Annotated in this window: 79 protein-coding genes and 2 pseudogenes; 42 read left to right on the top strand and 39 right to left on the bottom strand. The window is 46.1% G+C overall.

Annotated elements, in window-relative coordinates; genetic code table 11:
- The 3 genes and pseudogenes from QUB30_RS21420 to QUB30_RS21410 form a co-directional block, all read right to left on the bottom strand.
- Positions 1-492 (bottom strand): annotated as a pseudogene (locus QUB30_RS21420) (apolipoprotein N-acyltransferase); the annotation flags it as partial.
- Between the two features lie 182 nt (positions 493-674).
- Positions 675-1,763: a photosystem II q(b) protein gene (psbA, locus tag QUB30_RS21415; protein WP_333337229.1), complete on the bottom strand. Its 1,089-nt coding sequence runs from the start codon at positions 1,761-1,763 to the stop codon at positions 675-677.
- Positions 1,764-2,312: 549 nt separating this feature from the next.
- Positions 2,313-2,660: a histidine triad nucleotide-binding protein gene (locus QUB30_RS21410; protein ID WP_190657440.1), complete on the bottom strand. Its 348-nt coding sequence runs from the start codon at positions 2,658-2,660 to the stop codon at positions 2,313-2,315.
- Between QUB30_RS21410 and QUB30_RS21405 the strand changes: the two genes are divergently transcribed.
- Together QUB30_RS21405 and QUB30_RS21400 are read left to right on the top strand one after the other, a co-directional pair.
- Positions 2,659-2,793: a hypothetical protein gene (locus tag QUB30_RS21405; RefSeq protein WP_333337227.1), complete on the top strand. Its 135-nt coding sequence runs from the start codon at positions 2,659-2,661 to the stop codon at positions 2,791-2,793. The two genes, QUB30_RS21410 and QUB30_RS21405, sit on opposite strands and share 2 nt — an antisense overlap.
- 122 nt (positions 2,794-2,915) lie before the next feature.
- On the top strand, positions 2,916-4,445 hold the full coding sequence (locus QUB30_RS21400; RefSeq protein ID WP_333337225.1) for a YifB family Mg chelatase-like AAA ATPase: 1,530 nt from the start codon (positions 2,916-2,918) through the stop codon (positions 4,443-4,445).
- 22 nt (positions 4,446-4,467) lie between these two features.
- On the opposite strand, the gene QUB30_RS21395 is transcribed toward QUB30_RS21400, so the two are convergent.
- The 6 genes from QUB30_RS21395 to QUB30_RS21370 all read right to left on the bottom strand — a co-directional run bounded on the left by QUB30_RS21395 (position 4,468) and on the right by QUB30_RS21370 (position 7,292).
- Complete coding sequence (locus QUB30_RS21395; protein WP_333337223.1) at positions 4,468-4,689, bottom strand: type II toxin-antitoxin system HicB family antitoxin; 222 nt, start codon at positions 4,687-4,689, stop codon at positions 4,468-4,470.
- Positions 4,690-4,724: 35 nt separating this feature from the next.
- Complete coding sequence (locus QUB30_RS21390) at positions 4,725-5,171, bottom strand: excisionase family DNA-binding protein (protein WP_333337221.1); 447 nt, start codon at positions 5,169-5,171, stop codon at positions 4,725-4,727.
- Positions 5,172-5,462: 291 nt separating this feature from the next.
- The gene (locus QUB30_RS21385) at positions 5,463-6,209 is read right to left on the bottom strand and encodes a hypothetical protein (RefSeq protein WP_333337218.1); all 747 of its coding nucleotides are present in this window, start codon (positions 6,207-6,209) and stop codon (positions 5,463-5,465) included.
- A gap of 59 nt (positions 6,210-6,268) precedes the next feature.
- Complete coding sequence (locus QUB30_RS21380; protein WP_333337216.1) at positions 6,269-6,529, bottom strand: type II toxin-antitoxin system HicB family antitoxin; 261 nt, start codon at positions 6,527-6,529, stop codon at positions 6,269-6,271.
- Between the two features lie 119 nt (positions 6,530-6,648).
- Positions 6,649-7,023 carry a hypothetical protein gene (locus tag QUB30_RS21375; protein ID WP_333337214.1) on the bottom strand — a complete coding sequence of 125 codons (375 nt, stop codon included), beginning with the start codon at positions 7,021-7,023 and terminating at the stop codon, positions 6,649-6,651.
- Between the two features lie 77 nt (positions 7,024-7,100).
- Positions 7,101-7,292 carry a hypothetical protein gene (locus tag QUB30_RS21370; RefSeq protein WP_333337212.1) on the bottom strand — a complete coding sequence of 64 codons (192 nt, stop codon included), beginning with the start codon at positions 7,290-7,292 and terminating at the stop codon, positions 7,101-7,103.
- Between the two features lie 301 nt (positions 7,293-7,593).
- On the opposite strand from QUB30_RS21370, the gene purB reads away from it, so the two are divergent.
- A complete protein-coding gene (gene purB, locus QUB30_RS21365; RefSeq protein ID WP_333211033.1) occupies positions 7,594-8,889 on the top strand; it encodes an adenylosuccinate lyase in 1,296 nt (431 codons plus the stop codon).
- 183 nt (positions 8,890-9,072) lie between these two features.
- Entirely contained in the window at positions 9,073-9,723 is a 651-nt protein-coding gene (locus QUB30_RS21360) for a pyroglutamyl-peptidase I (protein WP_333337210.1), read from the top strand.
- Positions 9,724-9,868: 145 nt separating this feature from the next.
- On the opposite strand, the gene QUB30_RS21355 is transcribed toward QUB30_RS21360, so the two are convergent.
- Positions 9,869-10,036, bottom strand: a complete 168-nt coding sequence (locus QUB30_RS21355) for a hypothetical protein (RefSeq protein WP_333337208.1) — start codon at positions 10,034-10,036, stop codon at positions 9,869-9,871.
- 94 nt (positions 10,037-10,130) lie between these two features.
- Here QUB30_RS21355 and QUB30_RS21350 point away from each other — a divergent pair, with 94 nt between their 5' ends.
- Entirely contained in the window at positions 10,131-10,856 is a 726-nt protein-coding gene (locus QUB30_RS21350; protein WP_333337206.1) for a M15 family metallopeptidase, read from the top strand.
- Positions 10,857-10,926: 70 nt separating this feature from the next.
- On the opposite strand, the gene QUB30_RS21345 is transcribed toward QUB30_RS21350, so the two are convergent.
- Positions 10,927-11,766 (bottom strand): SH3 domain-containing protein, encoded by an 840-nt coding sequence (locus QUB30_RS21345; protein WP_333337204.1) that lies wholly within the window; start codon positions 11,764-11,766, stop codon positions 10,927-10,929.
- Positions 11,767-12,011: 245 nt separating this feature from the next.
- Here QUB30_RS21345 and QUB30_RS21340 point away from each other — a divergent pair, with 245 nt between their 5' ends.
- Together QUB30_RS21340 and QUB30_RS21335 are read left to right on the top strand one after the other, a co-directional pair.
- On the top strand, positions 12,012-13,379 hold the full coding sequence (locus QUB30_RS21340) for an NACHT domain-containing protein (RefSeq protein ID WP_333337202.1): 1,368 nt from the start codon (positions 12,012-12,014) through the stop codon (positions 13,377-13,379).
- 81 nt (positions 13,380-13,460) lie between these two features.
- Positions 13,461-13,706 (top strand): type II toxin-antitoxin system HicB family antitoxin, encoded by a 246-nt coding sequence (locus QUB30_RS21335; RefSeq protein ID WP_333337200.1) that lies wholly within the window; start codon positions 13,461-13,463, stop codon positions 13,704-13,706.
- A gap of 24 nt (positions 13,707-13,730) precedes the next feature.
- Here QUB30_RS21335 and QUB30_RS21330 read toward each other — a convergent pair whose 3' ends face one another.
- Positions 13,731-14,306, bottom strand: coding sequence for a Uma2 family endonuclease (locus QUB30_RS21330; RefSeq protein WP_333337198.1), 576 nt, complete (start codon positions 14,304-14,306; stop codon positions 13,731-13,733).
- A 670-nt stretch (positions 14,307-14,976) separates the two neighbouring features.
- Here QUB30_RS21330 and QUB30_RS21325 point away from each other — a divergent pair.
- The 5 genes from QUB30_RS21325 (at position 14,977) to QUB30_RS21305 (ending at position 20,756) form a co-directional block, all read left to right on the top strand.
- Positions 14,977-16,158 (top strand): tyrosine-type recombinase/integrase, encoded by a 1,182-nt coding sequence (locus QUB30_RS21325; RefSeq protein ID WP_333337197.1) that lies wholly within the window; start codon positions 14,977-14,979, stop codon positions 16,156-16,158.
- Positions 16,159-16,556: 398 nt separating this feature from the next.
- Positions 16,557-17,540: an alpha-ketoacid dehydrogenase subunit beta gene (locus QUB30_RS21320; protein ID WP_333337195.1), complete on the top strand. Its 984-nt coding sequence runs from the start codon at positions 16,557-16,559 to the stop codon at positions 17,538-17,540.
- Between the two features lie 151 nt (positions 17,541-17,691).
- A complete protein-coding gene (secD, locus tag QUB30_RS21315) occupies positions 17,692-19,089 on the top strand; it encodes a protein translocase subunit SecD (protein WP_333337193.1) in 1,398 nt (465 codons plus the stop codon).
- A gap of 157 nt (positions 19,090-19,246) precedes the next feature.
- Positions 19,247-20,215, top strand: coding sequence for a protein translocase subunit SecF (gene secF / locus QUB30_RS21310; protein WP_333337191.1), 969 nt, complete (start codon positions 19,247-19,249; stop codon positions 20,213-20,215).
- Between the two features lie 154 nt (positions 20,216-20,369).
- On the top strand, positions 20,370-20,756 hold the full coding sequence (locus QUB30_RS21305; protein WP_333337189.1) for a hypothetical protein: 387 nt from the start codon (positions 20,370-20,372) through the stop codon (positions 20,754-20,756).
- Positions 20,757-20,946: 190 nt separating this feature from the next.
- Here QUB30_RS21305 and QUB30_RS21300 read toward each other — a convergent pair whose 3' ends face one another.
- Positions 20,947-22,428, bottom strand: coding sequence for an ATP-binding protein (locus QUB30_RS21300; RefSeq protein WP_333337187.1), 1,482 nt, complete (start codon positions 22,426-22,428; stop codon positions 20,947-20,949).
- A gap of 1,565 nt (positions 22,429-23,993) precedes the next feature.
- Between QUB30_RS21300 and QUB30_RS21295 the strand changes: the two genes are divergently transcribed.
- Entirely contained in the window at positions 23,994-24,392 is a 399-nt protein-coding gene (locus QUB30_RS21295; protein ID WP_333239020.1) for a DUF4342 domain-containing protein, read from the top strand.
- A 1,190-nt stretch (positions 24,393-25,582) separates the two neighbouring features.
- The gene (locus tag QUB30_RS21285) at positions 25,583-26,437 is read left to right on the top strand and encodes a hypothetical protein (RefSeq protein WP_333337185.1); all 855 of its coding nucleotides are present in this window, start codon (positions 25,583-25,585) and stop codon (positions 26,435-26,437) included.
- 614 nt (positions 26,438-27,051) lie between these two features.
- Here QUB30_RS21285 and QUB30_RS21280 read toward each other — a convergent pair.
- Positions 27,052-28,437 (bottom strand): hypothetical protein, encoded by a 1,386-nt coding sequence (locus tag QUB30_RS21280; protein ID WP_333337183.1) that lies wholly within the window; start codon positions 28,435-28,437, stop codon positions 27,052-27,054.
- 613 nt (positions 28,438-29,050) lie between these two features.
- The gene (locus QUB30_RS33930; protein WP_445300526.1) at positions 29,051-29,224 is read right to left on the bottom strand and encodes a type I restriction enzyme endonuclease domain-containing protein; all 174 of its coding nucleotides are present in this window, start codon (positions 29,222-29,224) and stop codon (positions 29,051-29,053) included.
- A 748-nt stretch (positions 29,225-29,972) separates the two neighbouring features.
- Between QUB30_RS33930 and QUB30_RS21270 the strand changes: the two genes are divergently transcribed.
- Together QUB30_RS21270 and QUB30_RS21265 are read left to right on the top strand one after the other, a co-directional pair.
- Positions 29,973-31,163 carry a transposase gene (locus QUB30_RS21270; protein ID WP_333337234.1) on the top strand — a complete coding sequence of 397 codons (1,191 nt, stop codon included), beginning with the start codon at positions 29,973-29,975 and terminating at the stop codon, positions 31,161-31,163.
- Positions 31,156-32,262 carry an alpha/beta fold hydrolase gene (locus QUB30_RS21265; protein WP_333337181.1) on the top strand — a complete coding sequence of 369 codons (1,107 nt, stop codon included), beginning with the start codon at positions 31,156-31,158 and terminating at the stop codon, positions 32,260-32,262. The genes QUB30_RS21270 and QUB30_RS21265 overlap by 8 nt, the downstream gene beginning before the upstream one ends.
- A 317-nt stretch (positions 32,263-32,579) precedes the next feature.
- Here QUB30_RS21265 and QUB30_RS33925 read toward each other — a convergent pair.
- The 3 genes and pseudogenes from QUB30_RS33925 to QUB30_RS21255 form a co-directional block, all read right to left on the bottom strand.
- Positions 32,580-32,759: pseudogene (locus QUB30_RS33925) on the bottom strand (N-6 DNA methylase); the annotation flags it as partial.
- Between the two features lie 21 nt (positions 32,760-32,780).
- On the bottom strand, positions 32,781-33,011 hold the full coding sequence (locus QUB30_RS21260; protein ID WP_333337179.1) for a hypothetical protein: 231 nt from the start codon (positions 33,009-33,011) through the stop codon (positions 32,781-32,783).
- A complete protein-coding gene (locus QUB30_RS21255) occupies positions 33,008-33,268 on the bottom strand; it encodes a type I restriction-modification system subunit M N-terminal domain-containing protein (RefSeq protein WP_333337177.1) in 261 nt (86 codons plus the stop codon). Before QUB30_RS21255 ends, QUB30_RS21260 begins: the two co-directional genes overlap by 4 nt.
- A gap of 371 nt (positions 33,269-33,639) precedes the next feature.
- Between QUB30_RS21255 and QUB30_RS21250 the strand changes: the two genes are divergently transcribed.
- From QUB30_RS21250 to QUB30_RS21240, 3 genes are all read left to right on the top strand, one after another.
- Positions 33,640-35,241 (top strand): metallophosphoesterase, encoded by a 1,602-nt coding sequence (locus QUB30_RS21250; protein ID WP_333337175.1) that lies wholly within the window; start codon positions 33,640-33,642, stop codon positions 35,239-35,241.
- A gap of 135 nt (positions 35,242-35,376) precedes the next feature.
- Positions 35,377-36,105, top strand: a complete 729-nt coding sequence (locus QUB30_RS21245; RefSeq protein ID WP_333337173.1) for a DUF3891 family protein — start codon at positions 35,377-35,379, stop codon at positions 36,103-36,105.
- A gap of 272 nt (positions 36,106-36,377) precedes the next feature.
- Positions 36,378-37,346, top strand: a complete 969-nt coding sequence (locus QUB30_RS21240; protein WP_333337171.1) for a YegS/Rv2252/BmrU family lipid kinase — start codon at positions 36,378-36,380, stop codon at positions 37,344-37,346.
- 52 nt (positions 37,347-37,398) lie between these two features.
- On the opposite strand, the gene QUB30_RS21235 is transcribed toward QUB30_RS21240, so the two are convergent.
- Positions 37,399-37,755: a hypothetical protein gene (locus QUB30_RS21235; RefSeq protein ID WP_172186242.1), complete on the bottom strand. Its 357-nt coding sequence runs from the start codon at positions 37,753-37,755 to the stop codon at positions 37,399-37,401.
- A 364-nt stretch (positions 37,756-38,119) separates the two neighbouring features.
- On the opposite strand from QUB30_RS21235, the gene QUB30_RS21230 reads away from it, so the two are divergent.
- Both QUB30_RS21230 and QUB30_RS21225 read left to right on the top strand, forming a co-directional pair.
- Positions 38,120-42,616, top strand: coding sequence for a WD40 domain-containing protein (locus QUB30_RS21230; protein ID WP_333337169.1), 4,497 nt, complete (start codon positions 38,120-38,122; stop codon positions 42,614-42,616).
- Between the two features lie 19 nt (positions 42,617-42,635).
- Complete coding sequence (locus QUB30_RS21225) at positions 42,636-42,851, top strand: hypothetical protein (protein ID WP_333337167.1); 216 nt, start codon at positions 42,636-42,638, stop codon at positions 42,849-42,851.
- A 28-nt stretch (positions 42,852-42,879) separates the two neighbouring features.
- Here the strand turns inward: QUB30_RS21225 and QUB30_RS21220 are convergent, their stop codons facing one another.
- From QUB30_RS21220 to QUB30_RS21205, 4 genes are all read right to left on the bottom strand, one after another.
- A complete protein-coding gene (locus tag QUB30_RS21220) occupies positions 42,880-43,212 on the bottom strand; it encodes a XisI protein (RefSeq protein WP_333337166.1) in 333 nt (110 codons plus the stop codon).
- Positions 43,200-43,616 (bottom strand): XisH family protein, encoded by a 417-nt coding sequence (locus tag QUB30_RS21215; RefSeq protein ID WP_333337164.1) that lies wholly within the window; start codon positions 43,614-43,616, stop codon positions 43,200-43,202. Before QUB30_RS21215 ends, QUB30_RS21220 begins: the two co-directional genes overlap by 13 nt.
- A 170-nt stretch (positions 43,617-43,786) precedes the next feature.
- Positions 43,787-45,514, bottom strand: a complete 1,728-nt coding sequence (locus QUB30_RS21210; protein ID WP_333337162.1) for an ABC transporter ATP-binding protein — start codon at positions 45,512-45,514, stop codon at positions 43,787-43,789.
- Between the two features lie 306 nt (positions 45,515-45,820).
- Entirely contained in the window at positions 45,821-46,303 is a 483-nt protein-coding gene (locus QUB30_RS21205) for an FxLYD domain-containing protein (protein WP_333337160.1), read from the bottom strand.
- Positions 46,304-46,446: 143 nt separating this feature from the next.
- Between QUB30_RS21205 and QUB30_RS21200 the strand changes: the two genes are divergently transcribed.
- Complete coding sequence (locus QUB30_RS21200) at positions 46,447-47,223, top strand: Uma2 family endonuclease (RefSeq protein ID WP_333337158.1); 777 nt, start codon at positions 46,447-46,449, stop codon at positions 47,221-47,223.
- Between the two features lie 130 nt (positions 47,224-47,353).
- Here QUB30_RS21200 and QUB30_RS21195 read toward each other — a convergent pair whose 3' ends face one another.
- Entirely contained in the window at positions 47,354-49,057 is a 1,704-nt protein-coding gene (locus QUB30_RS21195) for an NAD(P)/FAD-dependent oxidoreductase (RefSeq protein WP_333337156.1), read from the bottom strand.
- Positions 49,058-49,150: 93 nt separating this feature from the next.
- On the opposite strand from QUB30_RS21195, the gene QUB30_RS21190 reads away from it, so the two are divergent.
- Positions 49,151-50,065 (top strand): PPC domain-containing protein, encoded by a 915-nt coding sequence (locus tag QUB30_RS21190; RefSeq protein ID WP_333337154.1) that lies wholly within the window; start codon positions 49,151-49,153, stop codon positions 50,063-50,065.
- Positions 50,066-50,261: 196 nt separating this feature from the next.
- On the opposite strand, the gene QUB30_RS21185 is transcribed toward QUB30_RS21190, so the two are convergent.
- The 4 genes from QUB30_RS21185 to QUB30_RS21170 all read right to left on the bottom strand — a co-directional run bounded on the left by QUB30_RS21185 (position 50,262) and on the right by QUB30_RS21170 (position 53,541).
- Positions 50,262-50,873, bottom strand: coding sequence for a hypothetical protein (locus QUB30_RS21185; RefSeq protein ID WP_333337152.1), 612 nt, complete (start codon positions 50,871-50,873; stop codon positions 50,262-50,264).
- Positions 50,874-50,925: 52 nt separating this feature from the next.
- Entirely contained in the window at positions 50,926-52,101 is a 1,176-nt protein-coding gene (gene ribD / locus QUB30_RS21180; RefSeq protein WP_333337150.1) for a bifunctional diaminohydroxyphosphoribosylaminopyrimidine deaminase/5-amino-6-(5-phosphoribosylamino)uracil reductase RibD, read from the bottom strand.
- A 66-nt stretch (positions 52,102-52,167) separates the two neighbouring features.
- Positions 52,168-52,584, bottom strand: a complete 417-nt coding sequence (locus tag QUB30_RS21175; RefSeq protein WP_333337148.1) for a hypothetical protein — start codon at positions 52,582-52,584, stop codon at positions 52,168-52,170.
- 24 nt (positions 52,585-52,608) lie between these two features.
- A complete protein-coding gene (locus tag QUB30_RS21170; protein ID WP_333337146.1) occupies positions 52,609-53,541 on the bottom strand; it encodes a hypothetical protein in 933 nt (310 codons plus the stop codon).
- A 76-nt stretch (positions 53,542-53,617) separates the two neighbouring features.
- Between QUB30_RS21170 and QUB30_RS21165 the strand changes: the two genes are divergently transcribed.
- The 3 genes from QUB30_RS21165 (at position 53,618) to QUB30_RS21155 (ending at position 55,313) form a co-directional block, all read left to right on the top strand.
- Positions 53,618-53,947, top strand: a complete 330-nt coding sequence (locus QUB30_RS21165; RefSeq protein WP_333337144.1) for a hypothetical protein — start codon at positions 53,618-53,620, stop codon at positions 53,945-53,947.
- A gap of 18 nt (positions 53,948-53,965) precedes the next feature.
- Positions 53,966-54,826 carry an FAD-binding domain-containing protein gene (locus QUB30_RS21160; protein ID WP_333337142.1) on the top strand — a complete coding sequence of 287 codons (861 nt, stop codon included), beginning with the start codon at positions 53,966-53,968 and terminating at the stop codon, positions 54,824-54,826.
- 73 nt (positions 54,827-54,899) lie between these two features.
- A complete protein-coding gene (locus tag QUB30_RS21155) occupies positions 54,900-55,313 on the top strand; it encodes a hypothetical protein (protein ID WP_333337141.1) in 414 nt (137 codons plus the stop codon).
- Between the two features lie 84 nt (positions 55,314-55,397).
- Here the strand turns inward: QUB30_RS21155 and QUB30_RS21150 are convergent, their stop codons facing one another.
- A complete protein-coding gene (locus tag QUB30_RS21150; protein ID WP_333337139.1) occupies positions 55,398-55,937 on the bottom strand; it encodes a cyclic nucleotide-binding domain-containing protein in 540 nt (179 codons plus the stop codon).
- Between the two features lie 168 nt (positions 55,938-56,105).
- Between QUB30_RS21150 and QUB30_RS21145 the strand changes: the two genes are divergently transcribed.
- The 8 genes from QUB30_RS21145 to QUB30_RS21110 all read left to right on the top strand — a co-directional run bounded on the left by QUB30_RS21145 (position 56,106) and on the right by QUB30_RS21110 (position 68,409).
- On the top strand, positions 56,106-56,315 hold the full coding sequence (locus tag QUB30_RS21145; RefSeq protein WP_333337138.1) for a hypothetical protein: 210 nt from the start codon (positions 56,106-56,108) through the stop codon (positions 56,313-56,315).
- 277 nt (positions 56,316-56,592) lie between these two features.
- Positions 56,593-57,702, top strand: coding sequence for a hypothetical protein (locus QUB30_RS21140; protein WP_333337136.1), 1,110 nt, complete (start codon positions 56,593-56,595; stop codon positions 57,700-57,702).
- A 274-nt stretch (positions 57,703-57,976) separates the two neighbouring features.
- Entirely contained in the window at positions 57,977-58,312 is a 336-nt protein-coding gene (locus QUB30_RS21135; RefSeq protein ID WP_333337134.1) for a hypothetical protein, read from the top strand.
- A complete protein-coding gene (locus tag QUB30_RS21130) occupies positions 58,305-58,646 on the top strand; it encodes a type II toxin-antitoxin system PemK/MazF family toxin (RefSeq protein ID WP_190657517.1) in 342 nt (113 codons plus the stop codon). Before QUB30_RS21135 ends, QUB30_RS21130 begins: the two co-directional genes overlap by 8 nt.
- Positions 58,647-58,710: 64 nt before the next feature.
- The gene (locus tag QUB30_RS21125) at positions 58,711-61,956 is read left to right on the top strand and encodes an SMC family ATPase (protein WP_333337132.1); all 3,246 of its coding nucleotides are present in this window, start codon (positions 58,711-58,713) and stop codon (positions 61,954-61,956) included.
- 383 nt (positions 61,957-62,339) lie between these two features.
- Complete coding sequence (locus QUB30_RS21120) at positions 62,340-65,666, top strand: PAS domain S-box protein (RefSeq protein WP_333337130.1); 3,327 nt, start codon at positions 62,340-62,342, stop codon at positions 65,664-65,666.
- A 144-nt stretch (positions 65,667-65,810) separates the two neighbouring features.
- On the top strand, positions 65,811-67,685 hold the full coding sequence (locus QUB30_RS21115; protein WP_333337128.1) for an adenylate/guanylate cyclase domain-containing protein: 1,875 nt from the start codon (positions 65,811-65,813) through the stop codon (positions 67,683-67,685).
- A 121-nt stretch (positions 67,686-67,806) separates the two neighbouring features.
- Positions 67,807-68,409, top strand: a complete 603-nt coding sequence (locus tag QUB30_RS21110; RefSeq protein ID WP_333337126.1) for a Uma2 family endonuclease — start codon at positions 67,807-67,809, stop codon at positions 68,407-68,409.
- Positions 68,410-68,782: 373 nt separating this feature from the next.
- Here the strand turns inward: QUB30_RS21110 and QUB30_RS21105 are convergent, their stop codons facing one another.
- From QUB30_RS21105 to QUB30_RS21095, 3 genes are all read right to left on the bottom strand, one after another.
- Positions 68,783-70,312, bottom strand: a complete 1,530-nt coding sequence (locus tag QUB30_RS21105; RefSeq protein ID WP_333337124.1) for a hypothetical protein — start codon at positions 70,310-70,312, stop codon at positions 68,783-68,785.
- Positions 70,313-70,495: 183 nt separating this feature from the next.
- Positions 70,496-71,263, bottom strand: coding sequence for a YebC/PmpR family DNA-binding transcriptional regulator (locus QUB30_RS21100; RefSeq protein ID WP_333337122.1), 768 nt, complete (start codon positions 71,261-71,263; stop codon positions 70,496-70,498).
- 145 nt (positions 71,264-71,408) lie between these two features.
- Positions 71,409-72,047 (bottom strand): histidine phosphatase family protein, encoded by a 639-nt coding sequence (locus tag QUB30_RS21095; protein WP_333337120.1) that lies wholly within the window; start codon positions 72,045-72,047, stop codon positions 71,409-71,411.
- Between the two features lie 63 nt (positions 72,048-72,110).
- On the opposite strand from QUB30_RS21095, the gene QUB30_RS21090 reads away from it, so the two are divergent.
- From QUB30_RS21090 to QUB30_RS21080, 3 genes are read left to right on the top strand one after another with little or no spacing between them, the layout of a single operon-like run.
- Positions 72,111-72,383 (top strand): BrnT family toxin, encoded by a 273-nt coding sequence (locus tag QUB30_RS21090; protein WP_333337117.1) that lies wholly within the window; start codon positions 72,111-72,113, stop codon positions 72,381-72,383.
- Complete coding sequence (locus QUB30_RS21085) at positions 72,370-72,738, top strand: hypothetical protein (protein ID WP_333337115.1); 369 nt, start codon at positions 72,370-72,372, stop codon at positions 72,736-72,738. The genes QUB30_RS21090 and QUB30_RS21085 overlap by 14 nt, the downstream gene beginning before the upstream one ends.
- A 46-nt stretch (positions 72,739-72,784) precedes the next feature.
- Positions 72,785-73,141 (top strand): DUF4864 domain-containing protein, encoded by a 357-nt coding sequence (locus QUB30_RS21080; protein WP_333337113.1) that lies wholly within the window; start codon positions 72,785-72,787, stop codon positions 73,139-73,141.
- Between the two features lie 13 nt (positions 73,142-73,154).
- Here QUB30_RS21080 and QUB30_RS21075 read toward each other — a convergent pair whose 3' ends face one another.
- Positions 73,155-73,850 (bottom strand): class I SAM-dependent methyltransferase, encoded by a 696-nt coding sequence (locus tag QUB30_RS21075; protein ID WP_333337111.1) that lies wholly within the window; start codon positions 73,848-73,850, stop codon positions 73,155-73,157.
- Positions 73,851-74,179: 329 nt separating this feature from the next.
- Between QUB30_RS21075 and QUB30_RS21070 the strand changes: the two genes are divergently transcribed.
- Positions 74,180-76,048, top strand: a complete 1,869-nt coding sequence (locus QUB30_RS21070) for a polysaccharide biosynthesis/export family protein (RefSeq protein ID WP_333337108.1) — start codon at positions 74,180-74,182, stop codon at positions 76,046-76,048.
- Positions 76,049-76,239: 191 nt separating this feature from the next.
- Complete coding sequence (locus QUB30_RS21065) at positions 76,240-77,877, top strand: ATP-binding protein (RefSeq protein ID WP_333337106.1); 1,638 nt, start codon at positions 76,240-76,242, stop codon at positions 77,875-77,877.
- 461 nt (positions 77,878-78,338) lie between these two features.
- Here the strand turns inward: QUB30_RS21065 and larE are convergent, their stop codons facing one another.
- From larE to fraC, 5 genes are all read right to left on the bottom strand, one after another.
- Positions 78,339-79,169, bottom strand: coding sequence for an ATP-dependent sacrificial sulfur transferase LarE (larE, locus tag QUB30_RS21060; RefSeq protein ID WP_333337232.1), 831 nt, complete (start codon positions 79,167-79,169; stop codon positions 78,339-78,341).
- Positions 79,170-79,405: 236 nt separating this feature from the next.
- On the bottom strand, positions 79,406-80,185 hold the full coding sequence (locus tag QUB30_RS21055) for a Uma2 family endonuclease (protein ID WP_333337104.1): 780 nt from the start codon (positions 80,183-80,185) through the stop codon (positions 79,406-79,408).
- Positions 80,186-80,309: 124 nt separating this feature from the next.
- On the bottom strand, positions 80,310-81,083 hold the full coding sequence (locus QUB30_RS21050; protein ID WP_333337102.1) for an ABC transporter permease: 774 nt from the start codon (positions 81,081-81,083) through the stop codon (positions 80,310-80,312).
- 258 nt (positions 81,084-81,341) lie between these two features.
- Positions 81,342-82,340, bottom strand: a complete 999-nt coding sequence (locus QUB30_RS21045) for a DUF5357 family protein (RefSeq protein WP_333337100.1) — start codon at positions 82,338-82,340, stop codon at positions 81,342-81,344.
- A gap of 9 nt (positions 82,341-82,349) precedes the next feature.
- Positions 82,350-82,871: a filament integrity protein FraC gene (gene fraC / locus QUB30_RS21040; RefSeq protein ID WP_333238794.1), complete on the bottom strand. Its 522-nt coding sequence runs from the start codon at positions 82,869-82,871 to the stop codon at positions 82,350-82,352.
- A gap of 226 nt (positions 82,872-83,097) precedes the next feature.
- Here fraC and QUB30_RS21035 point away from each other — a divergent pair, with 226 nt between their 5' ends.
- The 3 genes from QUB30_RS21035 (at position 83,098) to QUB30_RS21025 (ending at position 86,662) form a co-directional block, all read left to right on the top strand.
- Positions 83,098-84,231, top strand: coding sequence for a cob(I)yrinic acid a,c-diamide adenosyltransferase (locus tag QUB30_RS21035; protein WP_333337097.1), 1,134 nt, complete (start codon positions 83,098-83,100; stop codon positions 84,229-84,231).
- A gap of 268 nt (positions 84,232-84,499) precedes the next feature.
- Positions 84,500-84,688 carry a hypothetical protein gene (locus QUB30_RS21030; RefSeq protein ID WP_333337095.1) on the top strand — a complete coding sequence of 63 codons (189 nt, stop codon included), beginning with the start codon at positions 84,500-84,502 and terminating at the stop codon, positions 84,686-84,688.
- A 6-nt stretch (positions 84,689-84,694) separates the two neighbouring features.
- On the top strand, positions 84,695-86,662 hold the full coding sequence (locus QUB30_RS21025) for a calcium-binding protein (RefSeq protein WP_333337093.1): 1,968 nt from the start codon (positions 84,695-84,697) through the stop codon (positions 86,660-86,662).
- A gap of 279 nt (positions 86,663-86,941) precedes the next feature.
- Here QUB30_RS21025 and QUB30_RS21020 read toward each other — a convergent pair whose 3' ends face one another.
- Positions 86,942-87,130 carry a CsbD family protein gene (locus QUB30_RS21020; RefSeq protein ID WP_333337092.1) on the bottom strand — a complete coding sequence of 63 codons (189 nt, stop codon included), beginning with the start codon at positions 87,128-87,130 and terminating at the stop codon, positions 86,942-86,944.
- Positions 87,131-87,746: the final 616 nt, after the last annotated feature.

Raw genomic sequence — 87,746 nt, 5'->3', positions numbered from 1 at the left:
CCCCCCTTGTAAAGGGGGGGAGTTAAGAATAAGAATAGGATTTTTGCGTGGTAAAGTTAGGGAGTTGAGACTTACAAATAACCACGCCCAAACGGCGACTAAGGCGGCTCCCCACAGGGTGATGAATGCCCAGCAAAAAAGTGCGATCGCCAAACTCGGCCACCAAGGAACTCCCAACCAAGTCATCGGGTGAATTCCCATAATCCAAGATAAAGCTAATCCGTGATAGCCAATTCCCCAGAGTGAAGGAACAAGCAAAAATGAATCAGGAAGGACAATAAATTTTGGTTTTTTTTGTGTTATTGATGGTCGTTCATAACTAACAACCAAAATCCAGAGGGGAACTAGGGCTACCCAAGCCAATAGCCAATCATTTACTGGTGCTGTTGTCAATCCCATCAAAATGCCGCTAAAAAGTGCGATCGCCCAGGCTAATGTTTTTGATTTATGAACCGCGAGTTTTTCAAATTTGTGCCTGTTAAATATCGCCACTTTGATGATTGCCAAAAATAATAATTCTTAATCAATATATCAGATCGATCGGGAAGTTCGGCAAGGCGCAGTGTATGGGATTTAACGGATTTAACGGATTTAACAGAAAAAAATCTCTCAAATTCTACTTGCCAAAACAAAAAGCGCCCCTATAAATAGGAGCGCTTTTTGTTAATCAAAAGCTAAATATAGCCGTTGATGGAAGGAGCAACCATTGCGAATGGGGTGACTTCACCGGCGGCCAAGTCGAGGGGGAAGTTGTGAGCGTTGCGCTCGTGCATGACTTCCATACCCAAGTTAGCGCGGTTGATCACATCAGCCCAAGTGTTGATGACGCGACCTTGCGAGTCGATAACCGATTGGTTGAAGTTGAAACCGTTCAAGTTAAACGCCATCGTGGAAATACCCAAAGAGGTAAACCAGATACCGACAACTGGCCATGCACCTAACAAGAAGTGCAAAGAACGGCTGTTGTTAAAGCTCGCGTATTGGAAAATCAAACGACCGAAGTAGCCGTGGGCTGCAACGATGTTGTAGGTTTCTTCTTCTTGACCGAATTTGTAACCGTAGTTCAAAGATTCAGTTTCGGTTGTTTCGCGAACCAAAGAAGATGTTACCAAGGAACCGTGCATGGCGGAGAACAGAGCACCGCCGAAGACACCAGCAACTCCCAACATATGGAAGGGGTGCATCAGGATGTTGTGCTCGGCTTGGAACACGATCATGAAGTTGAATGTGCCGCTGATACCCAAGGGCATACCGTCAGAAAAGCTGCCTTGTCCGATCGGGTAAATCAAGAATACTGCGGTGGCTGCTGCAACTGGTGCAGAGTAAGCGACGCAGATCCAAGGACGCATACCTAAACGGTAGGACAATTCCCATTCACGACCCATGTAGCAGAAAATGCCAATCAGGAAGTGAAATACTACCAATTGGTAGGGGCCGCCGTTGTACAGCCACTCATCGAGGGAAGCTGCTTCCCAGATGGGGTAGAAGTGAAGCCCGATCGCATTCGATGAAGGAACAACAGCACCAGTAATGATGTTGTTGCCGTACATCAAGGAACCAGCAACTGGTTCGCGGATGCCGTCGATGTCCACAGGAGGAGCAGCGATGAAGGCGATGATGTAGCAAATGGTGGCGCTCAGCAAGGTGGGAATCATCAAGACGCCGAACCAACCCACATAAATGCGGTTATCCGTGCTAGTTACCCAGTTGCAAAACTGCTCCCAAACGTTGCCGCTTTCGCGACGCTGTACGGTTGTTGTCATTTGGTTTATGATTGCTTAATTGAATTTTCAAGGTTCGTTGTGGGGATGCCCCACGCTTATATTAGTAACACCATTCACTAAAGTTTGCCAAGGGATTACTGCTGACAATTTAAACATTTTACAAACTTTTACAAAAACTTGATTATTAGTAAATATTTGTATTTTTTTACAAAGTAATATTACAAGCCAAACGGGTTAAATACAGCGGTCAGAAGAACTGAATCTATTGTCTGTAGGTTGGTTCAGCAGTTCGTGCAAATTATTTTGGTTCAGGTCGATTCTCTTTTAATTTAAATATCTGTTAATTAGGTCGTGAAGAGATGATTTGTAATATTTATTTACATATCCTCGGTGGATTCTGAGAGGGGAAATTTTTATCGGGAGAATACTGACAACCGGGTTTCTAGTGCGATCGGGCTGCATTCTCAATAAGAGCCAATCCACCGGGTTTATTGACGAAAAAAGAAACCCGGTTTCTGAAGCGCTGGGCAATAGAAATCAACCGGGTTTCTGAGGATGTGTCCGCAAGTTATGCGTAAAAATTAGCCTTTAGCCTGGGGGCCACTTCATCTGCCGTCCGCCGAGAATGTGAAGGTGCAGGTGGTCTACAGTTTGGCCGCCGTCGCTGCCGCTATTAATGACGACGCGATAGCCGTTGCTAAGTCCGAGTTGTTCTGCTACGCGCTTGACAGTCAGCAGCAGGTGTCCCATGAGAGCATGATCTTCCGACTCGGCATCGGCTAATTTGGCAATAGGCTGTTTGGGAATGACGAGGATGTGGACGGGTGCTTGCGGATTGATATCTCTGAACGCGAGGGCCAAGTCGTCCTCATAAACGATGTCTGCCGGAATCTCTTTGCGGATGATTTTGCTGAAAAGCGTTTCTTGAGTTGTCATGGGTGTTAACGAAGGAAGTTCGGCAACGGATTCTGTAACGGATGTAACGGATGTAACGGATGTAACGGATGTAACGGATGTAACGGATGTAACGGATGTTGGGAAGAGGAAAGAGGGAAGACCCAACAGGTGAGAGGGAAGAGGAGAAAAAGAAGAGGCAAGGAAAAGTTTTTCTTGCCTCTCCCGATATTCATTAGTCATTGTTAATCATAATAGATGATGAATCAAGGACAGGCAAATTAAGGATTAAGAAAAATGCTTGCTAGGGTGTGGAGTGCATCGATCGTTGGAATTGACGCGGTAAAGGTTGGTGTTGAGGCTGATGTGTCAGGGGGGCTACCGAAAATTGTGGTTGTGGGATTGCCAGATTCTGCGGTGCAAGAAGCTAAGGAAAGGGTTAGGGCTACGCTGAAAAATTCGGGATATGCTTTTCCGATGCGGAGTATTGTGATTAATTTGACTCCGGCGGATTTGCGGAAGGAGGGGCCGAGTTTTGATTTGCCGATCGCCATTGGCATTTTAGCAGCATCGGAACAAGTCAGCGGTGAACTTTTGGGAGATTATTTGTTTTTAGGGGAACTTTCTTTAGATGGAAGTTTGCGGGCTGTGGCTGGGGTTTTGCCGATCGCGGCTGCTGCTCAAAAAATGGGTATTTCGGGGTTGGTTGTACCGGCTGCTAACGCGCAGGAAGCGGCTTTGGTGCAGGGAATATCTGTTTATGGTTTTGAGAATATTTTTGCTGTTACTGATTTTTTGAACAATCCTGAAGTTTATTCGCCTGTAGAAGTAAACGGTCGAGAAGAGTTAGCAAAAACGCGGTTTTCGGGTCTAGATTTAAAGGATGTAAAGGGGCAAATTCACGCGCGGCGGGCTTTAGAAATTGCGGCCGCGGGGGGACACAATTTAATTTTTGTGGGGCCGCCAGGGAGCGGTAAGACTATGTTGGCGAGGCGTTTGCCTGGTATTTTGCCGCCGCTGACTTTTGACGAAGCTTTGGATGTGACTCAAATTCATTCGGTGGCTGGGTTGTTGAAGGATAAGGGAAGCTTGGTGGGCGATCGGCCTTTTCGCAGTCCTCACCATTCGGCATCGGGGCCTTCTTTGGTAGGTGGTGGCAGTTTTCCGCGTCCGGGTGAAATTTCTTTAGCACATCGCGGCATACTTTTTCTGGATGAATTAACTGAGTTTAAAAGAGATGTTTTGGAGTTTTTGCGACAACCGCTGGAAGATGGTTATGTGACGATTTCTCGAACTAGACAATCGGTGATGTTTCCGGCGCAATTCACTTTAGTTGCTAGTACGAATCCTTGCGCTTGCGGTTATTACGGCGATTCGATTCAACCGTGTACTTGTTCGCCGCAAAAGAGGGAGCAATATTGGGCAAAACTTTCGGGGCCTTTGATGGATCGGATTGATTTGCAAGTGGCGGTTAATCGTTTGAAACCCGAGGAAATTACGCGACAGCCGACGGGGGAGGAGTCGGAACCGGTGCGGGTGAGGGTGCAGCGGGCGCGAGAGCTCGCAACTCGCCGTTTTCAGTCGGAATCTAGTTTGCGCTGTAATGCGGAGATGCAAAGCAGCCACATTAACAAATGGTGTCAGTTGGATGAGGCTTCTCGGAATTTATTGGAGATGGCGATTCGGAAGTTGGGGCTTTCGGCGAGGGCTAGCGATCGCATTTTGAAGGTTGCTAGAACTATTGCTGATTTGTCGGGGGATGAGAGCTTGAAAACGAATCATGTGGGGGAGGCGGTGCAGTATCGGACGATCGATCGGATGCAGTAAAGGGGATTTGTGCGATCGTTTTTCAAGTCGTAAGTTGATATATTGCAGGTGGGTATTTTGGTTCGGGAATGGGTTTTCCCGCAGTTGTTGCAGCTTCCAGCCATGCTGTTTTAGCAATTTGTAGTTCCTGCAAAGCTGATTCTGGGGTTTCGCCAAAAGCGGAACAGTATTTTAAATCAGGAATATCGGCAATGTAGCCTTCATCTTGGTTGCTGTAAAAAATATTGATGTGATAGTCTTTCATGGTTCATCATCCTCTATTGTAAGAGTGAATTAATCCTATTCCTCGTATAAACCAGCTTCCTCAGTCATCTCGATTAGCTGGTCTAATAGTTTACGGCGCTTTCTGTCGCGATGTTCTTTATAAATGATTAAATCTTTAAATCGAATCCGCCGATGCGAACCTACTTTGATATAAGGAATTGCTCCTTCATCTAGCAACTTGACAAGAAATGGTCGCGATACATTCAGGATATTAGCAGCTTGCTGCGTCGTCAGTTCGCGATTGTAACGAACTATCGAAACAGCCCGATCTGATGCCATTGCTTGTACAGCTTGACGCAGGATATTGCAGACTGATTCGGGAATTAGAATCTCTTCTCCATTACTTGTGACTAATTTGGGCTGTGCAGATTCTCGGCTAAGTATCTGTGCTAATTGTGCTATGGATTCTTGTTCTTTTTCTGGAGGCAAAACAGACTCTGGCGATGCTTTTTGCTTCAACATAGCAAGTCTCTCTTTTAATGTGTTTTTGTCTGATTTATGTAGTTTTGGACTCACTTCGAGCAAAGAAACCGGGTTTTTCCCGAAAATATTTCGTTGCTACCAGCAGATTCGCGAAAAAACCCGGTTTCTGGCTACCCGCGTGTAAGTCTCCGGCGCATACTCAGTTGTTTTCACGATAACACTTTTCGCGCCGTAAACGCAATATCCGAAACAAACGAAATATCCAAATTTGTATGAAGCAAGGTCGCAGCGTACATCCTTGCGGTTAGGGAAAATGAGCTTTGTATTGGCTTATGATTCAGACTTTTTGAGTATTCTTACTATTTCTTCAAGCAGTTTATCTATAGCTTGTGAGCTGTTGACTTGAGTTGCGTTGGGGAGAGATTCGGTATTTCTAATGTGCTCATGCAGATAACCATCACTTATGTTTTTTTGGATACTATATAGTCCTTTCATTGCATTTTTAAAAGACTGGGTGCCAGAATAATTATTTGCTACTTTCTGGAAGTTGTCTATGCCTACTCCAAATATAGGAGGTACATGATCCATGATTGCACGAGTAAGCATGGCAGTCGCATAATAATTCCCATTAGAATAGTTACTATTTAGTTCCTCACATAATTTTATAAGTTTTGAAAGATCAAATTTTGATTTTTTTGATGAAATTTCTTTAAGTTCCTGTAGTCTGCCTTCATCAATAAAAGGGTGATTGGGTGACACATTTAAAGCTCGATCAACCTGATTTTTGGGTTTATTTGTACTCGCGATCTTCTCCACTTCAGCTATTCCTTTAGGTGTAATCCAAACATGACAATCAATCTCATCCAATGGATTATCTTTTTTTATGAAATCCTCCGTGGATAAGTATTTTGAAATAACTAAAATTTCACCTCTTGATAAAAGTAGAGAATTAGCAATATAACGAAGAGAGATATTTTTAGTAGTTCTATTGAGTTCGGAAGCAGCTTTATAAACACAATGCAAAAAATCCAAATGCGTCTTTTCTAGTGATCCAGAATATTGACTATCGACGTTCATAGTTAACCTCAATAAAATCTTTGTACGATCGTTCACATTCAGTATCTCTAAACAGTATATTATATACGGCTTTGTACAAATATGCCCACGTCGTGCGAAGGAATCTGAAATAATCGTTCTAGCTTCTTAATTGCTGGCAATGGTTTACCTTCAGCTTGGCAACTTTCGATTAGTAACTCCAGTACCTCTCGCGCATTGTAGATAGCTTCTTCATAAGAATCTCCGTGAGTTACCGGCTGCATTACATCCTCAAATTCAGGCAAAAACACGACAAAGCATCGATCTTCTTCTGACCATTGGATAACAATTGTATATTTCATGGTTCTGTCTCCTCTGCTTCGATTTGCCTAAGCACCTCAATTGTTTCGTTAAAGTGGACAGGCGATCGCATCAAAGGGAATGACGCGATCGCACTTTTGAGCCAGGTTCGATTGTCAGATTAATCCTTATCGAAGTAAAACCCTATGGTAACTCCCAGCAAACCTACTTGGGGAGTAATGATCAGGGGAATTAAATCCTTGAGTAACCCTTTATCAGAATTTGGCATTAACGAGCTTACCCCTACTACAACAAAAGTCGTAACCAGCGACGTAGCAAACATTGTGAGCAAACGATTAGCTATTTTTGAGCGCGTCCGCTCTCGATTTTTACCAACCCAAGCCTCTAGATTTTGGCAGACTTCCTCGCTAGGGGGGACGCTACCAACGTAGTCGCTAGTATCCAGTTGACCGATCAAAACGATTTCCTCAAGAGTATCGTTATCATTAGGCTGGATATAGCTATAGTTGTGCGGGTCGTACTGTTTTGTGTTCATGCTTGTGTTTATGGGGGTTTGTTTTTTCAAGGATTAATGAATGATTAATGACTTGTTTAGCCCCCCCACAGCTTGCATTATCTAAATATTACTTCCCGCACTTCTTTGTCAGAATTTAGAAGTAAAACTTTAGACCCTTGTTTGATCTCTTTGTGAAGGTAAGCTTCAGTTGCAATAGCTTTCCGAAGCGCCTCAATTTGAGTTATCCCTTGGGTTGTAGCAAGCCATTCCAATAGTTCAGCAGCATCCGCAGATAAAGTGACGGACATCCGCTTAACATTTGGGGGACGAGGGGCTTGTGCATTAGGAAAGCAAGATCCTGTATTTTTGAATCGTTGTGTGTTCATTGTTTGTTGTCAAGCTACACATCTATTATATACCTGGCTTTGTATTTTAAGGTGTTTTTTTTTCACCAATTTGGTGTTAAATATGCTTGTAGAGAAAAAAATGAGTCATCGGCTTTACCAAGCACAGCCACAGGTAAATAACCATTCAAATTCCCCATCCCGACTCAAGACGGAGGCCTCGCAGAGGTACAATAGGACGATCGCATTCCCCAAAACTCCCACCGTGATAGAGCGCTACACCTTGCCCGAAATGGGCAACATCTGGACTGAAACCGCCAAACTCAAAAGCTGGCTGCAAGTAGAAATCGCTGTCTGCGAAGCTCAAGCCGAACTCGGCTACATCCCCGCCGCCGCAGTCGAAGAAATCAAAGCTAAGGCTAATTTTGACCCCAAACGAGTCCTCGAAATTGAAGCGGAAGTCCGCCACGACATGATCGCTTTCTTGACAAATGTCAACGAATATGTAGGCGATGCCGGCCGCTACATTCACCTCGGCTTAACCAGTTCCGATGTGCTCGATACCGCTTTGGCGCTGCAATTAGTCGCCAGCGTCAATATCTTGTTAGAACGTGTCGAAGAATTGAGTCAAGCTATTCGCTATCAGGCTCAACAGCATCGCAATACCGTCATGGTTGGCCGATCGCACGGAATTCACGCCGAACCCATCACCTTTGGCTTTAAACTAGCAGGATGGCTGGCAGAAGTCTTTCGCAGCCGCGCCCGATTGGTGAATTTGCGATCGTCCATTGCAGTCGGCAAAATCTCCGGCGCAGTCGGAACCTATGCTAATATCGATCCGCGAATAGAAGCGATCGCCTGTCAAAACCTCGGACTCGAACCCGATACCGCATCGACTCAAGTCATTTCGCGCGATCGACACGCCGAATACGTCCAAACCTTAGCACTTTTAGCAGCATCGATCGAGCGTTTTGCAGTAGAAATTCGCAACCTGCAACGCACCGACGTTCTCGAAGTCGAAGAGTTCTTTTCCAAAGGGCAAAAAGGCTCATCCGCCATGCCCCACAAACGCAACCCGATTCGATCGGAAAGACTCACAGGGATGGCAAGAATTGTCCGCGCCAACGCCGTCGCAGCCTTAGAAAACGTTGCACTTTGGCACGAACGAGACATCTCTCACAGTTCCGTAGAACGGATGATTTTGCCCGACAGTTCTACAGTAACTCACTTCATGTTAGTAGAAACCACAGACTTAGTAAAACACCTGCTAGTCTATCCCGAAAATATGAAGCGAAACATGAACCTTTACGGCGGAGTCATCTTCAGCCAGCGAGTGATGTTAGCCTTAGTAGAAAAAGGCACCAGTCGCGAAGACGCCTACAAAATTGTGCAATCTTGTGCTCACGAAGCTTGGAACAAACCCGGCGGCAATTTCTACAATTTAATTGCTAAGGACGATCGGGTAACAGCTAAGATGACAACCAAAGAAATTGATGATTGTTTCGATCCGCAGTATCAATTGAGGCACTTAGATTTAGTGTATCAGCGGTTGGGAATTTAAAAATCTTTTGAATTTCCGACTTGGGATCTGGATAGTGTAGGTTGGGTTGAGGAACGAAACCCAACTCTTCTAACTAAAATAAGGTGTTGGGCTCTAGCGTTGCGTAGGGTTCGCTTACACTCAACCCAACCTACCCAACTCAATAAGACTAAAATAAAGCGATCGGTGATATGGTGCTTTGGGATGAGAGTTTTAATAACTGGCTTTGAGCCAAATGATGATGGTTTGAATGCCTCAGAGTTGGTTGTGGTGTCGTTACGCGACAATCCTACTCAGGAGATCCGTCAGTACGTTGATTGCATTGACTTCAAGATTCTGCCTGGTAATACCAACACCCTCGGACACGTAGTTGATGAAACTCTCAAAGCATTTTCACCGGATATTTGTATTGGGATCGGTCAGGCGCGGGGTTACAACAAAATAGCTATTGAGCGAATGGCAAAGAATTTAAGATATTTTGTGACTTTGGATGCAGCAGGAAACGCACCCAAGGGAAAGCCGATTGTCCCCAATGCTCCTATTGCCTATTGGGATTGTCTAGCAGATCCCGAAGATTTGGTTTCCCTGTTAGAAAGCCACAACATTCCAACTAGGATTTCAAATGATTGTGGAACTCATCTATGCAATCAAGTTTTTTATCACTTTCTTCATTGGAAGGAGATTCATAATTCTGATATGAAGGTTGGTTTTATTCACATTCCAGCATTGCCGGAGCAAGTCATTAAATACTGGTCAGAGTCACCATTTATGCCAATAGAAATGACCCGTAAAGCTCTGTCCCTAATTATTAGTAGGCAAATTCAGTCTGTCGATCCAAGTCTATACGTGGGTTAATAAAGCCCATGCACGCCGACCGCCGAAAGTTTTTTTGTCTAGTAGCAATTTCAATAGCCGAACCCGGACTTGGTATTACCAATCCTCATGCGGTAAGGACATAAATTGCATCTTTGCCAAGACAGGATCTAGTTCAGAGGACTCTTCAGAATAGACTTGATGCAAGTTTGCTCAAAATTCGAGATCGGTTGTGTCGCCGCAGATACGCCTGCAATGCTTTTGTATAAAGCTCACTGCGCGATTGCCCTAACAGACCAGCCAAAGCCTCGGCTTCTTCAAAAACTAAATCTGGAAGTGAAATTGCAGTTTTCATAGCTCCCCTTGCTGTCAAGGTGACATCATAATATTGGTTATAGCATAGAACAACGACCTCAATCTACTTTTTAACACTCACAATCAGAACAGCTATGAAATTTAATCGTTTTGGAAAATACCCGATCGCATTTATGCTAGTGTTGCTATGTGCGATCGGTCTGCACCATATAACATTTGTCCGCGCCCAGGAGCCGCCACAAGTGCAAATTACCCAACCAGAACCAAACCCAGTATTACCTGAAAGTATTTTCATGAGTCAACTTCCCCCTTCGGCACGACTGGTTGACATCCGCACCGTAAATCCCAACATTCGCCTCGATATCCGATACGCCACTACTAACAATTTCTTGAAACGAAAACTTTACCCTATATCGAAATGCGCTTTGAGAAGTTCTGTTGCTCAACAGTTAGGGCTGGTTCAAACAGATTTGGAAAAAATCGGATTGGGCTTGAAAGTTTACGATTGCTACAGACCTTTCTCTGTGACTAAGCAAATGTGGCAAGCTTGGCCAGATCCGCGCTATGTTGCTAATCCTGCTAGGGGTTCGCGGCACAATCGCGGTGCTGCTATTGATTTGACTTTAGTCGATCGCACCGGCAAAGAATTAGAAATGCCAACAGCTTACGATGATTTTACCGAAAAAGCTCACGCAGATTATCAAGGCGGCAGCGCGCAATCTCGGAAAAATCGTCAAGTGCTTAAGGATGCGATGAAAAAACACGGATTTATCGGTATCACAACCGAATGGTGGCACTTTGATTCGGAAGATTGGCAGAAATTTGCGATTCTTGATATCTCGCTTGGGGCGATTCCTTAATTATACTATTAAAAGTCGTATATCCGGGTAGGGACACGGCACTGCCGTGTCCCTACAGATGTCAGGGAAATTATCGCAATTTTACCGAAAATTCGTATTCGTATCCCCGGAAATTTGAGTCTAATTGTAATGTGTAATTGCCTGTTACTGGCACTTTTCCAGTCCACTCTGTTTCATTGCCTTGATAAGGCTCTCCGGCTAAAAGTTTGCCACCGGGAGTTATAATTTGCGGGAAAACTTCTTTCCGGTTCCTAACAGTCATTGTTTGACCTTTTCTAGCGCGAATCCGGTAAGAATGACTGCCGCCGCCGATAATTCGACCTTTGACGATCGCCTCATCTCCTCCCGGCAGAAAATTAATCTGCTGGTTGACGTTAGAACAACTGCTTTCGGTGCGGTTTTTGGCAATCCAACCGGGCGGATCGGTAATTCGCAGCCAACCGTTTTGTTCTTCGGCAACTGAAACAAAGGTATTATTTTTAAGTTTTCCTACTATGTTGCTGCCCCTTACTTGCGGGATCGATCGCACATTTAGCGGTGGATTCGGATCGCTGACTACAGCTTGGGTGATTTTGCAACCCGAATTTGGCGGTGTGACAACTACTGGCTCAACTTTTGCCCCAGAGACTCCTGCAACTAGCGAGGATGGAACAGCCGGGGTTTTTGCAGGTTGGGGTTGGGATTTCGGAGATGCAGCAGCCTGGGTTTGTGCTTGCAAAGGTTCTGGTTGCCGAGATTCGGGATTGTTCGTCGGCGCTGCAATTGGGTTTCTGGTGGATGCCGGGGATTCAGCGAGGGGAGGATTGGATTGTTTCATCGTACCCGACTGTATAGTTGCAGCAGCCACTCCCACCGCTGTTGCCAGTCCTGCTAAGCTTACTGTGATGATTTGAGCCTTAGTAAATGACATAAAAAACCCTCTCTGTATCTATACTAATAATTTTTGTTTGGGAGTTGGGGCGATCGCCAGTTAATTTATAGTGGAAATACCTAGTGCGGGCCGCTGGGTCAGGATTTTTAGATAAAATTTCAGATCCATAATTGTCGCAATAATTTGAGTCAATATATACTGGACGCCTATACTGATGGTAATCTTGCTCTGGGTTATTTGCGCGCCAATTTGCGAAGGTAAGCGTTCAGCGCGAGGTACATAAAATGTCAAAATTGATTCCTCTGAGATTACAACCGCCCCGCGATCGATTGTTGGAGGAGGTGAAGCAGGAAGTCCAAGCAGGACGATCGCAGTCTTTGCACGCGGCTGTGCAGGCTAACCTCAGTCAAGACTCGCCGCCTGTTGGTGTTAACCGCTGTTGGGATGTGGAAGTGAAAGCCGGCAACCGTCCGAGTTTTCGGCTTCCTCCCAAAGCAAGCATTGCTAAAGTATTCGATCGCGCCGGCGGTAAATTGGTAATTTTGGGAGCGACGGGTGCAGGCAAAACTACGACGCTGCTAGAATTAGCTCGGGTGTTAGTTTCCCGCGCCCAAAAAGATGCTAGTTTGCCAGTACCTGTGCTGTTTGAACTCGGATCGTGGAAAGCAGAATCCGGGGCGATCGCCGATTGGTTAATTGCTCAACTTCAGTTCAAATACGGCATCTCTCCTGCTGTCGGCAAAAAATGGCTGGTCGAACAAAAATTGCTGCCTCTCCTCGACGGCTTGGACGAAGTGGAAACCCACCGCCAAAATATCTGTATTCAAGCAATCAATCAGTTTGTTGAAAGCGAATTTAAACCCAAACATTTAGTAGCTTGCAGCAGTTTTGAAGTTTACAAAAATTGCGAAACTAGATTTCGCCTGCAAGCCGCAGTTTTATTGAAACCTTTAACAGAAACTAAAATTCAAAATTATCTGCTAGAAGCTAGAAGCCGCGAACTTTGGTACAGCATTGAACACGAGCCGGAGTTGTTGAAATTGGCAAAAGTTCCCTTGCTTTTGAGCATGATGGCTCTGGCTTACGACGATATTTTAATTGAAGCTTGGAAGCGCATAACTTCCGCAGAAGAACAGCGCAAATATCTGTTAACTGCCTATATCCGCCACCAAATCACCGGGGAAGTCAAGCAGTATCCCAGAGGAAAGGAACTGCGGCCCGAACAAATTCGCCACTGGCTGGGATGGTTGGCTAGAAGAATGGAACAGCAAGGAATTCAAGAATTTTACCTCGATCGCATACCGTCTAGCTGGCTGCAAACAGCCGATGAACGGCGCAAGTATCAGTTGGGAGTTAAGCTGGTTGGCGGGCTGATTTGGGTGATTTTGGGATTAATTGCCACCCTCGTTTCCGGGTCAATTTGGGGATTAATTGCGGGTGCTGTTGCTGCGGTAATTAGTGCTTTGTTGCCGGGAATTCCCGGGATTGAAAGTTTTATCTTGCGCCTTGTGCTGTGGTCTAACGGCTACATTCCTTGGGATTACAAGCGTTTTCTCGATGCTGCGACCGATCGCCTGCTGCTGCAAAAAACTGGCGATCGGCGTTATCGATTTATTCACGATTTACTGCAAAAACATTTTTCGGAAATATAAAGACCGGAGCTTGACAAAATTAAATATAATGGATGTAATTGTGAAGGAGATTCCAATATTCGACAAGCAAAAGGAAACTCAATGACTGTAAAATTCATTCTGAGCGAATACGTTGACCAAGCAATGGCTGAAGCCATGTATGACAAACTTGAAGATCATAGCTTTGTAGGTAAAATTCCCGTTTGCAAGGGAGTCATCGCCTTTGGTTCAACTTTAAAAGAGTGTCAAAATGAGTTGCAATCAACTTTGGAAGACTGGATTTTGCTAGGGTTGAAATTGCGACATCGCTTGCCCGTCATTGACAATATTGATTTAAATAGGGGATAGCTTGTCAACTACCACACACCCATCCTAAAAAAATGTTGGTGGTATTTTTGCCATTTGAAATAGCTGTTCCGCCGTAAATTCTAATCCATCAAAAAGTGGCTCTTTTAATAGGGTATCTCCCATATAAGTTTGCGGTGCTGCATCGGGGTAAAAAACTGTAAGACTTCTCGCCTTGCTATCTACTACCCAAACCCGCAATACCTTAGCATCTAAATAATCTCTCGCTTTAGCAGCTAACTGACCGAAAGTTTGTTCTGGTGAAATAATTTCTATGACTAATTCTGGGACTACAGGACAGGCTTCATCTTGATTCCAGTCAGGAGATAAGCGTTGGTAAGAAACATATAAAAGATCGGGTACTGCCACCCAGTCTCGCCCGTGGCGGGTTAATTTTACCGCCCATTCTACACCAATTTCTCCCCGTTCGTCACCCCACTGTTCGAGGAGTTTTATTAGGCTTCTGGTGAGGCGAGAATGAAATTTTTTAGGTGATATTTTTGGTACTGCTTGCTCGTCAATAAGTTCGTAGGTAATATCGCCTTCTCCTTCGCCAAGAGCGAGAAACTCTTCCAGAGTGAGTTGAGTTTTTGTCTGGAGCATAATATTCCTCTGCTGTGGGCAGGCAAGTTAGTATTATTTTAACTTAAATATTCGTTGACATAATACAAATGTTATGATAAAGATTGGCAAAGTCTCAGGTTTTAACTGTCAAATTTGCGATCGACTCCTAGATCGACACCCTCGAAAGGTTAAGATTCTAATCTGACTAAGACTTTCAAAGGTGGTACCCGCCACGTGATTTATCCGTGGAATCAATCCCAAATCTAAAATCTAAAATCCTCAAGCCCCCGAATTTATCCGTGGGGTCAATCCCAAATCTAAAATCTAAAATCTAAAATCGAATGACCCTCCTGCAATCATTGCTTCACCTCCTATGGCAGAAACCTTATGGTTTTTGGACTAACCGGGCTATATTGTTTTTACAGCTTCATTAACACTATGCACATAGCTCGATTTACCGAAGTTTGCTAGAAACTTGATAGAAGCTAAAACCCTTACAGAACCTTGAAAAATCAATATGTACGCCAAAACACAAGCCATCCCCGAGACGGTCAAAGTTCAGTCCGATAACGGTACTCTCCGATTACAGTTCAGTACCAAGTACAACCCTATTTTTGGGGGCAAGCGGAAGCATCAGGGTTTAAGTCTGAAGGACACTCCCGAAAACTGGCAAAAGGCGATCGCTATCGCTTGGAGGATTGAAGGTGACTTGCAGCATCCAGACTGGCAACAATTGTTTGACCCAAGTTTTGCTAAGTACGGTTTGAAAACCAAGTATGCTGCTGAGCTCAAGCTGGCAGCGCCAATACCTGAACCTGAACCTGAGATGACTGTTGGGGCAATGTGGGAGGATTACTTGGAGTGGAAGCAGCCACAGGTACAGCCGACTACGTTTGAAATATGGCGAAAAACCTTTACTAATGCTCTTAATGGTTTAGTTTGGGATAAAAAAACAGGGACATTTACTAAAACTCAAACTGGTATCTGGGAGATTGTTTTAAACTTAGTCTCCGAAACAAGCGTTACTAATCTGCCACTAGGGGCAAAAAATAAGTCATTACTAATTGGCGCTCTTAAGGAAGCATTTACCCGTTTACAGTCTCAAAACAAAACGAGACTTGCGGTTAATCCGTTTATAATTATCGGTAGCGCTCTTGAAACCAAAACCGACAAATACAAGTCAGTAACGAATACTGAAGGCGATACCCTTAAATGGTGGCAGATTAAGTCTGATACTGATGTTGATCCAGGGGAAAAAGACCGACGTGCTTTTACTAAGGAAGAGCGTGACATCATTATCAAGGCTTTTTACGAGTCTGACAAACCCGCTACCCGTCAAGCAGCCCCCTTGATTGAGTTTCTGTTTTTAACTGGATGTCGTAGTGGTGAGGCTTTCGCAATGCGATGGCAAGACATAAAATTGGATCGTGGTTACATCTTTTTTTATAAGTCATACAGTACACGCCTAAAAGATACTTTTCAGACTAAAGATGGCGTTGATAGGCTTTTTAAGATTTACCCAAAACTTAACGAGTTTTTATTGCGTATCAAACCACCTAACGCCAAACCTACTGATTTATTGTTTTCCAAATTAAACGGAAAATCTTATGATTCCAGCGCGCTTGGCAAAATTTGGAACAGGTCGAACAGTTGGACTGATGTCAATGGCTTAGAGTGCTTTACTGATGGCATTGTTACTGAGTTAGTAAAAACTGGTGCAATAAGTTGTTACTTATCTCCTTACCATACCCGCCATACATTTATTACTCTCATGGCTCATCACAGCGGTATCGACCTAGTATTGTTAGGAGCCTGTTGTGGCAATAGCGCTGACATGATACAACGTCATTATTTAGGTATTAACACAGAAGCAAATTTACCCGACATCTAGCCACACTTTACCTAGTGACCGCCCCTTTTTAAGGGGGCGGTTTTTTATTGGGCGGTTTTTTATTGGCGATCGCTCCGGCACGGGAGTAAGTAACTTTCATTCACATCGTCTGCATAGTGTGAAGGAAGTAGGTGAGTCACTTAGTCTTTGTGTGTATTTTCTGGCTTAGCAGCCCAAGATAGGCGGCTATTCCTAAAAAAGCAAGGTAGGACTAACAAGGTAGGGGGTAAGCTAGAAGATTGATAGAAGAGTTCGCTTGTAAGCGAGTGTCAGGTAAGGGACACTAGGACAAGCAAACAGATCACAACAAGGTTCAAAAACCCCCTAAAATGGCTGTTTTGCTAGAGTCCTGATAGAAATTAGTCAATTAGAGCCTGAAAGTATTGGAAAACAGTAGCATGAAAGAAACCTTATTGTTCAACGCCCTCCGTGAGGCGTTAGACGAAGAAATGGCCCGCGACTCCGCCGTATTCGTACTCGGCGAAGACGTAGGTCAATACGGCGGTTCCTATAAAGTCACCAAAGACCTATACAACAAATACGGCGAACTTAGAGTGCTCGACACCCCGATCGCCGAAAATAGCTTTACAGGCATGGCAGTAGGCGCAGCAATGACGGGACTGCGGCCGATCATCGAAGGCATGAACATGGGCTTTTTGCTGCTGGCCTTCAACCAAATTTCCAACAACGCCGGAATGCTGCGCTACACATCCGGCGGCAACTTCAAAATGCCAATGGTAATTCGCGGGCCAGGCGGCGTGGGCCGGCAACTCGGCGCGGAACACTCCCAGCGCTTAGAAGCATATTTCCAAGCAGTACCGGGTTTGAAAATAGTCGCCTGTTCGACTCCCTACAACGCCAAAGGACTCTTAAAATCTGCCATCCGCGACGATAACCCCGTTCTGTTTTTCGAGCACGTTCTTCTTTACAACCTCAAAGAAAATTTGCCAGAAACAGAATATTTAGTGCCGCTGGACAAAGCAGAAATTGTGCGATCGGGCAAAGATGTCACAATCGTGACATATTCGAGGATGCGACACCACGTCATGCAAGCCGTGCCCGCCCTGGTAAAAGAAGGTTACGATCCAGAAGTAATCGACCTAATTTCTCTCAAACCCCTGGACATGGAGACCATCGGCGCATCCATTCGCAAAACTCACAAAGTAATTATTGTAGAGGAGTGCATGAAAACAGGAGGCATCGGTGCCGAACTAATTGCCTCAATCAGCGATCGATTTTTTGACGAACTCGACGCACCGGTTTTGCGCCTGTCTTCACAAGATATTCCCACACCTTACAACGGGAATTTGGAAAGACTGACAATTGTCCAGCCCACTCAAATTGTCGAAGCAGTCCAAAAAATGGTAGCTTTGCGAGTATAAATAGTGATTAGTCAGTAGTCATTGGTTGACTGTTGACTGTTGACTGATGACTGTTGACGGATGACTGATGACCGATGACTGTTGACTAAAATCTGCCAACCGCCAACTGCCAACTGACAACTGCCAACTGACCAATGACTAATAATTAAATATGCAAAAACAACGTTCAATATTAGCCCTAATTTTGGTTTTAATCATCGCCGCCATTACTGTAATAGTAACAATTCCGACGCGGCTGGGATTAGACTTGCAAGGAGGGTCGCAACTCACAATTCAAGTAAAAACTACCCCCACAATTCCCAAAATTGACCAGGGAATGTTAGAAGCAGTGCGGCGGATTGTCGAAAACCGCGTCAACGGTTTGGGAGTTTCCGAAGCATTAGTCCAAACAGTAGGAGAAGACCAAATTCTCGTGCAGTTGCCCGGAGTAAATGACCCGCAACAAGCAGAACGAGTTTTGGGCGGCACCGCCAAGCTAGAATTTCTGGAACAACTGCCCGGAACAGAAACACAATTAGCCATTGAGAGGCAGTTGCAGCAGGAATTGCTGGTCAAACAAACAGCCTTGAAAACTAGCAACAATGAGGCGGCTATTAAAGAAAATCAGGCTGCTTTGAAAAGAAGCAATGAGGCGATCGCCAAACTCTTCAAAAGCAGCGGATTAGGTGGCGAAAACCTCAAAGACGCTCAACCTCAACCCTTGGCGGCTGGGAACAACTGGAACGTTGCTCTTGTTTTCGATACCAAAGGAGGCGAACTCTTTGCCCAACTCACTAAAAATTTAGCAGGAACCGGACGCAGTATCGGTATTTTCCTAGACGAAAGAATGATCAGTTCTCCAGTCGTCGGCGTTGAATTTGCCCAGACAGGAATTACTGGTGGGAGTGCCGTAATTCAAGGCAACTTTACAACGCAAGAAGCCAACGATTTAGCAGTGCAATTGCGGGGCGGCGCTTTGCCGGTGCCTGTCGAAATTGTAGAAAACCGCACGATCGGCGCTAGCTTGGGTAAAGACAGCATTCAAAGCAGTATTAACGCAGGTATCGGCGGCTTAATTCTAGTCTTGATTTTCATGGTGGCCTACTATCGGCTCCCCGGCGTAATTGCCAATATTGCGCTGTTAATTTATGCTCTGTTAACTTGGGCAGCTTTCGTGCTTTTGGGAGTGACATTAACGCTGCCGGGAATTGCTGGTTTTGTGCTCAGCATCGGGATGGCCGTGGATGCTAACGTGCTGATTTTTGAGCGCACGCGCGAAGAGTTGCGGGCGGGGAAATCGCTTTATCGATCGGTCGAATCGGGTTTTTACCGGGCTTTTTCCAGCATTTTAGACGGCAACGTCACAACAGTTATTGCTTGTGCTGCTTTGTTCTGGTTGGGCGCTGGTTTAGTTAAAGGGTTTGCTGTAACTCTGGCATTGGGCGTAGTAGTGAGTATGTTTACTGCTATTACTTGCAGCCGGACTCTACTTTTGGTAGTGTTGGGCTTTCCGGCCCTGCGAAAACCTCAGTGGTTCTGTCCCGATTTGTCTAAAACTGCTAATAGTTAACTGTTGTTATTAGTTATTAGTTATTAGTTATTAGTTATGTGTTAGTTAGCTGATACTAATAACCAATAACTAATAACGACTGACTTCTTCCTTCTTCCTTCCATCCGTTACATCTTGTACACTGCTTCGTTGCCGAACTTCCCTATTCCTTCAAATTATGAAATTCAGTGTTATCAAACAGCGATCGCTCTGGTGGAGTATTTCCGCCGCTATCATCCTCGCAGGTATAGTGTCGATGGCAATTTCTTGGACTCGTCCCGACATCCGCGCACCGCTGCGGCCCAGCTTGGACTTTATCGGCGGCACTAGGCTGCAATTTGAACTCGACTGCACGAAACCGGAAAATTGTAAACCCATCGATCTTGCTGCTGTCCGCGAAGTGCTGGACGCCCAAGGTTTAGGTGGCAGCAGCATTCAAGTTATCGGCAAAGAACAGCGAGGTTTATCACTGCGAACGAAAACTTTGGATGTCGAACAGCGGACTAATTTACAAACAGCTTTGAGCGAAAAGATAGGCGTTTTTGCTCCTCAATCTACTCAAATTGATACGGTTGGCCCTACCCTCGGTAAACAATTATTTACTTCGGGATTGTTGGCTTTATTTCTGTCCTTTGCTGGCATCACAGTTTATTTAACATTCCGGTTTCAGTTGGATTACGCCTTTTTTGCTTTCGTTGCTCTCTTCCACGACGTGTTGGTTACTCTTGGTGTTTTCTCGTTTTTGGGTTTAGTTCAAGGAGTGGAAGTTGACAGTTTATTTGTGGTCGCTCTCTTGACAATTATCGGTTTTTCTGTTAACGATACAGTGGTAATTTACGATCGCGTGCGAGAAGTAATCAAGCTAAATCCGGGACAGTCGATCGATCAAATTGTCGATGATGCGGTCATGCAGACCCTGGGAAGGTCAATTAACACGACGATGACAACGCTGCTGACATTGTTTTCAATCTTTTTGTTTGGCGGCGAAACCCTCAAATACTTTGCTTTAGCTTTGATTGTCGGTTTTATTGCTGGTGCGTATTCGAGTATTTTCATTGCCAGTACGCTGCTAGCTTGGTGGCGCAGTCGCACCGGCAACTCTATCCCCGTCCCCGCAGAAGGAATCAACCAGTCAGAGGAAGTTTAATTGTCATTGTTCATCAGTCATTAGTTATCAAGCTGCTGACTGCTGTTAACGGTTAACTCAAGGCTAAGGCAAAAAAAATGATTTGACGCGCCACTGATAGCGGTAAGTTGCGCGCTGGGTACCCTAAATACTAATGACTAATGACTGATAACTAATGACTAATGAAAGCGACGCAAATTTTCAAATAGAAGTCCAAAGGCTTCACAAACTAACAGTTTACGGCCGCTGGTTAACTGTGATATTGCTCTGGATTAGCGTCGGTTCTTTGAGCATTTGGGGTTTGCGCCGCGAAATCGCTTTGTGGTTAGAACACTTCACTTGGGCGGCGGTGCGCTACGGTTTATATTTTCACCGCTTGCCGACTCTCGGTTTGGGTTTGTGCTTGGGAATGACTTTAGCTGTGCTAACTTGGCAAAGTCGCAATAGAGTGCGAGGATTGCCCCAGCGGGAAAAACAGGGTTTGGAACAACAAGTGCGCCGCATTCGCCAACAGGGGCCGAGTCATCCTTTGTGGAAGTGGGTTTGCAAAGGTTCGCGGTAGCCGACGGGCTTTATTCTTCACTCCTAGACGCACTCCAACCTCAGAAACCGGGTTTTTTACCGAATCTGCGCGCTGCAAGCAAATATGAGGGTGAAAAAACCCGGTTTCTCACCACCTTTGAGTAGATGCTAATTATTTTAAATCCGTTAAATCCCGTACATTCCTCGTTGCCGAATTTCTTTCTGCTGTATCACGCAAAGCGAGGTAAAATCTGTGCTGCAGAAGACTGTTGAAGTGGAATCTCGATCGCAAATTCTGCTCCTTTTCCCGGTTCCGAAAAGCACTTCAATTCGCCGGCGTGTTGGTTGACAACAATTTCATAGCTAATCGACAGTCCCAAACCCGTTCCTTGGCCGACCGGCTTAGTAGTAAAAAAAGGGTCAAACAACCGCTTCCGAACATCTTCTGTCATCCCCGGGCCGTTGTCAGAAATTTTAATTATTACCTTTTTTTTCTCAATTAACTCCGTGCGAATCCAAATCGCAGGAAGCAGGCGAGTAGAGTTAGAAAGTGATGATTGACTATTTGTACAAGACTGCTTTGGATCGCCTGGGGACTTGTTCTGGCTTTGTTTATCGACTTTTTCGTCTTTGTTCGACTCCACAAGAGCGTAAATTGCATTAACTAAAATATTCATAAATACCTGATTGAGCTGTCCGGGATAGCAATGCACCAGCGGCAAGTCGCTGTATTCTTTGTGAATTGCGATCGCCTCTTGCCCCGATTTCCCTTTAAGCTGGCTTTGCAACAGCATAATCGTGTTGTTGATACCGTCGTGAATGTTGACCTGCTTCATTTCAGCTTCGTCTAACCTGCAAAAATTCCGCAGCGACAAAACGATGTCGCGCACTCTTTCTGCACCTTGCTGCATCGAATTTAACACTTTCGGCAAGTCTTCAACTAAATAATCGAGTTCTATTTTTTCTGCTTCTGCTTCAATTGCTGCGATGGATTCGGGACAGTGCTGTCGGTAGAGGTCGAGCATCCGCATTAAACCTTGCGTATACTCTTTAGCGTGGTGCAAATTACTGTATATAAAGCCGATCGGATTGTTAATTTCGTGAGCTACTCCTGCTACTAACTGCCCCAAAGAAGACATTTTCTCGGTTTGAATTAGTTGAGTTTGAGTGCGCTGAAGTTCTAGCAAAGCAAGTTCGAGCTGTTGGGCTTGATGTCTTAATTGCGCTTGCGACTCGCGCATCGCCACTGTTGATAACTCGTGAATTTGCAACTGAGAAAGCAGCAGTTGATGTACGTCTAAAAGTTTGTAAGTTTCGGGTTCTACTTGTACGACAATGGGTTCGTGGATTAGTTCGGGCGATCGCTCCAAAGACTGCCGCACGGCCGTCATAATCGAGGTTTCGCGATCGAGAACCAACATATCAGTTTTAGTAAAGCGGTAAAGTATGAACAAAGGCTGTTGAGAAAATAACTCCAAACTGTAGGGGCGGCTCATGTGTTCAAAATAACGCCGCCGCGAAATCATCCCTGTAAACTTTCCTTGCTGAGTGATGATAATACCGGGAACTAAAGGGTTTGCTTGAAAAATTTTAGCAACTTCATCCCCCGGACGATCGGACTCTAGGAGAAAGTCGTACAGGGTTAATTCCTGTAGAGTCGATCGCAAACCAAGCGGCGATTTCAGGGGACTCAACCCGTCATTTTCATACACTGCTCCCTCCTTTGGTAATTGGCAGTAGCGGTTGGCTGCTGGAGTCTTGCCTACTATTTAGACTGCCTTTTGAACTCTTTTTATAGCTCGGTCATCAACTTCTCTCTGCTCGCTCGAATCGAGTTAATTCAGCAGGATTTTCTTTGCCTTAAATCGTGCTGGTATCCCCCGAAACGATATTGCAGCTTAGATTGATTTAACAGCAGATACCCCTTTGAAACGTGACTATGTAGTAAATTTTATATATCCAAGCTTCTACTAATCCGAATATAACAGTCATAACTATTGTTAATGTTTGAGGACATTAATTTGCTTCTGATTGACAGACACCTGCGACTTGTGGCAGTAAATTGGGTATTACCCGTTGCGTAAAATTATATTACAATAAGACAAGAATAGCGACAAGTCGGCAGCCGATCGCCTATTTGAGAATTCAGACCAAATCAGTGTCGGGGAATTGCCAAGAAATCTCAATTGTCAGTTGTTTCGCACAAATGCCGATCGCACTCAACCCAGGGATTGTATTGTAGGTAGTCTTCGCACTAGGGACAGCCGATTGCGAGCATTTTGTCAAGTTCGGCAGCTTATACTTTAGCCGCATCGAGACTCCAAAGCTTCACAGACGAATTTTTTCCGTCAGATCCTAAAGTTGTGCGATCGCAACTAGAACTCACATTCACACATCCGCTTGATGTGCTTTAAAAGTTTGCAAAAAATTACCGTCGGGCCGCCAACTCGATCTTCAAATTCTGTCGCTGGCAAATCGGACACGGAGAATAAAGAGGAAGCAGAAGGAAATAATTTTATTTTACCCGACTTTTCCCCAAGCTCAACTTCAATTTGAGGAAGTTGGTGTGGTTGCGATATTTCGATCGTTGTTACTTCTCCTCCCCCTTTATTTTAGGCAATTCTCATTAGAAACTCTAAGATGTTGATTTGAGGAAGCTCAGGGGGTCGGGTTTGGTTTGGCGATCGCACTGAGCTAAATTGAAATGACATTTGAGGAAAGTAAACGACGGTTTCCATGTGCGGTTTGCCGAACTAAATGTGCTAACTCTATACACGGGCTGACGATCGCACTTTCAGTACAATGTCAGTATTTCAACCTGTACACCTGTTGAGTCTGAGTCTCTGAGAGTGTGAATATCCCTCTAATCCTTTGACTGTCAGGATCGGAGGTTTTTGAAGACTGCGGCGGCGCGACGCTCAAAGGCTGACAGTTAACCAAGCTGCACAAGGCGAGTCGGCAGCTAACGCCCGCGCAGGCAGGATTTTAGGCTCTCCCCGCCAATCAATTTTAGATTTTAGATTGTAGATTTTAGATTTTAGAAAGCGACCCTACTGATAAATCCGGGGGCTTGCGATGAAGATTCCGAGCTTTTTTCTCCCTCCCGGCATGAATCCGGGGGCCCCGGACGAAATTGCTTGATTGTCAAAGATGAACAGAGAAAAGCACGACAGCAGCAGCAATATCACCCAAAAGAATGATTGATCGAAAAAAGTTGCGTGTTATGTTTCTAAATAATTCTATACAAAAATACTTTTACCTAAAAGGAGAACAAAAAATGGACACACCTACAGATCGCGAACAAGAACCTGTCGGGGCAAGAGAACTAGAATCAATACCTGTATCGGAAAAAGTTTCTGCCCAAAAAGTTAGTGAGGTTAATTTTGAAACGACTCCTTTAGAAACCCCTGCTTATACTCAGCAAAAAGTTAGCGTCGAGGAGTTGAAGATTAACGGCGATGATTTGGTTGCCAAAGTTAAAGAACTGATGCACGAAGGCCATATCCGCCGCATCATTATCAAAAATGAAGAGGGACGGATCTTAGTAGAAGTTCCTCTGACAGTGGGAGTAGTCGGCGGAGTAATCGGTGCGGCTTTGTTTCCAGTCATTGCAGCAGTAGGAGCGATAGGTGCATTAGTCGCTCACCTGACCATCATCATTGAAAGAACAGAGTAAAAAAACTCAGTTGTTAGTAATAGTTGATGTCCGGTTAATTTCCCCTAATCAAGCTTGTTGTTAGTGAGTACGCTCTTCATCTCTTTCTGGAGCCGAAAAAACTTGCCTTGATTAAGCTGTTCTGCATTTAAATGGTATGTCAAAAAAAATTAAAGTCTTGTGGGGTGGGCGTCCCGCCCGCCCTGAATCTACAATTTAAATGCGCGACAGCTTACTACTAACGTAATAATGGTTAGATAACCGGACTTAAACAAATTTCAAGCCCAAACTGGCTTTATAAATAGATGGCTGGTAACTGTTACTAATTCATTCTGAGTTTTCCAGATTTCACGTCATCTATTGCCTTCCCACTCCGGCAGTAAAGTTGCTACTTTTAAGGGCGATATCAATCATCTACGATCGAGCTAAATCCTCGACTAATCCTGGTGTGGTGACACTGATTCATTACCTCCAGACGGCGTTGATTCATTTGACTGAATGACCAAGGCGCTGCCTTTCAAAAATGGTATAATTTGAGATAAATTACTCCGATGCTATAGCAATCCTCGCATCATTTGTGAATTTCTTACTCCCGGACCGCGGGTTCGGGGAGGGTTGGGGTGGGGTAAAAATTTTACGACTCCTGCAAGGATTGCTATATGTGCCACCATCTGCAAGATATTTTTTTGCTCAATTTCTCCCAATAATCCGCCTAAATAGTTCCTAAACTCCCGGTTTTGGGCTTGATGACGAAAGATATCGTCAAATCTTTGACACAATCGATCGAAGCAGGGGGCATTGCGGCGGGGGTTTTCTTTGTCATTGCTCATCTTTTAACGTTATCTGGTTGCAGAGCAAGCATTATAAATAACTAATTTAGCCCGTATTCTTTGTTTAAGTCGCGTTATTTCTATTCCTTTAGGGGACTCTGGAGATCGCTCTGAGGGTAGAGCCTGGTTAAGGCGTTGGCGAGTTAGATTCGATACAGATCAAGGAAAAACCAAAAGTTCTCTAAACTCCCTAAGCAGAAAGCTGTTAAGCATTTAAAGTGGGTATGAGCAAAACGCCCAACGTTTACACCTAAATCTTGTCTGAATCGTGACAGTGAGTTGAAATAAGTGATTTAAATGCTCAACAGCTTAGCTCAAGTTTTCCAACCAGAGCATCTCCTACAGACAAAATTTTTTTGAATAGTGGTGACGAAGATAATTATGAAACCTAACGAAGAAAATAGCTCTAGCCGTGAAATTCATCAAGAGGTTCACACAGATGCAAGTAACGGTCAGGTAAGGACAACGCGAACCACTACAAGTGTTCCGAGTACAACGGCGAAGGCTTCTCAAGAAGCAGCTCATCACCAAGGTTACGTACAGGGTGAAATGGCGGAAAACCACCGTCAACTTGGAGTCCAAGAAGTCCGCGATAATGAGAATGCTGGTCGCGGGTTACTGTTAGGTATTCTTCTTGCTTCTTTGGCAGGCTTAGTTCTTGGCAGTGTATATTACTTCAATCGGGGCGAGGAGGCTCCTACTCCTACTGCTGCTCCTGTAATTGTTGTACCCAAAGCGAATCAGCCTTCAGCAACACCTGCTCCGACTCGGACTGTAGAGAGAGAAAAAACGATCGTTGAAAAGATTGTTCCGGTTCCGGTTCAACCATCTCCAGTTCAAAAGGCTACGCCTGCTCCTCAACCAAGTCCAGCTCAAAACGCAACTCCGGCTCCTCAAGCAAATCCGGCTCCCAATATCAATATTACGGTTCCAAATTCACAGCAGCAAGATTCACCCGCTCAGCAAGCAGCGCCGTCTCCATCTTCGCCGTCAAATAATACCAATACTGCGGTTCCGACTCCGCAGAATGAGCCAGCTTCCACTCCGCCAACTCCAGCACCTGAGAGTTCAGCTACTCCATCTCCAACTCAAGATGATGGTGCTTCTGGAGCAGGTACGAGCGGCGAAACTAATACCGAAACTAATACCGAAAGCCGGAGCGATTCTAATCCTACGGATACGGCTGTACCTAATAGCAACTCTGGTGCAGAGAGTGCCCCTGGTTCACAGCCCTAGAAGTTGGATGTGGAATTATTCCGCCCGGGGTTCAAACCCCAGAGTCATAGCTAAAGTCCTTTAAAGAGGACTTTTTTTTATGGTTTAAATGGATATTTTTTCAATACATACCAAAATTAGCGGGACCTAGAGAAAAAGTGAGGCGAAAATGGCTTCAAACCTAGATACAGATAGACTTGTAGCTCTAATGGACATAAATTTAGTATTGACAAAGGTTTCAGGAATTTTTAGGTCATCGACCTCTTTCTCTTGCGAGTGAGAGGTTTTCAGACCCTTTAGCGGCCTGAGAATGTCTAAGTCCCACTAACAGAACATCGTTGCTGAACTGAAGAAACTAGGTTTCTGCGATCGTGAACTGATTGTCCAAACATTTGCTAAGGATCGTCAATTAAATAATTTCCCTTTTTTCTTGTGGGATGGGCGTCCCGCCCGTCCTTTCTGGGCGGGCGGGACGCCCATCCCACAACAGTCATGAAAAGTGGATTTTATTTAATTCTCATCCCTTAACACAGTCCTGGACGGAAAAACCCGGTTTCTTGAGGTAATTTGATCGTATACCCTCGAACCTGACAACCAGAAACCGGGTTTTTTGGGTCTCGTGCGTCCGGGATTGGCTAAGAAACAGTTTGGTGAGCTAATTTAACTTTCCCTAAAGCCATCTTCCTGCTGTCAAAGAGTTTCATAACCCCGGAAGAGATGGTGTCGATGACATCGGGAGAACAGTAAGACAGAAACTCTTCCGACGAAGTAGGGTCTGCAAAAAACTCTTGAGCTTTCTTCAAAAAGTTTTCTGTTTCAGCAAAGCCGATAGATTTGATAATAAACGTAGAAACCGGGGAGTTTTTAATATCATAGCGCGATTCTTGATTGCGTCCTATTTCTAGCAGGTCTAACACTTCTCTTTGCAACTGACTGTCTAGAGGATAGGCACTCGGTCGGTTGGGCAAGTAGTCCTCCAAAACAGAGGTTTTAAATCCTGGCGTGCGCAATTCTCCCATCATAGTTGAAAGCGGAATATCGCGCCCCAAACGGTAGGAAAGAGCTTCTAAAATGGCGATGGTAATTAGCTTTATCCCCAGATAAAGTTTAGCAACTTCGATATTTTTTCGAGTTATGGCAATCAGGTGAGCGTAGGTGGCATCGTCCGGCTCTTGCATAAACTGCTGGAAAACCAGTTCTGGTTTGAGGAACTTCAAAAATCCTTCCATTTTTTGCAGAGACCTGCGATATCCACCAACAGTATAGGAATTGGCATTGCCCAATTCGTGGTTGGTTTCTGGCATCAAGTTCCAAGTATTGTCTAAGAAATTAGAGGAATTTGGAGAGGCAAAATTCTCTACATCCCGATTGGCTAACCTGACAGAACGCTTGACAATTTCAACAGTTTCGGCATCAGTCCATCCGAAATCAAAATCGCGATTTATACTTACCAACCGCTGGTGCAAAAGTTCGATCGCGCTCAAACCACTGGGCGAAACCGGACGAAAAGGAATAGTAGCCTCGATGCAAGCGGCGATTTGGGCGATCGTACTAGCTGGCAAAAAAGGCTCCAAAGATTTGGCAGCAATCACGGCACTCAAAAATTCGTTTTGGCCGCCAAACGGAGAGAGAGTCTTGCCGGGAATAAACCCAAAGACTGAGGCCACTAGCTGATACATGGCATCGTCGGGCATTTCGCTTTCATCTTTAATAACTAACTGCGATCGCACTTCTTTGACAAAAGGACAAAGGGCGCTACTAATATTGAAACTAACGCCCTGATCCACTTGCACGTATACAAGGTCGTGAAACAGCGCAGCCAGCACCTCGATCGGATCGACTGACCCCCCCACCTCAAAAATGTGTTCAGACGTGTGAAAGTAGCGCCAAGGCCCTCTCATCGTTTGAATGATTAGCTCGGCTATCTGCTCCAGCTTCGCAATGTCTACTCGACCTCCCAATTGCTCGATCGAGCTTACCAAGCCATCCAAACAGCGTTTTTGTTCTCCCAAAAGCTCCATTTACGCACCTCCAGTGCATTCCCTGATCGTCTTGCGCTTGATTGCATGGTATCAAAACCCGCTGCGATCGTGCTATGATTTGTGACTCAAAAATTGCAAATTCTAGGGTGAAATAGAGAGAGGGCGGAGGGCAAGAGGGAGAGGGGGGGGAGAGAGAAAGAGAGAGGGAGAGGGAGGGAGGATCTCAATGAAAGCAGCCCAGCTAGAAATTGGAATTTTGAGGCGCAGGAGGCAGGAGGCAGGAGGCAGAAGGCAAGAGGCAGAAGGAAGAAGCCAGAAGAAGTGTTTTTACAAATATGAGATGCTCCCGAGAGGGAGGGAGATCGGAAAATTAAATATTAACAATTGTGGATTGGTGCAGATGCGGGCAACCTGCGCGAGCTGTATCATAAATTACAGTAAAAGTGACAAAAACTTGGTTAAGCCTTGATAAATTTTTGAGGAATTTATGATGAATTTTTGACAAAAGCTGTGGGTGGGATTTACACCACCTTTAAGCTGCTGCGGTGTAAATACTGCGTCCGGCCTCAGAATAAGATTCGTAGACGTGCTGGTAAACTTCTTGACATTTCCGTTGATACGCTTCGGTTGAGTAGCTTTCGGGCAGTCGATCTCAAATTTCCTCGATCGCTACTTTAACTGCTGCCTTGGTTTGCTGTCGCCTGCGCCAATCTAAGATTAATTTTTTTTTCTTGAGGGTTGACAAAAGTTCCTTTGCTACTTTCTTGATTTCGTGCTTTTCTTGCTCGGTTAAAGTAATATCTGGTTGGGTTAATAAGTCAGAAATCGCTAATTATTCCTCTGCCCAATTCTCGGATATTGCCCGTTAATCCTCAAGATTGAGTTCTTGGGCAAAGTCCACCAAATCGGCAAAGAATATCTCCACATTGCGAGAACCGGCATTATATTCATCAATCATTTGCTGGAACTGATCTAGGTAATTCATCCGGCTTTTGTTGAGGCGTAGCATTTGGGTTAGCTGGCGGCTAATTATGCCTTTGAGTTTCTCTGTTTCGGTGTGTTTGTAACCCGATGCAAACAGGACTTTGAGCCAGAAATTATATCCGCATGAAGGTGGGTAAAAGCTTCAAAGCTTCTGACTTCTGGAAACAGATTTCTGCAATAGCTACAATACTCATCAATCAATTTCCAAGTCGAATTAGCTTGGCGAGGCTTAACCATAGACCCAGCTCAGGTTTGAGATATTTTAGTCTATTATACTCTGACGCTTTGTGACAGAAGAGCGATACCACAAGGGTTTTGAGTTTTTTTTATGTTGGGAGGGTTAGCGATACCCCTCGCTTTCGTCGGGCCCCAACTGGTTTCTGTTTTAGCCCAATAGCCCTTGCTGTGAGTGCGGACTTGCTGGGGGGTTCCGGCTTGAGGTGAGTGGCGATACAGCGAATACCACTCTTGACCAAAAAAATGGGATACAAGCCTCCCCCTTCTAGGGGGACTTTCGGTTCGGAATCTCTCAAGCAAGGTTTTTGAATAAACAGCACCGCATTTATTCAGGTGTGCTCTACAATGGTTGTATGTTAAATCTAACCTACGAGTACAAGCTCATTCCTACCGATACGCAACGCCAGACTTTCGACCTGTGGCTCAATATTTGCCGCAAGGTCTACAACTTTGCATTGCGAGAACGAAAAGATTGGGTCAATTCTCGTAAGTGTGATATCAACTCGTGCAGCATTAAGCAGGAATACATGATCCCTCCTGATGCACCGCGTCCAACCTTTGCCCGGCAATGCAAATCATTGGCCGAAGCAAAGAAGTTAATTCCTGAGTTGAAACTGCCTCACACCCATGTCTTGCAGCAGGCGTTGCGCCAACTAGAGGCAGCGTTTGTGGCGATGTGGGAACGAGGACACGGTTTTCCTAGATTCAAAAAGCGGATGCGCTCATTTGTGTTCCCTCAATTGAATCTAGAATCCGTTAAACGATTTGATGGTGCCGATTGGGTCAACCTGCCCAAGATTGGAAGCGTCAAAATGCACCTGTCGCGTCCAATCCCTGAAGGGTTTGATGTCAAGCAAATTCGCGTTGTTAAGAGGGCTTCTGGCTACTATGCCATGCTCACTTTGCAATGTGATGTCCAAGTGCCTCAAGCCTCACCTTCAGGGCATGGATTAGGGATTGATTTAGGGTTAGAATATTTTTTGGCAACTTCTGATGGTGAATTGATTGATAGACCTCGATTCTTTGTGGATGGACAACGCAAGCTGAAATTGCTGCAACGTCAACTCAAGCGCAAGAAAAAAGGCTCTAGAAAGTTTCGTCAAATTCATCACCAAATAGCCTTGCACCACGAATACATCTCGAACAGTCGCAAAGACTTTCATTTTAAGACCGCACATCATTTATGTAACGCAGCCCAAACAGTATTTGCTGAGGACTTGAACCTCAAAGCAATGTCAGCCGGAATGATGAGCAAGCACACGCTTGATGCAGGGTTTGGTCAGTTCCTGAATATCTTGGGTCATGTTTGCTTTAAGCGAGGTGCGTACTTCGCGTCTGTAAACCCAAACGGAACCAGTCAAACCTGCCCCAGATGTCAAACCCATACAGGCAAAAAAGAACTATCCGAACGGGTACATAGATGTCAAACCTGTGGCTATGAAACGAATCGAGATGTTGCAGCCGCGCAAGTGGTGTTGCAGCGTGGATATACAGCGGTTGGGCAAATCGCAGTGAATTTTGGGGAGGGCAAGCTACATGAGTAGTCCCAATGAACTAAGAATCCCCGCTCCTTCAGGACGGGGAGTTGTCAACATTCCCTATACTCCACCTTGGCTGCTGAACAACGGCCTGTTAATGACGTTGTACACCGCATTAAGGGCTAGTCGCCGTTGGGAAAAGACGATCGCTTACCCAGAGCCACCTTACCGAGAACACATCTTTACTGGCGCCTGTGGAGTCCCGATTTTCGGCTGGGTTGCCATCCCCGAAAATCCCCGATATACCATTGTCGGCACTTACGGCATTACTGGCGATCTGGATAATCAATGGTATCTGAGGCTACTAGGCCGTAAAGCCTATGCCCAAGGCTGTGCAGTGGTATTCTTTGACTGGCGAGCTCACGGCAAAACTGCCCAACTCTCTCCCACCCTGACTTCTGATGGTCTATACGAAGGTGAAGATTTCGTTCGGATTGCTGCCGCTGCTAAAGAAATGGGATGTCCCGCCCCTTTTTGGTTCACGGGTTATTCCCTGGGCGGACAATTAGCCTTGTGGGCCGTAAAATCAGCTCAGACAATCGCAGATTGGGGGCCGGACTTAGGGATTGAAGAGTCAGAACTAGCAGGCGCGGCAGTAATTTGCCCCAGCTTGGACTCGAACCGTTCTCTGTCTTATCTAGTTAAAGATGAGTGGGGGAAATTTTTAGAAAAAGCGATCGCGCGACAGTTAAAAAAACTAGCAAAAAACATCGCCGCATCGCATCCGGGGGCGATCGATCCTGCCGCTATTGAACGCGCCAACAGCATTTGGGGCTTTGACCATGAACTGGTAATTGGCCCCTTAGGTTTCTCCTCTGTGGAAGAATACTATGACGCTAGCAGCGCTCTAAACATTTTGCCTCACCTCAAAAAACCCACTTACATCCTTTATGCAGCAGATGATCCGATGTTTGACCCGATTCTTGTCCCTGAGTTGCAAGCCATTAGCGCGAACAATCCTGCCTTGGAATTAGTGGTGACAGCCTACGGCGGTCATGTTGGGCATATCAGTAGTAAACGTTGTCAGCATCAATTTGCTGATAGCGATCGGTGGTGGGCATGGAATCGGATTTTACAGTGGTTCGATGCCTTGAGTGTGGATTAAAATTATAAAATAAAACTTGAACACTCTTCGGCAATAGTTGCGGGGATGAAAGGATTAGAGGGTTTAATCCCTCCAGTCCAGAACCTTAAAACTATTTCGCAAAAACACTAGACATCGGGGCAAAAGCTGAGTGGCTTACTGGGACACAATTGTGCATAATTTGCACAGCCAGTTGACTTAACCTCGATGTGACGCCAGCATAAGGATTAGAAGCAATTATAGTTAAAAAGTAGTGAAAAAATATCGATTAATTTATTCGTTTTTTTGATTATTGTGTCAGCTATTAACTAGGTAAAACTAAAGCTCCAACTCTCAATCTAATCAAACCGCAAATTGCGAGAATTACTCTCTCGTAATGCCTTTTTCTTAACCCAAATTTTTATTGAGCCACTCGAAACCAGCATTCCCCCACCACAAGCCGGGTCTAAAATTCGCCCGTAATTCGGCTCTATTACATCGACAATCAGCTTTACCATTGAAATTGGAGTAAAAAACTCTCCGCCTTTGGGCCGTTCTTCCTAAGCAAAATTCCCCAGGAAATACTGAGAATTTCCCCCAGACACATCCTCAGTAATATTTGCTATGGGAATCCGATTTAAGATTTTAAACAACTCCCGCAAAATCGGTTTTTCCAAGCTGTTGTAATTTATAGGCAAAGCGCCGCCGAGTTCCTCATTCTCCGAAGCGATCGCCTTCATGGCCACATTAATCGCCCCGCCAATATCAAGAGCTTCCGGGCGATCGATCAAATAATCATGCGCGGGCAGTTTCCGGCAAATAAAGCGCCCAAGAGTGCCTGGTAATCCGCCTTACCCACGGTACGCAGCCTGCTGCTTCGCGCTGCTATTTCCCCAGAAACCAGCGCAAACTTATAGTCAGCATAGACCAGAAAAACTAACCCCAAAACAGAGACGGAATATTCCGAAGGCTTGAGTTTAGAGTTTGCCCAGAGTTCGTCGGCTGCTTCCCAAAGGCATTTTTCGAGTTCGGTATAATGGGCTGGCATTGTTAGTGTTATCTTCGTATGTCCTTGATAGATTCCCTCGTCTTCGGCAACAACAAACAGCACCGCCTCATACAAACTTTTATCTTAGTTGAGATATGGGACGCTCGCATCAAAGCGTTCATAACCGGGTTTTTGGCCGTTGCTATCGGTTTTAACTGAGATGTTGCACCAGTTCCAATAACCCCCTGGGGTTTCAACCCCCGGCGGGTTAAAGAAAATGGTGCAAGATGTGAGTTGTAAGGCAGTATTCTCGTAAAAAACCCGGTTTCTGAGTACCCGCGCCTCGATTTTCAGCTTTTAGAGAGATGTAAAAACTCGCCCGATCGCTACACTATTAACTAGGAACTCAGCAATTTTGGAGAAGAGGTGAATTGAAATTCGTTTCCGACCCGCAAATAAAAGTCAAAATCCGCAAAATGAACGAGCGGGTGCGGTGGCAAGAACAGTCGATCGTCGATCGGGGAATCGACCAAACTCGGATGGTTTTGGAATCTCCAACCACCGACTCTCCAGAGTTTTCGTTTTTAGTCGCAGGCGACAGCGGCACGGGCAATCACCGCGGCTACAATCCCCAGCGGCAGATTGCCGAACAGATGGTCTCCGAGCGCGAAACTTGCCGTTTCGTCCTCCACACGGGCGATGTAGTTTATCTCGTCGGTTCCAGCGAATATTACTTGCAAAATTTTATTCGCCCCTACCGAGAATTTATAGTCGGCGGCGAGCATCCCTCTCGGATTGCCTACGATCGCATGGTGTTTAACTTTCCGTTTTTGCCAGTACCGGGAAACCACGACTATTACGACTTGCCGATAGTCTACGGCATTCTGTCGGCGACAGCTTTGCCGCTGCGCCGGCTGTTGGGTTCCAAGTTGGATCTCGATGTCGGCTGGCACGGTTCCGATCGCGGAAATACCTACGCCAAAGCCTTTCTCGACTACCTCAAAGCTCACAAAATGCCGGGAGAGCTCGATCGCCACCTAGACGCCCACTACACCGCCAGCACCAGCACAGGCCGCTGCCTCCGCTACCAACCCGGACGCTTTACCCGCTTACCCAACCGCTACTACACCTTCTGCAGCGGCGGCATAGACTTCTTCGCCCTCGACTCCAACACCTTCAACGAACCTTTACCGATCCCGAAAACCAAACAGGGCGACATTCGCCGCCAGAATTTGGAACTCGATCGCCAGAAGTTGGAACAAGAAAAATTGGCAATGCTCGAAATGTGCGCTCGGCTCAACCCCCAAATTCCCGAGGAAGCCGAACAGCTAGACGACTTAGCCGCCAAATTAGAGCAAGTTGACGAAATCTTGATGGATATTGACAAACAACTGTCCCCCGAGAAAACAGTTACAGACTTTGAACAGCTCGAATGGCTGAAAAAAAGACTGATTGCGTCTTGGGCTGATTCCGAGGTGCGGGGGCGGGTAATTTACCTGCACCATCCCCCCTACGTGACGGAGGCGACAAAATGGAATCAAGCTCAAACTTTGGCGGTTCGGTTGCGATTGCGCGAGGTACTCGACGGGGTGGCCGATGCAGTTGGGGAGGCGGCGCGGGGGCGTCCGCTAGTAGATTTGGTGCTGACGGGCCACGCTCACTGTTTGGAATACCTGCGGACTGGGGATACCGGACACGGCGACTCTGGGATTAATTGGATTGTCTGCGGGGGAAGCGGGCACAGTCTCCGCCGCCAGCGCCCGGAAGGGCCGGTGTTGGAGGAAGTATTGAGTCCAGAAGCTTATCGGTTGGCGCGTGAGGGCGGGCGATCGCAAAAAGGCTCTCGGCGGATAGCGGAATCTTTGCTATTTGTCGGCCGCAGCGGTCAAGGTTCCCACAAACGCCGTCCTTATTCGTGTTTGCGGATTGACGTTCTCGATGGGTGTCCTCCCAAGTTCCGCATCCGACCTTTGGTTGTCGAACGATTTGAGGGGAAATGGCACGAGATCTCGATCGAACCTTTTGTGATTTAACTTTCGTTTTTCTGTAAGTCTCGATCCCCCTTAAAAAGGTGGACTTTGACCATACCGGTTCCCCCCTTTTTTAAGAGGGGTTAGGGGGGATCGAGAGCCGAATGCTCTATCAACTTAATTCAGGACAAAAATTCAATGATTGCTAACTTAACCGCCACCGGCTGGGAAATTATTTACCACCGCGCCCACGCTTTGCTCGCGGCGCAACTTGGCGGACAGTGGAAGCGCTCGAAATCTCCGGTTCGCCTCTACGAAACCATAGCGGCTATTTCGCATCACGATGATTTGGAGAAAGAGTGGGAAGAAAATATTTTGACTGAAGCGGGCGCGCCCTTTGATTTTACCTTGCAGACGGAAACCTCTGTGCCGAAAATTAAAGCCATGACGCAGAATGCCCTATATCGCGGTAGGTGGGTAGCCATGCTGATTTCTATGCACATGAGCTATCTCAACGAAGGCAAGCGGGGAGAGTCGAAGGAACTCGACGAGTTTTTGGACGAGCAACTGGCAAATCAAAAAAAATGGCAAAAAGAGTTGCAAGTTTCCGAGGAAGATGCTAAGGCAGCTTATGCTTTTTTCCAGTGGTGCGATCGGCTATCATTAATTCTTTGCAGCCGCGAGTTACCCGCCGGAGAACGAGCTTTAGAAATTAGTGTCGGCCCGGACGGTAAGCGCTACGATATTGTACAGAACAGCAACGAACTCCTGACTGTAACTCCTTGGCCTTTTGAAGAAGATAAGTTTACTGTTAACGTCGAAGCGTGCCATTTGGATAAAGTCAAGTTCGACAGCAACCAGGAAATCAAGGAAGCGCTGCACAAAGCTCCGCGCGAAGTCTTAGAGTGGACTTTTGTCAAGTCTTAATTAAACCTTTGAAAAATAGGTGAGGGTTGTTGTCGGAGTTTGGCCTTGCATTTGTGTAAATTTAAGGTTAAAACCATGTCTCAATCAGCGTTATAGTTGAGTCTTGCTCCCCCCTAATCCCCCTTAATAAAGGGGAGTAGGGGGTGGGACAAGAACACTTAAAGTGGGTCTTATTAAGAGAGATTTAGGGGCATCGAAACTTCAATACAAACAAAAAAAAATTGAGGGTTTCAGTTCCGCCATTACCCATTACCAATTACCTATTACCACATATGAAACGTTCAGCTTGTCTAATTTTCAATCCAGTCGCCGGTAACAGCGACCCCGACCAAGACTTAGCTAGAATTCAGGAACTTTTAGAGCCTTTTATTGACTTAGACATTCGGCTGACAACTCCAGAAGTAGACGCAGATGACATTGCCCGCGAAGCAGTGGCTAGGGGAGTTGAGGCAATTATTGCTTCCGGGGGCGATGGCACATTATCAGCGGTTGCCGGCGCGATTGTGGGCACAAATATTCCTTTAGGAATTATTTCGCGGGGAACTGCTAATGCTTTTGCTAATGCTTTAGGCCTTCCGAATACAATTGAAGCCGCCTGCGCTACTATTGTGGGAGGGTTGACGCGGGTGGTGGATGCCGGGATTTGCAACGGTGAAAAGCCGATGGTTTTGTTAGCTGGAGTGGGTTTTGAGGCGGAAACTGTCGAACTAGCCGATCGCGAAATGAAGAATCGCTGGGGAATGCTGGCTTACATTCTGTCGGGAATTAAACAGTTAAACAATTTAGAAAGATTTGAAGCGGAAATCGAAACTGACGATAAATTTATCAGCCTTACTGCTGTGGCCGTAACAGTAGCGAATGCAGCGCCGCCTACTTCCATTTTAGCTCAAGGCCCGGCGGGAATTATTTTTGATGACGGCTTGCTGGACGTGACGCTGGTTGCGCCTCAGAATAAAGCAGGGGCGATCGCAGCTTCTTATCACTTATTGCAAACAGCTTTGAGCGGCCATCCTACCGATCGCGACGACATCGGTTATTTGCGGGCAAAAAAAGTAACGATTAGTACCGATCCGCCTCAGAAAGTGGTTTTAGATGGGGAAATCATCGGCATGACTCCGGTTTCTATTGAGTGCGTTCCGGGAGGTTTAACTATTTTTGTACCGCAAGTTGAAGGAGAGCCAGTCGTGGAAAAACTCACTGGTTTAGCGGACATCGAAATTACACTGAAACCCTTAACTTAAACTTTTTAGCGACACAAATAATCAGAAAGACCGCCCGGGCGGTCTTTTATTTTTAGGCGTCTAAGATTTGGCGAATGCGGCGCTCCAAACGTTCGAGATCGAGTCCGCCTTCATCGCGGCTGATACGGCGCACGGTGACGTTAACATTGCTCAAATCTGCCAGCAAATCTTGCAGGATTTCTTGTTGTTGGCGAGCTTGAGTTATTTCGCGCGGTTCCTGCACCAAATCGCGGATGATGGTGTCTTCGGCTCGCGAAGCAACGATCGGGTCTGCTTCGCCGTCTATATGCACGAAAGTGCGCCGACCAGGCCCCCGTTCTTCTTCAATTGGTATTACTGCTGTTACTCGATCGGAGCGTACATATTTGCCAAATCCTAGATGGACTAAGACGGAAGATTGTATTTTCATAGATAGCAAGATTTATTTGTAAGTTATCTATATTTTAGCTTTTGCATTCAGGATATAACAACTAATATAACCGTTAATTGTACTACAAAATATGTCGGTTTTTGCTCTATTTTTTTATTGTCAATTTTGGTAAAAAATGCTAAGCTAATTAACAGAATTGAACCTAGGCACCGGTAGTCAGAAACCGGGTTTTTTCCGAAAATATTTCGTTCCAGCCAGCAGAGTCTGTAAAAACCCGGTTTCTTTTGCCGGAGTGCGTAACTCCTGTTAACATAGAATTACAGCAGTTTGCTGTCGCAACGCATTTCAGGGACACAGCCTACCGATTTGAGCCTTACTTCCACGGACAAATAGGAATACCTCCATGATCCCAATTAGTCTCGACTTAGTTATCAGCCTCCTGACGGCAATTCCCTTCGGCACCGTCAAAGACAAGTTTCAGCGCAACGAAACAGTCATCAAATTATTAAAAAGATTTAACCTCGACCCCGATGCTCCGCCAGCCGATTTCGCGGGAGTCTATGTTTATACTTTAGTAGAATACGGCGCTGGCAAACCAAAGCAGATTTTAGAACTGTTTCGCCAAAAAGAGATTGAATCAGCATTTCGCAAAGCCTTCGAGTCCGATAGCCCAGCCATTTTAATTCAAGCAGGCGATGAATATCTGAATGAGAGTGCTTTAGGCAAAGAAATTCGAGATTTAGGCATTGACCCCCGACGGGAATTCATGGCATTTGCCGCCGTGTTTATGGAAGTAGCAAAGCGGACGCGGACGCTGGGAGATGTGATGGTGGGAAATGCGATCGCCTCTTTGCAAAAACGCCTATCTATGGTAATGGATCGCATCGATCGCCTCCCCACTCTCGAAGGAATTCGCACCGAATTTGCACGACTGGAAGCTGAAGATTATCCCGCACTTCCCGCAGCCGCATCAAGCAATATTCAAAAGTCTAAAGTTTTTATTTTATCGCAACAAGTTCGAGGTTGGTTTGAAACATTAAGTTATAAGTTTGAGCCATATCAAATCTCGGAAGATAACTATTTTGAATGGATTATCAATGTTCCCGTCAGACGCAATCGGTACGATCGCATTTTAGTGCGCGGAATTGCCGGAGAAGCGGGACTCAGAGACATCTCAGCCCTGCGCGAGTCGGTGGAAAAACAGCGCACCGATGAAGGCTGGTTAGTCACCGCCCGCCGCATCAGTCGCGCAGCGCGGGATGAAGTAGTGAAAGCCGAAAATCGCGATCTAGCTTGCTATACCTTCGATGAATTGCTCGACCAAGATGCCGATTTTACCGCTTATCTCGATTGGCTGGAAACGGAAATTACCAGCCGGGAAATTGATACAAAATACGTGCCGCTAGCTTGTACAAAAGAAGAAATTGACCCCGATACTCAGCGCAAGATAGGCGTGAGTCATTATGACGGGCGAGATGGCTGGATCGAAGGTTATATTGACCTGTGGTTGAATGACCCAGTAAAAGAACATATTTCAGTTTTAGGAGAATTTGGGACTGGAAAAACTTGGTTTGCGATGCACTACGCTTGGATGGCGCTGCAACGCTACCTAGAAGCTCAAAAGCGCGGCTTGGAACGTCCGCGTTTGCCGTTAGTAATTCCGCTGCGAGATTACGCTAAAGCCGTTAGTGTGGAGTCGCTATTTTCCGAGTTTTTCTTTCGCAAGCACGAGATACCTCTGGCGGGTTATTCGGCATTTGAACAACTGAATCGGATGGGCAAGTTTCTGTTGATTTTCGATGGTTTTGATGAAATGGCCGCTAAGTGCGATCGGCAAGAAACCATCAACAACTTCTGGGAACTAGCAAAAACCGTCGTTCCCGGCGCAAAAGTCATCCTCACTTGCCGTACCGAACACTTTCCTGAAGGCAAGGAAGGACGGGCATTGTTCAATGCCGAACTGCAAGCATCAACAACCATTTTAACAGGCGAAACTCCCCAATTTGAAGTCTTAGAATTAGAGAAATTTAACGACGAGCAAATTGGGCAAGCGCTGTCATTTCAAACTGAAGCCGCGACAGTGGAAAAAGTGATGGGAAACCCGCAGTTATTGGATTTAGCGCGTCGCCCGGTGATGACAGAGTTAATTTTGGAAGCATTGCCCGATATTGAAGCTGGAAAACCAGTCGATATGTCGCGGATCTATCTGTATGCGGTGCGGCGGAAGATAGAGAGAGATATCAAAGCAGAACGTACTTTTACTTCTGTAGCAGATAAGCTTTACTTTTTGTGCGAACTGTCTTGGGAAATGCTGTCTACCGACCAAATGAGTCTCAATTATCGCGGTTTTCCCGATCGCATTCGCAGCTTGTTTGGTTCCGTCGTCCAAGAGGAAAAAGACTTAGACCACTGGCACTACGACATGATGGGTCAAACGATGCTGATTCGCAATGCTGATGGCGATTATACTCCGGCGCACCGTTCGTTATTAGAGTTTTTTGTCGCTTATAAATTTGCAGCGGAATTGGGAGTTTTGGCCGCAGATTTTACCGAATTAGTTGCGCCGGAACAGTCTTGTTTAGATCCTAATGCAGCGCCTCAAGAATACACTTGGTCTAATTATTGTCGGCTGCAAGCCCAGAAGAGAAATAAAGGTGAACTTATTGCAGCTTTAAAGGGATTTACTGCTGAAGATTTAGGACAACTCCGTCAGAGTTTTGGACACGCGCCGCTGACAAAAGCAGTGATGGATTTGTTGTTACCAATGGTAGGGGCGGTGTCCTCGTGCCGGCCCTGCCTCGACGTAGGGGCAGCTACGGAGAAATTATTGGAAATTCTGGAAGCAACGCGGGGAAAAACTGAAAGTGAGGTAGGTTATGTGGGAGGGAATGCGGCGACGCTTTTGGTGAAAATCGATCGGACTGCGTTAGAAGAAAAAGACCTTTCTCGTGCAGTTATTTTAGGTGCTGATTTTACAGATGCTAGTCTGCGCCACGTCAATTTTGCTGAAGCGAATTTGGCTAATTCTGCTTTTACTAAAATCTTCGGCAGTGTTCGGTCAGTAATATTTAGTCCTGATGGCAAACTGTTAGCTACAGGTGATAGTGATGGCGTAGTTCGCTTGTGGGAAGCTAGCAGTTGCAGAGAAATATTGACCTGTAAAGGACATACCAACGTGGTGGAGTCAGTCGCCTTCAGTCCTGACGGTGAGATACTTGCTAGCGGAAGTTATGAAAATACAATCAAGTTATGGGATGTCAAGACTGGTGAATGTTTAAAAGTTTTGCAGGGACATACCGGATCGGTAATGTCAGTCACCTTCAATCCTGATGGAAATCTACTCGCTAGCGGGAGTTTCGATTGCACGATAAGGTTATGGGATATCCGCACGGGTGAATGCTGCAAAATTTTGCAAGACCATACTAAAGTTGTATTTTCAGTTGCTTTCCATCCTGCTGGTGAAATACTTGCTAGTGGAAGCGGCGACAAAACAGTGAGGTTGTGGAATATTCACACTGCTGAACGCCTGCAAATTTTGCAGGGACATACTAAAAACGTGTTTTCAGTTGCTTTCAATTCTGCTGGTGAGATGCTTGCTAGTGGAAGTGCCGACAAAACAGTGAGGCTGTGGAATATCAGCAGCGGTGAATGTCTCAAAACTTTGGAGGGACATTTCGATCAAATACGGTCGATCGCCTTTAGCCCAAATGGCGAAATACTTGCAAGTGGCAGTCACGATCGCACAGGAAAACTGTGGGATATCAACAGCGGTGAATGCTTGAATACTTTGCAAGGGCATAACGATCGAGTAGGGTCAATCGCCTTCCATCCTGGGGGTGAAATACTTGTTAGCGGCAGTTACGATAAAACGCTGAAGCTGTGGGATATCAACAGCGGTGAATGCTTGAATACGCTGCAAGGGCATAGCAATCAAGTAAGGTCGATCGCCTTTAGTCCCAACGGTGAAATGTTTGCCAGCGCCGATGACGCGCAAACAGTCAAGCTGTGGGATGTCAGCAGCGGTGAGTGCCTCCAAATTTTGCACGGGCATCTCGATCGGGTAAACTTAGTTGCCTTCAATCCTTCGGGTCAAATACTTGCCAGCGCTAGTTATGACCAAACACTGAAACTGTGGGATATTCGCAGTGGTGAATGCCTTCATACTTTGCCAGAATTTGGCAATGAAACACGATCGATAGCCTTCAGTCCAAATGGTGAAATACTTGCGAGTGCAGGTTATGACCAAACGGTGAAGCTGTGGGATATCGGTACTGGCGAATGCCTCAAAACGTTGCACGGGCATAACAATTCTGTACACTCGGCTGCTTTCAGTCCTTTGGGCGAGATATTTGCCAGTGCAGGTTTTGACGGAACGGTGAGGCTGTGGGATATCCATACTGGTGAATGCCTCCACATCTTACAGGGGCATACGGGTTGGGCGCGGGCGATCGCCTTTAGCCAGAACGGTGAAAATCTTGCCAGTGGAAGTGTCGATCGAACAGTAAGATTATGGGATGTTCGCAATGGTGAATGCCTCAAAATCTTGCAAGGGCATACTGATTGGATACGTTCAGTTGCCTTTAGTTATTCTGGTGAAATAGTTGCTAGTGGAAGTGTAGATGGAACGGTAAGAATATGGGATATCCGTACAAGTGAATGTCTAAAAATTTTGCCAGGTCATACCAGTAGAATTAACTCAGTTGCCTTCAATTATGATGGTAAATTGATTGCTACTTGCAGTCGGGATGGCACAATTATGATTGGGGAGATTGAGACCGGTGAGTGCCTCAAAATACTCAAAAGTGACAGACCTTATGAAAACATGAATATTGCAGGAGTTACGGGTTTAACGGAAGTTGAAAAAGCCACGCTCAAAGCTTTAGGGGCTGTTGAAAATTGATCGTCGCACAGGAGAAACTATGCAGTCAGCAATACGGATTACAACCAAAGTTCTTGCAGGAAATAAACTTGAAATTCAAGTGCCGCCTGGATCTGTGGGTGAAGAAGTTGAAGTTTTTGTAATTATACCAGAAAAGCCTCCGTGGCGGCGTAAGGTGTTGGAATTGCTTACAGAAATCCGCAGGCGTCATGTCTCCAGAACTGTTGAAGAAATCGATCGGGAACTTCAAGAATAAAGAAACTACTGGAGCAGTTAAACCTAATTTATTCTATGGCAAATTCACTTAATTTTCGCATATTAGGAGGGTCAAAACCAAGTATAATATCTTGTTTGGGAACTCCCAATTCTACGAGTTCGTTAGCAATACCCACCTCGGTTCCATCTTGCTGAATCCAGATTTTATTGTCCATAATATCCAGGTGCAAAACCGGGCCATAAATTCGCCGCTGATTGCGCCAGCCGACATATACTAATTGATAATGATCGCGCTCGACATCAAAGATAGTTTGAGCCTGAATGCGCTCATCCCAAACAAGACTAGCGTGTTGGGAGAGCAGATTTTGGATGTGCTGCCTGTAAAGGTCTACCTTTGCCATTGTGCGATCGCCTCTTGCTCTATATCGTAAATCATCAAATGAATTTGATTTTGTTGAACTAAAGACTGAATAAACCCCATTGTGAAAAAACTATCGTAGACATTACTGGGTACTGCCAGGTATAAAATGCGGTCAGTTTCTTGTTGTTGTAAAGCTGCTCGATAACTAATGAATTGTCCTAAAGCTGTGTAAAATTGGGATATTTTGGATGGGCCAATAAAACTTTTGATTTCAACGGCGATTTTCTGTCCGTCTTTTTCTGCCGCAACCACCTTTTCCGCACCCAAGTCGATGTAAAGTTCGAGAGTTCCTGCCTGTAAAGTGTATGGATCGTGAGTAATCTGCCATCCATCTTTCTGGAGAGCGATTTTAACGACTTCGTGAAAGGCATCTTTAGCAGGCATGGTTGTACTGACTCGTTGTGTTTAATATCTTGGGTAGTTGTTGTATTTTAAGTATATGCGCTGTTCATCTAGAACATCACTGACCCACGGGTGGTCAGAAACCGGGTTTTTTTCGATAATACTTCGTTGAGGCCAGCAGAAACGGCCAAAAACCCGGTTTCTAATGTAGCCTACTGACTAAACTGTTGAGCGTAGTAGCCAGCATATCGATCGCCCTTTTCCAGCAACTCCTCGTGCGTCCCAGATTCCACAATTCTGCCTTTTTCCAAAACTAAAATGCGATCGGCTCTCCGCACAGTAGCCAAGCGGTGCGCGATAATAAACACCGTGCGATCGCGCATCAATCTTTCCAGCGCTTCCTGCACTAAACCTTCGGATTCCGAATCCAGCGCCGATGTCGCTTCATCCAAAATCAATATTCTCGGATTAAGCAAAACTGCACGGGCGATCGCAATTCTTTGTTTCTGTCCCCCAGATAAATTTACACCCCTTTCTCCTACCCAAGTTTGATAACCGTCGGGAAACTCACTAATGAATTGATGAGCGTTAGCAATCTCCGCAGCTTTTTGCACATCTTTCAGTTCATAATAAGACCGCCCGAAAGCGATATTTTGAGCAATCGTACCCGAAAATAAAATAGTTTCTTGTGGCACAATGCCGATTTGCCGACGCAGCGTATTTAATGTCACATCTTGAATATCAATCCCATCAATTAAAATCTGTCCCGCTTGCGGATCGTAAAATCTGGGTAACAAGTTTACTAAAGTAGTTTTACCCGCACCCGATGCGCCGACAAGAGCAATCATTTCTCCGGGAAGCACCAACAAACTCATGTTTTGCAGAATCGGTGTCTCTGAGTTATAGGCAAAATTAATGTTGCGATATTCGACTTTTCCGGTAACGTGGGGAAGTTCGATTGCACCCGATTTTTCGACTACAGCGGGTTGAATTGCTAATAATTCAAAAATGCGATCGCTAGAAGCTTCTCCCTGCTTAAAATCCCCGTAATTAGCAGTAGTAATGGCGATCGGGTCAATTAAAAGTGCCACCCCTGCGATATAACTGATAAATTGAGTAGCTGTGAGATTTCCTTGAGAAATTTGCCAACCTCCCAGGAAAAAGAGCAAAATCACGCTCATCGCTTCCAAAAAGCCAACTACAACGAACTGAAGTGCTTTTATTCGTTCTGACAGATACTTAGCGCGGCGGTTTTGTTCTGCTTCTTCTGCAAAGCGGGCAATTTCGTAGTCTTCAGCCACAAATGCTTTGATTAAACGAATGCCGCTGAACACTTCTGTGAGTAAAGCGGATAAATCAGAGATGCGATTTTGACTTTGCCGCGAGTAACTCAGCAGTCTTTCACCAAACCAGCCAATTAAAATAGCCATCAGCGGTGCAATAATTAATGCACCTAAAGTTAATTGCCAGTTGAGATAAATCATATATCCCAGGACGGCAATTAGCTGCAAAACACAAGGGATAAACTGATGAAAAAATTTATTTACTACTTCGCCAATGCGGTCAATATCTTCCGTGAGGCGGTAGGATAAGTCTCCTGTTTTGGCGGTTTCAAAGTAGCCGATATTGAGTTTTTGCAGGTGGGAGTAGACTTTTTTGCGAATTTCTAAAGCAATAGTCAAAGCAGCTTTTGCCATCAGCGTATCTTGACCGTACTGGGCTGTACCGCGAATTAGAAATATAATGGCGCTGAGTGCAGCAATTTGAGCGAACCCTTGTAAATCTCCGTTGCCTATAAATTTGGCTGTTTCGCCAACCAGCCACGCTATAATTGGCCAAAATACGGTAAATACTACGGTACAAGCTAATGCTTTACCGATGGTTTGTTTTTGGGGACGGAGGTAGGGTAAGATTTGCCAGTATGTCGATCGAGTTTTCAAGATATTTTGCCCTCGCAAATTCTGTTTTTGGGGATCTCTGCAAGAATATTCAAACTTCGATCCCCCCTAACCCCCCTTAGTAAGGGGGGGACAAGATTATTATTCAAAGTCCCCCTTTTGAAGGGGGATTTAGGGGATCTCTGCGTAAGTCATAGAGATATCTGAGCCTGAATATAATATCAGCGATCGGGCAAATCTCAACAATCATTCTTCACCGAAAGCATCCGGGATACAAAGCCCCCGGATTCATCCCTGGGGTTAATTGTCCAATTCTTCAATCTAAAATCTAAAATCTAAAATCTAAAATCATTCTTGACCGTCGGCATGAGTCGCTAGTACCTGAGCCCCCGCGACAACTGCGCCCCGAAAGGTGGCTGACTGTCCGGGTGCAAGAGTAACTGGTTCAGCGTAGATAAATCCGTTGTCAATTAAATTGCCTGACTCGTCCAAAACTTCATAATTGACTTTGATATTCTTGATTATTTTGCACCCTTGATTAAGCACTTGACCGCTGAAAAAGTTGCCGTCATAATTTGCCGCAGCAATTGACACTTTTTCAGCAATGTTGGAACCGGGAATGCAAGTTTTGGAAGTTCCCGAAGCTGGCTGTTTCTCGCACAACTTGCCTAAGTCTACTGTTTTGCCGTCGGGAGTTTTGATGTAGCAAAACGGCTCGTCAAATGATGAGTTTTGAGTAATTGTATTGGTAGCATCTGCAAGCAAAGGGCGAGCCGAGATTGGCGACATTAGCAAAATAGCTAAAGCTACTGTCAAAGGTAAATAAATCATATTTTTTTCGGCAATTTTTTAAAGTAATTCTACAATATAATGCAGCTAAGATTTAGGCTAGCATATCTATATTTATGGCACGCCGCGCTCGCGCTGCATTGTGCTATGATAAGACATCAAACTTTAGAAAGTAAAGTAAAGTCATGGTCGTTACTCAAGATAACCCAGGACGAAAAACGTTAGAACTGACCGTAACTTGGGAGAAGTTGCCAGACGACTTCCAATTAGAAGAAAAACCCGTGGAGAATACAGGTCAACCGCTAATTGCTGGAGCACTGCGAGAAATCTTAGAACTGAGAGGATTTATCGGGCCGCGAATGCTGATAGCCAGCAACTTTGGCATTTGCGCTACTGTCAACGGCGAGTTAGTAATCAAAGCACCAGATTGGGTGTATGTACCGTCGGTACTGCCCGCCGAATCGAGAAGAGACCGCAAAAGCTATACCCCAAACTTGGAAGGAGAAATCCCGACCATTGTCATGGAATTCTTGTCGGAAACAGACGGCGGCGAATATTCTGTCAAACGTACTTTTCCTCCGGGAAAGTGGTTTTTTTACGAACAAATTCTGCAAGTACCAACTTACATCATTTTTGACCCAGAAACTGGCTTGCTGGAAGTATATCGCTTGCAAAATGGCAACTACGAATTAGAATTTCCCGACGCGGAAGGTCGCCACTGGATGGCAGATATTGGTTTGTATTTAGGAACGTGGCGAGGGGAGAAAGAACAGCGTGCAGGCTATTGGTTGCGCTGGTGGGATGAAGCAGGAAATCTGCTTTTATGGGGTGTAGAACAGTTAGCAGCAGAATGCCAGCGGGCCGATCGCGAACGTGAACGGGCCGATCGCGAACGTGAGCGGGCCGAACGACTGGCTGAATATTTGCGCGATCGGGGAATCAACCCGGACGAGATTATTTGATAAGTTGTACGCCATAAGCTGTTGGGCATCTAAATTGTATTTTTGGGCGGGCTAGAAGCCCACCCCACAAGAATTAGATGCACGGGCTAGGAGCAACGGCAAACAAGAATTAGATGGACACCTTACGAGATTATCTAATACTCGGCTTTCTATTGCCAAGATTCCGCGCTCCGGGAACTTTCCGGCTGGGACGGCGACTGTTCAAACTGCTCGCAGTTCGAGCATTCAAAGCATCAGCAGAAGGTATCAAACCCAAGTCTTGCAAAATTTCAACAGCCGCCCTTTGTCCAGTTTCGCAACCGCCTTCCATGTAACCTTGATTTTCCAGCGAAGTGTGTTCCCCGGCAAAATATAAATTGCCAACTCGTTCGCCTTCAACCCCGTACATTTGCGTCCACTGTCCGACTAAATAGCAGGCATAAGAACCTTTGAAAAAGCGTTCTCCCGGCCAATAAGCTCGCACAGCTTTGCCCGATCGCAAATTTCTCACTCCGGGAAAAACTCTTTCAAATTGGTTCAAAAATCTTTGTGCTTGATCTTCTGGAGTTCCGGCACCGATCGACAAACCCAGCTTTCCTCCTGTCAAAGTGCTTATCAAACCGTTAGGAGTAGGGGCAAAAGGCGTAGCTTCCGAGGTAGTCTGGAATTCTAAATCGGTATAAACAGAAGCAGTCGAGCGATAAAGTTCTCGCCAAATTCGGCTGCGGTAGCCAGTAACTAACCTAGAATTAGTACCGTAACCCAACTGCTCGATCGCCCTGCGCTTTGCTTGGGGCAAAGGTACGTTAATATTAACGTCTCGCAGAGTGCTGAACGGCAAAGTTAACAAAACTCGCTCGTAAGTGCGCTCGAACGCGCTTTGTCCCGATCGCAAACTCACCCGATAGCGGCCATCCGGCAAAAGAGTAATCGCTTCCAAAACCGTCCCCGCCTCGATCGAACCAGACAATTGACCCGCCAAACTGTTGATAATTTGACTGTTACCCCCATCAATTTGATAACGCTCATCGCTGTTGCCGTACAATTCAAAACTGCCAGGTTCAGAACCGATTAAAAACAGCAGATTTAACGCCGACTGTTCCTCGGGATCTCGACCGTATTCCACCGTGTAAGCAATGCGGAGTAACTGCCGGACAATCGTGCTAGTATCAGCTTGGTCTACATATTCAGCGATCGAAAGATTGTCCAATCTTTCCGCTGTTTCCGTAAAATCTTGATAGCTAATGTTATCTCCAATAGCCTCCACATCTTGATTAATTTTAGTTGCTAGCGGTGCAAAATCGGCGATTAATTGCTCAAGAGAAAAGCGGCGCCCTTGAAAGAAAAAAGTATCCTTGACCAATCCCCGCTGCACGTCAACTAAATCGATCGCCCGCAAACCCAATTCCGTCGCCAGCGAGATTAAATTAGTATGACCGGTGTCAATATATTCTCCCCCCAACTCCGCCGGAATTAGCGTTCCAGCCACCTTAAAAGCCGTGCGTATCCGCCCCCCCACGCGGTTAGTTGCCTCGATTATATCGGCGCGCACGCCCGCTTGGCGCAAGCGATAAGCCGCCGTCAAACCCGCAATCCCCGCACCCACAACCAAAATCGGAGATCGCCCGCCCTGTTGAGCAAAAGCTCCCCCTCCCTCCCTGGTAAAAGTCGCAGCAGCGACAGCCCCCGCAGCAGCTAAGCCCCCGTGCAGCAAGCTACGCCGAGATATGGGAGAATTGGGAATGCCATCGCTCAGCATCCCCAGCAGTTCATCAGCCGGAATGCCCGTTTCCCTTGATTTCTGGGCAATACTCGCAGCGCGGCGCAGCATTGCCATCAGTGCAGATTTAGCCATAATTAAGACATCCTCACAAAACAAAACTTTGATGTAAACTGGATTCTCGATCGTGCACTTTCCAGACTAAAGTCCAGAGAGATTTTTTTAATAATGCTAACCCTCAGAACACTGTTCGACAGCAAATTTTATCTCGAAAACAACCCAGATGTCGCCGTAGCAGTTGCCAGAGGCACGGTATCGAGTCCCTTCGATCACTACCGAAAAATTGGCAAATTTGAAAATCGCGACCCGAATGCCCTGTTCGACGCCAGCTATTATTTAGACACCAATACAGATGTAGCGGTATCAGCCAAACTCAATGGCTTTTCAGGAGCCGATCACTTTATTAGATTCGGTCAATTTGAAGTTCGCAGCCCCAACCCTTTGTTCGATGTTGGTTTCTATTTAACAAGCAACCCAGACGTTCAGATAGCAGTCCAAACAAATCAATTTACCGCATTTGAACACTACTTCAGAGTCGGTCAATTAGAAAACCGCAAACCCAGCGTGTTCTTCGATCCCAGCTTTTATCTACAGAAATATCCGCTGGTAGCAGCAGCAGTCCAAAGCGGCGCAGTTAAAAGTGCGATCGGCCACTACATTCAATTCGGTCAACAAGAAGGACTGTTGAGCACTCTCCCCGATCCCGCCGACAATTTGAACGCAGCAAAAAACCTCGGCATTCTGGGAGAAATTCAAACTGCAAGCGATTTTGTAGGCGCTGCTAAACCAGCCGAAATTTACAGTTTCATCCTCAACACTCCCAGCCTTTTCAGTGTAACTGTGGACGGTTTGAGTGCAGATGTTGATGTAGAATTAATTCAGGATCTGAACGGCAACGGCGCAGTTGGATTAGAGGATATTATTGCTTCCTCTAACAATTTAGGCACGTCTTCAGAAACAATTATCAGTAATGGGGCTTTGCCTGCGGGGGCTTATTTCGTCCGCGTTTCTCAATTTCAAGGCGATACAAATTATGACTTGAGATTGCTATCGGCTCCCTCAGCAATACCCCCCCAAACTTAAAATCACATTAACTTATATAGCAAGCCTAAATCCTTCAAGCGAACACACACTCTTCTCTTCTGTTCCTTCGCGCCTTCGCGGTTCGTTAAAAAAAATCTGGTTCACAAATGATTTAGACTTGCTATAAAACAGGCTTCGGCAGCCGTCAATTTACCAATTATTAATTACCAACTACCCATTACCAATTTTCCTGCTTTCAATTATTAGTTCCCCGCCCTCCCGGAGAGGGCAAAGATTGAACAGGTGCCGGAGGCCAATTAGAGCGATTTCTGGTTAGAGTAGTAGACACCAAAGCGTAGCCCAAAACAGCAGGAAGCACGATCGCGCTCAGAAACACGATCCCCGCCGCCCAAGTCATCGCATTCGAGATCGGGCCGTAATGAGTGCGGTAAGGGTCAAACAGTGGTAAATTCGGCCTGGGGGCGTCCCGCAGCGCGATCGGACGTTTGAACCGCACCCGCCTGTCGTCGATCTTTTCAAGCAAAATCCAGCCAACTTCCGCCTCTTCCTCGCACAGCTTGTGAAAAATCGCAGGATTGCGAAACAAATCATTGCTAGCCCGCACAATCTTGTACTCCCAAACCGTCAAATCAACAGCATTAGGAGCGGATTTGGGATTGCCATTCGAGCGCGCATTTTCAGGCGCATTAAAATTATCTTCTTGAGATTCGTACCGAGTCAAAACTTCCTCCTCATCGTCGTACTTTTGCCCCGCAGCCAATTGCTCGCGGCTCACTAATACACCCGCGAGCGCAGCCTCCAAGCCGAGACTGCCAACCATCAAACTCCAAATCAGAACTTCAACCATAAAAGGAGTTAAAAGTTAAAAATCAAAAACTAAAAAGACTCGCTTTTAACTTTCAATCTTTAATTTTCAAATAGCCTTCCACCAGACAATCTGCACCTACCGCGCGCCAAGAAACCCGCTCTAAAGTCAAAGCATCAGTCATTGCGGAAAACCCCAAATCTCCCACAGGAGTAGGAGCAGCTTGGCCGCCGACAATTTTAGGAGCAATAAAAGCCATAATTTTTTGAACTGCACCCTCAGCAATTGCCTTGGCAGCCAAAGTGCCGCCGCACTCCCACAGTACAGAAAGAAAAGATCGATCGTACAAATAAGCCATAACATTAGTCGGCGTCAGAGGCGAGAGTTCCACAACTTCCACCCCTTTGGCAATCAAAAATTCCTGAAATTCCGGGTTAACCCCAGGCTCAGTCAGCACCAAAGTAGCCGCCACAGAGGTTTCCCACAACCAAGCCGACTTCGGCAAATCCAAAGTGCGGCTCATCACCACCCGCAGAGGATTATTCCTATCAGGTTGGTGACTCGTCAGTAGGGGATTGTCCAGACGCACCGTATTTCCCCCAACAATTACAGCATCGCAGCCGACACGCACCCGGTGAACCTCGCTGCGAGCCTCCTCGCCTGTTACCCAAGCGCTGTGGCCGCTACTGGTAGCAATTTTACCGTCCAAAGTCATTGCATATTTCAAAATTCCCAAAGGCCGGCGGTACAAAATCCGGTGCACAAAAGCCTCGTTGAGTTTTTGGCAAGCTTCCCCTTCCACTCCCGCCACCACTTCAATGCCAGCCTCTCGCAACCGAGCCAGCCCAGCTCCAGCTACCAAAGGATTCGGATCGACCATGCCAGCCACTACTTTTGCCACCTTGGCCTTAACTAAAGCTTCGGAACAGGGAGGAGTCCGGCCGTAGTGGTTGCAGGGTTCCAGGTTCACGTAGACGGTCGCTCCTGCGGCGAGTTCCCCCGCTTCCCGGAGCGCAAAAACTTCGGCGTGAGGTTGACCGGCACCGGGATGAAACCCTTCGCCGACAATCTTGCCGTCTCGGACAATTACAGAACCCACAAGGGGGTTGGGTGCGGTTTTGCCCAGAGCACGGCGAGCCAATTCTATGCAGCGGCGCATCATGGCTCGATCGAACTCTTGAACTTCGCTGTTTTCCAGTTGTTTTGTACCTTGCTGCTGTCCGTTAGCTAAGCTGGCGATCGCTTGAGCGTCCGCCGGAAAAGTTTCCATAAGATTTTGGTATTATATCTATCCCTGAGTGTACTTACTTTAACACTCTCTACAGGTAAAAACAGGTTAGATATCTGGGAAGTTTGCTTCTGTATTAACCCCTAAATAATGTCGTTGTATTATCTCAACGCTGTTACCGCAAGCAGTAGCTAACAAAAGTAAGTCTGTGCCAGCCTCTGCCATAAGGGTAATGAACGTATGGCGGGTATGATAAGGACTGAGGTAGCAACTGATTGCGCCAGATTCTGCAAGTTGTGTAACTATGCCGGGATAGCGATAAACTTTATCTTTTGCACCGCAACGGGCCTCTTGCCATAAGTCACCAAAAGTATTCGTGTTGTAAGAATTACCTTGTGTATTAACAAAAACTAAATCAGTGTATTTAGCGTTAATAGGCTTAATCCGATTCAACAAATCGTTAAGCTTAGGGTAAATTTTGAACAGTCGCACCTCACCCGTTTTAGTAACTTGAGTGTTTTTCACTCGTCCGTTATAAGACTTACTAAATCAGACATAGTTTTTGTCACGTCCAATAAATACATCTTGCCATCGCATTGCGAAAGCCTCACCACTACGACATCCAGTTAAAAACAGAAATTCAACTAACGGCGCAGCTTGGCGATGTCTCCGACTTGAAGACTCATAGAATGCCTTGATAATAGTATCTCGCTCTTCCTTAGTAAAAGCGCGACGGTCGCTTTCATTAGAATCAATGTCAGTATTATCAGTCTCCCACCATTCTTTAACTTCTCCTGCTGCGTCAATTGTTGGTTTGTACTTATCAGTTTTATTTTCTGTATTTCCACCGATAGTCACAAACGGGTTAACAGTAAGCTTTGTTTTACCCATAGATTGTAATCTGGCAAAAGCTTGAGAAAGTTCGGCTTGAACCCGTACTTTATTTCTAACACTTGCAGTTTGTTGAGTAATCCGTTGCTCTAGATTGCTGTCTGAAAGCAAGAGGCTATATATTTCACTTCCATTGTCAATAAATTCATGTCGGGAATAATCCCAGTGCAATCCTTTGATGATGTTGGTGTAAGTTCCGCGAAAAATAGTCTCAAACGTAGTCGGCTGCAATTGTGGTTGTTTCCAAATCAAGTAATCCTCCCACATTGCCCCTACTGTCATCTCAGGTTCAGGCTCAGGTATTGGTGCTGCTAATTTCAATTCAGCGGTGTACTTGGTTTTTAAACCGTACTTAGCAAAACTGGGGTCAAACAACTGTTGCCAGTCTGGGTGCTGCAAGTCACCTTCAATCCGGTAAGCAATCGCAACTGCTTTTTGCCAGTTCTCGGGTGTGTCTTTCATCCCTAAACCCTGATGCTTCCGCTTCCCGCCAAAAATGGGATTGTACTTAGTGCTGAATTGTAACCGAAGGCTACCTTTATCGGACTGAACATTAATCGTCTCTGGTAGGGCTGGTGTTTTAGCGTACATATTGATTTTTCAAGGTTCTGTAAGGGTTTCAGGTTTCTATCAAATTTCTATCAAATCTCGGTGAATCGAGGGATAGATGTACTTTGCTAGAAACTACTATAAAAGCGGCATAGCATATTTACGATTAAAGTGTATTCACTTTGATGGTAATTTTGGCTGCGATCCGACGATCGATTGCGGCTGGGGCAAACTGTACGTTACCACTGAGATATTGCACCATTCTCAATTAGCCTTTTATGAACAGGCTGTCCGGCCTGTTCCACAAGAAAATTTATCTTTTGTGGAACAGGCCGGACAGCCTGTTGCTGACAATGGTGCAAGATGTGAGTTACCAGGAGCGAAGGGCAATTTAGGCCGATCGACCCCGCAGGCCCGAACAAATAGCTTTAACATTAAGAAACAATAACAGGTGCTTGAGAAAACAATGAGTCAGGACATGGAGCGGGAATTTGCCAGCCGCGACGAATTAATAGCCTACGTGCGCCAACAGTTCCCCGAAGCCGCCGCCCGGGACAGCAGCGTACCCCCGATCCCAGGCGGGCGCAAAGCAGCCGAGACAGCGCTGCAACAAATTGACCCCGGCAAGTACGCCTCAACCCGCAATTTCCTCAACGGTGCGGTAACGCGCTTGTCGCCCTATTTGCGCTACGGCGTTTTGAGTCTTGCCGAAGTCCGGGATGCCGTGCTCGAGAAGGTGCGGCATCCTGAAGAGGCAGTGAAACTTGTCAACGAGTTGGGTTGGCGGGATTATTGGCAGCGACTGTATGCCGAATTGGGCCAGGGGATTTGGCAAGACCGGGAAGCTTACAAAACTGGTTACACTGCTAAAGATTACAGCGAAACTCTGCCGCAGGATGTCATCGAGGGCACGACTGGTTTGGTTTGCATCGACAGTTTCAGTCGCGAGTTGCGAGAAACTGGTTATTTGCACAATCACCAGCGGATGTGGACTGCCGCTTATCTCGTACACTGGCGGCGCGTGCGCTGGCAAGCCGGAGCTCGCTGGTTTTTGCAACATTTGCTAGATGGAGATCCGGCGAGCAACAATCTTTCTTGGCAGTGGGTAGCGAGCACTTTTAGCCACAAACCTTATTTTTTTAATCGCGAAAATTTGGAGCGTTACACTAAGGCGGTTTATTGTCGCGATTGTCCTCTGTACGGGCAATGCGATTTTGAGGGAACTTACGAATATTTGGAAGGGCAGTTGTTTCCTCAGGGAGAAAAGGTCGATCGCAGCGGCGGTTCTAAAAGTTGGGAACGCCCTAAAAAAGGTCGCAGAAATTAAAAAGTTATTGGTTGACAGTTGACTGTTGTCTGTTGACTGTTGTCATTAGTTACCAATTCGCAATTACTAATTTATGAACAATCCGATTATTTGGCTGCACGGCGACTGTTTGAGTCCCTCTGGCCCCGCTTTTCAAGCGCACCCAGAGGCACCGGCCATCTGGGTTTGGGATGATGCGCTGATTGATGAATGGCAGTTAAGTCTCAAACGAATGGTGTTTATTTACGAATGTTTGCTGGAGTTGCCGGTAGTTATTCGGCGGGGCGATGTGGCTGCGGAAGTTATCGCTTTTGCGATCGAATCCGGCGCGAATCAAGTGGTGACTGCGGAAAGTCCCAGTCCTCGGTTTCACGATATTTGCCGGGAAATTAAGCGAGCGCACCCAGTAGAAGTTTTGCCACCGGAAGCCTTTGTCCGCTACGATGGTTATATTGATTTGAAGCGTTTTTCTCGCTATTGGCGCGTCGCTGAAAAATATGTTTTCTAATTATTGGAAATTGGGAATTGGGAAAGGGTAACTAGAAATTGGTGTTAAATCCATTAAATCCTGTACACTGCTCGTTGCCGAACTTCAACTCCCCTTCAAACGCTCCAACAGCCATTGAAATCTTGATTCAGCTAAGTCGGGATTTTCGACATTTTCCGGGATAGCGCCCTCGTCGTCGGGTTCTTGATATATTAAACCATCACTATCATCGCCGAAGCGTTTGACTGTACCCCGCAGTCTCGACGACAGAAATTTGGTAATCGCCCGATAAAACCGCAGGGAAAAAAGCACGTCTTGCTCGAGTTTTTCAGTTAGCAGCCGCCGTGGAATTGACAGGATGAGGCACTCTTCAATTGCCGTGACGCTAGCAGAAGGAAGCCTCCCGTCTACAAAAGACATTTCGCCCAACACTTCCCCGGAAATAATTTTTCCAATTTCTTTGTCGCCCAAAGATGATACAGCAACGCTCAAAGTTCCCTCCAGAACTATGTACAGGGCGTCTAAGGGCTTACCTTCGGTAATCAGAGTTGTGCCGGGGAGGATTTGGGTGCGGGTGCCGTTGGCGAGCATCCAATCGATGTCGCGATCGCTCAATTCGCCTAATATCACTAGAACTTTGCTCATAAAGTCAGGTTGAGATGAGATACTTTGTATTTTTTTACTTGTTTAGTTGCGTGCTGTTGTGAGATGGTCAGACCATGAGCGAAAGCGAAGGCTAAACTTTACAAATAGAACACTAAATTTTACACAATTCTAATAATATTTAGTAAATTTGACACGATCGAGCTACAAATGTTTGTCCGATTAGTGCTATTCTACATTACTTGTCAGGGACTGTGCAGCAGCCGATCGCGTTGTTTTAACTGCACTTGCTTTGGACGGCGGGGCTGCCAAAACTGTTTTGAAAGCTTGCTGTCTCTTGGTTTCGAGGCGGTGCGCCCTCAAAAACCGGATTTTTCCGGCGTGGCTGCGAGTGCAGCGCCCCCAAGTACAGAATTGTAGAATGCAAGCCAGACGCGCGATCGACCCCTCAATTAAACAGGATCGAGGGTGAAATCATCCCTAGGATTGATTTTTAGCCGATCGATAGGTAAATTTAAATTAGCCTCTAAACCGGCCGTCAGTTCTTAAATCTAATCAGCTTGAGAGTTGACTCTTCAACGGTTGAGTGCCAATCTAGGAACAACACAACTCATATTTGTGTCTTTTTTTAGCAAAGCTCTCGACGGTCGCCCTCAAACACTTACACTTTTAACACACGGTTCATTGAGGAGTTTCTATGAATAGTCTATTTTCCAAGTCTACTTTCGCGTTAATAAATCTTGCTGCTTTAGCTGTTTGTTGCAGTACCCTGTCAGCGAAAGCTGAAACTGGCAACTTGCCGGATATGGGTACAACTGCAACAATCGCAGCTCAAAATAGTGACCAAATTTCTGAGCCTGCGGCAACTTCAGCAGTTAAACCCGACGCAGAAACAACGGCTAGTAATAAAAAAATTGATTCTATCAGTTGGAGCCAACTAACAGAAACGGCAGAGCCAGCAGCCTCTGAACCGGCAGCCAACTTGCAAGTATCTATTGCAACACCAGAAAAATCGGAAGCAGCAACATCTGAAATTGCTGGAACAGAAACTGCGCCAAATACCTCCATTGCTGCTGAGACAGAAAAGTCGGAAGAAACCGCTAAAATTGCTGATAATAGCGTCAAAGTGGAGTCAACTGTCGAGAATGCCAAAAAGAGCGATCGACCTACCTCAATTGTTGCCGAGAGCAATAATCTGGAAGTAACAGCAACGAAGGAAGAAAAAGAAGTCCAAACAGCACAAGAATTGTTGAGCAATCCTGTGAGCACTTCCGCCTCAGCTTTGACAAACCAACCGAAAGTTGCTGAAAAACCGGCAACTGCCTCAGAACCAACTAAAAAAGTGGCTCAAGGAACTCCAATCCGACCAGGGCGAGCTACCCGTTCTGGGCCCAGCTACGTCGGGATTGGCGGCAATCTAGGTTTTGGCGGAGATTCAGCCTTAGGCGACGGTTCATTTGCGATTATTAGCAAAATCGGTTTGACGAACAATTTCTCGGTGAGACCGACTGTTTTGTTCCGCGACAACTTAGCTTTTCTAGTTCCTGTTACCTACGATTTTGTATCTCAAGAGACCGTCGAAGTCAGCGAGGATTTTGTGATTACTGCTGCTCCTTATGCAGGTGCTGGCGTGCTAATTTCTACCGGGGATGACGGTACTTTTGGCTTCCTGCTTTCGGGGGGTGTAGATGTGCCGCTGTCGAGCAATTTTACAGCAACAGCGGGACTGAATATTGGTTTTGTCGATGGAGCTGAAGTGGGATTGTTAGTCGGTGTCGGCTATACGTTCCCGAATATTGCCAGGTAGTGTTGCTGTTTGAGCAAACGCAGGACAAATAAATATGTGGGGGGTTGGCTGTAGGAATACAGTCAACCCTTTTTGATGATGGAAAATCAAAAGCAATCGAGGAAACGGCAATGCCGTTTCCCTACCATCGAAGGACACGGCAATTCGGAGGAGACGGCAATGCCGTTTCCCTACCTAGAGGTAGCTGATTAATCATTGTAGGGACACGGCAGTGCCGTGTCCTGACTCCGGGGATGAGGTGAAAAATTAACTGCGATCGCCGAGATAGATGTTTGTGAAAGATACAATCATGGTGGGATCGATCGCACATTCTCACCAACCACCCGAAAAAACCGTGACCAAAACAGAAATCTTAGCAGCACTCAAAAATCTGACAGCAGAAGAACGCCTAGAAATCATCGAAACAGCTTCGCGGATGATGCGCGAAGAAATAGAAGAAAAAGCCCAGCGCAAAGCTGAGAGAAAGCAGAAACTCAGATCCGCAGCAGAAGCAGCAGTCAAAGATTATATGCCGGGAGGTGCTTTACATGATTTGTGGTCGGCTGACAGCGAACCCTATTTTGAATCCGAGGAAGAATACCTTAACGCAGGAATAAAAACTAATGCGTAGAGGTGAAATCTGGCTGGTTGCGCTTGAACCTACTGTGGGCGCGGAAATCGGCAAAACCCGTCCGGTAGTAATTGTCAGTGATGAAACGGTGGGAATTTTGCTGCTTGAAGTTATTGTTCCCATCACTGACTGGAAAGAGCGATACACCGAGAGAAATTGGATGGTTCGACTAGAACCCAGCGGCGAAAATGGCTTGGCGAAACTCTCCGCAGCCGATACTTTTCAAGTCCGTTCCGTCTCGCAACAAAGATTTGTCCGACAACTCGGAACCCTGTCCGAGACAATTATGGAAGAAATTGCAGAAGCACTGACAATTGTTCTGGATCTAGATTGAATAACTAGGCAACAGCGTACAAATAGTGTTATTTATAGATAGATTGTATGGCGCGATGGCCTAAATGATTCCTATACAACTTACACTCAAAAATTTTCTCAGCTATCGCGAAGCTGCTTTAGACTTTCGCGGCCTGCACACCGCTTGCATTTGCGGGCCTAACGGTGCCGGCAAATCCTCCCTCTTAGAAGCCATATCCTGGGCACTTTGGGGCTGTTGTCGCAGCGATACGGAAGACGATATCATCCATATCGGCGAAACTGATGTGCGCGTTGATTTCACTTTCTCCATCGGCGGCCAAATCTACCGCGTGATTCGCAACCGCCGACGCGGACACTCGGGAAGTTTAGAATTTCAAGTAGCAACAAACCCCCCCTTCCTTGGTAAGGGGGGACCAGAAGAAGTGAATTCTTCCCTTGGTAAGGGGGGGCCACAAGAAGTGAATTCTTCCTTTGGTAAAGGGGATCCCGAAGAAGTGAATTCTTCTCCCCCCCTTAGTAAGGGGGGGTCGGGGGGGGTGAATTTTCGCACGCTCACAGACAAAGGTCTCAGAACAACTCAGCAAAAAATCCTCGAACACATCAAACTAGATTACGATACTTTCATCAACTCGGCGTATTTGCGGCAGGGGCGAGCTGATGAATTTATGCTCAAAAAGCCGATCGAACGCAAACAAGTTTTAGCCAACCTGCTCAAACTCGACTCCTACGATACTTTATCCGAACAAGCCAAAGATACGTCCAAACAATTTAAAGCTCAAGTCGAAGTGCTCAAACAGAGTTTGCTAACCGTACAAGAGCAACTGCAACAAAAAGAGACGATCGCCTCCGAACAAAATCAATTGCAGCAGGCAACCGATTTGCTCTCTTCACAGCAGCAAGCCGACACAACCGAGTTGCAGCAACTGCAACTCCAGCACCACAACCGCCAAACTTGGCAAAAACTCCTCGCCGGCCACCAGCAACAGCACTACAATATTTCTCAAGAATGCCGCCGCTTGCAGCAAGAACTCAGCGCAGCCAAACAGCAGCAAAATGAGCTGCAAGCCCTCCTAGAACAAGAAAATGAAATAACAGCAGGCATCGCGTATTTCCACAGCTTGCAAGCCACAGAAGAGAGTTTCTCTGGCAAATTCAAAGCTAACCAACAAGCCCAAAATCAGCGTCAGCAATTGCAAGAACAGCAGCGGCAAGAACTGAGCTTTTTGCAAAGCAAAATTCAGCAGTTGCAAGCTCAATTAGATGTTTTAGAACAGGATGAAAAAGATGTTCTGGAGATTCTCAAACAGCAGCCGGAGGTTAACAAAGGACTCGCACAGTTGCAAGCAGTTCGATCGCGCCTCAACGAACTAGAGCAACTGCAATTGCAGGTTTCGCCGCTGCTACAACAGCAGCAGCAAAAGCAACAAAAGCTCGATCGGGCCCGCGCCGGTTTAACCGCCCGCTTAGACGAAATCAACCGACAGGTGCAAGTTCAACAGCAGCAGCGACAGCCACAATTACAGCAGGAAATCTCGGCCATCGCCAATCAAATTTTGCAGTTGGAAAACAAGCGAGTTTATCAGCAGCGAGTCCGCGAAAAAGGTCAAGAAAGGCACGACTTTCTAGGAAACCTGCAAGCCAAAAGCCGCGACTATCAAACCAGACTCGCCGAGATCGACCAAAAACTGCAACTGCTGCGGAAACATGAAGGAGAAAAAACCGCAGGCGAAGGTAAAGCCTCGGATTTTGCGGAAAACGAGCCATCGAATTCGCCTTTAATGGTGCGGGATGCAAATTTTGGCAATTGTCCTTTGTGCGATCGACCTTTAGACGAACACTACTGGAATTTGGTAGTCACAAAACACCACTCCCAACAGCAGGAAATCTGGAATCAACTGTGGGTAGTCCGCGAACAGTTGGCCGTCTCCGAGCGCGAAATTCAAGTCCTCAGACATGAATACCGCGAACTAGAAGAGGAATTAGCGCCCTACCAAGAATTGCGGGAACGCCGCAGCCATTTGCAAGCACAATTAGATGGACTAAGCCAAGACGAAAACCGGCTGCAAAGTATGCGTCAAGACGCTGCGGAAATAGAGCGGTTGCTGCGCACCGGCGAGTATGCAGCTTCGGATTTGGCAGAACTCCAGCAAATCGAACAGCAACTGCAACAGCTCAATTACAGCGATAGCAGCCACTCCCTCGCCCGCAGCGATGAAAAGCGCTTGCGGTGGGCCGAAATTAAGCAAGCTCAAATCAAAGACGCTCAACAAAAACTGAATAAAATTAATGCCCGCCGCCCGGATTTGCAAACTCAATTAGCCACCGTACAGCAACAGTTAGAACAGCAAAAAAATAGCTCGGAAATACAGCAGCAAATTCTGTCTTTAGATAGATACATTGCGGAAATTGGCTATAATTTGGAACAGCACGAACAGGTTCGGATCGAAATGCGCCGATCGCAGTTTTGGATCGCGCGCGCCGAAAAACTGCGATCGGCAACTGTGCAGTACCCACAAGTGCAGCAGCGGGTTAATGAAATAGCAAATTCTATCGCTGTGCGCGATCGAGATTTGCAAGCTGTCAGCGCTCAAACTTCAGCGATGAACCAGCAATTGCAAGAATATCCCGATCCCACAGCCCGAATCAGCGCGCTCGAACAGCAAATCAGTCGCCGCCGCCAGCAGCTTGACCAACATTTGGGAAGTCTCGGACGCCTCCAGCAGCAGCAGCAAAATCTGGAATCTCTGCAAGTTCAGCTAGTAGCTCAAAAAGAGCAAATGCAAGTTGCCAAACGCCAGCAGCGAGTTTATCAAGAGTTGGGTCAAGCATTTGGTAAAAACGGCATTCAAGCTTTAATGATTGAAAATGTTTTGCCTCAACTCGAAGCGGAAACAAATCAGATATTGTCGAGATTGAGCGCAAATCAATTGCACGTTCAATTTATTACTCAGCGGGCTGCTGCTTCTAAAAAAGCCACTAAATTGATTGACACTTTAGACATTTTAATTGCTGATGCTCGCGGTACTCGCGCCTACGAAACTTACTCTGGCGGTGAAGCTTTTCGGATTAATTTTGCGATTCGGCTGGCGCTGGCGAGACTGCTGTCTCAGCGGGCGGGAACGGCTTTGCAAATGTTGATTATTGATGAGGGATTCGGGACTCAGGATGCTGAAGGGTGCGATCGGCTGATTGCTGCAATTAATGCGATCGCCTCCGACTTCGCCTGCATTCTCACCGTTACCCATATGCCCCACCTGAAAGAAGCTTTTCAAGCCAGAATTGAAGTAAGCAAAACTGCTCAGGGTTCTTGCATCAGCTTGTCAATTTAAAAGGGTTGGCGAGCCGGATGGAAGGAGGAGAAGAAAAAAGTTGGAAATAGCCGTATTTTCACCTTTTGTTTTCTTTCCGCCTTCGGTATTTTCACCTTTTTTTTTATGGATAAGTGCCGAATGCCTTCTGTTATCATACTTTCAAACAAGAAGGCCACTTTATGCCCCTGTTCCAAACCATTATGGAATCAGTCATTGCCAATCTCAAATCTCAAATCTCAAATCTCAAATGGTCTTACTCGTCTCCCCCGTCGGCTGGTTTTGGCTGCTGACTTGGTTAACAAAGCTAAATTAAAAATAAAATTATAGAATAAGAATGACTCAAGCTATTTATAAATTTTTATTGTTCAGTCCGCTCCTCGGGAGTTTGGATCTTGCCACCGATGACAACAGACTCTTTCCACCTGTCTCTCCTAGAGCGGGCGATCGCAGCATCGAGCAACAGCATTCTAATCGCGGATGCTAGCAGGCCTGACATACCTATTATCTACTGCAATCCTGCTTTTGAGAAACTGACTGGTTACAGTCGCGAAGAAGTTATTGGACGCAACTGTCGGTTTTTGCAGGGCCCGGATACCGATGGCGTCCAATTAGACAGACTCCGCAGCAGTTTGCGAGCGGGAACTGAAATTAAGGTAGTTCTCAAAAATTACCGCAAAGACAAAACTCCTTTTTGGAACGAATTAATCGTTTCCCCCATCCTAGACAACGAGGGAAAATTAACTCATTTTATCGGAGTTCAGAACGATATTAGCAAAAGAGTAGCAGCCGAAACAGCCCTGCAAGAAAGCGAAGAAAGATTGCGGGCGATCGCCACTGCGACTCCCGTTCCCCTGCTAATTACTCGCCTAGAAGACAGCGTAATTTTGTATGCAAATCCTGCCATTGAAAAAAGTTTAGGTTTGAGTTACGAACAACTTATGGGTGGCAAAAACAATGATTTTTATGCCAATATCCACGACCCCATTCAATTGCTAGAATCAGTAAAACAAAAGGGCTTTAGCGACAGCGAACAAATCTGTCTCAGGAAAGCAAACGGCAGTTTTTTTTGGGTAAAAATGTCGATGAGATCGATTAATTTTAACGGCGAAGCAGCAATTTTATCGGCATTTTACGATATTACCGATCGCGTAGAAGCAGAAACAGCACTGCGGCAAAGCGAAGCGAGGTTTCAAAAACTAGCCGCCAACGTTCCCGGAATGATTTATCAATTTCAGTTAGCAGCAGACGGCACTATGTCATTCCCCTACCTCAGTTCCGGCTGCCGCGAACTCTGGGAATTAGAACCAGAGGTACTCCAAAATTCAGCTATTCCCGCTATCGAAATGATTCATCCAGACGATGCGCCAAGCTTCCACGAATCTGTTGCTATCTCAGCTAAAACTTTAGAGCCTTGGCGGTGGGAAGGCAGATTAGTTTTTCCCGGCGGCGATCGGATTAAGTGGATTAGCTGGGCTTCGCGACCCGAACCGGGCGAAAAAGATGACATTATTTGGGACGGCTTGTTGATTGACATTAGCGATCGCAAACTTGCAGAATCCGCACTGCGGCAAAGCGAAGCCAGATTCCAAAAAATGGCGGCCAACGTGCCGGGAATGATTTATCAATACTTGCTGCGTCCCGACGGTTCCAATGAATTCATTTATGTCAGTTCCGGCTGTTGGGAACTCTACGAATTAGATCCAGAAAAAGTTCAACAAAACTCCGATTTAATGTGGTCGAGGGTGCATCCAGACGACCTAAAACCGCTGTTAGAATCAGTCGCAATTTCCGGCGAAACTTTAAAACCTTGGATATATGAAGGGCGGATCGTAACGCGATCGGGAAGACTGAAATGGATTCGCGGCATCGCCCGCCCCGAACTGCAACCGAGCGGCGATATACTTTGGGAGGGGGTGACAATCGACATCAGCGATCGCAAGCTAGCAGAAATCGCCCTCAGCGAGTCAAAAATCGCCCTGCAACAAGCCAATCAAGAACTTGAAAAGCGCGTCCTAGAACGCACGGAAGCCTTGCAAACGTCCCAAAAAATGCTGTGGTTGGTAATCAACAACATCCCTCAGTTAATCGCCTGGAAAGATCGAGATTTAGTTTATTTGGGAGGCAACAAAAACTTTGCTAAAGTCGCAGGTTTCAATCACCCCAATGAAATCGCCGGTCTCACCGACTTCGATATGCCCTGGACGCCGGAAGAAACAGAAGTTTTTCTAGCCGATGACCGCCGTATCATGGCAACAAACAGCCCAGAATATCACATCATAGAATCAAAAATGCAAGCCGACGGCACCCAATGCTGTCTGGAGACAAATAAAATACCTTTACACGACAATTACGGCAATGTTGTCGGCATTTTGTCTACGTTTGAAGACATCACCGACAGGCTTTCCCTAGCAGCTCAAGTCCGCGCCAGCGAGGAACTATTTCGCACAATTTTTGAAGATGCACCCATTGCTATCTACTTAGCCAATTTAGACGATAACAAGTTAGTGCGAGTCAATAAAACTTACTGCGAAATGCTGGGATATACCGCAGCCGAATTGCTCGCCAAAACATTTATAGACATTGGCCATCCCGAAGATAATCCCAAAAATCTCCAAGTTGCTGCTTCTCTAGAGCGGGGAGAAATTACGAGCTATCAAATCGAAATCCGCCAGATTGCCGCTACAGGTAAAATTGTTTGGGTAAACGTCACAGCTACTTTGATTAGAGACGGCGAAGGAAAACCTATTTACAAATTAGGGATGATTGAAAATATTACCAACCGTAAAATTTCCGAAGCAGCACTCCAAGCTTCCCAATCTCAATTGAAAAAACAAGCAGCCCAATTGCAAGAAGCCTACGAACAGCTACAAGACGCTCAAATCCAATTAGTTCAATCAGAAAAAATGTCGAGCCTCGGTCAGATGGTGGCTGGCATCGCCCACGAAATCAACAATCCCGCAACTTTTATTAACGGCAATATTTCTCATACATACACCTATTTTCACGATTTAATTGAACTCTTGAATCTCTACCAGCACAGCTACCCATCCCCAGTACCTCAGATTGCTGAAAAAGTTAAGGAATTAGATTTAGATTTCCTCAAGGAAGACTTGCCAAAAATGCTCAATTCCATGAAAATCGGAGTAGAAAGAATCAGTAAAATTGTGTTGTCTCTGCGGAATTTTTCGCGGTTACACGAATCAGAAATGAAGTTTGCCGACCTTCATGAAGGAATTGACAGCACGCTGTTAATTTTGCAACACCGATTGCATCAGGAAAATAAACAAAACCTGATTGAAATTATTAAAGACTACGGAAAAATATCGAAAGTTTACTGTTGTGCGGGGCAGTTTAACCAGGTATTTTTCAACATTATCAGCAATGCGATCGACGCACTAGAAAACCAACCGCAACCTCGGACGATCGTGATTCGCACTGAAATGAAAAAAGCCGGCTTGAAAAGCCAAAGTAAAAGCCAGCTCGTTAATTGCGATCGCATCGTCATTTGCATCGCCGACAGCGGCCCGGGAATGACCGAAGACGTTCGCAAACGGCTGTTTGACCCCTTCTTCACCACCAAACCGGTAGGGTCTGGAACAGGCTTGGGATTGTCCATCAGCCATCAGATTGTGGTAGAAAAACATAGGGGAACCCTGCGGTGCATCTCAGCGCCCGGACAGGGAGCGGAATTCTGGATTGAAATTCCCTGCTCCGCTAACGGAAATTAATCTAAAAGTTTCAATATCTAACTTTTAATTCCCAATTGCCGTCGGTGCTTGAGTTATCAGGGTTTTGAATTAACCGCACTCAGAAGCCGAAATAAATCGCATTCAGCGGTGTGCTAATCTGCTGCCCTTATTCGCTAGGCAATTATGCTCAAAAAACTACCTTTATCCTGGTCTCGCTACATTCCAGCCGGGTTGACGCTCGCTTTGGGTGTAGGACTCTCGGCCCTGGCATTCGCCTTGGTTTGGGACTGGGAAGACAACCGCCGCGACTACGAAATGCACCGCCGCATCGACGATATTTCCATCGGCATCGAACGCCAGCTAAACTCCGACTTAGACGCAGTTCTCGCCCTCAGCGACTACATGAAAGCCTTCAGCGCCGTCGAGCGTTCCTCTTTTGCCCGGTTTGTCGCCCGTCCCCTATCCGTCCACCCCAGCCTGCAACTCCTAGCTTGGGCCCCCCGCATCCCCAATGCTCAGCGGCGCAACTACGAAGCCAAAGCCAGAAGCGAAACCGACTCCAGCTTCGAGATTACAGAGCGCGGCCCCCGAGGAGAACTGCGCAAGGCCCCTCAACGTTCCGAATACTTCCCGGCTTTCTACGTCGAACCAACAGCCGGAAACGAGACAGCATTGGGCTTTGACCTCGCCTCCCACCCAGAAATCCGCGCCGCGCTCGATCGAGGCCGCGATACTGGAGAAATGATTGTCACCAACTACGTCGGCCTAACTCAGGGGCATGTTCCGGAACTGGGTCTTTTGGCAATAGTTCCGATTTACGAAACCAGCACTAAACCAACTACCCTAGAATCCCGCCGCCAACTGCTGCAAGGATTTGTTCTGGGCGTATTTCGAGGCAAAGATATTTTCCAAACCTCTTTAAAAGGACGCAATACCGACTACCTCACCATTTATCTCGCCAGCCAGGCTCCAGACAAGCAAGAAGCACCGCCGCTGTTACCGCAAACGGGCAGCCCCGTTCTCAAAAATCTGCCTGCTGACGGCCCTATTCAGCAATTTGCGGTGCTGTTCCAATCCGCCAACCAACAAGTGCTCCCAGCATCAGCCGCTGCGGAACGATCCCTCAGACAAAACTGCCCGATTCTTTACAATCCAGGCCCGGAGTATACAGCTTGCAAAAGGCTGCTGAAAATTAGCGGCCGCCAGTGGTCTCTGTACGTGTCGGCAACGCCGGAAATTCGGAGGATTCGCAAGCACTGGCGCTCTTGGGGAACTCTGACGATGGGGATGCTGTGGACTCTGATTCCGGTGACATATATGCTGACAGCTTTGAGCCGCACCGCCCAAATCGAAAAGCTAGCCCGAGAAAGAATTCGCCAAGCCGAACAGTTGCAGGCTGCTTACCTGCAGTTGGAACTCGAACAAGCTAAATCCGAGCAACTGCTGTTGAACGTTTTGCCGGCAGCGATCGCCCTGCGCTTGAAGGACAATGAACATAATATCGCCGAAAGTTTTGGGGAAGTCACTGTGATGTTTGCCGACATTGTGGGGTTTACAGAACTTTCGTCGAGAATTTCAGCGACGGCGGTGGTGAAAGTCCTCAACGATATTTTTTCGGCTTTTGACCACTTGGCCGATCGCCACGGTTTGGAGAAAATTAAGACTATTGGTGACGCTTACATGGTTGTCGGCGGTTTGCCTACGGCCAGAGAGGATCACGCCGAGGCGGTTGCGAACATGGCGATCGATATGCTGCACGAAATTAGGCTCCTGAGTTTAGAACATTCGGAACCTTTCAGCATTCGGATCGGGATTAGCAGTGGCCCTGTCGTTGCCGGCGTGATCGGCTTAAAGAAGTTTATTTACGACCTCTGGGGAGACACAGTAAATATTGCTTCGCGCATGGAATCCCACGGGATTACCGGCTGCATTCAAGTCACCGCCGAAACCTACGAGATATTAAAAGATAAATATACTTTTCAGAAGCGCGGCGCTATTCAAGTTAAGGGCAAGGGATACATGGTTACTTATTTACTGACTGGGAAAAAAGATTATTGACCCAACCCAAAAACGGATACAAGCCTCCGAATCCGCGATCGACTAAGACTTTCGATCGCCAAGCTAAAATAGTGTAAGCTCAAAGTATTCTATCACCCCTGCACCAAAAAAAGGAAAAACCATGACGACGCTGCTAATTCAAACCGAAAGCGTCCCACTGACGGTCAATTTCCCTGCGATCCAATCGATGACTGTTGAACAGTTCTATGAATTCTGTCTAGTTAATCGCGATTTGAGAATTGAGCGTACAGCCAGTGGGGAAGTTATCATTATGTCACCAGCCTTTTCAGATACAGGGAACCGCAACATTAAAATTGCTCAGCAACTTGCGAACTGGGCAGAACAAGATGGCACAGGTGAAGCGTTTGACTCCAGTGCAGGCTTTACCTTGCCGAATGGAGCAACCCGATCCCCCGATGCCTCATGGATTAAACTAGAGCGCTGGAATGCCTTAACAGAAGAACAAAAAGCCTCATTCGCACCGATTTGTCCAGACTTTGTGATTGAATTGCGGTCTGCTAGTGATATTCTCAAGGGATTGCAAAACAAGATGCAAGAATATATTGACAATGGTGTATCGCTCGGCTTTTTGCTCGATCGCAAAAATAGAAAAGTCTACATCTACCGTCCCGATCGCGAACCTGAAATCTTAGATAATCCTGAAACAGTCAGCGCAGATCCAGAGTTACCGGGATTTGTCTTGTGGATGGCAAAAATCTGGTGATTTAGATCGTTACACCATACTCAAAGACATCAATTCATCTGTCATTTATTTTTTAGCTCCAATCACTAAATCATATCGTGTGCGGTTGCATCGGTATTGTTCCAACCTCCAAACAGTCAGTTGTCCCGAAAGCATAATTTTAGTCAACAGTCAACAGTCAACAGTCAACAGCCAACAATCATCTTGCTCGTGCAACCGGAATTATATCAATTAACTGCTCTCGTTCCCAGAGTTGTAATCATTGGCTTAAGGCAGTTTATGAGCAGTGGATTTGACACTTCCGGGCGTGAACGCACGGGGGAGTTTGCGATCTAGCTTAGACTTCAGTTTGTGCTTCAGTGGGTTCCGATACCGCATTCTAGATAGAAGTTTACTAGGCTTGCTTTTGAGCTTGCTTTCTTTTGCTCAAAACAGCCCGTTGAATTGTCAGCAAAATTTTCCCCTCTTGTTCATTAATTTCACCGTCAGCCTCGATGATGTCAGTGCATCGCTTTAAAAGTGGTTCGGCAAAGTCGAGTTCGAGTTGTTCGAGTAAAATATCCAACTTGGGAGGCAATTTAGACTTATTTTTCACCGCTTCAATCTCAGCTAAAGACGTGGGATTTAAATTCGCTGCTTGTAATTCGGGTAATAACTCATCCCATCGGGTAAATTTTTGGGTGGTATAGACGACATACACCAAAATCCAATCCATCACCGTTTCTTGTGCGATCGCTTTCTCTAAATATTGCTCACTTTCCGCTTGCAAGACTTCTCGTAAATCTTCGAGCTTGGTTTCGATTTTCGAGGAATCGAGATGCGCTTCATAAAACCGACAAGCACCGTATCCCAGCGCGTAAATCATTGTCGCACTGGCGCTAGCATTAATCACCGCACCCGCCAAGGGAATATTGCTGACAAGCGTAACTCCAGCTTCGATCGCTAAATTGCTCCCCAAGGATAAACCGAAAATAGCGACAACTTCTTTTTTGCGATCGCTCGATTGCAAATCCATTCCATAGGCGGCAGCTATTTGATAAACCAACTCGGCGGATAACGCCGTCATTGCCGCTAAATCCATGCCAGCAAATGCCAAAGCTGCGCCCGGAACTAAACTGCTAACCAAGCCACTTCCTGCCGCTAGCAAGGCTTTTTCCACCATTAAGCGATGTGCGATTTCTTGAGGTTTCTCGTGAGGATATTGGCGCTGCAACTCTCGAACTGGCCCCTCGGCAGTCACTACATCAACTTTATCGATCGCATTAACTAACCAGTCGATTTTGAAATTTTCAGTCAGTTTTTTCAAGATAGGACTCTGGGAAATCGAACCGAGGGCTGAACCCCAAAAATTGGGAAATTGGAGTGCTGCACTTCCGGCATTGCCTACCGCACTCGCGGTATTAACAACAATCTCACCTCCAGCACTGCTTGCTGCATTCCCCACCGCACTCGCGGTATTAACAATCGCACTTCCGGCATTGCCTACCGCATTCCCTACCGCACTCGCAGTATTAACAATCGCACTTCCGGCATTGCCTACCGCACTCGCGGTATTAACAACAATCGCACCTCCAGCACTGCCTACTGCATTTCCCACTGCACTCGCGCTATTAACAATCGCACTTCCGGCATTGCCTACCGCACTCGCGGTATTAACAACAATCTCACCTCCAGCACTGCCTGCTGCATTCCCTACCGCACTCGCGGTATTAACGATCGCACTTCCGGCATTCCCTACCGCATTCCCTACCGCACTCGCCGTTGCAGAGACGGCTCCGAACACGGAACCGAACCAATTGGATTTATCCCCTGGTTCAGCCTGCACCTCCGATTTGGATCGATCCTTGGTTTCTGCTACTTCGGTTGCTGAGAGAACTTCTTGTGAGTGGATGCTGTCTATTTTGCTTTCGTTGTTATCTAGCATTGGTTTACTTTGGGGTGACGTTTTCATTGCAGCTTTTTCAGCAATGCGTTGGATTTGACACTCCCCACTCGCGTACAGATAGGGATTCGTTTCCTGGTAATAGTGTAGCGCGATCGTCCCGCTGGCGATTTTTCGTCTTTTGCAGTGCCAGCAGGACGATCCCCATCCCTCATCTTTCAACCATTAAACCATGACCGAAGACATCAATTCATCGGTCATTTCAAAATTAGCCGTCACACTTTGCACGTCGTCCAAATCTTCCAGTGCATCCATTAACTTTAGGAGCGATCGAGCTTTGTCAGGAGTATCTATTTCCACTGTATTGCTCGGAATCCAGCGATTTTCCGACTGCAAAACAGCAAACTTTTTTTGTTTCAACACATCAGCCAGTTGTTCCAAATTACCCACACTTGTAAATACCTCTGCACCTTCAGTATCCTCATCAATTAATATCAAATCATAAGATTCCGCAGCCGCCTCTAGCGACGCTTCCAACAATTGTTCCTCATCAATCGGGCCGCGTACCGTACAAACTCCTTTGTGGTCAAACATCCAGCCCACACAACCAGTTTCGCCCAGGTTGCCGCCATTTTTAGTAAAAGCTTCTCGCAAGTCAGCCGCTGTGCGGTTGCGGTTGTCTGTCAGCGCTTCAATTAGAATAGCAACTCCGCCAACGCCGTAACCTTCGTAGCGAATAGCTTCTAAATCCGAACTTCCCCCGGCCAAGCCCGCACCTTTGGCGATCGCCCTTTCTATGTTTTCATTAGGAATACTCGCCGCCTTGGCTTTTTCTATAGCCGTCCGCAGTTGAAAATTGCCAGCGGGATCGGGAACTCCGCTGCGGGCCGCGACAATAATTTCGCGAGATATTCTAGCAAAAACTTTGCCTTTAACGGCATCAACTCTAGCTTTTTGGCGTTTAATATTCGCCCACTTACTGTGTCCAGCCATACCTATTTAAGATTTTCGATTTAAAATGTGCGATCGAGATTAAATAATAACACCCAGATTCGGACAAATCAGATTAACGTAGGGTGCACCTCGGCGCACCTTACACACATAGCATAAAATGCGATTTTTCGCACGAATCTCAACTTTAATTAAACCGGATCGCGGTTTCAGAGTGACTCAGGTGAGAAGTATCGCCATTAAGTGCGATCGACCATTCTCCCTCACCCCGTACCACTTTTACCAAACAGCACAGAGAAGCATTAATTTCCGTTTCCGCACCGCCCGCCAGCCCGATCGCAGTTCCTAAAACCGACGCATCGTGACCTACTAATAACATATCTTCGGGAAACTCTGCCGCGAGGCGTTTAGCAGTTTCCCCCGCTCTTTTGAAACAAGCTTCCACGGTTTCGGGATAATTAGCAATACCGCCTTTGTAGGAAGCATCAATCCTGGGAAAGCGCCGGCACAAAGCTTCGACGGACTCAGTTTCCGGCATTTCTGTCATCCATTCAGGATTCAGCCATTCGCACAGTCCCCACTCTAGTTTAATTGACAAATCGAGAGCTTCAGCCGCGTGATTTGCTGTTTGGACAGTTCGCAGAAAAGGAGAAGCAAAAATATGAGAAATTCCTTCACCTTTGAGGCGATTTGCGAGTTGTTTGGCTTGAATGTGACCGTCTTCGGAAAGGTGGGGATCGTAGCGGTGTTCTGCGGTGAGAAACCAGTCGGGGTTAACGAAGTCGATGCGGTTTCCGTGTCGTGCGATCCAGACTGTTTGTGGCATGAGTTGGTTTTAGTTTTGCTTCTTGATGTAATATTATATCAAAGATGCTGATTTGGGATCTTTATGAAATTCGAGTGGGATGAAAACAAGGCTGCGGTAAATTTATCCAAGCATGGGCTCTCATTTGAGGAAGCCAGAACGGTTTTTGACGATCGCCTATACGTCGATTTATACGATCCGGATCACTCTGATGAAGAAGATAGCTATATTATTGTTGGAGAGTCCCAGCAAGGTAATTTATTGATAATGTCGTATACAGAAAGAGCAGATTTTATTCGTTTGATTAGCGCCATAAAAGTAACACGAGTGGAGCGAGAAGTTTATGAAGAAGGATGAAACAGGGATGGACGATGAGCTGCGGTCGGAATATGATTTGAGGAAGTTGCGTGTAAGAAGGGTAGGCTCTGGACGAAAGACCTTTGGTGGTGTAAATATTCGTTTAGAACCGGATGTTGAAGAGATGTTTCCCGATTCTGAAGCAGTGAATGAAGCTCTGCGGTTTTTGATTAGAATTACTGGAGAAATTGACACAGCAAATGAGTTTCAACCCCTCCGCGAAGAACAAACGATCGCCAAGAGTCTCGCAGCCTTGCAAGATTACCAGACAAACAAGACGGCCATTGAGCACAATCGGGTTAAGCAATGGGCAGATAGTCTAGGGATCGATCGCGAATTGCCAGGCCCTCAGTAATTTGGACGCGCCCAGCCCTAACAGCACTTTCTTATCAAAATTAATTATGCACATTACTGATAGCGATCGCGCTACCATTCGCTCAGTCGTAGAACAGCAACTGCAAGCATTTCAAAAAGACGATGCTGCTGGGGCTTTTGCCTTTGCCAGTCCCGGAATTCAGCAGCAGTTTCGCACAGCAGAAAACTTTATGCACATGGTAAAAATTGCCTATGAAGCTGTCTACCGTCCGCGCTCGGTATTATTTGAAGACCTCGCCACTGTTGAAGGAATTCCCGTTCAGCCGGTGCTGTTGCTGGACTCGGAAGGCATTCCAATCCGAGCCATTTATCTCATGGAAAAACAGTTTGATAATAGTTGGCGAATTAACGGCTGTTATTTGGTTTCCATAACAGCACAATAAGTTATGCCTACTTTTAGGCAGAGCTTTTTTTGCTAACTCGCAGCATCTTATTCCCGCCTTTTTGAAACTCATAAGGAGCCTCTTGAATTTCTACACTAAAACTTCTCTTTTTCAATTCTGCGATCGTCGGATTTAAGTGATCGGATTCCTCCCCGCTAAAACTCTGCAATAGAGGGAATACCCGGACTTCCTTCGCAACCCGACACATTTCTGTAATAGCTTCCAGATGAAATTCTTCGGAAAGCAGGTGAGAATAAGCAAATAAGAAATGGCTGCACAAAGCTAAATCGAATTGACGGTTCTCGAAAGGCAAAACTGGCAGCTCAGCATTAATATATCGGCCTTGCTGCAAGCCGGATGGAAAATCTTCTAAAAATTCCTGCATCGCCTTCATTCGCACTTCGCCTAGCTGGTATGGCGATTCAAAATTATTCCACAGGTAGCCGTCTAAATTGGCTTTAACACCGTCAATCACAGTTTGATATGTTTCTTGGATGCGATCGCCAATTGCCACCGCAGTAAACTGATAAACTGGATCGCAAGAAATTACCTTTTTACCTTGGCGAGTCATTTCGGCATTGAAACTCGCCGGGCCGCCGGCACAATCAAGAATTGCTAGCTTGAGGTCACTTGATGTCAAGCTAAACATTCCTATGTATTCATCCAAGCAGCGTCCCCAAAGAATTACTCGATCCAATTTTAGTGACACTTGTCTTTGTCCTGCTGAGAGAATTATTTAACATTTTACCTCAAATCAGGGCCTTTTTTTATCCATTTCTTTGGCGGGTTGATTTGTATCCCGAGTTATGTATGAATAATTTTGCTCAAACGAGATCCTAATCCTGAGAACAGTTGGCGGGCTTTACAGTTTCTTTACAAACAAGGTACAAAATAGTTAAGTGCGATCGCACTATTTTTATCATTCCACCTGTGGATTTTGCAGCGAAGCGAGGCTACACTGGACAGCAGGGAAAATAAACTAAAATCAACTAGCTAAATTGCTCTCGTTCATTGGCAGGCTGCAACCAGGGAAGAAATATGAAACATAACGTTCAAACCGCTAAAAGTCTGAGTTTGTCAGCACTCCTGGTGCTATTGAGTTCCCTGCCCAGTATAGCTCAGTTGCCTGCCATCAGAAATCCTGCCGCCACTCCTAACTCAAACCAACCGATAGTACCGCCGCCGCCACCTCGGGGTGTAAGTTTGCCGCCGATAGGCAATTCTGGTCCGCTGACACCAGAAGCAGCTTATACTTTAGGCCCGGGCGATCGCATTGCTTTAGATATCTTCGGCGTCCCTGAATTCAGCAAAGAATATCAAGTGTTAGTTGACGGGACGCTCAATTTGCCAATCATTCGCAGCGTCTCAATTCAAGGGTTGACGCTGCAACAAGCTGCTAACGTGATTACCCAGCGATACGAACCCTTCATCAATGTTCCCGTTGTTACCGTGACTGTGATCGTCGCTCGCCCTCTTAATATAGGCCTTGCCGGTGAAGTTACTCGCCCGGGTTCCTACAAGATTAATCCCACTAGAGAAGGAGGAGGAGTAAAATTTCCGACTTTGATGGAAATGCTGCAACTTGCACAAGGGGTGACATCAGCAGGAGATATGCGAAATGTTCAAATTCGCCGTCCCCGCAGAGGCGGGCCGGAGCAAGTTACTACGGTAGATTTGCAGAATTTTTTAGAGACGGGAAATTTGCGTCAAGATGTCACGATTCGAGATGGAGATACAATTTTTGTACCGACAGCAAGTGCCCTGAATACTCAAGAAGTTCGTCAAAGAGCCAGTGCTAATTTTTCCGCTGATATTACTAAACCAATTGGCGTGGTAATTGTCGGCGAGGTAAACAGGCCGGGGCCTTATACTATATCTGCTGCTGATTTGCGATCGACCAACCAACAAACAGAACTGGGTTTTGTCAGCATCGAGCAACAGCAAGGAGCAGTTGTCGGTTTACCAACGATAACTAGAGCGCTCAAAATTGCTGGCGGTATCACTACAGAAGCGGACATACGCCGCGTGCAAATCCGCCGCCGAATCAGAGGTGGCAACGAACAAAGTATCATGGTAAATCTGTGGGATTTGCTGCAAAAAGGCGACGCGACTCAAGATGTTTTGCTGCAAGAAGGAGATAGCGTGATTATCCCGACAGCAGCTACTGTAGACTTAGCTGAAGTTTCTCAAGTCGCCAATAGCAGTTTTTCTCCGAACGCGATTAGCATCAATATTGTAGGAGAAGTAATTAGGCCTGGGGCTGTGCAGGTACGGCCTAGTACATCCCTGCACCAAGCTTTGCTGACGGCAGGCAGTTTCAATCAATTGCGGGCAAAAAAAGACAAGGTAGAACTGCTGCGTTTGAACCCCAACGGTACTGTTTCTCGCCGCACTATCGAGGTGGATTTTGCTCAAGGGTTGAATCCTGACAATAACCCAACTCTCCGCAACAACGATGTGATTCTGGTAGCGCGATCGGGCTATACCAGGGTAGCAGACAATATCAACAGTTTCTTGCAGCCGATCGCAGGAGTTGCAACTGGGATCGGCGCTGTTAGCGGCATTCTGAGTGGGTTTGATACAACGATTAGAACTTTTCAAAACTTATTTTTGGGAGGAGATTTCGACCGGCGAATTCAGCTCAGACAGCTTCGCGAACAACGTCAAGACAGACAAGAGCAACGTGAAGACAGACTGCTAGAAAGAGAGCTACAACGTCAAGATAGATTGCAGCAAGCTGAAGACAGAAGACTGCAACTTGAAGACAGAAGACTGCAACTTGAAGACCGACAGCGGCAAATAGATCTTGAGAATCGGCAACTCGAGATCCAGGAGCAGCAACTTCAGCTCCAAAATCAGCAGCAGCAGCAAATGCAGCTACAGCAAATGCAGCCAACTACTCCTTGATAAGACTCGGGCGTTGAAAGTTAGCCACCCTCTTTATGACTCGGCGGTTGAAACCGCTGCATAGAGTCAAACGAAGTCCACGCGGACTAAGAAATAAAGGGGGTATTAAACCCGGATTTGCTATTACATCGCACATCCAAAATATACGGCAAACATCCTAAAACTTATTAAGCTGTAAGCAACTAAACTATATGTCAATTGAAGTAGTTCCAATCACTTCAGAGCAATTAAATCAGATTCTTCAAAAGGAAGAAAGTCATTTTCTCGACTTCAAGGCGATAGATGTAAAACCAGCAAAATTATGTAAATTTATTTCGGGATTTGCCAATGCGGATGGTGGAGAGCTTTACATCGGAATTGATGAGAAGATTTTAGGCAATACAAAAACAAGATATTGGAGAGGTTTTGCCGATCAAGAATCTGCAAATGGGCATTTACAAATTTTTGAGGAACTTTTCCCACTTGGTGATGGTTATTCATATACATTTCTTAGCTCTGAATGCCATCCGGGTCTAGTTTTGCAAGTGACTATTCTTAAATCACGAGGAGTAGTAGAAGCTTCGGACGGTACTCCATATTTAAGACGTTCAGCACAAACTGTGCCTATTACAACTCAAGCAGCTTTAGAAAGATTAAAACTCGACAAAGGTATAGAATCCTATGAAAGAAAAACTATTGATGTAGAGCTTGAAGTAATCACTGATTCCGAAGTCATGAGCGAATTTATTAACGCTGTAGTTCCAACTACAGAAGCTGAGTTATGGCTGAAAAAGCAACAATTAATTCATAGAAAAAAACCAATAATTGCCGGAATTTTATTATTTGCAGATGAACCTCAAGCTGTTTTTCCCAAGCATTGTGGCGTTAAAATTTATAGATATAAAACAAAAGAGTCAGAAGGAACAAGAGACACTCTTGATTTTTCCCCAATAACCATCGAAGGTTGTTTGTATAAGCAAGTTCAGGAAACTGTAACTAAAACAATAGAAATTATTGAAAAAATACCTAAAATTGGGAATCAAGGATTAGAAAATATCCAATATCCCGAAGAAACTATTCATGAAATTGTCACAAATGCTTTACTGCATAGAGATTACAGTATAGCTTGTGATACTCACATCCGTATTTTCGACAATAGAATTGAGATTGAAAATCCAGGAAAATTGCCAGGCCACGTTACAGTAAAAAATATTCTGAAAGAACAATATGCAAGGAATGGAGCTATTGTTCGTATAATCAACAAATTTCCCAATCCACCTAATAAAGATGTAGGAGAAGGTCTCAATACTGCTTTTCAGGCAATGGCTAAGTTAAGACTACAACCCCCTGACATAAAAGAGACTGAGAATTCTGTAATTGTATACATTAAACACGAACCTCTGGCTTCAATAGAAGTACAAATAATGTCGTATTTAGAGAAGCACAAAGAAATAACCAATAAAATTGCTAGAAAAGAAACTGGAATTCGTTCAGAAGCAACTATCAAGCAGGCATTTTACAGATTAAGAGATAACGGACTTATTGAAGCTGTTCCTAAAAGAGCAAAAAGCAATGCAGCTTGGCGTAGAGTTGGAACTATTGATGAAGCTTCAGAAAATGCGATCTCAAGTTATGAAATGTATTCGGAGTATGAGCAATCAGTCATGGATTACCTTGAAGAACACGAAGAAATTACTAATCGCATTGGTCGAGAACTCGTTGGAATTGATTCAGGTCAAGTTATGAAAAATATTTTTAATCGCTTGCGAAAAAAGAAGCTGATAGAAATTGTGCCAGGTAAATCGCGTATTACCGCTGCATGGCGAAAAGTTAAATCTCCCCCAACTTAGGGTTTTGAGTTCAACTTGAGTGAGATTTTGACCATAGAGATGGAGAGTTGGGTTTTGGGAAGTGCGATCATCGCGACGGTGAGATGAAGCGGAAGGGCTAAAATCTTAGCAAGGATGGATTTGAACCATGAAACTCTTGCAAAAATCGATCGGATGGTTTCCCCTGAAAATTCAAAACTAAACCTGCTGTGGGAGTTTCCCTCCACAGTATTCAAAATTCTAAGTTGATAATTAATCAGGACTTACGCATTATGATGGTGTAGCAAGACTTTGAGATTGCTTCACTGAGTTGGCCCGGCGACAGAAATACGTTACTTTTGCGTAAGTCCTGTAATCCTAACAATTCGATCCTTGAAAGCTATAAGTTGCTACATCAAAGGTAAATGTTCGATTGAGATTGATCCCCTGTGTCTATCTCCCAAACTACATCAATCATGAGAAATTTTTTGTATTATCGAAAATTAATCAACTTTCCCACCCAAAAGCTCAGGTTGCAAAACCTGATTTAATTTGCCACTGCGAAACCCCTCCAAATCCAAAGTCGCGTAAACAAAACCAAACTCCTGAAACACCGCCACCAATGCAGGCAAATCCGTATTTACCACAAACTCCTGAATCTCTTCTGCAGGTAACTCAATTCGCGCCGTATCTCCATCCGATCGCACTCGCAAATTTTTCAGTCCCAACTGCCGCAAATACCGTTCGGCGCGCCCCACTCTTTGCAACTTTCCAACGGTGATTTCTTCGCCGTAAGGAAAGCGCGAACTCAGACAAGGTTGAGCCGGTTTGTCCCACCAAGGCAAATCCAATTCTTTTGCCAACTGCCGCACTTCAAATTTAGTGATTCCTACTTCTGCTAAGGGCGATCGCGCGCCGCGTTCCTTTGCCGCCTGAATCCCCGGACGGTAATCCTTTAAATCGTCAGCATTCACCCCATCCACCACATAAGGATAACCCTTTGCTAGTGCTAGGGGTTTCAAAGTATCGTGCAGTTCGCTTTTGCAAAAATAGCAGCGGTTAACCGGGTTAGAAGTGTAATTGGGATTTGCCATTTCCTGAGTTTCTACTTCCTCGTGGGCAATGCCAATTTCTGCTGCTTGAATCCGCGCATCTTCTAAATCTTCGGGCAGTAAAGACGGGGAAACTGCCGTCACTGCCAAAGCGCGATCGCCCAACACGTCAAAAGCGATTTTTGCCACCAAAGTGCTGTCAATTCCGCCGGAGTAGGCAATCAAAGCCCGTTCCATCTGTGCGAAAATATCTTTTAATTGTGCGAGTTTTTCCACTAACATAATTTCCACTTTTATTACTGCGAAGCTATCGCAATCTAATTTACAGGGTGATTTCTCTTCAACATCTGTAGGACTTACGCACGATTGTTTAGAAACCGGGTTTTTTTACGAAAAGACTCGTTCTAGACCGCACCCAAGGTAAAAAACCCCGTTTCGCAGGGGCCCCGATGCGTAAGTCCCGATCTTTTGGGGGAACAGAAAAGCCCGCCAAAGGTAGTATTTAAATGCAGAACAGCTTATTCGGGATCGATACCGAGGGGTGCCAATCGAGCCAAAAGCTGTTGATTTCGCTGTCTTTCCTGTTCCAGCAGCGTCTCGGCTGACTCTTTGTCTTGCTGTTGGCGACCGGCGCGCTGTCGTTCATTTTCACCCCGTTCTTCCGGCCACAACAGCAACTCACCGGCTGCATTCCACCAGCGCAGCCAATATCCCGTTCTACCTTCGCGAGTTCCCTGCCACACTCCCAAAAATAGATTTAATCCAGGTATTAAATAACGCCCGTTTTCATCAGGATTTTGATTCTCGTAACGCCCCAATTCTAGCGCATCAACTTCTATTCTGCCTGTATGCGGCCGAAAAATGACATAGCGAGGAACTTTGATTACTTGTTCGTAAAAAAACCACTTTCCGATTTCTTCTGTGTGTTCGACAGAGTATTCATCGCCGTAAGTAGCTGATAGAAATTCCATCACTACAAAAGGGACATTTCCTTCGGTATGAGGCGTGTAACTGCGGCGGGGATAGTTGTGAGGCCTCTTTTGAACCGGCTGCACGTACATCCAGTCTGGGGCTTTGCAAATAGTGCGATCGTCCACAGCAGCGCACAAAGCAAAATTAGAAACTATTAGTGCGTCTTGCATTAGTTCCGGGGAATCCACTACAGACTGGCGCAAACCGTTAGAGATTAAAGGATGTTCTATATTTTCTACGGGGTCGTCTGGTAGGATAAAATCATCGGGTAGCAGCGGCCAGGTAATTTTTAGCTGCGATATCGGTTTGTGAATTACAGCAGTCATAAGTCACCTCATTATTAGCAATAAAAATTTTAATTTTAGTCGAGATTTCTGAGCGATCGCCTGCTTTATATTTTAACGCGATCGTTTGATATACTCAAACTTTTGAAAGTAGCGAAGGCGCGTTTTAAAATTCCCTACGGGAAAATATGGCGATCGCAATTGAAAGCAGCAGCACCACATACAGCAAACCGTAGCCAGCATCTGTAATCAAACCTGCCAAGTAAGGAACTTGTCCGTACACAGCATCGTTTCTCAAATTGAATCTGGCTAAATCCGGCAAAACCAAATAAAGTCCCATCATCAATTGTTCAATAGCAGGATTTTTAGTTAACTTGCCCAAAGCCACTAAATCCCGCGTTGAATGTCCCATCAAATAAACGCCAAATGTTAGTAAAGTTGCCAGTAGCGAACTGCTGAACACGCCAAATAAAATCCCGACACCAGCCATGAGACACAGCTCAAACCAGACAAACAACGAAGCGATTAAAATGCTTCCCAAAGGGAAAGGAATCCGGCTCAAACTCAGAATAGCCAGATAGATAACAGTCATTGCTGCTACAAGCACCGCCAGCACAGCCGACAGCCCTAAGTGCTTGCCCGCAATTAACTCAGCCCGACTTATCGGCTTGGCAACTAACAGGTAAACAGTCCGCTTTTCAATTTCTTTGTTGACCAATCCGGTAGCCACAAAGACTGTGGCAATTAGACCGAGAATGGTCATAGCAGCCAAACCGACATCTAAGATAATTTTATTCTCGGTTGTCGCCGCCAATTCCGGTATCAACCGTACCGATGCTCCCATCAACAGAGCAAAAATAATAATTAAGTAAAGGATGCGATCGCGAATTACTTCCCAAAATACATTGGTCGCAACTGTCAAGATTCTTCTCAAATTCATCTAGTTATTAACCCGCTGGAAACTTTCACCATACTTTTATATAGGGAAAAAAGAAGTTCGGCAACGAAGAAGTGTAATGGATTTAACGGATTTAACTGATGGGATGTTGACTAAAGAAGTCCCCGATTCGAGGAAAGATTCTCCCCCATCTCCCCATCTCCCCCTGTCCCCATCTCCCACTCTCGGGCTCGGACACTCTTCCCATTTCCCCCTCTTCCCCTTTCTTCTGGGACACTCTCGTAACTGCCTGAGACAGGCTCAAACTTGACTGTCCCCCGCCGTTCCATCTTTTTTCTGTCCGGGTTGAGAGCGTTTGATCGCATCGCAGGTTACAGTCGCCCTATTACCTATATCGAACACCTCGCAAGATTTGGTAAACGAATATATTTCGGGTCTAAAAACCAGCCCCAGCCAAGTTGCCTGCATATCTAACTGATAGCGGGAATCTCCTTGGACGATCGAAGTTTTGACATCCCAGCTCGCATCTTCTGGGACTACCCCAATTGTTTTTAAGGCTTGATTCTTCAGAAAAAATCGCTCGTTGTCAATATCTATTAACATTTGCTCTACCTGCGCCCACGGTTTTGTGCGGGCTTCATTTTGCAGGTATCGCTCCATTGCATTCAGGATGACAACTCCTCGGGAGCGATTAATAGTTGGCTGTTGAAATGTCACCACATAATCGCTTTGCCTCAAATCCTGCGATAAAACGCTCGGATACTGTTGTATCCAACCTTGAATTAAAAAGTGAAATGCAAACCAACAGGAAAACAGCAGGTGAACTAGAGTAATCATCAAAAACTGAGGGCGCACCAACGACCTGATACTTTCCCGTTTTGACTCGCTATTCCAAATCTCTATTGTCGCAAGAATTACTACTGCTATAAGCGGGCCGGATATCCATGCTATTTCCTTCCTGTCTGACGGCAATCTTAGCAGCAACCACAAGCCAATTAAGATGCTTGTCACCCACGGACTCAGACTTACTCCTTTAATAACAAAAGGTTGCTGGCTGGTCAGCAAACCCATTGAAAGTGTAAAAAATAACCAGCTCATATCAAACATCAGAGTTCTCGTCCGCCAGTCAGTGACTGCCGCCACCGACAGCAAACCTAAAAAGATGCTGAGCAGTAAAGGCGTCTTCCAGTGGACAACTTTAGGCGGAATCATCGCCTTTTGGATTTTTTTATTGGCTTCCCAAAGGTTGTTCGTCAGCTTAGTGAGTTGCTGAGTGACATCCAACAATTGCTTCATCATAAATTTCAATTAATTATTGACGCTTTGCAAAAACAACACGGTTAAAATAACGAAATTGCTAACAGTGTGGGCGATTAAAATTCCTCCAAACTGGGTAGTTACTTGAAAAGTTTTTTTGGGAAGGCGGCGGCTGAGGGTGGGAGGCCCTATAAACTGAGGCTTGGAAGCTTTTTTATTGCCGGAAACTATGTTTTCTATAATTTCTAATCCCTGCCATTTAGCTAAAAAAGTTACTGCTAATACTGAAACGGCTATCAGAGTAATTGCCGGGTAAATATCCTGCGCTCCCCCTAATAAGATGTAACCGATCAGCCGTTCCCGCAAATCTTTTGAAATAACGCTTTCAATGCCAAAGAAAACTAACCAGCCTACGCAAGTACAAGAGAGATTGAGGATAGCTGTATATTCAACGCTGGTTTTGGGTTCGAGTTTAAGTAGTTTTTGCAGAAACCACGCTTCGATCGCGATCGCCAAAAACATAATTAAAATTTGCACCAAAACAGTCCGAAATGGGAAAACATTGGCAATCATAGGATTCAGGTATATCAGCCCGTGTTAGATTTTAATTGTACATCACAAGCGCAATAATCTTAACTGCAGGTTTTAGCCCTTGATTGCGTTCGCTCGTCGCTAGTAAAATAGGGGGTAGAGACTGTATCTTATAATCTTTTGAGATCCGCCAACAGAATGGAAAAATTAAACATTCAATTCGCGCGATCGAATACCCACCCCGAGACAGACTCAATAACTGCTGATTATGGTAAGGAATGGCATTGGTATTCGGACAGCCTCATCCCGCTCGGAACGCGCCGCGGGTCAGATTCACGTCTACGACGGCGCTGGGAAAGGCAAGTCTCAGGCAGCTTTGGGAGTAGTGTTGCGCTCGATCGGGCTGGGTATCAATTCGGCCTCGCCCACGCGAGTCTTGTTGCTGCGCTTTCTCAAAGGCCCCGGCCGCTCCTACGACGAAGACGGGGCAATAGAAGCCTTGCAACGGGCATTTCCGCACTTGATCGACCAAGTGCGCACCGGCAGAGCCGAATATTTTGGGGCCGAAGCAATCACCCGCTTCGATCGCGCCGAAGCTCAACGAGGCTGGGATATTGCCAAAGGAGCGATCGCCAGCGATCTCTATTCCGTCGTGGTACTAGACGAACTAAACCCCGTATTGGACTTGGGTTTGCTGCCAGTTGACGAAGTAGTCCAAACCCTCAAAAACAAACCAGAATATTTAGAAGTAATCGCCACAGGCCGAGCGGCCCCGTCCGCTTTGCTGGATATTGCCGACTTGCACTCAGAAATGAAGCCCCACTATCACCCCGCAGCGGCCGAGCATCATATTTCGGGTATCGAAATATACACTGGAGCGGGCAAAGGCAAGTCTACGAGCGCTTTGGGAAAAGCTTTGCAGGCAATAGGTAGGGGTATCAGTCAAGACCAATCTCACCGGGTGTTAATCGTGCAGTGGCTCAAAGGCGGCAGCGGTTATACAGAAGATGCGGCGATCGCAGCTTTGCGGCAAAGCTACCCGCAGCTAGTAGACCACCAGCGGTGCGGCCGGGATGCTATAGTTTGGCGGGGGCAACAGCAAGAGCTAGACTGCATCGAAGCAGAACGCGGCTGGGAAATCGCCAAATGTGCGATCGCCAGCGGCTGGTACAAAACGATTATTCTCGACGAACTCAATCCCACAGTAGACTTAGAACTGCTTTCGGTAGAGCCGATCGTCGAAGCGCTCCTGCGCAAGCCCCGCGATACAGAAATTATTATCACCGGGCGCTGCCACAAACCCCACGCTTACTTTGACTTGGCAAGCGTACACTCCGAGGTATACTGTCACAAACACTACGGCGATCGGGGCGTAGAACTAAAGCGGGGCGTAGACTTTTAGCTCCCCCAGCAGTTGGCGAGTTCGATCGTACCAGTTATTTAAAGACGGCCTGCCTGGGAAACCGGAAATTGCCACAAAGCCTTGTAACCAAGTAACCAATCTCCCAATTTTCCTTGTCTTCCCGATCTCCCCGATCTGCCTTTTTTAATCTTTAATTTCCGCCCCGGGACGCGATCCCCGACCGCCAATCCCAAGTGGAACATTAAGAATATGAGCCGCGTCTTCTTGAGCGTGAGCACCTGAGACTGTGCAAAAGGAATATTAAAGGGTGAAGACATTGAAAATAAAAGCTTACAAGCAAAAAGTCAGCGATGGAGAAAGTCTAGACAGGGTTAACGCCAGTAGGCTAGACTTGCGGCTGGCAAACAGGTTAAACTACAGCGGCATCCAAACATTCGGTGTTCTAGGCAGTGTCTGTAGTCGCACAAGCGATGACCAACAAGAAGTAGAGGAGTGAAGCTGTATGACAACACTAAATGACAATCCTAATCAAGTTGATTTAAACCTTCCGGGACTGGGCCCGGATACAATCTTCGCCGGAGCCGGGGCAGATTCGATTAGAACTTCCACCCTGGGCGGCAGCTTAATATTTGGCGAAGCCGATAACGATACTCTGATTTCAGTTGGCCCGAACGATACCCTGGTAGGCGGCGAGGACGAAGACTCAATCAGATCCCAGCGCACTCCGGCGGTGCTGTATGGCGACGGAGGCTCGGACACAATAATCGCTGAAGCCCAGGCTACGTTGTTCGGCGGCGAGGGCGAGGACTTCCTCCAAGGTACTGTCGAAGCTAACCTGATGTTTGGTAATCAGGACGCAGATACCATGCTGGGAGGGTCGCAGAGAAGAGACTCCCTCTACGGCGGCAAGGGCAATGACGCCATCGGCTTCTTCATCGCAGGCGGCGGCAACAACCTCTCTTTATCTGGTGGCTTAGCTATAGGCTTCGCTGGCAATGAAGGCAGCAACTACTTGCGGGGCGACTTGGGCGACGACTTGATTGTAGGTATCAATCAGAGAGACAGTCTCTTCGGTGGTAAAGACAAGGACACGCTACGAGGTGTTGCTAGCAGCAGCTACCTGTCCGGCGATCTTGACGACGACATCTTAGTCATTACCAACACTACCCAGACAAGCCCGTTTGCTTCGAGCGTCATCACTGTCGGCATTGAGAGAACTACCTTGATTGGCGGTGGGGGCAACGATTCTCTCTACGGCCCGATCGGGAATTTTGGCGAAGGCAGAAACTTTTTTGACGGCGGCGACGGCAACGACACGATCCGGGTTTTTGCCACGCAGGATACCGCGCAGGGAGGTGGAGGCGACGACTTCATCGTGTCGGCGACGGTGAGTGCACTTTCGAGTGTAGGCGCATCGAGTTCATTTCCAGGCTTCGCCGGTCGAAACTTGCTCGACGGCGGCACGGGCAACGACACGCTCGTGGCAGCTTTTTCGACTGATACAATGATCGGCGGCGAAGGCAATGACAGCTTGAGGGGCGTCTTTACTCAAGCCTCCGGTGGAGACGGCAACGATACGCTCAATGCCTCTTTTGCCGGTACTAATGCTGCGCTGATTACTCTCGACGGCGGCCTGGGCAGCGATCTGTTAATTGCCAACAGCACCGCTGGCGTCACCAACTTCATGAACGGCGGTGAAGGGGATGACAGAATCGTGTTTGGCACCACGCGCGATCGATTAATTGGCACCCTTGGCGGTAACGATACCATCTCCTACGCTACTGGTGTCAACTTTAGCGGTGCCCAATCAACGCCAAACATCATTACTGATAACTTGGGCGCCAACTTCATCGCTGGCAGCAACGGCACTGATCTTATCACTACTGGTGCTGGCGATGACATACTGTTCGGCGGCCCCACCAGTCTTGTTACCCCAGGAATTGACGGGGACGATACCTTAGATTCCGGCGGAGGAAACGACACGATATTGGGCGGCTTTGGGAACGACTATTTGCTCGGGGGTGACGGCAACGACTCTCTCGGCGGCGGGCCCGGTGCAGACACGCTGATTGGCGGCAGTGGCAATGACAGCTTCTACTACAACAACTTCGGCGAGGGCGTCACGGTCAACCCCAACGGCAGCCTGGGTAATAACCCAGACCAAATCGGGGATTTTGAATCCGGCCGAGACAAGTTGATACTCGAGTACGATTCGTTCCTCTTACCACCATTAGACAATACGCTGCCAAATCGACCCGGTTCTAACGTGTTAGTAGTGCTCGACAACGGAACTTACAACAACAATGTGACTCCGATAGGGGGAAATCCATCGCAACCATTCCTCGTTTACGAAGGTGCCAGCGGTCGCTTGCTGTACGACCCTGACGGTGCTGGGAACAGGCAAGGCATTACACTGGCAGTGCTCAACGAAAAACCACGCTTGACTGCATCAGATATTGTGCTGATTTAATTTAGGTGGGAGCGTGTACGGTCGGTTTGGAAAAAGCCGATCGTCGCCCGCACCAACTCTAAAAACTAATTGTGCTATGTTTCGAGCTAGGGAGATCAATCCCTAGCTTTTTTATTGCAGCGATCTTTAGTCGAGCATTCTGGATCGGGGAGCCTGAGTTTCATTGCGTCGCGACGTTCCCCCTGACGCACCCTACAAGTTGGGGCGAGCATAAAAAAAGCCAGCAAACGATATGTTTGCTGGATTGAGTAGGCAGGAAACTTGTAGCGAATACTGTTACTAAGCTTTGTCTACAATCTCTTTTGCTTTATCTTTGAGGTCTTCTTTCAGGTGAATGGCTGATGCTTCGTCCTGCTTGGCTTGACCTTCTAATTTATCTTTCTGATTGCCTGTAACTTCGCTAACAGCCTCTTGGACTTTGCCTTCAATATTCTTAGCAGTTGCTTCGACTCTATTTTCAATGCTCATTATTTTTTATTTTAACTCTACAACTACTAAGGTATGATTTTAAAGTTGAGTTTGAATCCCTCTTGAGATAGATTTGTTCTTAACTTTATAGCGGTTTTCAGTTGAGTGATATCAATTCCGGTTACACCGGAATGATGGGGAGTGGGGAGTGGGGAGTGGGGAGTGGGGGAATGTGGAATTATTGACCTTGACTTTATCATTCCCATCCAACCGGAAACGATATGAAGTACATATATCCGGTAGGGACATGGCAATGCCGATTGGTGTCAACTTAAGCAGTTAACCCCCAAAGTTCCTGATAGTAACCAGCCTTCTCAAGGGTATTGCTTACGTTGTTGTTTAATCAAGCCCAACATTTTAAGAGTCTCAACAACATAGCTAACTACATTTGTACTTCTATCCCGCCACACAGCTCGCGAAAAATCATACAGTCCACAAAAAACCATCTCTATTGAAATGCGTGGATGGGGTTGAGCTAATTCCACAGCTACTGACGAATATAGCGATCGCAAATCATTCATAAATCGATTGAGGGTTCGATCGAGCATGAGTTTCATGAGAATGTTAGCTCAAAATCACCAAACTTGTGTAGCTTGGGAAAGTCAAATCTTTGCTG

This window comes from Microcoleus sp. BROC3 (genome assembly GCF_036702515.1).
In the GTDB taxonomy this organism is placed as follows: domain Bacteria; phylum Cyanobacteriota; class Cyanobacteriia; order Cyanobacteriales; family Microcoleaceae; genus Microcoleus.
The sequence above is the reverse complement of the archived record's forward strand: the minus strand, read 5'-3'. Positions and strand labels throughout refer to the sequence as shown.

Bases quoted from the DNA above. Each gene is read 5' to 3' on its own strand.
- QUB30_RS21230 (WP_333337169.1), top strand. From the start codon at position 38,120: ATGATCCCAATTAGTCTCGACTTAGTTATCAGCCTCCTGACGGCAATT.
- QUB30_RS21255 (WP_333337177.1), bottom strand. From the start codon at position 33,268: ATGCCAGCCCATTATACCGAACTCGAAAAATGCCTTTGGGAAGCAGCC.
- QUB30_RS21205 (WP_333337160.1), bottom strand. From the start codon at position 46,303: ATGATTTATTTACCTTTGACAGTAGCTTTAGCTATTTTGCTAATGTCG.
- QUB30_RS21380 (WP_333337216.1), bottom strand. From the start codon at position 6,529: ATGAAATATACAATTGTTATCCAATGGTCAGAAGAAGATCGATGCTTT.
- QUB30_RS21115 (WP_333337128.1), top strand. From the start codon at position 65,811: ATGCTCAAAAAACTACCTTTATCCTGGTCTCGCTACATTCCAGCCGGG.
- QUB30_RS21320 (WP_333337195.1), top strand. From the start codon at position 16,557: ATGAAAGAAACCTTATTGTTCAACGCCCTCCGTGAGGCGTTAGACGAA.
- QUB30_RS21385 (WP_333337218.1), bottom strand. From the start codon at position 6,209: ATGAACGTCGATAGTCAATATTCTGGATCACTAGAAAAGACGCATTTG.
- QUB30_RS21130 (WP_190657517.1), top strand. From the start codon at position 58,305: ATGCGTAGAGGTGAAATCTGGCTGGTTGCGCTTGAACCTACTGTGGGC.
- QUB30_RS21050 (WP_333337102.1), bottom strand. From the start codon at position 81,083: ATGAATTTGAGAAGAATCTTGACAGTTGCGACCAATGTATTTTGGGAA.
- larE (WP_333337232.1), bottom strand. From the start codon at position 79,169: ATGTTAGTGGAAAAACTCGCACAATTAAAAGATATTTTCGCACAGATG.
- QUB30_RS21090 (WP_333337117.1), top strand. From the start codon at position 72,111: ATGAAATTCGAGTGGGATGAAAACAAGGCTGCGGTAAATTTATCCAAG.
- QUB30_RS21045 (WP_333337100.1), bottom strand. From the start codon at position 82,340: ATGATGAAGCAATTGTTGGATGTCACTCAGCAACTCACTAAGCTGACG.
- ribD (WP_333337150.1), bottom strand. From the start codon at position 52,101: ATGGAAACTTTTCCGGCGGACGCTCAAGCGATCGCCAGCTTAGCTAAC.
- QUB30_RS21355 (WP_333337208.1), bottom strand. From the start codon at position 10,036: ATGAAAACTGCAATTTCACTTCCAGATTTAGTTTTTGAAGAAGCCGAG.
- QUB30_RS21370 (WP_333337212.1), bottom strand. From the start codon at position 7,292: ATGTCCGTCACTTTATCTGCGGATGCTGCTGAACTATTGGAATGGCTT.
- QUB30_RS21170 (WP_333337146.1), bottom strand. From the start codon at position 53,541: ATGTACGCTAAAACACCAGCCCTACCAGAGACGATTAATGTTCAGTCC.
- QUB30_RS21410 (WP_190657440.1), bottom strand. From the start codon at position 2,660: ATGACAACTCAAGAAACGCTTTTCAGCAAAATCATCCGCAAAGAGATT.
- QUB30_RS21095 (WP_333337120.1), bottom strand. From the start codon at position 72,047: ATGCCACAAACAGTCTGGATCGCACGACACGGAAACCGCATCGACTTC.
- QUB30_RS21220 (WP_333337166.1), bottom strand. From the start codon at position 43,212: ATGGCAAAGGTAGACCTTTACAGGCAGCACATCCAAAATCTGCTCTCC.
- QUB30_RS21085 (WP_333337115.1), top strand. From the start codon at position 72,370: ATGAAGAAGGATGAAACAGGGATGGACGATGAGCTGCGGTCGGAATAT.
- QUB30_RS21215 (WP_333337164.1), bottom strand. From the start codon at position 43,616: ATGCCTGCTAAAGATGCCTTTCACGAAGTCGTTAAAATCGCTCTCCAG.
- QUB30_RS21150 (WP_333337139.1), bottom strand. From the start codon at position 55,937: ATGAGCAAAGTTCTAGTGATATTAGGCGAATTGAGCGATCGCGACATC.
- QUB30_RS21160 (WP_333337142.1), top strand. From the start codon at position 53,966: ATGAGTCAGGACATGGAGCGGGAATTTGCCAGCCGCGACGAATTAATA.
- secF (WP_333337191.1), top strand. From the start codon at position 19,247: ATGAAATTCAGTGTTATCAAACAGCGATCGCTCTGGTGGAGTATTTCC.
- QUB30_RS21375 (WP_333337214.1), bottom strand. From the start codon at position 7,023: ATGAACACAAAACAGTACGACCCGCACAACTATAGCTATATCCAGCCT.
- QUB30_RS21390 (WP_333337221.1), bottom strand. From the start codon at position 5,171: ATGTTGAAGCAAAAAGCATCGCCAGAGTCTGTTTTGCCTCCAGAAAAA.
- secD (WP_333337193.1), top strand. From the start codon at position 17,692: ATGCAAAAACAACGTTCAATATTAGCCCTAATTTTGGTTTTAATCATC.
- QUB30_RS21245 (WP_333337173.1), top strand. From the start codon at position 35,377: ATGATTGCTAACTTAACCGCCACCGGCTGGGAAATTATTTACCACCGC.
- QUB30_RS21335 (WP_333337200.1), top strand. From the start codon at position 13,461: ATGACTGTAAAATTCATTCTGAGCGAATACGTTGACCAAGCAATGGCT.
- QUB30_RS21105 (WP_333337124.1), bottom strand. From the start codon at position 70,312: ATGCTAGATAACAACGAAAGCAAAATAGACAGCATCCACTCACAAGAA.
- QUB30_RS21295 (WP_333239020.1), top strand. From the start codon at position 23,994: ATGGACACACCTACAGATCGCGAACAAGAACCTGTCGGGGCAAGAGAA.
- QUB30_RS21400 (WP_333337225.1), top strand. From the start codon at position 2,916: ATGCTTGCTAGGGTGTGGAGTGCATCGATCGTTGGAATTGACGCGGTA.
- QUB30_RS21345 (WP_333337204.1), bottom strand. From the start codon at position 11,766: ATGTCATTTACTAAGGCTCAAATCATCACAGTAAGCTTAGCAGGACTG.
- psbA (WP_333337229.1), bottom strand. From the start codon at position 1,763: ATGACAACAACCGTACAGCGTCGCGAAAGCGGCAACGTTTGGGAGCAG.
- QUB30_RS21235 (WP_172186242.1), bottom strand. From the start codon at position 37,755: ATGAAAATACAATCTTCCGTCTTAGTCCATCTAGGATTTGGCAAATAT.
- QUB30_RS21200 (WP_333337158.1), top strand. From the start codon at position 46,447: ATGGTCGTTACTCAAGATAACCCAGGACGAAAAACGTTAGAACTGACC.
- QUB30_RS21395 (WP_333337223.1), bottom strand. From the start codon at position 4,689: ATGAAAGACTATCACATCAATATTTTTTACAGCAACCAAGATGAAGGC.
- QUB30_RS21165 (WP_333337144.1), top strand. From the start codon at position 53,618: ATGTACTTTGCTAGAAACTACTATAAAAGCGGCATAGCATATTTACGA.
- QUB30_RS21350 (WP_333337206.1), top strand. From the start codon at position 10,131: ATGAAATTTAATCGTTTTGGAAAATACCCGATCGCATTTATGCTAGTG.
- QUB30_RS21125 (WP_333337132.1), top strand. From the start codon at position 58,711: ATGATTCCTATACAACTTACACTCAAAAATTTTCTCAGCTATCGCGAA.
- QUB30_RS21195 (WP_333337156.1), bottom strand. From the start codon at position 49,057: ATGGCTAAATCTGCACTGATGGCAATGCTGCGCCGCGCTGCGAGTATT.
- QUB30_RS21305 (WP_333337189.1), top strand. From the start codon at position 20,370: ATGACTAATGAAAGCGACGCAAATTTTCAAATAGAAGTCCAAAGGCTT.
- QUB30_RS21280 (WP_333337183.1), bottom strand. From the start codon at position 28,437: ATGGAGCTTTTGGGAGAACAAAAACGCTGTTTGGATGGCTTGGTAAGC.
- QUB30_RS21020 (WP_333337092.1), bottom strand. From the start codon at position 87,130: ATGAGCATTGAAAATAGAGTCGAAGCAACTGCTAAGAATATTGAAGGC.
- fraC (WP_333238794.1), bottom strand. From the start codon at position 82,871: ATGATTGCCAATGTTTTCCCATTTCGGACTGTTTTGGTGCAAATTTTA.
- QUB30_RS21070 (WP_333337108.1), top strand. From the start codon at position 74,180: ATGAAACATAACGTTCAAACCGCTAAAAGTCTGAGTTTGTCAGCACTC.
- QUB30_RS21185 (WP_333337152.1), bottom strand. From the start codon at position 50,873: ATGGTTGAAGTTCTGATTTGGAGTTTGATGGTTGGCAGTCTCGGCTTG.
- QUB30_RS21330 (WP_333337198.1), bottom strand. From the start codon at position 14,306: ATGCTCCAGACAAAAACTCAACTCACTCTGGAAGAGTTTCTCGCTCTT.
- QUB30_RS21080 (WP_333337113.1), top strand. From the start codon at position 72,785: ATGCACATTACTGATAGCGATCGCGCTACCATTCGCTCAGTCGTAGAA.
- QUB30_RS21285 (WP_333337185.1), top strand. From the start codon at position 25,583: ATGAAACCTAACGAAGAAAATAGCTCTAGCCGTGAAATTCATCAAGAG.
- QUB30_RS21140 (WP_333337136.1), top strand. From the start codon at position 56,593: ATGAATAGTCTATTTTCCAAGTCTACTTTCGCGTTAATAAATCTTGCT.
- QUB30_RS21120 (WP_333337130.1), top strand. From the start codon at position 62,340: ATGACAACAGACTCTTTCCACCTGTCTCTCCTAGAGCGGGCGATCGCA.
- QUB30_RS21145 (WP_333337138.1), top strand. From the start codon at position 56,106: ATGTTTGTCCGATTAGTGCTATTCTACATTACTTGTCAGGGACTGTGC.
- QUB30_RS21240 (WP_333337171.1), top strand. From the start codon at position 36,378: ATGAAACGTTCAGCTTGTCTAATTTTCAATCCAGTCGCCGGTAACAGC.
- QUB30_RS21190 (WP_333337154.1), top strand. From the start codon at position 49,151: ATGCTAACCCTCAGAACACTGTTCGACAGCAAATTTTATCTCGAAAAC.
- QUB30_RS21155 (WP_333337141.1), top strand. From the start codon at position 54,900: ATGAACAATCCGATTATTTGGCTGCACGGCGACTGTTTGAGTCCCTCT.
- QUB30_RS21035 (WP_333337097.1), top strand. From the start codon at position 83,098: ATGGTAAGGAATGGCATTGGTATTCGGACAGCCTCATCCCGCTCGGAA.
- QUB30_RS21055 (WP_333337104.1), bottom strand. From the start codon at position 80,185: ATGACTGCTGTAATTCACAAACCGATATCGCAGCTAAAAATTACCTGG.
- QUB30_RS21110 (WP_333337126.1), top strand. From the start codon at position 67,807: ATGACGACGCTGCTAATTCAAACCGAAAGCGTCCCACTGACGGTCAAT.
- QUB30_RS21100 (WP_333337122.1), bottom strand. From the start codon at position 71,263: ATGGCTGGACACAGTAAGTGGGCGAATATTAAACGCCAAAAAGCTAGA.
- QUB30_RS21360 (WP_333337210.1), top strand. From the start codon at position 9,073: ATGAGAGTTTTAATAACTGGCTTTGAGCCAAATGATGATGGTTTGAAT.
- QUB30_RS21025 (WP_333337093.1), top strand. From the start codon at position 84,695: ATGACAACACTAAATGACAATCCTAATCAAGTTGATTTAAACCTTCCG.
- QUB30_RS21340 (WP_333337202.1), top strand. From the start codon at position 12,012: ATGTCAAAATTGATTCCTCTGAGATTACAACCGCCCCGCGATCGATTG.
- QUB30_RS21265 (WP_333337181.1), top strand. From the start codon at position 31,156: ATGAGTAGTCCCAATGAACTAAGAATCCCCGCTCCTTCAGGACGGGGA.
- QUB30_RS21065 (WP_333337106.1), top strand. From the start codon at position 76,240: ATGTCAATTGAAGTAGTTCCAATCACTTCAGAGCAATTAAATCAGATT.
- QUB30_RS21225 (WP_333337167.1), top strand. From the start codon at position 42,636: ATGCAGTCAGCAATACGGATTACAACCAAAGTTCTTGCAGGAAATAAA.
- QUB30_RS21405 (WP_333337227.1), top strand. From the start codon at position 2,659: ATGGGTGTTAACGAAGGAAGTTCGGCAACGGATTCTGTAACGGATGTA.
- QUB30_RS21270 (WP_333337234.1), top strand. From the start codon at position 29,973: ATGTTAAATCTAACCTACGAGTACAAGCTCATTCCTACCGATACGCAA.